The 115,343-nt window shown below is 64.1% G+C and carries 98 protein-coding genes, 1 tRNA gene and 1 pseudogene (2 of these 100 cut by a window edge); 66 read left to right on the forward strand and 34 right to left on the reverse strand.

The genetic code is table 11. From position 1 onward, the window contains the following. On the forward strand, positions 1–2 hold a 2-nt sliver of the coding sequence (rnz, locus tag BMW89_RS09995; protein WP_092025214.1) for a ribonuclease Z. Its footprint begins 901 nt before the window's first position; a 2-nt sliver of its 903-nt coding sequence is all that appears in the window; the start codon falls outside the window, past its left edge; only part of the stop codon is in view: it crosses the left edge, with 2 bases visible at positions 1–2. A 13-nt stretch (positions 3–15) separates the two neighbouring features. Here rnz and BMW89_RS10000 read toward each other — a convergent pair whose 3' ends face one another. Next, positions 16–879: an IclR family transcriptional regulator gene (locus tag BMW89_RS10000; protein ID WP_244547565.1), complete on the reverse strand. Its 864-nt coding sequence runs from the start codon at positions 877–879 to the stop codon at positions 16–18. 105 nt (positions 880–984) lie between these two features. On the opposite strand from BMW89_RS10000, the gene BMW89_RS10005 reads away from it, so the two are divergent. Genes BMW89_RS10005 through BMW89_RS10030 form a run of 6 tightly spaced genes read left to right on the forward strand, consistent with a single transcriptional unit; the run spans position 985 to position 7,692 of the window. After that, a complete protein-coding gene (locus BMW89_RS10005) occupies positions 985–1,908 on the forward strand; it encodes a dihydrodipicolinate synthase family protein (RefSeq protein ID WP_092025220.1) in 924 nt (307 codons plus the stop codon). Between the two features lie 27 nt (positions 1,909–1,935). Next, on the forward strand, positions 1,936–3,381 hold the full coding sequence (locus BMW89_RS10010) for an FAD-binding oxidoreductase (RefSeq protein WP_092025223.1): 1,446 nt from the start codon (positions 1,936–1,938) through the stop codon (positions 3,379–3,381). Beyond that, on the forward strand, positions 3,378–4,484 hold the full coding sequence (locus tag BMW89_RS10015; protein ID WP_092025226.1) for a four-carbon acid sugar kinase family protein: 1,107 nt from the start codon (positions 3,378–3,380) through the stop codon (positions 4,482–4,484). Before BMW89_RS10010 ends, BMW89_RS10015 begins: the two co-directional genes overlap by 4 nt. Next, positions 4,481–5,518 carry a 4-hydroxythreonine-4-phosphate dehydrogenase PdxA gene (gene pdxA, locus BMW89_RS10020; protein WP_092025229.1) on the forward strand — a complete coding sequence of 346 codons (1,038 nt, stop codon included), beginning with the start codon at positions 4,481–4,483 and terminating at the stop codon, positions 5,516–5,518. Before BMW89_RS10015 ends, pdxA begins: the two co-directional genes overlap by 4 nt. Before the next feature lie 14 nt (positions 5,519–5,532). Continuing rightward, complete coding sequence (locus tag BMW89_RS10025) at positions 5,533–6,663, forward strand: iron-containing alcohol dehydrogenase (RefSeq protein ID WP_092025233.1); 1,131 nt, start codon at positions 5,533–5,535, stop codon at positions 6,661–6,663. A 57-nt stretch (positions 6,664–6,720) separates the two neighbouring features. Next, positions 6,721–7,692, forward strand: a complete 972-nt coding sequence (locus tag BMW89_RS10030) for a Bug family tripartite tricarboxylate transporter substrate binding protein (RefSeq protein ID WP_177195948.1) — start codon at positions 6,721–6,723, stop codon at positions 7,690–7,692. A 15-nt stretch (positions 7,693–7,707) separates the two neighbouring features. Here the strand turns inward: BMW89_RS10030 and BMW89_RS10035 are convergent, their stop codons facing one another. Further along, positions 7,708–8,184, reverse strand: a complete 477-nt coding sequence (locus BMW89_RS10035; protein ID WP_143062735.1) for a hypothetical protein — start codon at positions 8,182–8,184, stop codon at positions 7,708–7,710. Positions 8,185–8,382: 198 nt separating this feature from the next. Here BMW89_RS10035 and BMW89_RS10040 point away from each other — a divergent pair, with 198 nt between their 5' ends. Then, positions 8,383–9,726 carry a YcaO-like family protein gene (locus BMW89_RS10040; RefSeq protein WP_177195949.1) on the forward strand — a complete coding sequence of 448 codons (1,344 nt, stop codon included), beginning with the start codon at positions 8,383–8,385 and terminating at the stop codon, positions 9,724–9,726. Positions 9,727–9,852: 126 nt separating this feature from the next. Beyond that, positions 9,853–11,871 carry a BTAD domain-containing putative transcriptional regulator gene (locus BMW89_RS10045; protein ID WP_092025245.1) on the forward strand — a complete coding sequence of 673 codons (2,019 nt, stop codon included), beginning with the start codon at positions 9,853–9,855 and terminating at the stop codon, positions 11,869–11,871. 12 nt (positions 11,872–11,883) lie between these two features. Here the strand turns inward: BMW89_RS10045 and BMW89_RS10050 are convergent, their stop codons facing one another. Beyond that, positions 11,884–12,276, reverse strand: a complete 393-nt coding sequence (locus BMW89_RS10050) for a hypothetical protein (protein ID WP_092025248.1) — start codon at positions 12,274–12,276, stop codon at positions 11,884–11,886. 41 nt (positions 12,277–12,317) lie between these two features. Further along, entirely contained in the window at positions 12,318–14,240 is a 1,923-nt protein-coding gene (locus BMW89_RS10055) for a peroxidase family protein (protein WP_143062736.1), read from the reverse strand. Positions 14,241–14,383: 143 nt separating this feature from the next. On the opposite strand from BMW89_RS10055, the gene BMW89_RS10060 reads away from it, so the two are divergent. From BMW89_RS10060 to BMW89_RS10095, 8 genes are all read left to right on the forward strand, one after another. Beyond that, entirely contained in the window at positions 14,384–14,704 is a 321-nt protein-coding gene (locus BMW89_RS10060; RefSeq protein ID WP_092025254.1) for a hypothetical protein, read from the forward strand. A gap of 181 nt (positions 14,705–14,885) precedes the next feature. Then, a tRNA-Gln gene (locus BMW89_RS10065) sits at positions 14,886–14,959 on the forward strand. Positions 14,960–15,128: 169 nt separating this feature from the next. After that, a complete protein-coding gene (locus BMW89_RS10070; protein WP_177195950.1) occupies positions 15,129–15,506 on the forward strand; it encodes a DUF1428 domain-containing protein in 378 nt (125 codons plus the stop codon). Positions 15,507–15,826: 320 nt separating this feature from the next. Continuing rightward, positions 15,827–17,080, forward strand: a complete 1,254-nt coding sequence (locus BMW89_RS10075) for an ABC transporter substrate-binding protein (protein WP_092025260.1) — start codon at positions 15,827–15,829, stop codon at positions 17,078–17,080. Positions 17,081–17,148: 68 nt separating this feature from the next. Next, positions 17,149–18,012 (forward strand): branched-chain amino acid ABC transporter permease, encoded by an 864-nt coding sequence (locus tag BMW89_RS10080; RefSeq protein WP_092025263.1) that lies wholly within the window; start codon positions 17,149–17,151, stop codon positions 18,010–18,012. 13 nt (positions 18,013–18,025) lie between these two features. Continuing rightward, positions 18,026–18,997: a branched-chain amino acid ABC transporter permease gene (locus tag BMW89_RS10085; RefSeq protein ID WP_092025266.1), complete on the forward strand. Its 972-nt coding sequence runs from the start codon at positions 18,026–18,028 to the stop codon at positions 18,995–18,997. Continuing rightward, positions 18,987–19,754, forward strand: a complete 768-nt coding sequence (locus tag BMW89_RS10090; RefSeq protein ID WP_092025269.1) for an ABC transporter ATP-binding protein — start codon at positions 18,987–18,989, stop codon at positions 19,752–19,754. The genes BMW89_RS10085 and BMW89_RS10090 overlap by 11 nt, the downstream gene beginning before the upstream one ends. Beyond that, positions 19,751–20,470, forward strand: coding sequence for an ABC transporter ATP-binding protein (locus BMW89_RS10095; protein ID WP_092025272.1), 720 nt, complete (start codon positions 19,751–19,753; stop codon positions 20,468–20,470). Before BMW89_RS10090 ends, BMW89_RS10095 begins: the two co-directional genes overlap by 4 nt. Here the strand turns inward: BMW89_RS10095 and BMW89_RS10100 are convergent. Beyond that, positions 20,452–21,126: a TetR/AcrR family transcriptional regulator gene (locus BMW89_RS10100; RefSeq protein WP_177195951.1), complete on the reverse strand. Its 675-nt coding sequence runs from the start codon at positions 21,124–21,126 to the stop codon at positions 20,452–20,454. The two genes, BMW89_RS10095 and BMW89_RS10100, sit on opposite strands and share 19 nt — an antisense overlap. 100 nt (positions 21,127–21,226) lie before the next feature. Between BMW89_RS10100 and BMW89_RS10105 the strand changes: the two genes are divergently transcribed. Further along, on the forward strand, positions 21,227–23,515 hold the full coding sequence (locus BMW89_RS10105) for an arylsulfatase (RefSeq protein ID WP_092026260.1): 2,289 nt from the start codon (positions 21,227–21,229) through the stop codon (positions 23,513–23,515). A 152-nt stretch (positions 23,516–23,667) separates the two neighbouring features. Here the strand turns inward: BMW89_RS10105 and BMW89_RS10110 are convergent, their stop codons facing one another. From BMW89_RS10110 to BMW89_RS10120, 3 genes are all read right to left on the reverse strand, one after another. Then, positions 23,668–24,240: an invasion associated locus B family protein gene (locus BMW89_RS10110; RefSeq protein WP_177195952.1), complete on the reverse strand. Its 573-nt coding sequence runs from the start codon at positions 24,238–24,240 to the stop codon at positions 23,668–23,670. Between the two features lie 63 nt (positions 24,241–24,303). Beyond that, the gene (locus tag BMW89_RS10115) at positions 24,304–27,450 is read right to left on the reverse strand and encodes an efflux RND transporter permease subunit (protein ID WP_092025276.1); all 3,147 of its coding nucleotides are present in this window, start codon (positions 27,448–27,450) and stop codon (positions 24,304–24,306) included. Next, positions 27,447–28,619 carry an efflux RND transporter periplasmic adaptor subunit gene (locus BMW89_RS10120; RefSeq protein WP_092025279.1) on the reverse strand — a complete coding sequence of 391 codons (1,173 nt, stop codon included), beginning with the start codon at positions 28,617–28,619 and terminating at the stop codon, positions 27,447–27,449. Before BMW89_RS10120 ends, BMW89_RS10115 begins: the two co-directional genes overlap by 4 nt. Positions 28,620–29,017: 398 nt before the next feature. On the opposite strand from BMW89_RS10120, the gene BMW89_RS10125 reads away from it, so the two are divergent. The 7 genes from BMW89_RS10125 to BMW89_RS10155 all read left to right on the forward strand — a co-directional run bounded on the left by BMW89_RS10125 (position 29,018) and on the right by BMW89_RS10155 (position 37,698). Then, positions 29,018–29,257, forward strand: coding sequence for a hypothetical protein (locus BMW89_RS10125; RefSeq protein WP_092026266.1), 240 nt, complete (start codon positions 29,018–29,020; stop codon positions 29,255–29,257). Between the two features lie 234 nt (positions 29,258–29,491). Further along, positions 29,492–31,897 carry a TonB-dependent receptor gene (locus BMW89_RS10130; RefSeq protein WP_092025282.1) on the forward strand — a complete coding sequence of 802 codons (2,406 nt, stop codon included), beginning with the start codon at positions 29,492–29,494 and terminating at the stop codon, positions 31,895–31,897. 284 nt (positions 31,898–32,181) lie between these two features. Then, on the forward strand, positions 32,182–34,749 hold the full coding sequence (locus tag BMW89_RS10135) for a TonB-dependent receptor (RefSeq protein WP_092025285.1): 2,568 nt from the start codon (positions 32,182–32,184) through the stop codon (positions 34,747–34,749). A 20-nt stretch (positions 34,750–34,769) separates the two neighbouring features. Further along, the gene (locus BMW89_RS10140; RefSeq protein ID WP_092025288.1) at positions 34,770–35,459 is read left to right on the forward strand and encodes a Fe2+-dependent dioxygenase; all 690 of its coding nucleotides are present in this window, start codon (positions 34,770–34,772) and stop codon (positions 35,457–35,459) included. Then, positions 35,456–36,379 (forward strand): tonB-system energizer ExbB, encoded by a 924-nt coding sequence (gene exbB, locus BMW89_RS10145; protein WP_092025291.1) that lies wholly within the window; start codon positions 35,456–35,458, stop codon positions 36,377–36,379. The genes BMW89_RS10140 and exbB overlap by 4 nt, the downstream gene beginning before the upstream one ends. Before the next feature lie 3 nt (positions 36,380–36,382). Further along, complete coding sequence (gene exbD / locus BMW89_RS10150) at positions 36,383–36,847, forward strand: TonB system transport protein ExbD (RefSeq protein ID WP_092025294.1); 465 nt, start codon at positions 36,383–36,385, stop codon at positions 36,845–36,847. A gap of 20 nt (positions 36,848–36,867) precedes the next feature. Next, the gene (locus BMW89_RS10155) at positions 36,868–37,698 is read left to right on the forward strand and encodes a TonB family protein (protein ID WP_092025297.1); all 831 of its coding nucleotides are present in this window, start codon (positions 36,868–36,870) and stop codon (positions 37,696–37,698) included. Here BMW89_RS10155 and BMW89_RS10160 read toward each other — a convergent pair. From BMW89_RS10160 to gntR, 7 genes are all read right to left on the reverse strand, one after another. Then, positions 37,686–38,108: a hypothetical protein gene (locus BMW89_RS10160; protein ID WP_092025300.1), complete on the reverse strand. Its 423-nt coding sequence runs from the start codon at positions 38,106–38,108 to the stop codon at positions 37,686–37,688. The two genes, BMW89_RS10155 and BMW89_RS10160, sit on opposite strands and share 13 nt — an antisense overlap. A gap of 63 nt (positions 38,109–38,171) precedes the next feature. Then, complete coding sequence (locus tag BMW89_RS10165; RefSeq protein ID WP_092025303.1) at positions 38,172–38,852, reverse strand: site-2 protease family protein; 681 nt, start codon at positions 38,850–38,852, stop codon at positions 38,172–38,174. 150 nt (positions 38,853–39,002) lie between these two features. Continuing rightward, positions 39,003–39,395 (reverse strand): GFA family protein, encoded by a 393-nt coding sequence (locus BMW89_RS10170; RefSeq protein WP_092025306.1) that lies wholly within the window; start codon positions 39,393–39,395, stop codon positions 39,003–39,005. Positions 39,396–39,402: 7 nt separating this feature from the next. Next, entirely contained in the window at positions 39,403–40,149 is a 747-nt protein-coding gene (locus tag BMW89_RS10175; protein WP_092025309.1) for an SDR family NAD(P)-dependent oxidoreductase, read from the reverse strand. Between the two features lie 16 nt (positions 40,150–40,165). Then, positions 40,166–40,897, reverse strand: a complete 732-nt coding sequence (locus BMW89_RS10180) for an SDR family oxidoreductase (protein ID WP_092025312.1) — start codon at positions 40,895–40,897, stop codon at positions 40,166–40,168. A gap of 128 nt (positions 40,898–41,025) precedes the next feature. Continuing rightward, positions 41,026–42,855, reverse strand: coding sequence for an IlvD/Edd family dehydratase (locus BMW89_RS10185; protein WP_092025315.1), 1,830 nt, complete (start codon positions 42,853–42,855; stop codon positions 41,026–41,028). Between the two features lie 122 nt (positions 42,856–42,977). Beyond that, positions 42,978–44,078: an HTH-type transcriptional regulator GntR gene (gene gntR / locus BMW89_RS10190; RefSeq protein ID WP_092025318.1), complete on the reverse strand. Its 1,101-nt coding sequence runs from the start codon at positions 44,076–44,078 to the stop codon at positions 42,978–42,980. Positions 44,079–44,282: 204 nt separating this feature from the next. Between gntR and BMW89_RS10195 the strand changes: the two genes are divergently transcribed. From BMW89_RS10195 to BMW89_RS10250, 12 genes are all read left to right on the forward strand, one after another. After that, the gene (locus BMW89_RS10195) at positions 44,283–45,344 is read left to right on the forward strand and encodes an ABC transporter ATP-binding protein (RefSeq protein WP_092025321.1); all 1,062 of its coding nucleotides are present in this window, start codon (positions 44,283–44,285) and stop codon (positions 45,342–45,344) included. Between the two features lie 60 nt (positions 45,345–45,404). Then, on the forward strand, positions 45,405–46,718 hold the full coding sequence (locus tag BMW89_RS10200) for an ABC transporter substrate-binding protein (protein WP_092025324.1): 1,314 nt from the start codon (positions 45,405–45,407) through the stop codon (positions 46,716–46,718). 115 nt (positions 46,719–46,833) lie between these two features. Beyond that, positions 46,834–47,733, forward strand: a complete 900-nt coding sequence (locus BMW89_RS10205) for a carbohydrate ABC transporter permease (RefSeq protein WP_502686388.1) — start codon at positions 46,834–46,836, stop codon at positions 47,731–47,733. Positions 47,734–47,735: 2 nt separating this feature from the next. Beyond that, positions 47,736–48,611, forward strand: coding sequence for a carbohydrate ABC transporter permease (locus BMW89_RS10210; RefSeq protein WP_092025330.1), 876 nt, complete (start codon positions 47,736–47,738; stop codon positions 48,609–48,611). 64 nt (positions 48,612–48,675) lie between these two features. After that, positions 48,676–49,662, forward strand: a complete 987-nt coding sequence (gene denD, locus BMW89_RS10215) for a D-erythronate dehydrogenase (protein WP_092025333.1) — start codon at positions 48,676–48,678, stop codon at positions 49,660–49,662. A 30-nt stretch (positions 49,663–49,692) separates the two neighbouring features. Next, complete coding sequence (locus BMW89_RS10220; RefSeq protein WP_177195953.1) at positions 49,693–50,658, forward strand: sugar kinase; 966 nt, start codon at positions 49,693–49,695, stop codon at positions 50,656–50,658. 28 nt (positions 50,659–50,686) lie between these two features. Then, positions 50,687–51,337 (forward strand): bifunctional 4-hydroxy-2-oxoglutarate aldolase/2-dehydro-3-deoxy-phosphogluconate aldolase, encoded by a 651-nt coding sequence (gene eda, locus BMW89_RS10225; protein ID WP_177195954.1) that lies wholly within the window; start codon positions 50,687–50,689, stop codon positions 51,335–51,337. 59 nt (positions 51,338–51,396) lie between these two features. After that, positions 51,397–52,566: an acetyl-CoA acetyltransferase gene (locus tag BMW89_RS10230; RefSeq protein ID WP_092025342.1), complete on the forward strand. Its 1,170-nt coding sequence runs from the start codon at positions 51,397–51,399 to the stop codon at positions 52,564–52,566. Positions 52,567–52,686: 120 nt separating this feature from the next. Further along, positions 52,687–52,893: a hypothetical protein gene (locus tag BMW89_RS10235; protein WP_092025345.1), complete on the forward strand. Its 207-nt coding sequence runs from the start codon at positions 52,687–52,689 to the stop codon at positions 52,891–52,893. 121 nt (positions 52,894–53,014) lie between these two features. Further along, a complete protein-coding gene (locus BMW89_RS10240; protein ID WP_092025348.1) occupies positions 53,015–54,214 on the forward strand; it encodes a CaiB/BaiF CoA transferase family protein in 1,200 nt (399 codons plus the stop codon). A 149-nt stretch (positions 54,215–54,363) separates the two neighbouring features. Beyond that, entirely contained in the window at positions 54,364–55,500 is a 1,137-nt protein-coding gene (locus BMW89_RS10245) for a thiolase family protein (protein ID WP_092025350.1), read from the forward strand. After that, complete coding sequence (locus tag BMW89_RS10250) at positions 55,497–55,856, forward strand: Zn-ribbon domain-containing OB-fold protein (protein ID WP_092025353.1); 360 nt, start codon at positions 55,497–55,499, stop codon at positions 55,854–55,856. Before BMW89_RS10245 ends, BMW89_RS10250 begins: the two co-directional genes overlap by 4 nt. 450 nt (positions 55,857–56,306) lie before the next feature. Here BMW89_RS10250 and BMW89_RS10255 read toward each other — a convergent pair whose 3' ends face one another. Beyond that, complete coding sequence (locus tag BMW89_RS10255; RefSeq protein WP_092025356.1) at positions 56,307–57,065, reverse strand: FadR/GntR family transcriptional regulator; 759 nt, start codon at positions 57,063–57,065, stop codon at positions 56,307–56,309. Between the two features lie 127 nt (positions 57,066–57,192). On the opposite strand from BMW89_RS10255, the gene BMW89_RS10260 reads away from it, so the two are divergent. The 5 genes from BMW89_RS10260 (at position 57,193) to BMW89_RS10280 (ending at position 63,375) form a co-directional block, all read left to right on the forward strand. Then, the gene (locus BMW89_RS10260; protein ID WP_092025359.1) at positions 57,193–58,584 is read left to right on the forward strand and encodes an aspartate aminotransferase family protein; all 1,392 of its coding nucleotides are present in this window, start codon (positions 57,193–57,195) and stop codon (positions 58,582–58,584) included. A gap of 20 nt (positions 58,585–58,604) precedes the next feature. Continuing rightward, complete coding sequence (locus BMW89_RS10265) at positions 58,605–60,209, forward strand: ABC transporter substrate-binding protein (protein ID WP_092025362.1); 1,605 nt, start codon at positions 58,605–58,607, stop codon at positions 60,207–60,209. 10 nt (positions 60,210–60,219) lie between these two features. Next, entirely contained in the window at positions 60,220–62,451 is a 2,232-nt protein-coding gene (locus tag BMW89_RS10270) for a N,N-dimethylformamidase beta subunit family domain-containing protein (protein WP_092025365.1), read from the forward strand. Positions 62,452–62,538: 87 nt separating this feature from the next. After that, positions 62,539–63,066 (forward strand): carboxymuconolactone decarboxylase family protein, encoded by a 528-nt coding sequence (locus BMW89_RS10275; protein ID WP_092025368.1) that lies wholly within the window; start codon positions 62,539–62,541, stop codon positions 63,064–63,066. Positions 63,067–63,084: 18 nt separating this feature from the next. After that, positions 63,085–63,375 carry a nucleoside triphosphate pyrophosphohydrolase family protein gene (locus BMW89_RS10280; RefSeq protein WP_092025371.1) on the forward strand — a complete coding sequence of 97 codons (291 nt, stop codon included), beginning with the start codon at positions 63,085–63,087 and terminating at the stop codon, positions 63,373–63,375. A 3-nt stretch (positions 63,376–63,378) separates the two neighbouring features. Here the strand turns inward: BMW89_RS10280 and glsA are convergent, their stop codons facing one another. From glsA to BMW89_RS10300, 4 genes are all read right to left on the reverse strand, one after another. Then, the gene (gene glsA, locus BMW89_RS10285) at positions 63,379–65,223 is read right to left on the reverse strand and encodes a glutaminase A (RefSeq protein ID WP_092025374.1); all 1,845 of its coding nucleotides are present in this window, start codon (positions 65,221–65,223) and stop codon (positions 63,379–63,381) included. Between the two features lie 21 nt (positions 65,224–65,244). After that, a complete protein-coding gene (locus BMW89_RS10290) occupies positions 65,245–67,320 on the reverse strand; it encodes a TRAP transporter permease (RefSeq protein ID WP_092025377.1) in 2,076 nt (691 codons plus the stop codon). A 36-nt stretch (positions 67,321–67,356) separates the two neighbouring features. Beyond that, positions 67,357–68,523 carry a TAXI family TRAP transporter solute-binding subunit gene (locus BMW89_RS10295; protein WP_092025380.1) on the reverse strand — a complete coding sequence of 389 codons (1,167 nt, stop codon included), beginning with the start codon at positions 68,521–68,523 and terminating at the stop codon, positions 67,357–67,359. A 166-nt stretch (positions 68,524–68,689) separates the two neighbouring features. Then, complete coding sequence (locus BMW89_RS10300) at positions 68,690–68,911, reverse strand: acyl-CoA carboxylase biotin carboxyl carrier protein subunit (protein ID WP_092025383.1); 222 nt, start codon at positions 68,909–68,911, stop codon at positions 68,690–68,692. A 96-nt stretch (positions 68,912–69,007) separates the two neighbouring features. Here BMW89_RS10300 and BMW89_RS10305 point away from each other — a divergent pair, with 96 nt between their 5' ends. Next, a complete protein-coding gene (locus BMW89_RS10305; protein WP_092025386.1) occupies positions 69,008–69,982 on the forward strand; it encodes an IclR family transcriptional regulator in 975 nt (324 codons plus the stop codon). After that, entirely contained in the window at positions 69,912–71,471 is a 1,560-nt protein-coding gene (locus BMW89_RS10310; protein WP_092025389.1) for an acyl-CoA carboxylase subunit beta, read from the forward strand. The genes BMW89_RS10305 and BMW89_RS10310 overlap by 71 nt, the downstream gene beginning before the upstream one ends. A gap of 62 nt (positions 71,472–71,533) precedes the next feature. Here BMW89_RS10310 and BMW89_RS10315 read toward each other — a convergent pair whose 3' ends face one another. Then, the gene (locus tag BMW89_RS10315) at positions 71,534–72,058 is read right to left on the reverse strand and encodes a hypothetical protein (protein WP_092025392.1); all 525 of its coding nucleotides are present in this window, start codon (positions 72,056–72,058) and stop codon (positions 71,534–71,536) included. A gap of 28 nt (positions 72,059–72,086) precedes the next feature. Here BMW89_RS10315 and BMW89_RS10320 point away from each other — a divergent pair, with 28 nt between their 5' ends. The 3 genes from BMW89_RS10320 to BMW89_RS10330 all read left to right on the forward strand — a co-directional run bounded on the left by BMW89_RS10320 (position 72,087) and on the right by BMW89_RS10330 (position 75,698). Then, positions 72,087–73,421, forward strand: coding sequence for a hypothetical protein (locus tag BMW89_RS10320; protein WP_092025395.1), 1,335 nt, complete (start codon positions 72,087–72,089; stop codon positions 73,419–73,421). Positions 73,422–73,933: 512 nt separating this feature from the next. Next, on the forward strand, positions 73,934–74,428 hold the full coding sequence (locus BMW89_RS10325) for a hypothetical protein (RefSeq protein ID WP_092025398.1): 495 nt from the start codon (positions 73,934–73,936) through the stop codon (positions 74,426–74,428). A gap of 172 nt (positions 74,429–74,600) precedes the next feature. After that, a complete protein-coding gene (locus BMW89_RS10330) occupies positions 74,601–75,698 on the forward strand; it encodes an alpha/beta hydrolase (protein ID WP_092025401.1) in 1,098 nt (365 codons plus the stop codon). A 27-nt stretch (positions 75,699–75,725) separates the two neighbouring features. On the opposite strand, the gene BMW89_RS10335 is transcribed toward BMW89_RS10330, so the two are convergent. Continuing rightward, positions 75,726–76,040 (reverse strand): HdeA/HdeB family chaperone, encoded by a 315-nt coding sequence (locus tag BMW89_RS10335; protein WP_092025404.1) that lies wholly within the window; start codon positions 76,038–76,040, stop codon positions 75,726–75,728. Positions 76,041–76,192: 152 nt separating this feature from the next. Between BMW89_RS10335 and BMW89_RS37810 the strand changes: the two genes are divergently transcribed. The 3 genes from BMW89_RS37810 to BMW89_RS10345 all read left to right on the forward strand — a co-directional run bounded on the left by BMW89_RS37810 (position 76,193) and on the right by BMW89_RS10345 (position 79,263). Beyond that, the gene (locus BMW89_RS37810; RefSeq protein WP_177195955.1) at positions 76,193–76,357 is read left to right on the forward strand and encodes a hypothetical protein; all 165 of its coding nucleotides are present in this window, start codon (positions 76,193–76,195) and stop codon (positions 76,355–76,357) included. Between the two features lie 472 nt (positions 76,358–76,829). Beyond that, positions 76,830–77,849 carry a transporter gene (locus BMW89_RS10340; protein WP_092025406.1) on the forward strand — a complete coding sequence of 340 codons (1,020 nt, stop codon included), beginning with the start codon at positions 76,830–76,832 and terminating at the stop codon, positions 77,847–77,849. 61 nt (positions 77,850–77,910) lie between these two features. Then, positions 77,911–79,263 (forward strand): carbohydrate porin, encoded by a 1,353-nt coding sequence (locus BMW89_RS10345; RefSeq protein WP_244547566.1) that lies wholly within the window; start codon positions 77,911–77,913, stop codon positions 79,261–79,263. Here BMW89_RS10345 and BMW89_RS10350 read toward each other — a convergent pair. From BMW89_RS10350 to BMW89_RS10360, 3 genes are all read right to left on the reverse strand, one after another. Then, positions 79,260–80,555 (reverse strand): MFS transporter, encoded by a 1,296-nt coding sequence (locus BMW89_RS10350; RefSeq protein ID WP_092025412.1) that lies wholly within the window; start codon positions 80,553–80,555, stop codon positions 79,260–79,262. The genes BMW89_RS10345 and BMW89_RS10350 overlap by 4 nt on opposite strands. A gap of 108 nt (positions 80,556–80,663) precedes the next feature. Further along, positions 80,664–81,860 (reverse strand): acetyl-CoA C-acyltransferase, encoded by a 1,197-nt coding sequence (locus BMW89_RS10355; RefSeq protein ID WP_092026269.1) that lies wholly within the window; start codon positions 81,858–81,860, stop codon positions 80,664–80,666. A gap of 131 nt (positions 81,861–81,991) precedes the next feature. After that, positions 81,992–82,762, reverse strand: coding sequence for an enoyl-CoA hydratase (locus tag BMW89_RS10360; RefSeq protein ID WP_092025415.1), 771 nt, complete (start codon positions 82,760–82,762; stop codon positions 81,992–81,994). Positions 82,763–82,916: 154 nt separating this feature from the next. Here BMW89_RS10360 and BMW89_RS10365 point away from each other — a divergent pair, with 154 nt between their 5' ends. Together BMW89_RS10365 and BMW89_RS10370 are read left to right on the forward strand one after the other, a co-directional pair. Next, positions 82,917–83,447 (forward strand): PaaI family thioesterase, encoded by a 531-nt coding sequence (locus tag BMW89_RS10365; protein ID WP_177195956.1) that lies wholly within the window; start codon positions 82,917–82,919, stop codon positions 83,445–83,447. A gap of 69 nt (positions 83,448–83,516) precedes the next feature. After that, complete coding sequence (locus BMW89_RS10370) at positions 83,517–84,137, forward strand: TetR/AcrR family transcriptional regulator (protein ID WP_092025421.1); 621 nt, start codon at positions 83,517–83,519, stop codon at positions 84,135–84,137. 116 nt (positions 84,138–84,253) lie between these two features. Here the strand turns inward: BMW89_RS10370 and BMW89_RS10375 are convergent, their stop codons facing one another. Then, entirely contained in the window at positions 84,254–85,162 is a 909-nt protein-coding gene (locus tag BMW89_RS10375) for a LysR family transcriptional regulator (protein ID WP_092025424.1), read from the reverse strand. A gap of 99 nt (positions 85,163–85,261) precedes the next feature. Between BMW89_RS10375 and BMW89_RS10380 the strand changes: the two genes are divergently transcribed. The 8 genes and pseudogenes from BMW89_RS10380 (at position 85,262) to BMW89_RS10415 (ending at position 94,467) form a co-directional block, all read left to right on the forward strand. After that, complete coding sequence (locus BMW89_RS10380; protein ID WP_092025427.1) at positions 85,262–86,758, forward strand: CoA-acylating methylmalonate-semialdehyde dehydrogenase; 1,497 nt, start codon at positions 85,262–85,264, stop codon at positions 86,756–86,758. A 23-nt stretch (positions 86,759–86,781) separates the two neighbouring features. Further along, the gene (locus BMW89_RS10385; RefSeq protein ID WP_092025430.1) at positions 86,782–87,927 is read left to right on the forward strand and encodes an isobutyryl-CoA dehydrogenase; all 1,146 of its coding nucleotides are present in this window, start codon (positions 86,782–86,784) and stop codon (positions 87,925–87,927) included. Then, complete coding sequence (locus BMW89_RS10390) at positions 87,924–88,991, forward strand: enoyl-CoA hydratase/isomerase family protein (protein ID WP_092025433.1); 1,068 nt, start codon at positions 87,924–87,926, stop codon at positions 88,989–88,991. The genes BMW89_RS10385 and BMW89_RS10390 overlap by 4 nt, the downstream gene beginning before the upstream one ends. A 10-nt stretch (positions 88,992–89,001) precedes the next feature. Beyond that, a pseudogene (gene mmsB / locus BMW89_RS10395) lies at positions 89,002–89,907 on the forward strand (3-hydroxyisobutyrate dehydrogenase); the annotation flags it as partial. After that, a complete protein-coding gene (locus BMW89_RS10400) occupies positions 89,907–91,625 on the forward strand; it encodes an AMP-binding protein (protein WP_092025438.1) in 1,719 nt (572 codons plus the stop codon). The pseudogene mmsB and the gene BMW89_RS10400, both read left to right, overlap by 1 nt. Further along, a complete protein-coding gene (locus BMW89_RS10405; RefSeq protein WP_092025440.1) occupies positions 91,626–92,105 on the forward strand; it encodes a MaoC family dehydratase in 480 nt (159 codons plus the stop codon). It begins immediately after the preceding gene. A gap of 230 nt (positions 92,106–92,335) precedes the next feature. Next, positions 92,336–93,253, forward strand: a complete 918-nt coding sequence (locus BMW89_RS10410) for an SDR family NAD(P)-dependent oxidoreductase (RefSeq protein WP_092025443.1) — start codon at positions 92,336–92,338, stop codon at positions 93,251–93,253. After that, positions 93,250–94,467, forward strand: a complete 1,218-nt coding sequence (locus BMW89_RS10415) for a BaiN/RdsA family NAD(P)/FAD-dependent oxidoreductase (RefSeq protein WP_092026273.1) — start codon at positions 93,250–93,252, stop codon at positions 94,465–94,467. Before BMW89_RS10410 ends, BMW89_RS10415 begins: the two co-directional genes overlap by 4 nt. Before the next feature lie 38 nt (positions 94,468–94,505). Here the strand turns inward: BMW89_RS10415 and BMW89_RS10420 are convergent, their stop codons facing one another. From BMW89_RS10420 to BMW89_RS10430, 3 genes are read right to left on the reverse strand one after another with little or no spacing between them, the layout of a single operon-like run. Continuing rightward, positions 94,506–95,585, reverse strand: a complete 1,080-nt coding sequence (locus BMW89_RS10420; protein ID WP_092025446.1) for a D-TA family PLP-dependent enzyme — start codon at positions 95,583–95,585, stop codon at positions 94,506–94,508. A gap of 3 nt (positions 95,586–95,588) precedes the next feature. Then, positions 95,589–97,394: an ABC-F family ATP-binding cassette domain-containing protein gene (locus tag BMW89_RS10425; protein WP_092025449.1), complete on the reverse strand. Its 1,806-nt coding sequence runs from the start codon at positions 97,392–97,394 to the stop codon at positions 95,589–95,591. A gap of 8 nt (positions 97,395–97,402) precedes the next feature. Further along, positions 97,403–97,894 carry a YaiI/YqxD family protein gene (locus BMW89_RS10430; RefSeq protein WP_092025451.1) on the reverse strand — a complete coding sequence of 164 codons (492 nt, stop codon included), beginning with the start codon at positions 97,892–97,894 and terminating at the stop codon, positions 97,403–97,405. 104 nt (positions 97,895–97,998) lie between these two features. On the opposite strand from BMW89_RS10430, the gene BMW89_RS10435 reads away from it, so the two are divergent. Next, positions 97,999–98,799: a hypothetical protein gene (locus tag BMW89_RS10435; RefSeq protein WP_092025454.1), complete on the forward strand. Its 801-nt coding sequence runs from the start codon at positions 97,999–98,001 to the stop codon at positions 98,797–98,799. Positions 98,800–98,902: 103 nt separating this feature from the next. On the opposite strand, the gene BMW89_RS10440 is transcribed toward BMW89_RS10435, so the two are convergent. Further along, positions 98,903–101,275: a xanthine dehydrogenase family protein molybdopterin-binding subunit gene (locus BMW89_RS10440; RefSeq protein WP_092025456.1), complete on the reverse strand. Its 2,373-nt coding sequence runs from the start codon at positions 101,273–101,275 to the stop codon at positions 98,903–98,905. Between the two features lie 211 nt (positions 101,276–101,486). Between BMW89_RS10440 and BMW89_RS10445 the strand changes: the two genes are divergently transcribed. Both BMW89_RS10445 and BMW89_RS10450 read left to right on the forward strand, forming a co-directional pair. Next, positions 101,487–102,557, forward strand: a complete 1,071-nt coding sequence (locus BMW89_RS10445; protein ID WP_092025458.1) for a Ppx/GppA phosphatase family protein — start codon at positions 101,487–101,489, stop codon at positions 102,555–102,557. Position 102,558: 1 nt separating this feature from the next. Further along, entirely contained in the window at positions 102,559–103,257 is a 699-nt protein-coding gene (locus BMW89_RS10450; protein WP_092025460.1) for an RlmE family RNA methyltransferase, read from the forward strand. Positions 103,258–103,333: 76 nt separating this feature from the next. Here BMW89_RS10450 and BMW89_RS10455 read toward each other — a convergent pair whose 3' ends face one another. Beyond that, positions 103,334–103,810 (reverse strand): OmpA family protein, encoded by a 477-nt coding sequence (locus BMW89_RS10455; protein WP_092025463.1) that lies wholly within the window; start codon positions 103,808–103,810, stop codon positions 103,334–103,336. A gap of 500 nt (positions 103,811–104,310) precedes the next feature. On the opposite strand from BMW89_RS10455, the gene BMW89_RS10460 reads away from it, so the two are divergent. Next, positions 104,311–108,036, forward strand: a complete 3,726-nt coding sequence (locus BMW89_RS10460) for a tetratricopeptide repeat protein (protein ID WP_502686389.1) — start codon at positions 104,311–104,313, stop codon at positions 108,034–108,036. An 11-nt stretch (positions 108,037–108,047) separates the two neighbouring features. Here BMW89_RS10460 and BMW89_RS10465 read toward each other — a convergent pair whose 3' ends face one another. After that, positions 108,048–109,538, reverse strand: coding sequence for an MFS transporter (locus BMW89_RS10465; RefSeq protein WP_092025468.1), 1,491 nt, complete (start codon positions 109,536–109,538; stop codon positions 108,048–108,050). Between the two features lie 394 nt (positions 109,539–109,932). On the opposite strand from BMW89_RS10465, the gene guaB reads away from it, so the two are divergent. Next, the gene (gene guaB, locus BMW89_RS10470) at positions 109,933–111,423 is read left to right on the forward strand and encodes an IMP dehydrogenase (RefSeq protein ID WP_092026276.1); all 1,491 of its coding nucleotides are present in this window, start codon (positions 109,933–109,935) and stop codon (positions 111,421–111,423) included. Positions 111,424–111,439: 16 nt separating this feature from the next. Here the strand turns inward: guaB and BMW89_RS10475 are convergent, their stop codons facing one another. Together BMW89_RS10475 and BMW89_RS10480 are read right to left on the reverse strand one after the other, a co-directional pair. Next, on the reverse strand, positions 111,440–111,898 hold the full coding sequence (locus tag BMW89_RS10475; RefSeq protein WP_092025471.1) for a hypothetical protein: 459 nt from the start codon (positions 111,896–111,898) through the stop codon (positions 111,440–111,442). 170 nt (positions 111,899–112,068) lie between these two features. Continuing rightward, the gene (locus tag BMW89_RS10480) at positions 112,069–114,198 is read right to left on the reverse strand and encodes a methyl-accepting chemotaxis protein (RefSeq protein WP_244547568.1); all 2,130 of its coding nucleotides are present in this window, start codon (positions 114,196–114,198) and stop codon (positions 112,069–112,071) included. Between the two features lie 135 nt (positions 114,199–114,333). Between BMW89_RS10480 and curA the strand changes: the two genes are divergently transcribed. Next, positions 114,334–115,343: the 5' portion of an NADPH-dependent curcumin/dihydrocurcumin reductase gene (curA, locus tag BMW89_RS10485; RefSeq protein WP_092025474.1), read on the forward strand. 13 nt of this gene lie beyond the right edge of the window; 1,010 of the gene's 1,023 nt are visible here — the first part of the coding sequence; it begins with the start codon at positions 114,334–114,336; the stop codon falls past the right edge of the window.

The following is a 115,343-nucleotide window of genomic DNA, read 5'->3' on the forward strand; positions in this document are numbered from 1 at the left end:
AGTCGCGACGAGCCCTCAGCCCGACAATCCCGACTTGATCGCGATATCCTGCACCTGGGTCGTCACCTGCATCAGTCGCGGCAGTGCCTGGTCGCGAAAGGCCGGCAGGTCCATGCGCATCGCATCGACGGTGACGCTCAATCCGCCGATCACGAGACCCTGGGCGTCGAAGATCGGCGTTGCCAGCGTGCGCAAGCCATAGGCGTTCTCGCCGTCGGAGACGGCATGACCTTTCTTCTTCACCTGATCGAGCCGGGCGAGCAGGCCGTCGAGATCGGTCAGCGTTCGCTCCGACAGTTTGACACGTGGGCGCGCTTCCAGCCGCGCGACCTGCTCGTCCCGCGCCAGATGCGCCAGCATGACATGGCCGAGCGCGGCGCTATAGGCGGGAATGCGCGAGCCCGGGCGGCGATCTATCTTGTGGCGGTCGAGGCCGGCGCCGATGCGCGCGAGATAGATCACGTCGCCGCCGTCGAGGATGCCGAGCGAGGCCGCATCGCCGACATCAGGCACGAGGCCGCGCAGCAGCGGCTCGACGATGGTCCGGAGCGATCCGTGCGACAGCACGGTGTAGCCGAGGTCGAGACAGGCGAGGCCGAGACGGAACCGGCGGCTCTGCGGCACCGCCTGAAGATAGCCGAGCTCGACCAGGGTCTGGATCAGGCGGAACGCGGTTCCGCGATCGAGATCGGCGCGTGCGGCAATCTCACTCAGGGTGAGCTCGAAGGCCTCGCTGGTGAAACTCTTGAGCACGGCAAACGCCTTGCCGACCGAAGCGACGTAATTCTTTGGGTTTTTCGACGTCGTTTCCGCCGCGCGCTTCACGGCCTTCTTTTCAGTCTTCTTTTCGACCTTGGCCATGCCCGAATGCCCTGCCATGACAGCTGTCGCCCTTGACGCGGCGGCAGCCTGATCCTACCAACGTGGCAGATCATAACAAATGTTCGCAATCCGAACAATATCGATTTGACGATCGGAGGAAGTTTGTCGACATCATCGCTGCACCCTCATGGCGTATTCTCCGCCGCGCTGACGCCGCTCGACACCGAGCTCGCCCCCGATCATGCGCGCTTCATCGCGCATTGCCGTTACCTGTTGGACGAGGGCTGTGACGGCATTGCGCTGCTCGGCACGACGGGCGAGGCAAACTCCTTCTCGGCCGCCGAGCGCACCGCACTGCTCGAGGCCGTGATAGCCGCCGGCGTCGCGCCGCAGCGGCTGCTTCCCGGCACCGGCGTTGCCGCGCTCACCGAGACCATCGCGCTGACGCGTCACGCGCTGTCGGTCGGCGTCGACACCGTCGTGATGCTGCCGCCGTTCTACTACAAGGGCGTCAGTGATGACGGCATCTTCGCGTCCTACAGCGAAGTCGTGCAGCGCATCGGCGATGCCAGGCTCAAGGTCGTGCTCTATCACATCCCGCAGATGTCGGCGCAGCCGATCTCGCATGCGTTGATCGAGCGGCTGCGCGCGGCCTATCCGGCCACCTTCGTCGGCATCAAGGATTCTTCCGGCGACTTCGCCAACATGACCGCGATGGTCGATCGCTTCCCGGGCTTTGCGGTCCTGGTCGGGGCCGATCCTTTGCTGCTGCCGCTGCTGCGCAAGGGCGGGGCGGGCTGCATCACCGCGACCTCCAACCTCATCGCGCGCGACCTCGCCTATGTCTACAAGCACTTTCGCGACAGCGACGACGACGCGACGCTCAAGGCTGCGCAGGCGCGCATCGTCAAGGCGCGCGAGCTGGTCTCGCGCTTCCCGCAGATGGCCTCGCTGAAGGCGATAGTGGCCGAGCGTACCGGTCATTCCGGATGGCAGCGTCTGCGGCCGCCGCTGGAGTTCCTGCCGCCGGCTCAAGTGAAAGAGCTGCTTGCGGATGCCGCTGCCTTTGCGGCCGCTGCAATCTAGACTTGGTGCGCGCGACGAGGCGATCCGATGTCCTGTTCTCTCGAGGATGCGCTGACCGGGCTCGCTGACATCGTCGGCGACAAATACGTCATCGCGTCCGGGCCGGACCAGGAACCCTATGTGGTGGATTGGCGTGGGCGCTATCACGGCCGCGCCGTTGCGGTGGTGAGGCCCGGCTCGACCGCCGAGGTCGCCTCCGTCGTCAAGTTCTGCGCGGCGAAGCGGCTCGCCATCGTGCCGCAGGGCGGCAACACCGGCATGTGCGGGGCCGCGACGCCTGACGATCGCGCGGGCAATGTCGTGATCCGGCTCGATCGCATGCGGGCCGTGCGTGACGTCAGCCCGCTTGCCAACACGATCACGGTGGAGGCCGGCTGTATCCTCGCCGAGGTGCAGAATGCGGCGAAGGACGTCGATCGCTATTTCCCGCTGAGCTTAGGCGCCGAGGGCTCCTGCCAAATCGGCGGCAATATCTCGACCAATGCCGGCGGTACGGCCGTGCTGCGCTACGGCCCTACCCGCGATCTCGTGCTCGGCCTGGAGGTCGTTCTGCCCGACGGGCGAATCTTCAACGGCCTGCGCGCGCTGCGCAAGGACAACACCGGTTACGCCCTCAAGCAGCTCTTCATCGGTGCGGAGGGCACGCTCGGCATCGTCACCGCGGCGGTGCTGAAACTGTTCGCGCCGCCGCGCAGCTCGGCTTTGGAGCTGCTGAAACTACAAGGCGTCGAGCAGGCGCTGGAGATCATGTCGCGCCTGCGTGGTGCGGTTGGCGACCGGCTCGGCAGCCTGGAGATCATGTCGCGCTCGCAGATCGAGGCGATTGCCGCGACGGTGCCGCACGTCACCGTGCCCTTCGAGCTGACGACGCCGTGGTATCTGATCGTCGAGCTGACCGATACGCTCGCAGGCGTCGATCTCGACGAGCCGCTTGCCACGGTGCTGGCGGAAGCAATGGAAGCCGGGCTCGCCGAAGACGTAGTCCTCGCAACCAATCTCGCGCAGGCGAAGGCGATCTGGGCTGTCAGGCACAGCGTGTCCGAAGGCAACAAGCGCAGCGGCTACGTGGTGTCGCATGACAGCGTGGTGCCGCTGGAGCGCCAGGCGGCCTTCGTCAACAATGTCGAAGCCCGGATCAAGGCCGCGGTGCCACATGCGAACGTCGTGATGCACGGTCACATCGGCGATGGCAACATCCATGTCGTCGCCCTGATCGACCGCGTGCATTGCCAGGACCCGGACACGACTGCCGCACTGGTGGCTGTGATCAACGAAATCGTCGATGACGAGACCGCGGCGCAGGGCGGGGCGATCAGCGCCGAGCACGGCATCGGCATCACCAATCGCGGCCGGCTCGCCCGCGTCGCCGATCCGCTCGACATCGAGCTGATGCGCGACATCAAGCGCTTGCTCGATCCGAACGGCCTGATGAATCCGGGCAAGATTTTTGGCGAGGGAGCAGCGGGACGATGACGAATGTCCGCCTGCTCGCTGACGATCTCACCGGTGCGCTCGACACCGCGGCGGAGTTCGTTGGCCTGTGCGGGCCGTTCGACGTCACCTGGCCGGAGGCGCCGGCGGCACAACGTTCCGGCAGCCTCGCGATCGACAGCGGTACCCGTGAACGATCGAAGGCCGAGAGCCTCGAGATCGTCGGACGGCTGGCGCCGCAGCTTCAGGGGGCGGCGATCGCCTACAAGAAGGTCGACAGCCTTTTGCGTGGAGCGTGGGCGGCCGAGCTCGGCGCCTGCCTGCGCAGCGGCCATTGGGCGTCCTGCGTGGTTGCACCCGCCTTCGACTATCAGGGGCGCCGCACCGCCGGTGGCCAGCAATTTGCGCGCACGGTGCAAGGCGAGTGGCATCGCGTCGGCGACAATCTGCTGGATCAATTGAGGCAGGACGGAATCGAGGCGCGGACGGGCGGTCCTGATACGCTGTCGCAAGGCGGCGTTCAGGTGTTCGACGCCGAGAGCGATCTTGATCTCGACCGCGTGGTCGAGATGGCACGGCGCATGCCGAGGCCGTTGCTTTGGTGCGGAAGCGGAGGCTTGGCCGGCGCGCTTGCCCGCGGTCACGGTGCTGCCGCGCCGTCACAACTGAAGCTGCCGGTGTTGGGGCTGTTCGGCTCCGACCAGGCCGCCACCGCATCACAGCTCGCGGCGTGTGGCGAGGCGACCATCGCGCTTGCCGAGGGCGAGGGCGCGGCACGTGTCCAGCGCAAGCTGGTTGACGACGGCGTGGCGCTGGTGAAATTCGCACTCGCGGATGGCCTGTCGCGCGTCGAAGCGGCGCAGCGTATCGCGCGCGAGCTGACAACGCTGATTGCGACACTCGATCCGCCCGGCACCTTGATCGTCGCTGGCGGTGAGACCCTGAAGGCCGTATGCGTTGCGCTCGGTGCGCATGCGCTCCAGGTGACGGGTCGTATCGTGCCGGGACTGCCGCGCTCGGTGCTGCAAGGCGGCCGGTGGGCCGGCGTCGACATCATCTCGAAATCCGGTGCATTCGGTCCCAGCGAGCTGTGGCGCGACCTGCTCCGGGACAATCATCTGCTCAGAATGGAGAGTCCGATATGACTTCTCGTCATCTTGCCATTACCATGGGCGATCCCGCCGGGATCGGGCCGGAAATCATCATCAAGGCCTGCATCGGGCTGAAGGACCGGATCGCAACGGGCGATCTGCGCTTGCTGATCATCGGCAGCGGTGCGGCGCTTGACGGCGCGAAGGCAGCACTCGGCGTCAACGTTGCGATCCCGCAAGTGACTGCCGACGATCGCGAATGGCCCAATCTCTGTTACCTGCAAGCCGACGCCGAGGGGGATCCGATCAAGCCGGGCGTGCTCAGTGCCGATGGCGGCCGCTTCGCCTACAAGGCGATCGAGCAGAGCGTGCGCCTGACGCAGGCTGGCCGGACTGGAGCTATCGTCACGGCACCGCTCAACAAGGAAGCGCTCAACAAGGCCGGCTATCACTTCCCGGGGCACACCGAGATGCTGGCGCATCTCACCGGCGTGCGCGGCTCGGTGATGCTGCTCGCCCACGGCAACATGCGCGTCAGCCATGTCTCGACCCATGTCGCGCTGGAGGACGTGCCGAAGCGTCTGACGCCGGAGCGGTTGCGCATGGTGATCGACCTCACCAACGGTGCCTTGCTGCGGCTCGGCATTGCCAAGCCGAAGATCGCGATCGCCGCGCTCAATCCGCATGCCGGCGAGGGCGGCCTGTTCGGCCGGCAGGATATCGACGTGTCCGCGCCGACGATCGCCAAAGCGGTTGCCGACGGCCTCGACGTCGTCGGCCCCGTGCCCGGCGATACCATCTTCGTCAAGCTGCGCGCGGGCCAGTACGATGCGGCGGTCGCGATGTACCACGACCAAGGGCACATCCCCGTCAAACTGCTCGGCTTCCAGGTCGATCCCGCGACCGGCCGCTGGCAGGAGCTCTCCGGCGTCAACATCACCCTTGGCCTGCCGATCATCCGCACCTCCGTCGATCACGGCACGGCCTTCGATATCGCCGGCAAGGGCATCGCCAACGAGCACAGCCTGATCGAGGCCATCGACTATGCCGAACGGCTGGCCGCCGGCGCCTCCGCATCGAAGTCATGAGATCGAGCCTAGCTATGACCAACGCTTTCACGCCCATCGAAATCCAACGTCCCACCATCCTCGAATTCGGCAACGGCACGATCACTGCTGCGGCGCGCTTCGCCGAACGGATCGGCGCCAAGCGGCCGCTGGTGATCTCCGATCCGTTCAACGCGCGCCGCGTCGATGCGCTGGCGCTGCCGGGCGCCGTAAAAGTGTTCGGCGACGTCAAACCGGAGCCGGACCTGCCCAATCTCGAGAAGGCGGTCGCAATGGCGCGCGAGGCCAAGCCCGATCTCGTGATCGGCTTCGGCGGCGGCAGCGCGATGGATCTCGCCAAGCTGGTCGCGGTGATGTGCACGAGTGACGTGCCCTTTGCCGACATCGTCGGGCCGGAGAAGGTGGCCGGCCGCAGCGTGGCGCTGATGCAGATCCCGACCACGTCGGGCACCGGCAGCGAGGCTGGCACACGTGCGCTCGTCACCGATCCCGTCAGCCAGAACAAGCAGGCGGTGCAGAGCCGCTTCATGCTGGCCGATATCGCCATCGTCGATCCCGACCTGACCATGACCGTACCGAAGGAGATCACCGCGGCGACCGGCGTCGATGCGCTGGCGCATTGCGTCGAGGCCTATACCAGCCGCAAGGCGCATCCGACGATCGACCTCTATGCGCTCGAGGGTGCGCGGCTGGTCGGACGCTATCTCGCGCGCGCGGTGGCTGATGGCGGCGACCGCGAGGCGCGCGCCGGTCTTTCGCTGGCCTCGCTCTATGGCGGCTATTGCCTCGGACCGGTGAACACCACCGCAGGCCATGCCGTGGCCTATCCGCTTGGCACGCGCCATCACGTTGCGCACGGGCTCGCCTGCGCCGTGATCTTCCCGCACACGCTGGCCTTCAACATGCCGGCGGCGGAGGCAAAGACAGTGGCAGTGCTGGCGGCGCTCGGCTTGCCTGAGCAGAGCGATCCGAAGCTCGCGTTCAACGCGACGTATGAGTTCTGCAAGAATCTCGGCATCGAGATGCGGCTGTCCGCGCTCGGCGTGCCCAAAAATGATCTCGGCGTGATGGCCGACGAGGCGCACGCCATTCGCCGCCTGCTCGACAACAACCCGCGCGATTTGAGCCGCGATGCGATCCTGAACATGTACGAGGTCGCTTTCTAGCACGTCCGCGGCGCCCGGCAGCCAATCAACAAAACAGTGAATGTAGAGGAAACTTCGATGAGATCGATGTGGCTTGTTCTTGCTTCGGTGATGCTGCTGGCGACGTCGCCGGCGAAGGCGCAGGACGGCTATCCGTCCAAGCAGGTGACGGTGATCGTTCCCTTCGCCGCCGGCGGCACCGCTGACATCTTCGCGCGCATGGTCTCGAACCATTTGCAGATGAAGCTTGGCAAGCCCTTCGTGGTCGAGAATGTCGGCGGCGCCGGCTCGATCCTCGGTGTGACGCGGCTGGCGAAATCGGCGCCTGACGGCATCACGCTCGGCCTTGCCAGCACCTCCGCGCTCGCGATCAACCCGACGCTCTATGGGTCGAAGCTCAGCTACCAGCCGGACAGGGATCTGGTGCCGATCGCCCAGATCAGCGTCGTGCCCAACGTTCTCGTGGTGAACCCCGACAAGATCAAGGCGCGGACCGTGCCGGAGCTGATCGCCTATCTGAAGGCGAACCCGGACAAGGTCTCGTTCGGATCGGCCGGTGTAGGCACCTCGCAGCATCTGTCGGGCGAGCTGTTTCAGCAGATGACCGGCACCAAGATGGTGCACGTGCCCTACAAAGGGTCGAGCCAGATGCTGACGGATCTCCTCAGCGGCCAGATCGATCTCGCTTTCGACAACGTGCCGCTGCTGCTGCCGCAGGTGAAGACGGGCCAGCTTGCGATGCTGGCGACTGCAACGCCGAAGCGTGCAGACTTCGATCCGCAAGTCCCCGCAGTCGCCGAATTCCTGCCGGGCTTCGAGGCTGTCGCCTGGCACGGCTTCTTCGCGCCTGCGGGCACGCCGAAGCCGATCGTCGAAAAGCTCTCCGCCGAGATCCGCGCCTATATGCAGCAGCCGGAGACGGTGCAGAAGATGGCCGAGCTCGGCGCCACCGCGGTCGCGGTGGATTCGGAGCCATTCAAGGTCTACATCGCCGCGGAAACCGCTCGCTGGAAGAAGGTGATCGAAGCGGCGAACATCAAGCTGGAGTAGGGAGCGGCTCGACGCTCAGCTGATGAACTCGCCAATCCAGTTGTGCCTGACAGCCTCGACGTGCCAGCCGAGCGCGCGCCGCGCGTTCGGCGAGGGATTCGGGATGTCGCAGCGGGCATGGTTATCGGGGTGCCTCGCGCTGTGGGCGTGGCGTCCTTCGCTTCGCAGTTGAAGCGTATCTTGTGACTCGAAAATCCGACAATAGCCGTCGGTCGGGAGAAATGTGCCCGCGATTGGGAAATGGGTCGGCTGCTGCCGAACCATCAGGAACGTGATCTCTTCTGCCGTTTCCGAGAGGAGAACGCCAACGGCCGTGCTGATCGGCGCGAGGCCGATCGGGGCGTCGGCATCGAGCTCGACCTTGCCGGCCGCACTTGCGATGGTGACGAATTCCGAGCTTGGACCGCAGCGCGATACGATGATCCATCGCCGGGTCTTGCGTCGGATCGCAATCGGTCGGTGATAGGCTGCAAAGGAGAATTCAGCAGCCATTGCAACGACAAAACCATTTTTCCACATACCGGCCATCTAAAGCATTGCGGTCGGTCCGGATCATCATGCCGGGGCGTGAAGCCAGCGTGAATTCGCACGGTTGCGATGAGTTCGCACGATTTCTTCGACCTTTCGCCGGGCCTTAATGGCATGCTGGGGGGCGAACCTGTACCCTGCCGGGGTAGTGGAACTCGACCGATGGACGCACCGAACGCAACCAGTCAGTTCGAACGGTTGGCCGCATATCTGGCGGGTCCGTCGATGTCCGGCGGCGATGGCGACCTCGATGCCATTCTAGAGAAACTCGAATATGTCCCGCCGGGCGCAGCGGAGGCATCAGAGACGCGGAATCGTATTGCGCTACTCCAGGCAGCGGCCCGATTTTCCGATGTCTTCCAGCTGGTCTCCCGTGACGCGCCGGGAGTGGTGTTCTTCGGCGCGGACATCAGCGCGTCCGGTGTCGATGCCACCTTCTCGCATCAGGCTCGCTTGAGCGCGACCGGCGCCGGTCTGTCGCTTCGCCAGGCGTTCGAATCATGTGTCGGGGAAGGGGTCGAGTATCTCTCGCAGTTCGAGACGGCGTCGGATCGGCTTCAGCGCGGCACGATCGAAGATGGTCTTGCCGGCTTCGATCCCGCATCGCGGGCGGTCCTCGCCGAGGTCATGCGGTTGTCGGCGCATAGCGACGTCGACTGGATCGATGCGACGCAGCTATCGAGCGGCCGGTCGGTGCCGTTTCCGGCGGACCTTTGCCTGCGACGCACGCCGGAGCGGAGCGCGCTCACGCCGCCATTCAGCCTGAGCTCGGGCTGTGCGGCCGGACCTTCGTTTGAGGCGGCCGCATTGCATGGGATGCTCGAGCTGGTCGAGAGAGATGCCGCCAGTCTCTGGTGGCGCGGCGGCGTTCGCGGGCGGCTGGTTGCGCTCGAAGGACATGCGATGGCGACGGCCTCAGCGTTGGTCGCACAAGCACGCCGGGGCGTCACGACGAGGAGGACCTGGCTCCTCGACATCACCACCGACATGGACACTCCCTGCATCGTCGCGATGTCCTGCCGCGCCGACGGACGAGGCTTCGCCTGCGGACTCGCGGCCCGTCTGAGCATCGAGACTGCGGTCCGCTCCGCGCTGATGGAGATGTGCCAGATGGAGTTGGCCTATACCGTCGTGGAGCAGAAGCGGCGGGAAGGAGGCGAGGCGGCGTTGAACGAATATGATCATCGCCACGTCGCCCGCAGTACGCTGATCGATGTGGCGAGCTGCGAATTGCTGCATCCGGTCGCGCCGGCCCGTCCCATTGCTGAGTTCGGCCCCGCCCCTCCGGCGCGTCAGCTTGACGCACTGATCGAGAGATTGTCGGCCAGAGGCGTCGAGACGTTTGCCATCGATCTGACCCGCCCCATGTTCGGTATTCCGGTCGTGCGGATCGCCGCGCCGGCGCTCCAGATGGAGCCGTCCGAAGTCGCGACCGAACGCCTGGCGTCCGCGCGAAGCCGGACCGGCGGGGGCGACATCTATACACGCGGGGTCAGTTTGTTATAGTTGCCGCACTTCGTAAGTGCGGTTTATCGAGGCGGATCGAATTTGAGCGCTCGAGCACCTCTCTCGAAGTCCCTTGCAAGGGACGGTGGAATTCCCAAGCCGCGCGAAAGCCTGACAATTTCTGTTTTGGGCGGCCTGTCAGTCGCATTCGCGGGCCGGGACATTCGCATCAAGAGCCGAAAGTCGCGTGCGCTTCTCGGCTATTTGGCCCTGACGGACCGCCACCAGGAAACGCGTGAGCGTCTGGTCGGGCTGCTGTGGAGCGAATCCGACGAGTACAAGGCGCGTGCATCGCTTCGCCAGGTCCTCCATGAGTTGCGGGAGACGTTCCTGGAAGCGGGATATGACGGGTTGCAGATCGAAAAGATGCTCGTCGAATTGGAGCGCGATCGGCTTCAAGTCGATCTCTGGGACGCCTTGCGGGAGGCCGAAGCCCAACATGCGCATCCAGCCCTGATGAGTGCGCCCGGACTGATGGAGACGCTCCTCGAAGGGCTCGACGATATCGACCCTTCGTTCCGCGTCTGGCTTCTCGCCAAGCGGCAGACCTTCCATGACCGAATTCTGCGTGCCCTCGAGGGCGGCCTCAGGAACGTCGAGCTTGCCGCGGCAAACCGGCGCGAACTGGCGGAGGCGATCCTCAGCCTCGACCCGACCCACGAGGAGGCGTGCCGCTACGCGATGCAGACGCGCGCGGAGGAAGGAGATCTGTCCGGCGCGCTCCGCGTCTACAGGACCTTGTGGAATATCCTCGACGAAGAATACGGCATGGAGCCCTCGGCCAAGACCCAGCAATTGATCGCCGACATCAAGAACGGTCATTTCGAGGGCGAGGTCGTGTCCATCGCGGGCGAACTCGGGTTGCGGGACGGCGCCCCGGCATCGTCTGCCGACGAGGTGCCGCGACAATCGCCGGCATTGTCCCGGACGGCCGCCAAGATCGCGATCCTGGTTGATCCTTTCAGCATGAACGGCGTGAGCGCCGATCGCGTCCATCTCGTGACAGGCTTCCGCCATCACCTCATCGCTTGCCTGACCAAATTTCGCGAGTGGTATGTCGGAGATGGCACCGCGCAGCAGCCGCTGGAGTCGCGAGAGCGTGCGGCAGCGTCGCGCTATAGCGTGGCGGCAACCGCCTATCAGGCCGGTGACACGATCAGCATGGTGCTGACGCTGCGCGAGACCAATACCGGCGTCTACATCTGGAGCGACACGTTCGAGCTGAAGCTCGAGAACTGGTTCCAGGTACAGCAGAGGATCGTTCAGCGCACGGCGTTGTCGGTGAACGTCTACCTGTCCACCGAGAGGCTGACACGCGTGGCCACCGCGCCGGACGTGTCGCTGGACATATATGACCGCTGGCTTCGCGCGCAGGCGAGTTTTGGCAGCTTCAGCGCAGAAAATTGGCGGGAGTCGATCGCGCTGCTGACCAAGGCGATCAATGTCGCGCCAAACTTCTCTCCCTGCTACAGCGCGTTGGTTCAACTCAACAACACCGAGCATTTGGTCTTTCCCGGCCTGTTCCGCGATTTGACGAAGGCGAGGTCCACGCTGGAGCTTGCCCGAACAGCGGTGCAGCTCGACCCCGTCGATTCCCGGGCTCAGCTCTGCCTCGGTTGGTCGCAGGCGATGCTGATGCAATATTCGGACGCCAGCGGCCATATCGATCTCGCTTGCGAGCTCAACGGCAACGATCCCTGGACGTTGCTGTCGGCGGCCTCCTGCCAGGGCTTTTGCGGCAATTTCGAGCGTGGCACCGAGCTCGTGGCGGAAGCTCTCAAGGTATCGTGGACGCCGCCGCCGCTGCACTGGCCCTATAGGGCCGTGCTCCAATTCATGCGAGGCAACTACCAGGAAGCGATCGAGGGGATTGATCGCGCCAGCAACGTGGCGAAAACGCTCCCTGGCTGGAAGGCGGCCGCACTGTTTCATCTGGGAAGGACGGAGGAGGCTCGCCTCGAGGCAAGGAAGTTCCTCGACGGCATCCGCGCGGTGTGGTTCGGCAAACCTCCCAACGATCGGGAGATCGCACTCTGGTTGCTCCATGCCCATCCGATTGCCAGACGCGAGGATTGGGAGCGCCTGCGCGATGGATTAGGCGGCGCAGGCGTTTCGGTTGTCGACCTCAGGCATCACGCCTGGTGAGCACGCGTCGGCTCAACCGCAGAACTTGATCGTGTACTCGCCGACCCTCTTGGAATGGAAGAGCAGCCTGCCGTCGGGGGTGTCGTTCTCCAAATTGCTGTCCTTCATGTCGTCCGTGTAGAACAGCGGCAGCGGATAGTTGGCCGAGCCCATCAATGCCTTTTCGGTCTCGGCGAGCACCTCGGCGTCCGGCAGCTTGATGAGCAGCGTGCCGTCCTTGTAGCTGGGCTGGATGAAGTTGATCTCGGTGAACGGGCGAGGGAATTTCGCTATCACGCCGTAGTCGTCGAGCTGTTTCTGGAAGTCGGCAATGGTGGCCGGGCGCGTCGTCGGGTCGCGCGCCCACTTCTTCACGAGGTCGCCCCAGACGTCATAGTTCACGATATCGAACATCTCGGTTTGCATGGCAATCTCCTTTGGTATGCGACCGGCGGAATTGCCGGCTGTCAAATAAACGTCGGATCAGCATCTCGCAGGTTTGCGATGTCGGCGACGAACGGGACGAGGTCGCCCATGTTGTCGAGCTCCGGCACGAAGTCGAGGCGGTTGGCGGCGTAGATGCGCGACGACAGGCGGGAGAGCGCCTCTCTGAGAGTGCTCGATGCGGTTTCGTCCGGTATTCTGCCTTCGAGCATCGCCCCGAACACGACCTCGGCAACGATGATCGAGCCCAGCGTGCCAAGTGTCTTGCCCTGTCTCGCCGGATCATTGGAGCCCGCGGCTGCTTCGAACAGAATGTAGAAGGACAGCGGCGGGTCGTTTGCGAGGGTCTGAATGTCGGCATCGGTCAGCTCGCCGCGGTTCTGCTCGAGCCAGGCCCGCAGCTGCGCCACGCGGTAGCCGTGATCTTCAAGCAGCGGATCGCTGCCGATCAGGGAGGGCTGGCGCGATCGGATCTCGTCGACAAGGCTGTTCACCGACCACAGGCCGGCGAAAGCGGCGCTCATCAGATCCCTGTACGCGAGGCCCCATGCGCCGTCGGGCACGATCGGAGGAAACAGCGTCCTGTCGTAGAGCTGGCCGCTGAAATGAGGGCTGATGCGCATGCTCGATTGCGGTCGAGGTCTGCCCGGCACGTCGAAGAAGTTCGACCAGCTCGCGATCCATTTCCGATGCAACGGCATATTGCCAGGCTCGGAATAGGATGTCGCGCGCAGCACCTCGCCGAGCGCGAAGGTGTTGGCGGGGTTGATCTGGTAGCTGTCGCGAACCATCGCGTGCCCAAAGCGAAACGCGGCATGCGTGAATTCCAACGGTATCGACGACCCACGCGAGGGCCGCTGCGCGGAAGAGGCACTCAGCAAGTGAGGCTGATCGACATTGTACCTGTTGTAGATCTTGCGGTTGAGGACCCGGCGCATCACGTCACGGCGTATGATGTGGCGATAGATCAGCGTGGCTGCGCCGCGTGCGCAGAGAAATGCCTTGTAGGTCGCGGCCGTGTCGGACTCGGTCGTGCCGGCCGTCGGCGGGGAGAGCCGGGCCAGGAGACCGTTATGGAGATGGTGGAACAGTGTCGTGAGCTGGGACAGGATCGCATGATCGTCGTTGCGCTGGTCGGCGATCATGACATCGGTCAGCCGTTGCGGCTGGCTGTTCGGATCCCAGGGGCAGGCAATGCGCGCGATGTCGCGGCCCTTCGGATTCATCGCGACCGGATCATCGCTGTTGACCCCGCCGCCGCCCAGACGCAGCCTTGAGCGCGCGGCCTTCGGCCTGCCTTCGTAGGCAAACGGGCATACTTCGGGACCGCCGCCATAGATCGTATCCAGCTTCAGCCGGTAGGCCCGGTCGTTGCGCACGCCGGTTGCCGTATTTTCGAGCACCGACAGCGGGAATGACGTCTGGACGAGATCGTGCGCGACCAGCTGGAGGAGATAAGTATATCCGGCGGGAATGTCGGCATTTTCGAGCGGGCCTTGGCCGCCCTCCCACACCGGGGCGACGAGCATGCGTCTGGCCAGTCGTTCCATCAAGCTCCGCAGCCGCTCCTTGCTCTCGTCGGTTCTGAGCGGATCGTCGCCGTCGACCTTGAAACGCTTCTCCAGCGGCAATGTGTCGAGGTCGGACAGGAAATGCCGGAAGCCTGAAATGCCTGGCGCGGGTGGGGCGGACGCTCCAGCCGGTAATGCGTCGGCCCTCAACGGGGCAGACAATTCGTGGTCGCCGGTCCCGGCCCGTCTTGCGTCCGTGTCACCGCCGAGTTGCTCTCGCGCGATGGAGAAGCCGCCACCATGTCTGCCCATTGTTGACCTCCCAAAGTCACGGGCAATCCTATTTTCAGCAACGTGATTTGAACGTGAATCGATCCGGCTCGGGAGCGACGAGCTGTGCTCCGTCGGCCGGATGTGCCGTGGTGAGTGGCGCAAGCGCGGTGAGCGGGCCAGCCCGCCCTCACGTTGTCAGGAGATCATATCGGATTCACGGGCCATTCACGTTTCGCTTCGCTCCGCCGGCCTATGCTGCGCACGAGACTGAAGGATCGCGCAACTTGGCTTAGGAAGGACTCGTCATGACTGTCCTGCTGAGAAACACCTTCAAGGCCTGGATCGACCGCGCGCCGGGCGGGCCGCCCAAGCTGGTCATGACCGGCGACGTGCGGGTCCCGACCAATGGCTGGCAGGCCCGGCTGACCAAGCGCTCGCCGCAAGGGATCAATCCGAAGATCCTGATCCTCGATGTGAACTCCGAGCAGCCGGGCGGCGTGGGGCAGGAGGAGATCACCACGATCCCGCTGCGCTACGAGGAAAGCCCGCCGCAGGACGAGTACGGCCAGGTGATGATCGCGAACGGCCGGGGCGAGATCGTCGTCTGCGTTGGCCGCACCCATTAGCCGGACGCTGGCGCCGGTGGTGTCCCGGCCGCGGTTGCGGGAGCGATCCACCGCAGCGCTTGCCAGCCCAGATGCGAGCGGGTAGAAAGCTGCCACGCCTGAGCCGTGATTTGCGCCAAAACGCGCTTCCGGCCGCAGTCGAACAAATCGTCAAGTCGTTGAATTTGTTCGGCTATTCCGTTGGGGAATGGTGTAACGGTAGCACAACAGACTCTGACTCTGTTTGTCTAGGTTCGAATCCTAGTTCCCCAGCCAATTCCGGGCGCTTTTCACTGACTGCAATGCGATCCTGCCGACGGCTGCAAAGCCCGGGCTTGCCGCGTCGCCCATCGCGGCGGTTTGTCTCATCTGAAATCGCATCGTCCGGGTCGGATCTCCGCCCGCCCCGTCGTCCTTGGGTCACATAACCCCTGGGAGATCCGTGATGCCCTATGTCGATGGTTTCGTGCTGGCCGTGCCGAAGGATGGGATCGAGGCCTACAAGACCTTGGCGAAAACGGCCTGCGCGGTCTGGATGGAGCACGGCGCGCTCGATTATGTCGAATGCATCGGCGACGACGTGCCGTACGGCCAGCTGACGTCGTTTCCGCGCGCGGTGATGGCGAAGGAGGACGAGGTCGTGGTGTTCTCCTGGATCATCTACCGTGATCGGGAGACGCGCGATGCCGTCAACAAGAAGGTGATGGCGGATGCGCGGCTCAAGGGCGCCGACATGCCGTTCGACGGCAAGCGGATGATCTATGGCGGCTTCACGACGCTGCTGCGGGCGAGCGATGTCGTCGGCCAAGCACGGACCCCGTAGGGTGGATCAGCGATAGCGTAATCCACCTCTTTCATTCCCGCGGAAACAGACGGTGGTGGATTCCGCCTTTCGGCTCATCCACCCTGCGACCGCTCTTCGGGTTGTCTCACGCGAACAAAGCCACGCCAGATAGAACGCGGCGTGCGGCGTGCGTGTCCGCGCTGCTCTCTCATGCAGCATCGTCGCAATCCGTTTCACCTTGCCGGTATCCGGCTGGCATGCCATCCTCTTATCGCCAGGCATAATCAAACGGAAGCGGGCGGCTCGCTACAGCTTCCAAAAAATCTTGGTTGGGGAAACCCTTTGGGAGGTCTGATTTCATGAAGTTGAAGCACGTCACCGCGCTGCTTTGCGCGGCCGCGATGTCGATTGCGCTCGGCACGAATGCGCGGGCCGATGACAAGGTCGTCAAGATCGGCGTGATCCTGCCGATGTCCGGCGGCACGGCCTCGATCGGGGCGCATGCCAAGGCGGCGCTCGAGGTCGCCACTGATATCATCAACAACGCCCATCCCGAGCTCGGCAATCTGCCGCTGGCGAAGAACGCAGGGCTTGCCGGCCTCGGCGGCGCCAAGATCGAGGTCGTGATCGCCGACAATCAGGGCAACCCGGCGACCGGGCAGAACCAGGCGCTGCGCCTGATCACGGAAGACAAGGTGGCGGCCGTGTTCGGCGCCTATCAGTCCGGTATCACGTTGACCTCGAGCGCGATCGCCGAGAAATACGGCATTCCCTATCTCAACTCAGAGTCGGTCGCCGCCAATCTCACCGAGCGCGGTTTCAAATGGTTCTTTCGCACCACGCCGATCGCAACCGATTTCGCAAAAGCCTATGTCGACTTCCTTGCTGACATGAAGGCAGCCGGTGCCAAGACCGACGCAATCGCGCTGGTTCACGACAACACCGAATACGGCACCTCGGTCGCGAATACGATCGCCGGTGCCTTCAAGGAGAAGGGCCAGCCGGTCGCGCTCGATGTCGCCTATCCCGTCAACGCGACCGATTTGCAGGGCCAGGTGCTCCAGCTCAAGGACAAGAAGCCCGACGTGATCATCATGATCAGCTACACGTCGGATGCGATCCTGTTCGCCAAGACCATGCAGTCGCTCGACTACAAGCCGGCGATCCTGCTCGCCGACGACGCCGGCTATTCCGATCCGTCCTTCATCAAGGCGGTCGGCAAGATCTCGCAAGGCGTCTTCAACCGTTCGTCCTGGTCGGTGGGCCCATCAGGCTCGCCGTCCGCCATCATCGCCGACATGTACAAGAAGAAGAGCGGCGAGGAGATGGACGACACCGTCGGCCGCCAGATGCAGGGCTTCTTCGTGCTCGCCGACGCCATCGACCGGGCCGGCTCGACCGATCCCGCAAAAATCCAGGTGGCGCTGAAGGCGACGGACCTCAAGCCCGAGCAATTGATGATGGGCTACAAGGGCGTGAAGTTCGACGACAAGGGCCAGAACGTGCTCGCCTCCGGCCTGATCATCCAGCTTCAGGATGGCGAGAACTACACGGCGGTATGGCCGAAGGCCAATGCCGTGAAGGCGCCAGTGCTGCCCTACAAGGGCTGGTGAGATTGTTTGAAGGCGGGGCCGTGCGTCCCGCCTTTCCCAGAATGATTTGATTCAGAGCAACGCGGCTCATGTCCTTTGTACTCGTGCAGGTGATCGTCGGCGGGCTTCTGCTTGGCGCCGTCTACGCCCTGTTTTCCTCAGGCCTCACGCTGGTGTGGGGCATGATGAACATCGTCAATTTCGCGCATGGCGATTTCGTCATGCTCGGCATGTACGTCGCCTACGTCGTCTATACCCTGATGGGGGGCGGCCCGATCCTGGGCGCGCCGCTGGCAACGCTGGTGCTGGCAACCGTCGGTGTCGTGGTCTATTTCGCCCTGATCCGCGACATCATGAAGGGGCCGATGCTGGCGCAAATCCTCGGCACGTTCGGGCTCGCGCTGCTGTTGCGCTATTCCGTGTTCTGGTGGTTCGGCGCAAACTTCCTGTCGATGCCGCCGAACATCGTCGGCGGCACCTATGCGTTTGCAGGCCTGCGCATCGAGGCTTCGCGCCTGCTTGCCGGTGTCGTCGCGCTGCTGGTGACGCTCGGCCTGCATCTCTTGCTGACCCGCACCTCGCTCGGCTCAAAGATGCTGGCGGTGGCGGAGGACCAGACCGCGGCCCAGCTCATGGGCATCCGGCCCGACACCATGCAGGCGATCGCCTGGGCGATTGCCGCGGGCGCCACTGGTCTGGCGGGTGCGCTGATCGCGAATTTCTTCTACATCGTGCCGACGGTCGGCGAGACGCTCGGTATCGTCGCCTTCGTCACGGTGTCGCTCGGCGGTTTCGGCAGCGTGCCGGGCGCGCTGGTCGCAGGGCTCCTGATCGGCGTCATCGAGTCGCTGTCCGGCTATCTGATCGGCGCGATCTACAAGGACATCGTCGTCTATGTCCTGTTCCTGCTCTTCCTCTGGTTCCGGCCGCAAGGCTTGATGGGCAAGGCCTGATGGGGAAGATGTGATGCGGCGTTGGATATGGCTCACGGTCGTCGCCGCATTGGCGATCGCCTATCCGCTGCTGCTGTCCTCGCCGTTCCAGCAGCGCTTGGGCGCACTGGTGCTGCTCTATGCGATTGCGGCGTCCGCCTGGAACATCGTCGGCGGTTACGCCGGTCAGGTCTCGGTCGGTCACGTCGTGTTCTTCGGCTGCGGCGCCTATGCCGCGATGGGCTCCTACGCAAAATTCGGCCTGTCGCCGCTATTCGGTATTCCCGGCGGCATCGTGATCGCGGTGGGCTTGGCCGCAATCATCGGCGTGCCGACGCTGCGGCTGTCTGGCCATTATTTCAGCATGGCGACCATCGCGGTGGCCGAGACGATGCGGCTGATCGTCACCAACACCGACTGGCTGGGCGCCGCCGTCGGTCTCTCGGGTCCTACCGTGCCGCGCAACGTCTTCGATCTCTCGTTCCTGTCGTCGCTGCCGTATTACTATCTCTTCCTGCTCGTGCTCGTGATCACGCTGTTCATCACCTGGTGGATGACCAACAGCCGGATGGGATTTTACCTGCGCGCGATCAAGGATTCCGAGCGCGCCGCGCGCTCGCTCGGAGCGCCAGCCAGCCGCACAAAACTCTATGCCTACATGTTGAGTGCGGCACTGACGAGCGTTTCCGGCGCGCTCTACGCCATGATGTTCGGCTTCGTCGATCCCGAGTCCGGCCTCGGCATCCTGATCTCGGTGAAGATCCTGATCATGGCAGCGCTGGGCGGGGCAGGGCTGCTGTTCGGCCCACTGGTGGGCGCGGCGATCCTGGTGCCGCTGGAGGAGATCTCCAACAGCTGGCTCGGCGGCAAGGGCGCCGGGCTCACCTTCGTGGTCTATGGCGCGATCATCGTGCTGATCGCGCGGTTCCAGCCGGGCGGCCTGCTCAGCCTGTTCACGGGGCGAAAAAAATCCAAGAGCGACACAGGAGCAGGCCATGCTCCTTGAGGCGCGCGGGATCATCAAGGCCTTCGGCAGCTTCAAGGCGGTGGACGATGCCTCCGTTACGCTGGAGCAGGGCGACATTCTCGGCCTGATCGGCCCGAACGGCGCGGGAAAATCCACCTTCTTCAATTGCCTCACCGGCGACCTCAAGGCCACGGCTGGCTGCGTTCTGTTCGAGGGACGCGACATCACCGACTTCACACCGGAGTTGCGGGCCGGGCTCGGGCTTGCCCGCACTTTCCAGGTGCCGCAGACCTTTGAGGGCATGACCGTGCTCGAGAACGTCATGATCGGCGCCTTTCTGCGCACCTCGCATCGCAAGGAGGCCGAAACAAAAGCGCGCGCCGTTCTTGAGCGCGTCGGCATGAGCAAGCTTGCAGACGCACCGGCGCGCTCGCTCGGTACGCCCGGCCGCAAGCGGCTGGAGATCGCCCGCGCACTTGCGACCGAGCCGAAAGTGTTGCTGCTCGACGAGGCCATGGCCGGCCTCAACGCGCATGAGGTGAAACTCGCGATCGATCTCGTCCGCGACATCCACCGCTCCGGCATCACGCTCGTCATCGTCGAGCACATCATGGAAGTGATCATGTCGCTGGCGAGCCGCGTGATGGTGTTCCACCAGGGCAAGGAGATCGCCCAGGGCTCGCCGCGCGAGGTCACGTCAAATCCGGCGGTGATCGAGGCCTATCTCGGCAAGCGCGCGGCCAAGGCCGCCGCCGGCCATACGCCGGTCGAGCTGATGGGCGGGCCGGACCTATGAGCGGGGCGCTGTTGCGGATCGAACACCTCGAGGTGCGCTATGGCGACCTCATCGGCGTCTCCGACGTCTCGCTCGAGGTGCCCGATGGCAGCGTTGTCGCGCTGCTCGGCTCCAATGGCGGCGGCAAGACCACGACGCTGAACGCCATCGCCGGCCTCATTCCCGTGCATTCCGGCACGATCAGCTTTCGCGGCGAGGACATCGCCGGCCAAAAAGCCTTTGCCATCGTGCGCAAGGGGCTGGCGCTGTCGCCGGAAGGCTGGCGGCTCTTCGTGCAGCAGAGCGTCGAGAACAATTTAATGCTCGGCGCGACGCCGCTGCACGACAAGTCGCGCAAGGCCGCGCTGCTCGAACGCGTCTACGAGTTTTTTCCGCGGTTGAAGGAGCGCCGCAACCAGCGCGCCGGTACCATGTCCGGCGGCGAGCGGCAGATGCTCGCGGTCGGCCGCGCGCTGATGAGCGACCCAAAGCTCCTCATGCTCGACGAACCCTCGCTCGGCCTTGCGCCTGCGGTGGTCGAGTCCATGTACGAAACATTCGGCCGCCTGCATCGCGAGGGCCTGACCATTCTGCTCGCGGAGCAGTCGATCGAGCTCGCGCTGGAATTCTCTGACTTCGCCACCGTGCTCCAGGTCGGCAAGAGCGTGCTGTCGGGCACGGCAGCGGCGCTCGCGGAAGACCCGCAGGTGCAGAAGGCCTATCTCGGCGTGAGCTGATTGGTCTCCGCCTGAAGCAGCAGCAACAGGCAACCGGCGAGCCGCGTTTCCATCTCCTTCGACCGAAGCGGCAGCGGCCCGGGATCGTTGAGGATCGCGTTCACCAGCGTGCCCAGCACGATTTGGAAGCCAAATGCGATAGCGCGGGTTTTTGCGGCCTTGCGTCCTTTGCCCATGGCCGGCAGCAGGAGAGGGGTGGCACGCATCGTGGTGGCTTTCGCGAGCGCCTTGAACGGCGTCCATTTGTCGGGGCGGGTGTCGTCGTGCTGGAGCGCGGCGCGCAGCACGCCCTCGTGATTGCGTATCCAGGCCACGATGCCGCTGACGATGATGTGGCAGAGCTTGTCGAGGCTTGTGTCTGGCGACGGTCGCCTGATGTCGCCGAGCCGCTGCTCGCCGTCGCGTGCGGCCAGTGCCATCAGCGCGTTGAAATAGGCCTCTTTGCTGTCGAAGCGGCTGTAGAAGGCACCGACGGTGGCGCCGACCTCGGCGCAGAGCGCCTCGATCGAGAGCTCTGCAAGGCTGCGCGTGCGCAGCATGCTGGCGCCGGCGCGCAGCAGCGCCAGCGTCGTTTCGCGGCTGCGCTTCTGGCGCGACGGGGCGACGCCCGGCAGGTCGAGATCGCGTGCCCCGGACTCGTTTGAAAATGGCCGCATCCGTGCTTGCATCCGGGCTAAATCATAATCATAATTCGGATTATAATTTAGGAGCAAGCCGCAGGTCAACCGCGGCGGCCAAATGCACAGGGAGGAGCAGATGAGCGCAACCAGCACCGCGCCGTTTCGTGGCACTGTCGGCAAGACGGTTGCGGACTCAAAGCCATGGTGGCCGGAGGCGCCAAGACCGCCCGAAGGCGCGCCGAACATCCTGGTCGTGCTGTTCGACGACGTTGGCTTCTCCGATTTCGGCTGCTATGGCTCCGCTATCAAGACGCCGACCATCGACAAGCTCGCCGCGGAAGGCCTGCGCTATTCCGGCTTCCACACCACGGCGATGTGCTCGACGACGCGCGCGGCGTTACTGACCGGGCGCAACCATCATTCGGTCGGCGTCGGCTGTCTCGCCAATTTCGATTCCGGCTATCCCGGTTATCGCGGCAAGATCGCGCGCGAGGCGGGGACGCTTGCCGAGATGCTGCGCGTGCACGGCTATCGCAACTACATGGTCGGCAAATGGCACGTCACGCCGCTGACCGAGAGCGGCGCCACCGGACCGTTCGACGGCTGGCCGCTCGGCCGCGGTTTTGACCGCTTCTATGGCTTCCTCGACGCAGAGACCGACCAGTATGCACCCGAGCTCGTCTCCGACAACACGCATATTGATCCTCCGGGCACTTACGCCGACGGCTATCATCTGACCGAGGATTTGATCGACCAGTCGATCCGTTTCATCGGCGATCATGTTGCCGATCGCCCCGAAATTCCCTGGCTGACCTGGGTCGCGCTCGGCGCCTGCCACGCGCCCCATCAGGCGCCGAAGGACATCATCACGAGCTACGACGCCTCGTTCGCGCACGGCTGGGACGTCGAGCGCGAGCAACGGCTGTCGCGTCAGAAAGCGATGGGGCTGGTGCCGGAGGACACGCGCATGCCTGCACGCAACGACGGCGTGAAGGCATGGGAGGAGCATTCGGCCGACGAGCGTCGTGTCTTCACGCGCCTGCAAGCAGCATTCGCCGGCATGCTCGACCATTCCGATCGCCATCTTGCACGCCTCGTCGCGTTCCTGGAAACGGCCGGTATCCGCGACAACACGGTGATTATCGTGATGTCCGACAATGGCGCGAGCCAGGAGGGCGGGGCGCTCGGCTTCGTCAACGCGATGGGTCCGTTCAATTTCAAGCCGGAGCCGATCGCGGAAAAGCTCGGCCGGATCGACGATATCGGCGGGCCCGACACCCACAGCAATTTCCCGCATGGCTGGGCGATGGCCTCGAACACGCCGCTGCGCCGCTACAAGCAGAACACCCATGGCGGCGGCATCCGCGATCCCTTCGTCGTCAACTGGCCGAAGCGCATCGCAGCCAGGGGCGAGCTGCGCCACCAGTTCGTTCACGCCAGCGATCTCACGCCAACGCTGCTCGATCTGATCGGCATCGAGGCTCCCATGACGATTGCGGGTTGCTCGCAGATGCCGCTGGAAGGCGAGAGCTTTGCGCGCTCGATCAACGATGCGTCCGCGCCCTCAAAGGGCACGCCGCAATATTTCGAGATGTTCGGCCATCGCGGTCTCTGGCACGCCGGATGGAAAGCGGTCGCCTTCCATCCCTCGGGCACGCCGTTCGAGAAAGACAAATGGGAGCTGTTCCATCTCGATGAAGACTTCTCCGAGACCAACGATCTCGCGGCCAAGGAGCCGGAACGGCTGGCAACGATGATCGCGACATGGTGGGCGGAGGCCGAGAAGCACAAGGTGCTGCCGCTTGACGACCGCTTCGGCCCGCGCTTTGCCGAGAATGCGGCACGCTTCCACGGCGCGCGCCATCATTTCGTGTTCCATGCCGGCATGGGCCACGTGCCGACCGACGTGGCGCCCGATGTGCGCAGCCGCAGCTACACCATCGAGGCGCATGTCGAGATCGACGAGCAGGGCGCCGACGGCGTGCTGATCTCGCACGGCGACGCGACCTCAGGCTACAGCCTCTACGTCAAAGATGGCCACCTCGTGCACGATCTCAACATCGGCGGCAGCCACCAGATCGTGCGTTCTGAGCGCACAGTGCCGTCAGGCGCGCGGCGGCTCGGGGTGCACGTCGAGCGTCTCCTGCGCAAGGAGCCGCCGGCGAAGGGTTCGCGCACCGGCGTCACCGCATACACGCTGCTGATCGACGGCGAGCCGGCGGGCGCGCTCCAGACCCAGCTTGGCTTCCACACGCTGATCTCGTGGTCTGGCCTCGACATCGGCCGTGACCGCGGCAGCCCCGTCTCGCATTACGAGGCGCCGTTCGCATTCGAGGGACGGCTCTTGCGCGTCACCGTCACCATGCACAACGATCAGAAGCTCGACGGTGATGCCGTCGGCAATGCGCAGATGGCACGGCAGTAGGAGCGAGGGGCGTCGCTATATCCGCGCCGTCATTGCGAGCGCAGCGAAGCAATCCAGACGGCCTCCGCGGAAAGATTGCTGGATTGCTTCGCTACGCTCGCAATGACGAGGTGAGAAAGGCGTGCACTCCAGACGGAAACGGGAGCAGCCCGTTACTTGATCTTGTCGTAGGCCGCCGCGAAATCGCCCAGCGGCATCGGGATCGCGATGGTCTCCTTGGCCATGTTCTGGAAGGCGACCTTCAGCTGCTTGCCCGACCGCAAGGTTGCGAGCAGGTCCGGCGCGATCGGCGTCGAGGCGTAGCAGCCGCGGTTCTCGCAGGTCTGGATCTGGAGCTCGACCGCCTTGCCCTCGTCGACCTGGAGTTTTGCGCCGACGGGAAGGTTGAGGCCGAGCGGCAATTGCAACAGCGCCACCGGCGTGCGGGTGTCGGGCGCGATGCGGATGTTGACCAGGACGATGGTCTGGCCGGTCTTGGTCAGCACCGCGTTCTGCTCCATCGCGCATTCGAGCGGCGCATCGCGGCTGACGCTGGTGCAGCGAACGACCCAGCCGGCCTGCTGAGCCGGAGCACCGTCCGCCTGTGGCTGCGTCGGGGCGGGCGCGGGCTGCGCGGCCGGAGCAGCGGGCGCTGCGTTCTTCTTGGCGCCCTGCTGGGCATAAGCGGCGCCCGTCGACAACAGGAGCGCGGCAGCGAGGGCGACAAGTCTGGATTGCATGAGCATGACGAAACCGCGTTGGCGTGAACCGAGGCCCCGCTGTAGCGTTGCGGGAGCCGTGGTGCAAGCTTACTCGGCGGCTTGCTTGACGGGGCCGTGCTCGGGCGTCTCGTGGCCTTCGTCGTCATCCGAACGGCCCCAGGCGGAGAACCAGTTGTTGAGCCTGTCGAGATAGAGATAGATGACGGGCGTCGTAAACAGCGTCAGCGCCTGGCTGACGATCAGGCCGCCGACCATGGCGTAGCCGAGCGGCTGGCGGATTTCGGCGCCGGTGCCGTGGCCGAGCATCAAGGGCACGCCGCCGAGCAGTGCTGCCATCGTCGTCATCATGATCGGACGGAAGCGCAGCAGCGCAGCCTGGCGGATCGATTCCTCCGGGGTCTTATGGTGGTCGCGCTCTGCGGCGATCGCGAAGTCGACCATCATGATGCCGTTCTTCTTCACGATGCCGATCAGCAGGATCACGCCGATCAATGCAATCAGGCTGAACTCGAAGCCGGCCGCCATCAGGATCGCGAGCGCACCGACGCCGGCCGAGGGCAGGGTCGACAGAATCGTGATCGGATGGATGTAGCTCTCGTAGAGAATGCCGAGGATCAGATAGACCACGACGAGGGCCGCGAGGATCAACAGCGGCACGGTGCCGAGCGACTGCTGGAATGCCTGCGCGGTGCCCTGGAAGCTCGAATTCAGCGTCGGCGGCGCGCCGAGATCGGCCATCGCCTTCTGCACGGCCTCGGTGGCCTGACCGAGCGCGACGCCTTGCGCAAGGTTGAAGCTGATCGTGATCGCCGGAAACTGGCCCTGGTGGCTGATCGAGAGCGGACGGACCGGATCGGTGGACCATGTCGCAAAGGTCGACAACGGGACCTGGTCACCGGTCAGCGGCGATTTCAGATAGAGCTTGTTCAGGCTCTCGAGACTGCCCTGCATCTCAGGCAAGATCTCGAGGATCACCTTGTAGGTGTTGAGCTGGGTGAAATACTGCGTGACCTGCCGCTGTCCGAAAGCGTCGTACAGGGTGTCGTCGATCAGCTGCGGCTGGATACCGTAGCGCGCGGCGGTGTCGCGGTTGATCTTGAGCTGGACCGTGGTGCCTTGCGTCTGCTGGTCGGTCGCGACGTCGCGCAGCTCCGGCAGCGTCGCCATCTTGGCGAGGATTTTTGGCGCCCAGTCGTTGAGCTCGACGAGATCGGCATCCTGCAAGGTGAATTCGAATTGCGTGCGCGTCGGCCGGCCGCCGAGCCGGACGTCCTGGGCCGCCTGCATGTAGAGGCGAGCGCCCGACACCTTCTCGAGCTTGGGACGGAGGCGCGCGATGATCTGCTGGGCCGAGGCCTCGCGGTGGTCGCGCGGCTTCAGCGTGATGAACATGTTGCCGTTGTTGCCGGCGCGGCCGCTGCCGCCGATGTTCATCGCGATCGTGGCGATGTCAGGATCTTCCATCACGATCTTGCCGAGCTCGACCTGACGGCGCTGCATCTCGGCGAAGGAAATGTCCTGAGAGGCTTCGGAGGTCGCGGTGATCAGGCCGACGTCCTGCTGCGGGAAGAAGCCCTTCGGAATCACGATGAACAAATAGACCGATAAAGCGAGCGTGGCGAAGAAGATCGTGAGCGTGGTGCGGCGCCAGGCCATCGCATGGTCGAGCACATATTCGTAGCCGCGCAGCATCCCGTCGAAGGCGGCTTCGCTCCACTGGTAGAACTTGCCGTGGGTGACCTCGCCATGGGCGCGCAGGAAGCGTGAGGCCATCATCGGCGTCAATGTCAGCGACACGAACATCGAGACGAAGATGGTCATCGCCAGCACGACGGCGAATTCACGGAACAGGCGCCCGATGATGCCGCCCATCAGCAGCAGCGGGATCAGCACCGCGACCAGCGAGATACTGATCGAGACGATGGTGAAGCCGATTTCCTTGGAGCCCCGGAAGGCGGCCGCCATCGGCGATTCGCCTTCCTCGATATAGCGCGTGATGTTCTCGAGCATCACGATGGCGTCGTCGACGACGAACCCGACCGCGATGGTGAGCGCCATCAGCGACAGATTGTCGAGCGAATAGCCCCATACCCACATCAGGGCGCACGCGCCCAATAGCGCCAGCGGAACCGTGATGGTGGGGATAACCGTCGCCCAGAAGCTGCGCAGGAAGACGAAGATGACCATGACCACGAGGCCGATGGTCAGGAGCAGTGTGAACTGCACGTCCTCGACGGCGGCGCGGATCGTCGTGGTGCGATCGCTGATCACCTCGATCTTGATCGCGGGCGGGATCGCCGCGACGAGCCGGGGCAGGGTCGCCTTGATCCTGTCGACGGTCTCGATGACGTTGGCGCCCGGCTGTTTGAACACCACCAGGAACACGCCGCGCTTGCCGTTGGCCCAGGCCGCCTGCTTGGCATCTTCAGCGCCGCTGACCGCCTGGCCGATGTCGCGGATTCGCAACGGACCGCCGTTGCGATAGGCGATGATGACGTCGTTCCAGTCCTTGGACTGGGTGAGCTGGTCGTTGGCGTAGATCGTATAGGCGCGCTTCTCGCCGTCGATATTGCCCTTGGGGCTGTCGACCGTGGTGATCGCGATCTGGCTGCGGACGTCCTCCATCGACAGGCCCTTGGCGACGAGCTTCGCCGGGTCGATCTGAATGCGGATGGAGGGCTTCTGCTGTCCGCCGATGAAAACCTGCGCGACGCCGGCGAGCTGGCTGATCTGCTGGGCGAGCTGGGCGTCGACGGCGTCGCTGACGCTGGTGAGCGGCATCGTCTCTGACGTCGCCGACAGCAGCAGGATCGGCGCGTCGGCCGGGTTGACCTTGCGATAGGTCGGCGGCGAGGGCAGGTTCTTCGGCAACTGGCCGCTGGCGGCGTTGATGGCGCCCTGCACGTCGTTGGCGGCGCCGTCGATGCTGCGGTTGAGATCGAACTGGATGGTGATCGAGGCGGTGCCGAGATAACTCGTCGAGGTCATCTGGGCGATGCCGGGGATCTGCGCGAACTGGCGCTCCAGCGGCTGCGCCACCGACGAGGCCATCGTCTCGGGGCTGCCGCCCGGCAAATTGGCCGTGATCTGGATGGTCGGGAAGTCCACCTGCGGCAGCGGCGCGACCGGCAGCAGGGGATAGGCGACGAGACCGACGAAGAGAATGCCGGCCATCAGCAGCGAGGTGCCGATGGGATAACGGATGAAAGGTGCCGAAATCCCGCCTTCGGTCATTCCTGTCGTACCTTGTTCTGGCTTGGATCCGAGCTTGCGACAGCCGTCGAGACGACGCTTCCGGGCTGAACCTTGAACTGGCCGCCGGTAATCACCTGCTGCCCCGGGGTCAGCCCTTCATCGACGACCGAACGACCGTCGATGGCGTAGCTGACCTTGATCTTGCGCACTTCGGCCTTGTTGTCCTGATTGACGGTATAGGCGTAGAGGCCGTTGGTCGAATGCTGGACTGCGTCATCCGGAACCACGGTCGCATCCTTCAGCGTCCGGACCAGAAGGCGCGTCGAAACCGACTGACCCGGCCACAGCGCGTGGTCCTTGTTGTCGAACACCGCCTTGAGCCGAATAGTCCCGCTGGACGTGTCGACCTGGTTGTTGATGACCGCGAGCTTGCCTTCGGCCAGCGTCTTCTTGCCGTCGGTGGTGTAGGCGATCACCTTCAGCGCGCCGGCCTTCTGGCCGTCGCTGATATAGGGCAGCTGATCCTCCGGCGCGGTGAAGATCACGGAGATCGGCTCGACCTGCGAGATCATCACGATGCCCGTTTGCGTGGAGGCGTTGACGATGTTGCCGACGTCGACCAGACGAAGGCCGGCGACGCCGGTGATCGGCGCCTTGATCTGCGTGTAATCGAGCTGGGTCTGCGCGTTGGAGATCGCGGCCTCGTCGGCGGCGATCTGGGCGGTGAGCTGGGCGACGGTGGAGCGCTGGGTGTCGACCCGCTGCGCGGTGGCGAACTCTCCGAGCTTCGTGGCGCGCTGGAGTTCGAGATTGGCGTTGGCGAGGCTGGCCTCGTCCTGCGCCTTCTTGGCCTTGGCCTGGTCGAGCGCGGCCTGGTAGGGGCGGGGATCGATCGAGGCCAGAAGCTCGCCTTCCTTGGCGATCTGGCCTTCGGTGAAGGCGATCTTGTCGATCTGGCCGTCAACCCTTGTCCGGACTTGTACGGTGTTGAAACCCTGCACCGTGCCGAGACCGGTCAGGTAGACCGGGAAATCGGCCTTCTGGACCGGTGCAACGCTCACGGGAATGGCAGGCGCGCGCGGCGGGCCTTTCTGTGCGGTCTGGGTTTTTCCGGCCTCGGGCGAGCCGTATTTCTGCCAACCGTAGTAACCCGCGATGCCCACGGCCGCGATGATGACAATCCAGAGTATCGGCCGTGATTTTTTCATATCGGCTCGTTGGCTCGCATGCCCAAAACGACGAATTGTCGGGCAATCATAGGGTTCCAGCGCGCTTGTATATTACACGCCAAGTTCCAGTGTAAACAGCACTATCGGCTGAGAATCCTAAACAATTGGAAAGCTTTGCACTGCTTAGGCAACTGTTTGGCGCGTCGGTGTGCAGTGCTGCATTTTCCCGGCGCGAACCACCAGCGTGCAAAAATTAGGCAGCACTCGCAGACGGTGTGGACGGAGCGGAACGGGTTTGGAGGAAGGTGACGCACCGCTGGACCGGGAGCCGCAGGATTTGCGCTTTTCGAGAACGGTTCTAAGTCGGGTGGGCCGCGTTTCGGTTGTCAGGAAAATCAGCATCGGTCATATCGGCCCCGCTACAAGGGGAGCGCATGATGGATGAACTGAACGGCAAGCTGATCGCGTGTCAGATCTTGATCACGGGATTGATCGCGCGCGTCGCCAACGAGCAGCGCGATCCCTTGCGCTTCCTCACCGACTTTCGCGACGAAATCAAAGCGGTCGTCAGCGGCGTCAACATCGCCGGCATGGACAACAGCGATCGCGTGCGCGCGGTCGTGCAGAAGACCGTCGACGAATTGTTCTCGCTGATGAAGCCGCCGAGCAGCGATTGACGGCTGCACGAGATCATGCACGAAGGCTAGTGCCGATGTGTCTGACTGCATCGATTTGTCGCGCAAGATTTCAACGATTTCAAAATGGAAACTCTGGAATCGATATGAACTAGATAGATTCAAGTGATCTTGCCGGGACAGCTGCATTGACCTGATTTTTCGCGGTCGATAGCACCGCCTCGATGTTCGTCGCGCATGTTGCGGATCGACGAATTTGAGATGGGGTGCGTTGGAATGGGGCTAGTGCTAGCGCCGCGATCGTTGCGTTCGGTCGCCGGAAGAAATTCACTTGGAGAGAAGCTCGACGGGAATCCCGGCAAGGCGGTATCGGCGGTCGCGAGCCTGATCGCGGTGGCGTCGGTGTCGAGCGGCGCAGAAGCGCAGCAGTCGAACCTGCCGCCGGTGACGGTCGATGCTCCCGTCGCGCGTCCGCGTCCGGTGGCCTCGAAGCCGACGGCGGATCAGGTCCGCGCCCGTAACGCGCTTCGACGTGCCGCTCAGCGGCAGCAGGCGGCCCAGCAGGCCGCTCCCACGGCACCGGCTGGCGAAGTGGACCGCAATCCCTATTCAGATCCGGCGGCGCCCTACAAGGTCGATCACGTCCAGGCCTCCGGCAAGTTTCCCGAGCCGATGCTGAACACACCGAAGACCATCACCGTGCTCAGCAAGGAAGTGCTCGAGGACAAGAACGCCACGACGCTGAAGGAGATCGGGCGCTCGACCGCCGGCGTAACGCTAGGCTCGGGCGAGGGCGGCAACGCATTCGGCGACCGCTTCTTCATCCGCGGCTTCGACGCGCGCAACGACATCTTCATCGACGGCATCCGCGATCCCGCCGTGTCCATCCGCGAGAACTTCTTCACCGAGCAGATCGAGATTTTGCGCGGTCCGGCGTCGTCCTATGCCGGCCGTGGCACCGCGGGCGGCGCCATCAACATCGTCACCAAGCAGGCCGGCGACGTCAACTTCAAGCGCATGGATACCGAGTTCGGCACTGACAGGACCAAGCGCGTCACGATCGACGTCAACCAGGTGATCGACCCGACCTTCTCGGTGCGCACCGGCGGCCTGTTCCAGGATGCCAACGTCGCCGGCCGCGACTACGTGACCGACAATAGGTGGGGCACCTTCCTCTCGACCAAATACACCCCGACCAACGACATCAAGATCACGACGAACTACGTCCATACCGATCTCAGCGGGCTGCCGGATTTCGGCGTGCCCTATTACAAGCAGGGCAACGTGCCGGTGACGTCGGCCGGCATTCCGCGCGGAGCCTGGTATGGCTTCCTCAACCGCGACTTCCAGACCGCGCGGCAGGATTTCGGCACCGGTACGGTGGAGTACAAGGTCAACGACGCCATCACGCTGAGCAGCAAGGTGCGCGGCGAACACTCGCTGCTGAACTATATCGGTACGCTGCCGCAGAACCCGGTGACGACCAACGCCAACCCGTTGCTCTGGACCACGACGGCGAGCGCGCAGAGCCGCTACCAGACCGTGGACGTGTGGGCCAACCAGAACGAGGCCACGTTCAAGCTCGACACCGGCGGGGTCAAGCACACCGCGGTGTTCGGTGTCGAATATACCAACGAGAACATCTCGATCGACCGTTACTCGGGGCTCGCGTCTGAACTGGCCGGCAGCGCCTTCACGAGCAACGGCGCCGTCTCGGGGGTCAATCTCTACTCTCCCCAATACACCTACGCTCCCTTTGGCACGCCGGGCCTGACCGGAAACCCGACGCGCTATGGCGTCAACACCAGCAGCGTCTATGTCATGGACACCGCGAACTGGCGGGACACGATCATCGTCAACGGTGGCATCCGTTACGACGGCTACAACATGAGCTCGTCGACCAATTCGGCCTATCTGAAGATGAACTCCGATCTGGTGAACTACAACGTCGGCCTGGTCTACAAGCCGATGTCGATCGGCAGCCTCTATGTGGCCTATGCAACCTCGGCCAATCCGTTCGGCTCCGAGCTTGACGCGACCGGCACCGATTACGGTGGCGTTCCCGCCAACACGACGGTTCTGCTCGGACCCGAGCGCAACAAGGCGGCCGAAGTCGGCACCAAGTGGGAACTGGTGGATCGTCACCTGCTGGTATCAGGCGCACTGTTCCAGACCACCAAGGACAATGCGCGCGAAACCAACGCCTCGGGCTTGCTCACCGCGAACGCGGCCTACCGCATCCAGGGCATCGACATCGAGGCCGAGGGCAAGATCACCGACCGCTGGAGCGTCTTCGGCGGCATCGTGCTGATGCAGTCGAAGGTCACGCAGAGCAACATCGCCTCCAACCTCGGCCTGCAGCTTGCGAACGTGGCTCATCAGTCGTTCAGCATGCTGACGAAGTACAAGTTCGACGGCGGCTGGGAGCTGGGCGGGCAGGCGGTGTACCGCTCGAAGGTCTATGGCGGCACGTTCGCGGCCAATACCGGCAACGAGCTGCCGAGCTATTGGCGCTTCGACGCGTTCGTCGAGAAGAAGATCGACAAGAACTGGACCATGAAGTTCTACGCGCAGAACCTCACCAACAAGCTGTACTACGACACGCTCTATCGCAGCGCCGTGCCGTTCGTGGCCGTCGCGCCGGGCCGCGCATTCTACCTCGTGACGACTGCGAAGTTCTGATCGCGCCAGCCAGAGCCGGGATGTCTGCCATGGCGGGCATCCCGACACCTTCCGCAACGATGGCGCGTGCATGGCCTCGCTGCCAGTTTAGAATGCTTACAAACTCGAGCTTAGAACGATTACAAAGTGATGCGCCCAGACAAGTTTAGAATTGCTTTGAAATGGGCGGATTCCCCCGCAGTGTTGCCGTGATCGCGTTGACCCCCACGAACACGCTCGATAGCACCGATGCGTCGCGTTGTCGCAACGTGGCCAATGGAAGCATAAGAACAGTGGGGCGTGTGATGGGCATGAGAAAGACACCGCGGTCGTTGCGTTCGGACGCGGTTCGGAAATCATTCGGCAACAATTTCGATGCTGCGACGGGCAAGACCGTTTCCGCGGTCGCAAGTCTGATCGCCGTCGCGTCAGTTTCGAGCGGGGTGCATGCGCAGACGCCCAACCTGCCGCCGGTGAACGTCGATGCACCGAAAGAGCGTCCGCGTCCCACCGCTTCCAGACCCACCGCCGATCAAGTCCGCGCGCGCAATGCGCTGCGGCGTGCGGCGCAGCGGCAGCAGGCCGCAACGGCGCCGGTCGCCACCCCGAGTCCGGGCGCTCCCGATCGCAATCCGTATGCGGATCCGGCTGCACCGTACAAGGTCGATCACGTTCAGGCCGGCGGCAAATTTCCGGAGAAATTGGTCGATACGCCGAAGTCGATCACCGTTTTGAGCAAGGAAGTGCTCGAGGACAAGAACGCGACGTCGCTGAAGACCGCGATCCTCAGCACGGCCGGCGTAACGCTCGGCACGGGCGAGGGCGGCAACGCCTTCGGCGACCGCTTCTTCATCCGCGGCTTCGATGCCCGCAACGACATCTTCATCGATGGTGTGCGCGATCCCGGCGTCAGTGTTCGTGAGAACTTCTTTACCGAGCAGGTCGAAATCCTGCGTGGTCCCGGTTCGTCCTTTTCCGGCCGCGGTATCGCCGGCGGTGCGATCAACATCGTTACCAAGCAGGCTGTGACGGAGAAGAGCTTCTACAACATGGACACCTCGTTTGGCACCGACAAGACCAAGCGTGTCACGCTCGATGTCAACCAGGTGATCAATCCGACGTTTGCGGTGCGCGCCGGGGGCCTATTCCAGGACGCGGGCGTCGCGGGTCGCGATTATGTCACGGATGATCGCAGCGGGTTTTTCATCGCGACGACATGGAAGCCTATCGATGCAGTCAAGGTGACGACGGACTACATTCACACCTACCAGCATGGCATTCCGGATTTCGGCGTGCCGTACTATCGGCCGGGATCGGCGCCCTATACCACCACGGCCGGCGGCCCGTATCCCGACTTCGGCTCCAATCGCAACAATTTCTACGGCTTCGTCAATCGCGACTTCTTCAAGGTCAAGCAGGATATCGGGACGATCAATTCCGAGATCTATGTCACGCCAGATCTCATGCTCAGCGACAAGATCCGCCTGTCGCGCTCGGTCAACGACTATGTCGGGACGCTGGCGGAATCCCCGACCGCTCCGATTCCGTTGACAGCCGCGACCGTGACGGCCAATCCGCAGAGCCGCTATCAGGTCACCAGCGTCCTCGCCAACCAGAGCGAAGCGACCTACAAATTCGACACCGGTGGGTTCAGGCATACGGCGCTCGGAGGCGTCGAGGTCTCGCGTGAGACGTCCTTCATCGACAAATATGCCGGGCTGGACTCGGAATTGACGACCGGCCCCAAGTTCACTCCCGGCGGCTCCACGTCGGGCGTCAGCGTGTTTTCGCCGCAATACACCTTCCTCAACACGTTCGATACGCCGAGGATGCTGGGAACGCCGACCAATCTCTCGGTGGACACCAAGAGCGTCTATGCGATGGATAGCGCGAACTATCGCGATCTCGTCATTCTCAATGGCGGCATCCGCTACGACGACTACACCGTCAAGACCAGTGGTTACGGCACCGTCGGCGGAGTGCAGACGTTCGGCGCGCAAAGCGCCGAGTTCGGGCTGCCGAACTTCAATCTCGGTGTGACGCTGAAGCCGCTGCCGAACGGCAGCGTCTATGCGGCCTATGCGACGTCGTCGAACCCGGTTGGCGCCGAATTCGACGGCACCAGCTCGGCCTATGGCGGCATTTCGCCGGTTCTCAACGGCGCCAACACCCAGATATTCGGGCCGGAGAAGAACAAGGCAATCGAGCTAGGCACCAAATGGGAGCTCTTCGATCGCCATCTGCTGCTGACGGCGGCGCTATTCCAGACCGAGAAAGAGAACGCGCGTGAAGCGCAGAATGTCGGCAGTACGGCTGCTGCAGCCAAAGTTCCGGGGTGTGCCTATAATCTGCCGGCGGGGTCGGGCAATGTATCCTGCATCACGGCGGGCGGCGCCTACCGCATCCGCGGCATCGACCTCGGCGTCGGCGGCAAGCTCACCGACAAATGGAGCGTGTTCGGCGGCCTGGTGCTGATGCAGTCGGAGGTGACGAAGTCGCTTGCACCGTCGGCAAATACGACGCTGTATCCGACCAATGTCGGGCTGCCGCTCGCCAACATCGCGCATCAGTCGTTCAGCATGCTTTCCAAGTACCAGCTCACGGATGTCTGGGAGCTCGGCGGACAGGCGGTCTACCGCTCCGGGATCCGCGGCGGCACGCTGCTCGCGGCGAACCAGGGGACATCGATCCCGGACTATTGGCGCTTCGACATGTTCGCCGAAGCGAAGGTCGACAAGCATTGGACCGTGAAGCTGTTCGTCAACAACATCTTCGACAAACGCTATTACGACGCGCTGTACCAGAGTGCGACGCCGTTCGTGCTGGAAGCACCGGGACGCGCCGCCTATCTGGTGGTCTCGGCCCGCTACTGATGGAGAGATAACGAGGTGCCATGCTGACATGCATAGAAGGCGTCCTGAGCAAGGAAGATGTGGCGGAGTTCCGCCGCATCATGGACGCCAGCGAATGGGAGGACGGACGCTCCACCGCCGGCTCGCAGTCGGCGATGGTCAAGCGCAACGAGCAACTGCCGCCCGATAGCGAAGTCGCGCGAAAACTCGGCAACCGCATCATCTCGGCGCTGACGTCGAACCCCCGGTTCCTGGCGGCGGCGATCCCGCTCCAGATCTTTCCGCCGCTGTTCAACCGCTATGCGGCGGACAGCGGCCACCATTTCGGCCTGCACGTCGACAATGCGATCCGCGGCGACCGGCTGACCGGCCTTCGCATCCGCACCGATCTGTCGGTCACGCTGTTCCTCAGCGAGCCGGAAGAATATGACGGTGGCGAACTTGTGATCGAGGACACCTACGGTTCGCACGAAGTCAAGTTGCAAGCAGGCGACTGCGTGCTCTATCCCTCGACCAGCCTGCATCTCGTCACGCCGGTGACCCGGGGAGTGCGGGTTGCGTCTTTCTTCTGGCTTCAGAGCATGATACGGGACGATCAAGCCCGGAGCATGATCTTTGACCTCGACACCGCGATACAGGCGCTGGTGGGACGGCTCGGGCGTGACGATCCCGAAACGGTCAAATTGACGGGTATCTATCACAACCTCATTCGCACCTGGGCCGAAGTATGAAGATCATGTCCTTCCAAGCAAGCCTTGCCGCAGCCGCCATGCTGGCGGCCGCCTGGCTCGCATCTCCTGTTTCCGCCCAGACACAGGCCCCGGCGGCAGCGCCGGCCCAGTCGACGGCGCCCGCCGCGGCTCCGGCGCCGGCAGCTGCGGCCCCGAGCGCGGCCGCGCCGGCGGCTTCCTCGGCCACCGCACCGGCCGCGAAGTCGGACGTGTTCGGTGCCCCGCCGGTCATGAAGGAATTGTCGCCCTGGGTGATGTTCATGTCGGCGGACGTCGTCGTCAAGGCGGTGATGATCGGGCTCGCCTTTGCATCGCTGATGACCTGGACCGTCCTGATCGCCAAGTCGTTCGAGCTGTCGGTCGCGTCTGCAAAACTTCGTTCGGCGCTGAAGAAGATCGCGGAGGCGCGCTCGCTCGCGGAAGCGCAAATGGCGCTCGGCGCCAAGGAGGGGATTCTGCCGTCCTTCCTGGCGGCGGCGTTGCGCGAGGCGCGGATGTCGGCTGGCCTATCCAGCGATACCGGCATCAAGGAGCGGGCGGCCTCGAGCTTCCAGGAGATCATGCGCGCGGAGGCGCGGCGCATCCGCATCGGCATGGGCGTGCTCGCGACCATCGGCTCGACATCGCCCTTCGTCGGCCTGTTCGGCACGGTCTGGGGCATCATGAACAGTTTCATCGGCATCTCGAAGTCGCAGACCACGAACCTTGCCGTCGTCGCGCCCGGTATCGCCGAGGCGCTGCTGGCGACCGCGATCGGCCTCGTCGCCGCGATCCCCGCGGTGATCATCTACAATCACTTCTCGCGCGTGACGAAGAGCTATCTCGAGCTCGTCAGCCGTGCCTCGGGCGCGGCGGGGCGGCTGCTCTCGCGCGATCTCGATCGCAGCCACGGCGGCGTGCATTCGCGCGCGGCGGAGTGAACCATGGGTGTTTCGCTCGCAGACAATGATGATGACGACGATTTCTCGGAAACGCATGACATCAACGTCACGCCGTTCATCGATGTCATCCTGGTTCTGCTGATCATCTTCATGGTCGCAGCTCCGCTGTCCACCGTCGACCTGCCGATCGATCTGCCGACGTCGAGCTCGATGCCGCAGAAGAAGCCGGACAAACCGACTTATCTCAGCATCCGGCGCGATCTGACGATCGCCATCGGCGAGGAGACCGTCCACCGCGCCGAGCTGACCATGACCCTCGACTCGATGTCCGACATGAGCAAGGACAAGTACGTCTTCCTGCGTGCCGATCGCGCCGTGCCCTATGGCGAGTTGATGGGCGTCATGGAGCTGCTGCGCTCCGGCGGCTACACGAAGGTGAAGCTGGTTGCGCTTGAGGGGCCTCCCATGGCGGCGGGAGCGTCTGCCGCGGGCGCTCCGCAGCCATAGAGGTTCGCTAGGGAACTGCCATGTCTGACGTCGATCTCGAACCCAGATCATCCCGGAGGCTTTGGATTTTGGCTGCCGTGGCGGCGCTCGTCCTCCATGTGGGTGGCGCTGCGCTCGCGCTCGCTAGCCTGCGGGCCGACGACGGCAACGAAGGGTTAGGCGCTGCGGGGGCGGAGTTCGCGGTCGAGATGACGTCGCCGCCGGTTCAGGAGTCCGACAGGGCCCCCGGACCTACGGACTCCGAGGAGCAGGAAGAGCGCCCGGAGATGCCCGAGCAGAAGGCCGAGGTCAAAGAGACGGATCTTCCACAGGACCGGCCGCAACAGGTCGAGGATGCCGATCGCCTCGTCACCGAAAGCAAGCCGAAGAAGGAGCAGGACGAGGAGCCGAAGATCGCGGCCGTCGAAACGCCGGCCATGGAGGCCGCGCAGAAGTCGGTTGCGATGGAGCGGCAGACCTTCGAGGACGCAACGCGCGAGGCCGAGAAGGCCATGGCGCCGGTGCTCGGCATCGGCAAGGACCTCCTGAAGCTGACGGCCGACTGGAACCGCAAGATCAGCGCGCATCTTTCGGCGCACAAGGTCAATCCGGAGGGCAAGGAGCCCAATAACGAGGTGGCAAAGGTGAGCTTCGCGCTCAACCGGATGGGAAACGTGCTTTCAGTGGACGTCGTGACCTCGTCCGGGGATAAGGCCTACGACGCCGCCGCGATCGCCATGGTCCGCAAGTCCGATCCGTTCCCGCAACCGCCCGCCGGGCTGACCGAGGACCGGATCGAGCGCACCGTCGAGATATTCTTCAAGCCTCCGTCGGAGGAGAAGAAAAAGAAGAAGTCGGCTCAGCGCCAGTAAAACCGGATCCCGACATAGACCACGACCAGGCAGGCGAAGATCAGCGCCACCGGGAGTGGCCGCTTCTGGGTGCCGCTGGCGGACGACCCAAAGAAGCTGACCTTCGTCTTTGGCTTCGGTTCCGGGCGGCGGAAGGCGGTAACATTGTCCGCTGCAGGCTCAGCCGCACGGGTGCGGACGTCCGGCGGGGTTCCCGCACCGCCCATCTCGGCATAATAGGCCTTGTAGATCGCGCCGATGGTGGCCTCGGTGGCCTCGCCCTCGCTCATCTGCGCCACCAGGTTCTTGTAGCTCGCCAGGAATTCCTGGGCCTCCGGAGGCAGCGCGGACGAGCCGTTGAGCTTGGCCATCATCTTCCAGGTGGCAAAATCAGCGCGGGCGCGGGTGTCCGCGCGTCGCGCGATCAGCATATCGGCAGCTTTGACCAAGTCGGCCTCGAGCCCTTCGGCTTTTGTTCGGGGTGTGCTGTTCAACTACGTGTTGCCGGTCAGGAAGAGAACAGCCTGTTTCACATAACCGGTCACCGTTCCCAGTATTGCTGAAATAACATCAAGATTTAGACCTAACTGCGAGCCCAGAAGAGGTAGCAGGATCAGGAGCCCGATCAGGATCAGCATCCCGTACGGCTCGAGCCGCGCCAGCGGCAGCGCGAGCGGGCGGGGCAACAGCCCGACCGCGACCCGCCCGCCGTCCAAAGGCGGTATCGGAATCATGTTAAAGACTGCCAACACCACGTTGATGAGCACCGCGTTAGCGAGATTGTCGAAGATCCATTGCGCCGAGCTCGCTGGGGCAAACGGCAGCGCGTGGACGGCAAGAGCTGCCGCGAGCGCCAGCAGGATGTTGGTGGCGGGACCGGCCAGCGCCACCCAGACCATGTCGAGCCTGGGGTGATTGAGGTTGCGGAAATTCACCGGCACCGGCTTGGCATAGCCGAACAGGAATGGCGAATGCGCAAACAACAGCATCGCCGGAAGGATCACTGTCCCGAATGGGTCGATATGCCTAAGCGGGTTGAAGCTGACGCGGCCGAGCTGCCAGGCCGTGTTGTCACCGAGACGATGCGCCACGAAGGCGTGCGCGGCCTCGTGAAAAGTGATGGCGAGCACCAGCGGCAGCACCCACACGGATAGTTCATACAATGAGATGTTCACGGCTCGTCCGTCCCGGTTTGCCTGCGGCCTTGCAGCCGTCCCAGCCAACCGGCGGTGCAGCAACGCTTCAGCCTAGACATAGGGTGGCCGGTTCCGAAATACCACGCCGCAAATGATCCCCGCTCGAACCTGCCGTGCAGTCGTGCAAATTCACGCAGGAATCGTCCCCGGATACTGCGTCAGACCGTCGTCGAGCTTCAGCCACGCCAGCTTCTCCGACACCCAGATGTGCTCGGTCGGCGCAAAGGCGTTGCGGTCGTCGAAGGTCGTGAGCGAGACGCCCGCCAGCGTGCCGTTGCGCCGCCACGAGAACAGGCGTGTGCCGCAGCGCTTGCAGAACACGCGGTCGATGGCCTCGGACGAGGCATAACGCTCGGTGTCGCCCTCGACTGTCAGCGCGCGCTGATCGAATTGCGCGCGCGCAAAATAGGGCGAGCCCATCGCTTTCTGGCACATGCGGCAATGGCAGATGCGGACGTTGAGCGGCTCGCCCTCCGCCCTGAACCGCACCGTGCCGCACAGGCATCCACCTTCCCGGATCATGATGTCCTCAGTAGGTTGCGCGCCCGCCCGAGATGTCGAACACCGCGCCGGTCGAGAAGCCACAATCTTCCGATGCGAGCCAGCTCACCATCGCGGCGAGCTCTTCGACCTGCACGAAGCGCGCCTTGGGGATTTTCGACAGCATGAAATCGATATGCTGCTGCGTCATCTGGTCGAAGATCGCGGTCTTGGCGGCGGCCGGCGTCACCGCATTCACGAGGATGTCATGTGCGGCCAATTCCTTGCCCAGCGACTTCGTCAGCGCGATCAGGCCGGCCTTGGACGCCGAATAATGCGAGGCGTTCGGATTGCCTTCCTTGCCGGCGATCGAGGCGATGTTCACGATGCGCCCGTATTTCTGCTTGAGCATCGCGGGCACGATCGCCTTGCAGACGATGAAGGGGCCGTCGAGGTTGATGCGCAGCACCTTGCGCCATTCCTCCAGATCAGTCTCCCAGACCGGCTTGTTGACGCCGGCGATGCCGGCATTGTTGACGAGGATGTCGATCTTGCCGAAGGCGGCAAGCGTCGCATCGCGGGCCTGCTCGACGCCTGCGGTGTCGGTGACGTCGACCTTGAAGACGCGGACGTTGTCGCCGATCTCTTTTGCGGTCTTCTCGGCGAGGCCAGAGTCAAAATCCCAGATCGCGACCTTGGCGCCGGAGGCGACAAAGCGCTCGGTGATGGCGCGGCCAAAGCCCTGCGCGCCGCCGGTGACGACAGCCACGCGGCCGTTGAGATCGATCTTGTTCATGCCGGGGCCTCTGGCGTCAGAGCATGTAGCCGCCGTCGACGACGAGGTCGACGCCGGTGGTGAAGGCGCTTTCGTCACTGCCGAGATAGACCGCCATGGAGGCGATCTCGTCGGCGGTGCCGAGCCGGCCCATCTTCTGGCGGGAGACGAACATCTCCTTGCCTTGCGGTCCTTGGGCTGCGGCGCGATCGAGCATCGAGGGCGTCTCGACGGTGCCGGGGCAGATCGAGTTGCAGCGGATGCCCTTGGTGATGAAGTCGAGCGCGACCGCGCGCGTCAGCAGCGACACCGCGGCCTTGGACGAGCTGTAGACGTAACGGTTCGCCGGCGGCCGCAGCGCTGCACAGGACGAGATGTTGACGATGCTGCCGCCGCCGCCCGCGAGCATGTCGGGCAGGAAGGCCCTGATGGTCCGGTGCATCGACTTGACGTTGAGGTCGAACGAGAAGTCAAAATCCTCTTCCGAGCATTCCAGGATCGTGCCGTGGTGCACGAAGCCCGCCGCGTTGAGCAGGATGTCGATCTTGCCGACGCGCTTGGCGAAAGCGTTGACGTCGGCGGTGTTGCGGACGTCGAGTTTTGCGGTCTCGGCGATGCCTTCCTTGGTCAGGCCCGCGATGCCGGCCTCGTTGATGTCGGTGGCGATGACGGTTGCACCTTCACGCGCGAATGCGATGGCGCAGGCGCGCCCGATGCCGGCGGCGGCAGCGGTGATGACGGCGCGTTTTCCCTTGAGGCGGTCTGCCATTTTGTATTTCTCCTCACCTTGAATTCGATTGCTCTGTCGTCATTGCGAGCGAAGCGAAGCAATCCAGAATCTTGCCGCGGAGGCAGTCTGGATTGCTTCGTCGCTTCGCTCCTCGCAACGACGAGTGGTCAGTGATTGTCCCGCGCCACACCAAAGGTGCCGGCGACGTTCTGGTACCTTGTGGCGAGCTCCATGCAGGCGCCGGTCGATTGCTGCCCGACGGTGTTGCGATAAAGCTCCTGCCACGGCGTCTGGTTCGCCGGATGCTTGAAGCCGCCATTGGCCATCAGCTCGGCGTGGCGCTTCTTCACCTCGTCGTCCGAGATCAGGATATTCGCGCTGCCCTTGTTGAGGTCGATGCGAACCTTGTCGCCGGTCTTGAGGATCGCAAGCCCGCCATTGGCGGCCGCTTCCGGCGAGGCATTCAGGATCGATGGCGAACCCGACGTGCCGGACTGGCGGCCGTCGCCGATGCAGGGCAGGGCGAGGATGCCGCGTTTGATCAACGCCGTCGGCGGCTGCATGTTCACGACCTCGGCGCCGCCGGGATAGCCGATCGGGCCGGTACCGCGGACGAACAGCACGCAGTGCTCGTCGATGTCGAGCGAGGCATCGTCGATCCGCGCGTGATAGTCCTCCGGCCCCTCGAACACGATGGCGCGGCCCTCGAAGGCATTGAGGTCCTTCGGGTTGCTGAGATAGCGGTCGCGGAATTCCTTGGAGATCACGCTGGTCTTCATGATCGCGGAATCGAACAGATTGCCGCGCAGCACCAGGAAGCCGGCGTCCTTCACCAGCGGCTTGTCATAAGCCCAGATCACGTCGTTGTCGGGCTTTGGCGCATTGGCGCAGTTCTCACCGATGCCGCGGCCGTTCACGGTGACCGCGTTCTCGTGGATACGCTTGTGCTTCATCAGCTCGCGCACCACGGCCGGCACGCCGCCGGCGCGGTGGAATTCCTCGCCGAGATAGAAGCCGGCCGGCTGCATGTTGACCAGGAGCGGCACGTCATGGCCGACCTTCTGCCAGTCGTCGATCGACAGCTCGACGCCGATATGGCGGGCCAGCGCGTTGATGTGGATCGGCGCATTGGTCGAGCCGCCGATCGCGGAATTGATCACGATGCAGTTCTCGAACGCCTCGCGAGTCAGGATGTCCGAGGGTTTGAGATCTTCCCAGACCATCTCGACGGCGCGCTTGCCGGTCTCGTAGGCGATCTGGCCGCGCTCGCGATAGGGCGCGGGGATCGCCGCACAGCCCGGCAGCGAGAAGCCGAGCGCTTCGGCGAGCCCGTTCATGGTCGACGCCGTGCCCATGGTGTTGCAATGGCCGACCGACGGCGCCGAGGACGCCACGATCTCCATGAATTCTTCGTAGTCGATCTCGCCGGCGGCAAGCCGCTCGCGCGACTTCCAGACAATGGTACCGGAACCGGTGCGCTCGCCATTGTGCCAGCCGTTCAACATCGGGCCGCCCGACAGCACGATCGCGGGCAGGTTGACGGTCGCCGCCGCCATCATGCAGGCGGGCGTGGTCTTGTCGCAGCCGGTGGTCAGCACCACGCCGTCGAGCGGATAGCCGTAGAGGATCTCGACCAGGCCGAGATAAGCGAGGTTACGGTCGAGCGCGGCGGTCGGGCGCTTGCCGGTCTCCTGGATCGGGTGGGTCGGGAATTCCATCGCAATGCCGCCGGCCTCGCGGATGCCTTCGCGGACGCGATGGGCGAGTTCGATATGGTGGCGGTTGCAGGGGGAGAGGTCGTTGCCGGTCTGGGCGATGCCGATGATCGGCTTGCCGGACTGAAGTTCGCCGCGGGTCAGGCCGAAATTGAGATAGCGCTCCAGATAGAGCGCGGTCATGCCAGGATTATGCGGGTTGTTGAACCATTCCTGCGAGCGAAGGTGGCGGCGGGCGCCGTTACCGGCGGGCGCGTGCCCATTGGTTGGCTTTTTTGTCATTGGTTTCTCCTGCAATGCAAACGCACTGGCGTCCGTCTCACGGTGTCGGCTTGTGCGATGCCCAACGGCGTGAGCGATGGTGGGCCTGCCCGTTGGTGGGTCGTTTCCTCACAAGTTCGATATTAGTCATGGCCACTTGGTAACGCTACCATTTTGTTCTGCGCGCCCCCGCCTGATACGGCCGGTCTGCTGTCCTGATGTCGCGACGATGAGCTTTGCCGCTCGATCACCTTGAAGCCGAGGTCGAGCACCGACTGCTCCGGGCGCCGTCCGTCGATCGCCTCGATCAGCATGGTGGCGGCTTTGTTGCCCATCTCGTAACGGTTGGTGCGGACGCTGGTCAGGGTCGGGACGGCGGAGGCCATGAATTCGAGATCGTTGAAGCCGACGATCGCGATCTGCTCGGGAATTGCGATCTCCCGCCGCCGGCATTCGAACAGCACGCCGAGCGCAAGGTCGTCGTTGGCGCAGAACACCGCATCGATGCCGGGCTCTCGTGCCAGCAGGTCGGTGAACAGGGCGCCGCCGAGCGTCACCGAAGTCGGTGTCGCCGTCGTGACGACGAGGCGCTGCTCGAACAATCCGGCGTCCTTCATGGCCGAGACATATCCGTCCAGCCGCCGCTGCACCCGCGGATCCATGCGCGCGCCGATGAAGCCGATCTTGCGGTGGCCTTGCGCGAACAGATGCGCAATCGCCGCACGCGCTGCATCATAGTGCGAAAAGCCGATCATCATGTCGACCGGGTTGGGGCCGATCTCCATGATCTGGACGATCGGACAGTCGGCGGCGTCCAGCATCGCACGCGATTCCGTGGTCTGGTCGATGCCGGTGACGATCAGCCCGGCCGGCTTCTGCGCGAGAAACAGGCGCAGCAGTCTCTCCTCCTGGAGAATAGAGTAGCGTGTGTTGGACAGCTGGATCGAGTAGCGGCTGCCCTCATAGGCGTCATAGATGCCACGCAGCACGTCGGAAAACACGTTGTTGGTCAGTGACGGAATCAAGACACCGATCACTTCAGTGCGCTGCGAGGCCAGCGCGCGTGCCGCCAGGTTCGGCACATAGCCGAGCTCGTTGGCCGCGCTCTCGACCCGCGTTCGCTTGGCGACTGACAGCGCCTCCGGATTACGGAAGAAGCGGGACGCTGTAATCGGGCTGACGCCGGCGAGCTCGGCGACTTCCGCCAGCCGGATTTTGCCTGACTTGGTGCGTTTTCGACCCATTTGTTGCTCTTAGCATAGCCACTCCCGAAACCAAAGGATCGTTGACAGCGCTACCAGCAACGACTAACCAAAGACAAATTGCCAAAACCGCAGAAACTGCCGACAATGTAGCCTGCTAAGATCGGGCTTCGGTTGGTGAAGTTCAGAAAAACAAGACGGTGGCGGCGCGACAGTTGCGCCGTCTACGTCGGAGGAGGGAGCTAGATGTCGTCTGTGCAAATCCGCGACGTGCGGAAATCGTTCGGCAATTTTGAAGTCCTGCACGGCGTCTCGATTCCGATCGAGGATGGCCAGTTCGTCGTCCTGGTTGGCCCCTCCGGCTGCGGCAAGTCGACACTCCTGCGCATGCTCGCCGGCCTCGAGAACATCACCTCCGGCACGATCTCGATCGGCGACCGCGTCGTCAACAATGTCCAGCCCAAGGAGCGGGACATTGCGATGGTGTTTCAGAACTACGCGCTCTATCCGCACATGACCGTCGGCGAGAACATGGGTTTCTCGATGAAGCTGCGCGGCGAGAGCACCGACGAGATCAACAAGCGCGTCAAGCGCGCCGCCGAAATCCTCGCGCTGTCCCCGTTGCTCGAGCGTTATCCGCGCCAGCTCTCCGGCGGCCAGCGCCAGCGCGTTGCCATGGGCCGCGCCATCGTGCGCGATCCGCAAGTGTTCCTGTTCGACGAGCCTCTGTCTAACCTCGACGCCAAGCTGCGCGTCGCGATGCGCACCGAGATCAAGGAACTGCATCAGCGGCTCAAGACCACGACCGTCTACGTGACCCACGACCAGATCGAGGCCATGACCATGGCCGACAAGATCGTCGTCATGCATGACGGCGTCGTCGAGCAGATGGGCACGCCGCTCGAACTCTACGACACGCCGGAAAACCAGTTCGTCGCCGGATTCATCGGCTCTCCCTCGATGAACTTCCTGAAGGGGCATGTGCGCGTCAACGGCGTTGCGACCTTCGAGGGCCCGAACGGCGTCAAGCTGCCGCTCAAGAACGCTCCGGCAGCGTCCGACGGTCGTCCTGTCGTCTATGGCGTGCGGCCCGAGCACTTCACCATTGCCGATGATGGCGCCGATGCCGAGATCGTCGTGGTCGAGCCGACCGGCTCGGAGACACAGGTGTTTGCGAAGCTCGGCGGCGAGCAGGTCGTCGCGGTCTTCCGCGAGCGTCATCAGTTCAATCCGGGCGACAAGGTCAAGCTGAAGCCTGACCCGTCGCTGGTTCATCTGTTCGACGACGCGACAGGCAAACGCCTGTAGCGACGTCGAAGGACTGCCGAACTACCAAATAATACAAATATAAAATTCAGGGAGAGAACGATGAGCAATTTCGACAGGCGAAGTGTGCTTAAAGCTGGCCTGGGCGGTGCAGCGTTGCTGGCCGGCCCCGGCATCGTCCCGGTGCGTGCGGCTGAGTGGACCAATGTGCCGGAGGCGAACGCCTCAATCCGCGTGTTGCGCTGGAAGCAGTTCATCCAGGCCGAGTACGACAAGTTCGCCGAGCAGGCCAAGAAGTTTTCCGAAAAGACCGGCGTCAAGGTCAAGCTCGAAGCCGAGAGCTGGGACGACATCCGGCCGAAGGCGGCGGTCGCCGCCAATGTCGGCGCCGGTCCCGACCTCATCATCGGCACGCTCGACGATCCGCACAAATTCCCGGAAAAGCTGATCGACATGACTGACGTCGCCGACTATCTCGGCAAGCAGTATGGCGGTTGGTATCCGGTTGCTGAGCGCTACGGCAAGAAGGGCAATAGCTGGATCGCGATTCCGCAGGGCGCGACCGGCGGCTGCCTGAACTACCGCATCAGCCACGTGAAGGCCGCCGGCTTCGACGAATTCCCGAAGGATACCGACGGCTTCCTCAAGCTGTGCCAGGCGTTGAAGAAGAACAACACGCCGGCCGGTTTCGCGCTCGGCCATGCCACGGGCGACGCCAACGGCTGGTGCCAGTGGGCGCTGTGGGCGTTCGGCGGCAAGGTCGTCAACGACAAGAACGAGGTCGTGATCGACTCCCCGGAGACCATTGCGGCGCTTGAATACGTCAAGCAGCTCTATGCGACGTTTATCCCGGGCGTGCTGTCGTGGAACGACTCGAACAACAACAAGGCGTTCCTCAACGGCGAACTCAGCCTGACCCTGAACGGCATCTCGATTTGGACGGTCGGCAAGAACTCCCCCGATCCGAAGCAGCAGGAGATCGCCAAGGACATGAACCACGCGCAGATGCCGATCGGTCCCGTCGGCGTGTCCACCGAGCAGCAGAACATCCTGGTCTATTACGGCTACAAGCACTCGAAATATCCGAAGGCGGTGAAGGAGTTCATCAAGTTCATGATGGACAAGGAGAACTATGACGCCTGGGAAGTCGCCTCCAACGGCTACGTCTCGCCGCCGCTGCCGGCCTACAACGACAATCCGGTCTGGACCTCCGATCCCAAGATCACGCCGTATCGCGACTGCCTGAAGCGCTGCCGCGACAACGGCTATGCCGGCGATCTCGGCTACGCCTCGGCCGCCGTCATGGGCGACTTCGTCGTGGTCGACATGTTCGCCGAAGCGGCGACCGGTTCGGTCACGCCGAAGGAAGCAGCCGCCCGCGCCGCCGAGCGCGCCAAGCGCTACTACCAGGTCTGATCAGCTCCAATCTGCACGGCGTCCGGTTCGCCGGACGCCGTGATTCTTCGTCCTAGGGGAATCCGACATGGCAGTTATGGCCGAGTCCGCTGTCGCGCAGGTCAAGCGCAGCAGCATGTGGACCAGAGCTTTCGAAAGCCGAAATTTTCTCGGCGCGATGTTCATGGTGCCGGCGATCGCCATTCTCATTCTGTTTCTCGCCTATCCGCTGGCGCTGGGCCTCTGGCTCGGCATGACCGATACCAAGATCGGCGGGGTGGGACGCTACATCGGCTTCGGAAACTTCGTGTCGCTTGCGAAGGATTCGGTGTTCTGGCTGTCGGTGTTCAACACCATTTTCTACACCTTCGCCGCCAGCATCGTGAAATTCGCCATCGGACTTTACCTCGCGCTGCTGCTCAACGAGCGGCTGCCGTTCAAGTCGATGGTCCGTGCCATCGTGCTGTTGCCCTTCGTGGTGCCGACGGTGCTCTCTGCGATCGCGTTCTGGTGGATCTATGACAGCCAGTTCTCGATCATCTCCTGGGTGCTGCTCAAGGCTGGCCTGATCACGCACTACATCGATTTCCTCGGCGATCCCTGGAATGCGCGCTGGTCGGTCGTCGCCGCCAATATCTGGCGCGGCGTGCCCTTCGTGGCGATCACGCTGCTGGCGGGATTACAGACCATCTCGCCCTCGCTCTATGAGGCCGCCAATCTCGACGGCGCCACCAATCTGCAGCGCTTCCGCCACATCACTCTGCCGATGCTGTCGCCGATCATCGCGGTCGTGATGACGTTCTCGGTGCTGATGACCTTCACCGACTTCCAGCTCATCTACACCATTACGCGGGGCGGCCCGATCAATGCCACCCATCTGATGGCGACGCTGTCGTTCCAGCGCGCCATCACCGGCGGCAATCTCGGGGAGGGCGCGGCGATCTCGAATGCGATGATTCCGTTCCTGGTCGCGGCGATCCTGCTCAGCTTTTTCGGGCTTCAGCGTTCCCGCTGGCAGCAGGGCGGGAGGGACTGACCATGACCACGACGGACGACCAAAGCGTCGGAATGGACTACCTCGAGAGCTTCCCGCGGAGGTTCCTCCGCGTCTACTTTCCGCTCGGTCTGATCATCTGCTTCCTGCTGTTCCCGTTCTACTGGATGGCAATCGCGACGTTCAAGCCGGACGCGGAGATGTACGACTACGAGAAGTACAATCCGTTCTGGATCGTGCATCCGACGCTGGAGCACATCAAGAAGCTGTTCTTCGACACCGATTATCCGCTCTGGATGTGGAATACCGTGATCGTCTCGGTGTCCTCGACCTTCATCTCGCTGTTTGCCAGCGTTTGCGCCGCCTATGCGATCGAACGCTTGCGCTACAAGGGCTCGCGCTACGTCGGGCTTGCGATCTTCCTTGGCTATCTCGTGCCGCCCTCGATCCTGTTCATTCCGCTGGCGGCGACCGTGTTCCAGCTCGGCCTGTTCGACGGCAATCTGGCGCTGATCCTGACCTATCCGACCTTCCTGATCCCGTTCTGCACCTGGCTCCTGATGGGCTATTTCCGTACCATTCCCTACGAGCTCGAGGAGTGCGCGCTGATCGACGGGGCGACACGGATCCAGATCCTGATGAAAATCACGCTGCCGCTGTCGCTCCCGGGGGTGATCTCGGCGGGAATTTTCGCCTTCACGTTGTCCTGGAACGAGTTCATCTACGCGCTGACCTTTATCTCCTCGTCGGAGAACAAGACCATTCCCGTCGGCGCCATCACCGAGCTCGTCAACGGCGACGTCTACCATTGGGGCGCGCTGATGGCGGCGGCCCTGACTGGCTCGGTCCCTGTAGTTATCCTTTATTCCTTCTTCGTGGAGTATTATGTGTCGGCAATGACCGGCGCCGTGAAGGAATGATCGCGGGGCCTGCCGAGGGCGCGTCAGGAGCGGCGCGTCCCGGCCAATAAGAAGGAGTAGGCTCTTGCACATTCTGGTTCTGGGCGCCGCCGGCATGGTCGGCCGTAAATTGTGTGAACGGCTGCTGCGCGACGGCCGGCTTGGCAAGAGCGAAATCACCAAGCTCACCATGCATGACGTGGTCGAGCCGAAGAAGCCGGAGAAGGCCCCCTTTGCCGTCGAAACGGTGTCGAGCGATTTCGCGGTCCCAGGCGCGGCCGAGAAGCTGATCGCCGGCCGTCCTGACGCGATCTTCCATCTGGCCGCGATCGTCTCGGGTGAAGCCGAGCAGGACTTCGACAAGGGCTATCGCATCAATCTCGACGGCACGCGGATGCTGCTCGACGCCGTCCGGCTCGCAGGCGGCGGCTACAAGCCGCGCGTGGTGTTCACGTCCTCGATCGCCGTGTTCGGCGCGCCGTTCCCCGATGCCATCGGCGACGAGTTCTTCCACACCCCGCTGCTCAGCTACGGCACCCAGAAGGCGATCGGCGAGCTGCTGCTGGCCGACTATTCGCGCCGCGGCTTCCTCGACGGCATCGGCATCCGTCTGCCGACCATCTGCATCCGGCCCGGCCTGCCCAACAAGGCGGCATCGGGCTTCTTCTCCAACATCCTGCGCGAGCCGCTGGCCGGCAAGGAGGTCGTGCTCCCGGTCTCCGAGGACGTCCGCCACTGGCACGCCACGCCGCGCTCCGCCGTTGGCTTCCTGCTCCATGCCGGCACCATGGATCTCGCCAAGGTCGGTCCGCGTCGTAACCTGACCATGCCCGGTTTCTCGGCAACGGTCGGCGAGCAGATTGCCGCGCTCAAGCGTGTCGCCGGCGACAAGGTCGCCGCACGCATCAAGCACGAGCTTGATCCCTTCATCGTCGGCATCGTCGACGGCTGGCCGCGCAATTTCGAGGCGAAGCGGGCGCGCGAGCTCGGCTTCACCACCGAGGAAAAGACCTTCGACGATATCATCCGCATTCACATCGAGGACGAGCTCGGCGGCAATTTCGTCGCCTGATCGTATCAGATGAACAGCGTGGAAATGACGATGGCGAGCGTAGCTTGCATCGGTGAATGCATGGTCGAGCTCCGGCAGGCCCAAGGCGGGTCTGCCGGGCAGAGCGGTGGCCTGTACTCGCGCGGCTTCGGCGGCGACACCCTCAACACGGCGGTGTACCTGGCGCGGCTCGAGGTCAAGGTCGACTATCTCACCGCGCTCGGCGATGACGCCCTGAGCGATGAGATGATCGCGGCCTGGAATGCGGAGAGCATCGGCACAAGGCGCGTCGTGCGGCTGCCGGGCAAGCTGCCCGGCCTCTACATGATCCAGCTGGACGCCAAGGGCGAGCGTCAATTCTTCCACTGGCGCGACAGTGCGGCAGCGCGCCAATTGATGAGCCTGCCGGAGACGGACGAGTTGCTCAACTCGCTGATGAGCTACGACATCGTCTATCTCTCCGCGATCACGCTCTCGATCTACGATACGGCCGGGCGCGATCGCCTGTTCGCGGCGATCAAGCGCGCGCGCCTGCTCGGCACGCGCTTCGTGTTCGACACAAACTTCCGCGCGCGGGGATGGCCCGACCGCGACGTCGCGCGCGAGGTGTTTGCGGCAGCTTTTGCGGCCGCCGACATCGTGCTGACCTCGACCGAGGATTTGCTCGCGCTCTATCCCGGCGAGAGCCACGAGCAATTGATGGCCCGCATCCCCGCGCCCGAGCTGGTGTTCCGCCTCGCTGAGCCCGTCAGCCTGTTGCGCTTCCCCGGTGGCACCAGCGAAGTCCGCGCCGAACCCATGACGAAACCGGTCGTTGATACCACGGCGGCCGGTGACAGCTTTGCCGCGGCCTATATCGCGGCCCGGCTTGCCGGTTCCGATCCGGTCGAGGCGGCCCAGGCCGGGCATCGTCTCGCCAGCCTCGTGATCTGCTATGCCGGTGCCATCATTCCGGGCTATGCCATGCCGCCTAAGAAGCGTCACCGGCCGGCGACCACGCGCCAGGCGACCAAGTGACAAGCGACCAAGTGAAACGAAAGCCAAGATGACCACGACCGCCCAACAGAACCACCTCGTCGCGCTCTTCAAGGCCGCGACCGTCATTCCCGTCCTCACCATCGAGCGTATCCAGGATGCCGTGCCGCTGGCGCGTGCGCTGGTCGCCGGCGGCGTCCGCACGCTGGAGGTGACCATGCGCACCCCCGTCGCGATCGAGGCGGCGCGGGCGATGATGGCCGAAGTCCCCGAAGCGGTCGTCGGTATCGGTACGATTCTCAATCCTGCCGACTTCACCCGTGTCGAGAAGCTCGGCGTTGCGTTCGGCATCAGCCCGGGCATGACCCCCGATCTGCTCAAGGTCGCTGCCGACAGCTCCTTGCCGTTCGCACCGGGCATCGCCACCGCGTCCGAACTGATGATGGCGTTGTCCTACGGCCTTGATGTCGCAAAATTCTTCCCGGCCGAGCAGGCCGGTGGCATCAAGGGCCTGCGTGCCCTCGGCGGGCCGTTCCCGAATGTGCGGTTCTGCCCGACCGGGGGGGTGGGCGAGGCCAATGCGGCGACCTGGCTCGCCGAGCCCAATGTGGTCGCGGTCGGCGGTTCCTGGCTGTGCCCGGCGGCGGAGATCAAGGCCGGGAACTGGGCCGGCATAACTGCCATCTGCCAGCGCACCCTCCAGGCCCTTAAACCTGCGTGAAGTCTTGCCATCCCTGGGCTAAGACTTAGCTCAGGTAGAGATCCCAGGGAGAAGAGACCATGACCGCCAGCATCGTCGGATGGGCGCATACGCCGTTCGGCAAGTTCGACACCGAGACCGTCGAAAGCCTCATCGTCCGCGTTGCCAATGAGGCGATTGCGGACGCCGGCATCTCGGCTTCCGACGTCGACGAGATCGTGCTCGGCCATTTCAACGCCGGCTTCTCGCCGCAGGATTTTACCGCCTCGCTGGTGCTCCAGGCCGACCCGAAGCTGCGCTTCAAGCCGACCACCCGCGTCGAGAACGCCTGCGCCACGGGATCTGCCGCCGTGCACCAGGGTGTTCGCGCAATTGCAGCCGGCGCCGCCAAGATCGTGCTGGTCGTCGGTGTCGAGCAGATGACGCGCACGCCGGGTCCGGAGATCGGCAAGAACCTGCTCAAGGCGTCCTATCTGCCCGAGGACGGCGACACCGTCGGCGGCTTCGCCGGCGTGTTCGGCAAGATCGCCAGCTCCTACTTTCAGAAATACGGCGACCAGTCCGATGCGCTGGCGCTGATCGCGGCCAAGAACCACAAGAACGGCGTCGCCAATCCCTACGCCCAGATGCGCAAGGACTTTGGCTTCGACTTCTGCCGCGCCGAGAGCGAGAAGAATCCCTACGTCGCGGGTCCGCTGAAGCGCACCGATTGCTCGCTCGTCTCCGACGGTGCGGCTGCGCTGATCTTGGCCGATGCCGAGACCGCCAAGGGCATGAGCAAGTCGATCGGCTTCCGCGCCACCGCGCACGCCCAGGACTTTTTGCCGATGTCCAAGCGCGACATCCTCCAGTTCGAAGGCTGCACGGTCGCCTGGCAGCGCGCGCTGGAGCAGGCGGGGATCACGCTGTCCGATCTCTCCTTCGTCGAGACCCATGATTGCTTCACCGTCGCCGAGCTGATCGAGTACGAAGCGATGGGCCTGACGCCGAAGGGGCAGGGCGCCCGCGCCATCAAGGAAGGCTGGACGCTCAAGGACGGCAAGCTGCCGGTCAATCCCTCCGGCGGCCTGAAAGCCAAGGGCCACCCGATCGGCGCCACCGGCGTCTCCATGCATGTGATGACCGCGATGCAGCTTGCGGGACAAGCGCCAGAGGGCATGCAGCTCAAGAACGCCAAGTTGGGCGGCATCTTCAACATGGGCGGCGCAGCGGTTGCCAACTACGTCTCCGTGCTGGAGCCGTTGAAATAGGTTCGGTTCTTGTAGGTTGGGCAAAGGCGCTATGCGCCGTGCCCGCTTTCTTTGCGTTAAATCATGGTGGGCCCTCCGGGCCTACCTTAATGCTCCTGATTGATTGGCAGGGAATGCATCATGAGCAATGACTACGAAGACTCACTCTCGATCGACGCACTCAACGATCGCATCGCGATCCTCGAGGATAATATCCGCCAGCTCATCGAGCAGGCCGCGGCCGCCTCGGGCGAGCAGAACGAGTCGCGGATCGCCGACCGCATCAACCAGCAGAACGAAGAGCTCGATCGCCTCATCAAGATCCGCGAATCCCGCCAGAAGAAATAGCGGACGCATCGGCCTGCGCATGCGGCCATACGCCGGCCGCCCTTGCGCGCATGGCGTCACTGCCGTTAGCTGGACCGAAATCGCGGAGCTTATTTGAGCCCGCGCAATCGGGAGCGAACGAATGGGGCCGCTGAAGGGCATCAAGGTCGTCGACATGACCACCGTGCTGATGGGGCCCTATGCGACCCAGATGCTCGGCGATTACGGCGCCGACGTGATCAAGGTGGAATCGCTCGACGGCGACGTCACCCGCCTGATCGGTCCGATGCGGCACACCGGCATGGGCCCGGTGTTCCTCAACACCAACCGCAGCAAGCGCTCGATCTGCCTCGACCTCAAGAAGTCCTCGGGGCGCGAGGCCGTGCTGCGGCTGCTGAAGGACGCCGACGTTCTCGTCTACAATGTCCGGCCGCAGGCGATGGCGCGACTTCAGCTCGGCTACGAAATCGTCTCCGCAATCAACCCGCGCCTCGTCTATGCCGGCGTGTTCGGCTTCGGCCAGGACGGGCCTTACGCGGCAAAGCCGGCCTACGACGATCTGATCCAGGGCGCGACCGCGCTCCCCGCATTGATGGCGCAGACCGGTGACGGCGTGCCGCGCTATGTGCCGAACGCGCTGGTCGACCGTATCGTCGGTCTCACCGCCGTCGGCGCGATCTGCGCCAGCCTCGTGCATCGCGACCGCACCGGCCGCGGCCAGCGCGTCGACATCCCGATGTTCGAGACCATGGCGGGCTTCGTCATGGGCGACCACATGGGCGGGCTCACCTATGAGCCGCCGCTCGACAAGGGCGGCTATGCCCGCCACCTCTCGCGTGACCGCCGGCCTTACAAGACGTCTGACGGCTATCTCAGCGTCATCGTCTACAACGACAAGCAGTGGGAGAATTTCTTCACGGCGACGGGGCGCGACGATCTGCGCGCCGACGCAAAGTTCGCGACCTTCGCCGGCCGCGCCGCCAACATCGACGTCGTCTACGCCGAACTCGCCCGCATCTTCGAGACCCGTTCGACGGCCGAGTGGATCGACCTGCTGACCAAGGCCGACGTCCCGGTGATGCCGATGCACGATCTGGAAGGCGTTCTGCACGATCCGCATCTGGAGGCGACCGGCTTCTTCCCCGTCGTGAACCATCCGACCGAGGGCCCGATCCGCAGCATGAAGGTCACGGCGACTTGGTCGGAGACCGAGGCGGAGCCGGTGCGACTCGCACCGCGGCTCAACGAGCACGGCGCAGAGATCTTGCGCGAGATCGGCTACTCCGCCGACGAGATCGCGGCCATGGTCCGTGATGGCGTCACGCGATCGCCGCCGGAATAGGGAGGAAGTGATGGCGCCAACTCTCTCATCCGTCATTCCGGGGCGCGCCCTCTTGGGCGCGAGCCCGGAATCCATACTCCCGATGGTGGTTATGGATTCCGGGCTCGCGACTTCGTCGCGCCCCGGAATGACAGCCTGGAGATAGCGCCATGAGTTTCATCACCGGCGTCGGCCTCACACCTTTCGGCAAGCACGAAGGTTCGTCCTCGCTCGACCTGATGAGCAAGGCGGCGCAGGCCGCGCTTGACGATGCCGGGCTGAAGCGTGCCGAGATCGACGGCATCCTCTGCGGCTATTCCACGGTCTCGCCGCACATCATGCTGGCGACGGTGTTCGCCGAGCATTTTGGAATCCGCCCGTCCTACGCCCACGCCGTACAGGTCGGCGGCGCCACCGGGCTCGCGATGACGATGCTCGCCCATCACCTCGTCGAAGCAGGCGTCGCGCGCAATGTGCTCGTCGTCGCTGGCGAGAACCGCCTCACCGGGCAAAGCCGCGACGCCTCGATCCAGGCCCTGGCGCAGGTCGGGCATCCCGATTACGAGGTGCCGCTCGGGCCAACCATTCCCGCCTATTACGGTCTGGTCGCGACCCGCTACATGCACGAATACGGCGTGACCGAGGAAGACCTTGCCGAATTCGCGGTGCTGATGCGCGCGCACGCCTGCACCCATCCCGGCGCGCAATTCCGCGATCCCATCACCGTCGCTGATGTCATGGCGTCGAAGCCAGTGGCGATGCCGCTAAAACTGCTCGACTGCTGTCCGGTGTCCGACGGTGGTGCCGCCTTCGTCATCAGCCGTGAGCGAATCGGAGAGGTAGGCGTGCGCATCCGTGGCTGCGCCCAGGCGCATACGCATCAACATGTCACGGCCGCACCCGCGCTTAGCGAGCTCGGCGCCGAGATCTCCATCGTCCGCGCCAGGGAAGCCACGGGCCTTGCGATCTCCGACGTGCGCTACGCCGCGATCTACGACAGCTTTACCATCACTCTGGCGATGCTGCTGGAAGACCTCGGCCTAGCAGGACGCGGCGAGGCGGCCGCGCGTGTTCGATCGGGCCATTTCGGCCGTGACGGCGCGATGCCGCTGAATACCCATGGCGGCCTGCTCAGCTATGGCCATTGCGGTGTCGGCGGCGCCATGGCGCATCTGGTCGAGGCGCATTTGCAGATGACGGGACGGGCGGCGAATCGTCAAGTGCGCGACGCCTCGATTACACTGCTGCACGGCGACGGCGGCGTGCTGTCATCACACGTGAGCATGTTCTTGGAGCGGGTGCGATGAGCGAGCGTCTAGCGGATTGGACCAAGGGCGAAGAGGTCATCACCTTCCAGACCTGCACCGCATGCGGCCACGTGCAGTATTTTCATCGCGCCTTCTGCGCGGCCTGCGGCTCATCCGGCCCGCGCGACGCGCGCGCCAGCGGTCAGGGCAAGGTCTATGCGACCTCGCTGGTCTGTCGCGCCGCTACGCCTGAGACGCGCGCGCACGTGCCCTACAATATTTTGCTGGTGGATTGCGCCGAGGGTTTTCGCATGATGGCGCATGGCGAGAACGATCTCGTCATCGGGGATGACGTGATCGCGGGCTTCAAGCCGTTTGCTGGAAAGCTGGTGCCGTTCTTCTCGAAGAAGCAGTAGTGGGATTCGTCATTCGGGGGCGGTCCAAAGGACCGAGCCTGGAACGGGTATTCTGGGCCTGGCCTGTGCGACGGCCACCCCGGAATGACGAAAACTCTCACGCAACTCTAACTCAACGCCCGTAGAACAGGATGCTGGCGATAACGAGCATTGCCATCACCGCCAGCATATGCGCGAGCGCTTCCGAGGCCGCCCCCTTGGTGGCTTCCTTCATGCCTTTTTCTCCCTAGACCTGGGCGTGACTCATCGATGCGCTACGCACGCATACGACGGCCAATTGTTTTTACTCGGAACACCCCTTGCGAGTACTCACCGCGATTTGTCCCCACGCGGCGAATATCGACTGTCCCAAGGTCGATCAGCAATGCGGCGGCATTTTGACTCGATAATGTTGCTGTTGCGTCCGCTCAACACACGGTTTGCGGGAACTTGCTTCGACAGAGAAAAGTCTCATCGGATTTTCTTGGAAAGTTTCGCCGACGGCCTGGTTATGGCCATCGATTTGGCCTTCGAAGCCACCATCAGCGCATCCCTGATATTGTTGAGGTGACGCGTCATCGCGTGGCTCGCCTTGCGCGCGCTCTTCGCTTGAACGGCTTGGAAGATGGCTTCGTGATCCCTGAGCCACATGGGACGATAATCCTCCATCTGCATGTGGTTGTGAATCTCTTGCCAAATGCCGGACTCGGTTTGCGCGCGCCACAAGGAGTCGCTGATCGACACCAGCGCGCCGTTCCCCGTCGACTCGGCCAGCACCATGTGGAAGCGGTGGTCCGACGTGTCGGCCTCGCGTCCCTGCGAATGTTCCCAGCGCATCATGGCGAGTGCTTCGGCAAGCTGCACGAAGGTGGCCTCGGAGGCGCGCTGCGCCGCGATCGCCGCGATCTGCGGTTCGATCAGCTGACGCGCTTCCAGATTCTCGAACGGCCCAAAGCCTTCGAGCACATGCACGTCAGGTGCTTCCTGACGACTGATGACATAGACGCCGCTGTTGCTGCGGACCTTCAGCATCCCCGCCATCGCCAGCGACAGGATGGCCTCGCGCACCGTCGGTCGCGACACGCCAAAAGTCTTCGCGAGATCGCGCTCGGCTGGCAGGCGCTGGCCGATGCGGTAACTCGCCTGGATCATTGCAGCAATGCGCCGCGCGACGATCTCGAAGCTGCGTTCAGGCTTGGACGGAGGGTCGTGCAACATCTTCGTGCTCATCAGCTGTTTTTTTGAGTTTGACAAGCTGCCGCACGAAAGCCAAGCTGGTCATACCAATTTGGCCTGACCAATTTGGAGCGACTGACGCCGGATCTCGATCACCGGCGGGAAGACGGGGCGTCCGCGCGTGTCCGACAGAAGATTGAATTCGGCCGAGGCGCGTGACATCGCGTTCCATCTGCATTCGCAGACCAATCCGCAGCGACATGCAGAAACCGGACCGTTGATCATGGCGCGCGGCGAGGGCGTCCATGTCTACGACGCGAGCGGCAAGCGTTATCTGGAAGCGATGGCCGGGCTCTGGTGCACCTCGCTCGGCTTTTCCGAGAAACGGCTCAAGGCGGCGGCAGCTGCGGCCTACGACAAGTTCGGCTTCTATCACAGCTTCAATCACAAGACGCCCGACAACACGATCGACCTCGCCGAGAAGCTGGTAGAGATTTCGCCGATCCCGGACGCACAGGCCTATTTCGCGACGTCCGGCTCGGAAGCCACCGAGACGATGGTGAAGCTCGCCTGGGTGTATCATGCGGTCCATGGCAAGCCCGGCAAGCGCAAGATCATCGCGCGCGACCGCGGCTTCCATGGCTCGACGATCGTTGCGGCCTCGATGTGCGGTTTGCCCCGAATGCACCGCGAATTCGGCCTTCCGCTCGACGGCTTCCTGCACACGCATTGCCCGGATGCCTATCGCGGCACCAGACCCGGCGAGAGCGAGCCGGCTTTCGTCGATCGCCTTGCAGCGGATCTCGAAGCGATGATCGTGGCCGAGGGACCTGATACGATCGCAGCCTTCATCGCCGAGCCGATCAACGCGGGCGGTGGCATCGTCGTGCCGCCAAAGGGATACTTCGCGAAAATCGAGGCGGTGCTGCGCCGTCACGACATTCTGGTGCTCGGCGACGAGGTGGTCTGCGGCTTTGGTCGCACCGGCAATTGGTTCGGCTGCGAGACGGTCGGCATGAAGCCGGACATGGTGGCGCTCGCCAAGGGCATCACCTCGTCCTACTTCCCGATGTCGGCCGTGTTGCTGGGACGTCCGATCCGCGACGCGCTTGCGGAGATGAACAAGGGCGGCGAGCTGTTCGGCCACGGCTTTACCAATTCCGGACATCCGGTCGGCGCGGCCATCGCGCTCGAAACGCTGAAAATCTATCATGAGATGGATGTGGTGCCGCATGTCCGGCGCATGGGCGGTCGTCTCCGCACAGGGCTCGAGCAGATCGCGCGGGATTCGCGCATCGTCGGCCAGGTCAGGGGCGAAGGATTGATGATCGGGGTCGAGCTGGTTGCTGAGCCCGCGACGCGGCGGGCGTTCGATCCCGCGCTGAAGGTCGGCGCGATGTTCGATGCGCTTGCGATCGAGAATGGCCTGATCATCCGCGCGATGGGCGACACGATCGGGTTCTGTCCGCCGCTGATCATCGACGAGGCCGGGGTCGACGAAGCGCTCGACCTGTTCGTGCGGACCTTGTCCCGCGCCGAAGCCAAGCTTGCCGAGAACCGTCCATCTTCGTAATCCGTTGAGGAGACCATCACATGCGCCGTCGAGACCTGCTCCGATCCACCCTGGGCGCCGGTCTCGGCGTCGCCCTAAGCTCGACTTTTCCGATGCCGCGATTGGCCCGTGCGCAGGGTTCGCGCGTGCTGCGCTTCGTGCCACAGGCCGATGCGGCCATTCTCGATCCGATGATCACCACCGGTCTGGTCAACCGGAATCACGGCTTCCTGATCTGGGACACGCTCTACGGCGTCGATGAAAAATTCCAGGCTCAGCCGCAGATGGTCGCCGGCCACACCGTCGAGAACGACGGCAAGCTCTGGACCATGACCTTGCGCGACGGCTTGAAATTCCACGACGGCGAGCCCGTGCGCGGCCGCGACGTGGTGGCGAGCCTGAAACGCTGGGCCTCGCGCGATGCGTTCGGCAATTCGCTCTTCACTCTGGTCGACGAGCTCTCCGCGCCTGATGACAAGACCGTGCGCTGGCGGCTCAAGTCGCCGTTTCCGCTGCTGCCGGAAGCGCTCGGCAAGGTCGGTGCCATCATCGCCTTCATCATGCCGGAGCGTCTCGCGCTGACCGACAGCGTCATGCCGGTCAAGGAGCTGATCGGGTCCGGTCCGTTCAAATTCCAGGCGGATCAGCACGTTCCCGGCGCGCGCCTGGTCTACACGCGCTTCGAGGGCTACGTGCCGCGCCCCGAGGGGACGCCGAGCCTGCTCGCCGGTCCGAAGGTCGCTTATTTCGACCGGGTCGAGTGGCTGGTCCTGCCGGATCCCGCGACGGCCGCGGCCGCGCTGCAGCAGGGTGAGATCGACTGGTGGGATCAGCCCATCGTCGATCTGTTGCCGAAGCTGAAGGCGAACAAGGCGCTCAATGTCGAGTTGCTCGATCCCATCGGCAATGTCGGCGTGCTGCGCTTCAATCACACGCAGCCGCCGTTTGACAACCCGGCCATCCGCCGCGCGGTGCTCTCGGCCATCAGCCAGCAGGAATTTATGTCCGCGATTGCGGGAGACGACACCAGTCTCTGGCGCGACAAGGTCGGCTTCTTCGCGCCCGGTGGCGTCATGGCGAACGATGCCGGCATGGACGCGCTGACCGGCCCCCGCGACATCGCCGCCGCCGCCAAGGCCATCAAGGACGCCGGCTACAAGGGCGAGAAAGTGCTGCTGATGGCGCCGGGTGATTTCCCCGTCATCGGACAGATGAGCGAGGTCACCGCCGATCTGTTCCGCAAGCTCGGCTTCAACCTCGATTACGTGATGATGGACTGGGGCTCGATGCTGCGGCGCATGGGCAACCGCGAGACTCCGGACAAGGGCGGATACAGCGCCTTCTGCACCTATTCCGCCGGCGTCACGCAACTGAACCCGTCAGCCCATAACTTCATCCGCGGCAGCGGTGACAAGGCGACCTTCGGCTGGGCCAAGAGCGAGAAGCTGGAGCAGCTTCGCGATTCCTGGTTTGCCGCGCCCGATGCCGCCGCGCAGACCAAGATCGGCATCGAGATGCAGAAGCAGTGCTTCATCGATGTCCCCTATGTGCCGCTTGGTGTCTTCTATCAGCCGACCGCGTACAAGAAGAGCCTGACCGGCATGCTCAAGGGCCTGCCGTTGTTCTGGAACGTGCGCGGCGCCTGAAGGATTTTCGATGCTTCCAATCACCGGCTATGTGGACCGCTGGAGCGTGCGCCCCGGCGACGAGATCAAGTTCATGATCGCGGTCAAGGGTGGCGGCCGCTATTCGGCGCGGATCGCACGAATCATCTGCGGCGATCCAAACCCGAGGGGGCCTGGTTACCGCGAGATTCCGGTCAAGTGGGATCTCGAAGGCCAGCACGATGGCGTCGAGCAGACCATCGCCAAGGGCTCATGGGTCGACGTACCAGCACTGACTTTGCCGGCAGGTCCGATCGCCTTTGCCGCGACCGTCTGGCCGACCTTGCTCGCCGCGGGCCAGCAGGCCGTGCTGAATTTTGCCGGCGCCGGCGGCGCGCTGACGCTTGGCATCGGTGAAAGCGGCGCTTTCGCGCGGCTTGTAACCGGCGAGGGCACCGTCGAGGTTGAGACCGGCATCGCGCTCACCGAGCGTGCCTGGCACGACATCGCCTGCCTGTTCGATCCCGCGACCGGATCGCTGGCGATTGCGCAGGCACCACGCAAAATCAGGCTCGACCGCGATGAGCGCACGACGAAAGCGCTGAGCGCACCAAAGGCCGCGTTGGCCGGCATGGGCACGGCGGCAATCGCGGCGGAGCGCGGAAGCCGGGGCGTGGTCCACCATTTCAACGGCAAGATCGAGCGGCCGCGCATCACCGATGGCGGCGCCGGTCTTGACGGCGTCATCGCCGCGCAGGCCTCCGGAACGGCGACCCCCTCCATCGCCGAATGGGATTTTTCCATCGGCATTCCGACCGATGCGGCGACCGATATCGGCGCCGTCAAGGCGCACGGCACCTGCATCAATCTGCCGACGCGGGCGATGACGGGCTCGCGCTGGACCGGCGGCGTGACGCATCGCTGGACGGAGGATCCAAAGCTTTGGGGCGCGATCCATTTCCATGATGACGATATAGGCGATTCCGGCTGGCAGCCGTCGCTGACCTTCACCGTGCCTGAGGACTGGACAAGCGGCGTCTATGCGCTGCATCTCGACAAGGACGGCGCGCGCGACAATATCGTCTTCTATGTCCGCGCCAAGATACCAGGATCGCAGGCCAAGGTGGCGTTCCTCGCGCCGACCTTCAGTTACACGGTCTACAGCCAGTATCAGAAGAAGGGCAGACAGGCCCTGATCACGGAACGCTCGCTGGCTTGGGGCGCGCTGGCGCAGGCGCCGGACGGCCATCCCGAGTACGGCGTCTCGCCCTACAATTTCCATTCGGACGGCAGCGGAGTGGTGATGTCGACCATGCGCCGGCCGCTGATCGACAAGCGCGTCAACCAGATCCATCTGGTCGATCCCAGCGATGATGGTTCCGGCCTCTACTGGATCTCCGCCGACAGCGCCATCACCGATCTTCTCACGCGCAAGGGCATCGATTTCGAAGTCATCACCGATCACGACGTCCATGCCGAAGGCGTCGACCTGCTATCAAAATATTCCGTCGTTCTGACCGGCCAGCATCCGGAATATCATACGCATGAGACGCTCGATGCGCTCGGTGCTTACATCGGCAATGGCGGTCGCTTCATGTATCTCGGCGGCAACGGTTTCTACTGGAAAGTGGTGCCGCACGCGACAGGCACCTGGGCCTTCGAGCTGCGGCGCGCCGAGGGCGGCATCCGTCTGTGGGAGACGCTGCCCGGCGAGAGCTATCATGCGTTCGACGGCTCCTATGGCGGCCTCTGGCGACGGCTCGGCCGGCCGCCGCAGGCCCTGGTCGGCGTCGGCTTCAGCACGCAAGGAGAGTACAAGGGGTTTCCCTACACCTTCCTCGACGGCATTCTCGATTCCCGCGTCGCCTTCATGCGCGAGGGGATCGAGGATCTGGCGAGCCCCGGTGCCAAGCTTGGCGAGCGCGGCTTCATGGGTGGCGGCGCCGCCGGCCACGAGCTCGACCGTGCGGACACGCGCCTCGGCACGCCGCATCATGCGATCATCATCGGCCGGGCTGTTCTCGACGATCCGACCTATCAGCCCGTCAACGAAGAGCGCTGGGACCATATCTGGCCGGCGTCGCGCGAGGAGATCATCCGCTCCGACTTGACCTTTTTCGAGACGCCGAACGGCGGCGCGGTGTTTTCGGTCGGCTCGATGAATTTCATCGGCGCCTTGCCGGTCGACGGCTACAACAATGTGGCGGCCCTGCTGGTGACCAATATTGTCAAACGCTTCGCTGATTCCACGCCGTTCCCGGTGCCGAAGGCCTCGACGGCCTAGCGTTGACGCGATGATGTTGCGCTCGGGTCGGCGCACGACTAGTCTTGGAAATTGTTAGAAAAACAAGACCAAGACCCAAGGTGACTGATGGCCCGTATCATCTACAGCGACCCGATCGACGCGTCCGACCGCACCCGCGAAATTCTCGACAAGAACCGCCACGCCAACATTTTTCGCATGATGGCGCATTCGCCGAGCTATTTTGAGCAGTACTGCCGCCTCGGCGGCGCCATCCGCCACAAGGGCGAGCTCGATCCGGTCGTGCGCGAGTTGGCGATCACCCGCACCGGCATCCTGTGCGAGGCGCCCTACGAGATCGTCGCGCACAAGCGCATCGGCAAGAATGTCGGCGTCACCGACGAGCAGAACGAGGCGCTCGAGAACTGGCAGGCAGCGACCTGTTTCAACGAGGTGCAGCGCGCCGCGCTCGCCTTCACCGATGAGATCGTGAAATTGAACAAGCCGACGGACGCGACCTTCAAGGCGATCGCCGCGAAGCTGACGCACGCCGCATTGGTCGAGCTCCAGCTCTCGGTCGGCTTCTACATCATGACGTCGAAGTTTCTGGAGACGTTCGAGATCGATCTCCAGCCGGTCACGGAAGTGGTAGGGTAGTCAAACGGGGCGAGGCCCATGACCATCGACGATTATGCCGACTGGGCTGCGACGGTTGCGAAGGTCACTCGGCCGCCGACCAGCGAGCGGCTGTCCTATCTTGGTCTCGGTCTCGCCGGCGAATCCGGCGAGGTTGCCGAGCACATCAAGAAGCTGCTGCGTGACGGCACGCTCGATCAGGCCGCGATGGCCGAAGAGCTCGGCGACGTCGTCTACTACTGGGTCTGCCTGTGCGTCGCCCTGGGCCGCAAGCCGTCGGAGGTGCTTACGGCGAGCAGGGCGAAGATCAGCGCGAGACTCACACAATAGGGCTCACGTCGACGTCAAAATATCCACCTTGGCGTTGGCGACGATCAGGCGATCGGCCAGGAGCTGCGCGAGGTTGCGCATGATTCGTTCGCTGGCGTGGGGATGCTGCTTGCGGAAGCGCTCGAAGTCTTTCAGGGGCACTTCAAAGGCGGTCGCCGCCATGTCCGCGAACACGTCGGCAGACCGGGTCGCTTCAAGCAGCGCCATCTCGCCAAAAGCCATGCCCGCGGTCAGCGTCGCCAGCCGCACGCCGTCGGGCAGCGTGACGTGGACGGCACCGCTGCGCAGGAAATACAGTGTATCGGCGGGCTCGCCGGTGGTGACGATCTTCTCGCCCGAATGATGTGTCCGGATTGTGCTGAGCGAGGCCAGGTCAGTCAGCTCTTCGTCGCTGAGACCCGCCAGCAGTGGCTGCTCGGCAAGCTCCGTGGTCTCGTGAAAGTCGATGGAGCCACCATGGCGGTACACGATCTGGTCTTCAGCCCATTCGATCGCGGTGTCGAGCAGATAGAAGTCGCGGAGGTTCTTCAGTTCCGCGGTCCATTCGCGCAGCGTATTCCATTCCTTCGAGGCGCGGCGGACTCCTGACAGCACCACGGTGACATTGAGCGTGGCCAACTCCTCGAACGCCTCCGCCACGAGCCGCGCGCCGGCCCGCGTGGTGGAGGTCACGCGATGCAGATCGAAGATCACGAATTGCGGCCGCGGCCGGCCCGCGAGCCGCCGCGAGACATAATCGACCGCGGACAGCGACAACGTGCCGACCAGCTCGATGACCCGCACCTCCTGCTCATGGGTCGCGAGAATCTCGCGCTCCTGCGGACGGCGGACGCGGCGGGACGGGCTCTTGCCGATGTCGTAATCGGCGATGACGGCGTTACGGGCATCGTCGCTGCGGTTCAGCATGTGCAGATCGTAATGCGAGGACAGGGCTTCGCAGACCTTGATGCCGCGCACGCTGTTGCCGTGCTTGTCGAGCTTTGGCGAATAGCTGCCGAGCCCAAGCCGGGCAGGGAGCGCCGCCAGAATGCCGCCGCCGACGCCGCTCTTGGCGGGAATGCCGATCCGGTAGATCCATTCGCCGGCATAATCGTACATGCCCGAGGACGTCATCACCGACAGCGTGCGCGAGATCGCATACGGCGTCAGCACCTGCTCGCCCGTGACAGGATTGATACCGCGATTGGCGAGCGTCGCCGCCATCACCGCGATGTCGCGCGCGGTGACCAGCACCGCGCATTGCCGGAAATAGACGTCGAGGACGCCGGCGACATTGTCCGAGATCACCGCATTGGTCTTGAGCAGATAGCCGATGGCGCGGTTGCGGTCGCCGGTCTGACTTTCGGAAGCGTAGACGGCCTCGTCCACCGCGAGATCGCGTCCGGCAAAGCGGCTGAGCGCGAGACGGATCTGCTCGAAGGCATCAGCGCCCTTGCTCTCGTGGATCAGCCCGGTGCAGGCGATCGCGCCGGCATTGACCATCGGGTTGAACGGATGGTTGTCGGAATTGAGCCGGATCGAGTTGAAGGGATCGCCCGACGGCTCGACGCCGATCGCGCTCTCGACCTTGCCTGCGCCCAGAAGATCCAGCGCCAGCGCAAAGACAAACGGCTTCGACATCGACTGGATCGTGAAGGGCACCCTGGAGTCGCCGACTTCATAGACATGGCCGTCCAGCGTCGCCAGGCTGATGCCAAAATAGGCAGGATCGGCCTTGCTCAGCTCCGGAATGTAGTCCGCGACATGGCCGGACGTTTCGGCAGAGAATTCATTGAGGCAGGTGTCGAGAAACCGCAGCAAGGGCGGCTTTGAGCGGATCCAGGCGGAGGCGGGTGGCGAGTTGGTCATCGCCCCTGTTGTGCATCGCAATCAGGGCACGCGCAACCCGTCCGGCATCGGCGGTTGCCGCCGGACCAGCAGCAGGGCGATCAGGACTGTGGGTACAAGGATGGCAAGGCCGAGCAGCGTCACCTGCATTTGCGACAGCGGCATGATGCCGCCGCCGGGCGTCGCCACCACGAAACCGCCGATCACCAGCAGCACGCGGATCGGCCATTCCAGCGCACCGGCGCCGCGGAGATCGCCCACAAAAGGCTGGTAGCCCTGGATGCCGCCACAAATGAATAGCGTACCGAACGCGGCAAGTCCCATCAGGCCGAGAGCGGCGAGATAGGGGCTATCGCCCTGCAGCACCAGCGCCGGATTGAGCACGAAGAAGAACGGGATGAAGTAGATGATGCTGCCGACCCACATCGATTCCCAACCCGTCTTCATGGCCGGCGAGCCGGCAATGCCTGCGGCCGCGAAGGAGGCGATCGCGACCGGCGGCGTGATCGACGACAGCATGCCCCAATAGAAGATGAACATGTGCACCGCCATCTTGTTGAGCCCGAGCTTCTCCAGCGCGGGCGCGACCAGGATGGCGAGGAAGATGTAGCAGGCCGTGGTCGTCAGCCCGAGGCCGAGGATCAGGCTGGTCAGCGCGCACATGCCGAGCAGCAGGAACGGATTGTCCCCGGCAATGTGCAAGAGGTCGTTGGCGAGACTCGACACCACGCCGGTCATCGAGAACGCGCCGATCAGGAGGCCGCAGCCGGCGAGGATGCCGACCAGCTCGACGAAGGTGCGCCCGTTGACCTCGAGGAATTTTCCGATCGTCGCAACCGTCCAGCGCGTGTCCTTGGAAAAGAGCTGGTTGAGCACGAGCAGCAGCGCGGTGGCATAGAACGGTGCATGACTCTCGCGCTTGAAATACAGCAGCATCACGACCAGCAGCGCGATGACGAAGACGTAGTACCAACCGTCCTTGATCGTATCCATGATCCGCGGCAGCTCGGCGCGCGGAATGCCCTTGAGCCCGTGGCGCGCGGCATAGGAATCGACCTGCATGAACAGGCCGATGTAGTAGAGCGCCGCCGGAATGATCGCGGCGAGCGCGACATCGGCGTAGCTGACATTGAGGAACTGGGCGATCACGAAGGCGGTCGCGCCCATCACCGGCGGCGCCAGCACCGCGCCGGTCGAGGCGCAGGCCTCGATCGCGCCGGCATAGGAGGCGCGAAAGCCGCTCTTCTTCATCACAGGAATGGTCATGGTGCCGGCGGTCAGCACGTTGGAGATGATCGAGCCCGACATCATGCCGAGCAGGCCGCTGGCAAAGATGCAGACTTTTGCCGCGCCCCCGCGAAAAGTGCCGCACATCGCAAAGGCGAGGTTGATGAAGAATTTGCCGGCCCCCGTCATCATCAGCGCGGTGCCGAACACGAGGAAGCCGATCACGGTGTCGGCAAACGCCTGGATGGGAATGCCGAGCAGGCTCTCGCCCGAGAGCACGTGATAGGAGGTCGCCTGCTCCAGCGTCGATTGCGTGCCGCGGAACGGCCCGAGCCAGCCGGACTCCGCGAACAGCGGATAGACGGTGAAGGGGAAGACGCTGAGCAGCAGGCTCCAGCCGCCGGTGCGCCGCAGCGCCTCCATCAGCATCGCCCACATGATGAGGCCGGCGGCGATCACCTTGGTCGGCGCGCCGCCGAATTCCCAGCCGGCCTCCGCCGCCTTGCGCACGTTCGACATCAACAACAGCGCCGCCGCGAAGGTCACGAGGGAGAACAGCAAATCATACCAGGGAATGCGGTCGAGCGGCGCGCGCTCCGTGCCCGGGAAGATCAGGAAGGTGAAGGGCAGCATCAACGCGATCAGAAGATAGAAATACTCCGTGTTGAGCTGGGTATAGCCGACGAAGAAGCGCAACGAGAATTGCTGATTGATGCAGAGCAGGATCGTCGCCGCGGTCGCGGCCACCAGCGCCCAGCGCCAGACGCCCTGCAACGCACGGACGCGCGTGACCTCCGCCTCCTGCATGTTGCCGGCCGCGCCGTGCGGATCGTCGAACACGATCCGCTTGGGCTCGTCCTGCGGGTCGGTGGAGATTGAAGCAGACGACATGATCGACCCCGCGCGTAGGCTGGTAACCGCCGTGGACTAGTCCTCGAACCCGTTCGGCATGTCGGCTTTGGCGAGCGCTGTGGCGCGCGCCTTCATCCAGCCTTCGAGGAACGCCTTGTCATCCGCGGGTGGATTGGACTTACCGTAGTCGGCCCACGCTGCCCCGAGCACTTCCTGGCGTTTGATCAGCCTGTTGTTGTGCGTCTCCTGCGCGTCGCTCCATTGCCCGGCTTCTTTGAGCGCTTTCACCGCGCCGGGATGCACCGGCACCACCCAGTTCTTGGTCTGGCGGTCGGCGGCAAGCCCGCCCGCGCCCGGCGCGGAGTCCTTGTAGGAATCGTAGTTGGTGATCATCGCCTTGGTGATGGCATAGACCTGGTCGGGTGGTTGCGAGGCGTAGGCGACGAAGATCGGGTAGGGGTAGTTGCCGAGCTCGATCGGCTTGTCCGGCGAGACGCCAGCGCCGCAGGTCGCAAGCTGCGGGAAGAAGAACGAGCCGACCTTCAGCATCCGCGCCCAGCCTTCCTTGTCGTTAGCCGGCAGCGGCGGCCAGACCAGGCCGCGTGGCGAGGTCTCGGCTTCCTTGGCGGGGCCGGTGATGGTGGTGCCGAATGCCGCATCGGTATCGTTGTTGATCAGGCCTTTCCACATCGCGCCGTAGCTTGCGAACTCGACGATCTTGACGTCCTTCTGCGTCAACCCTGCGAAGGCGAGCACCGCGAGCGAGTTCTGGTTCAGCGCAGGCGAGCCGACCACGAAGCCGACGCGCTTGCCTTTCAGGTCTTTCAGATCTTTCACACCGCTATCGGCGGCAACGCCAAGCGAACCGCAATTGCAATCGACGGACGAGAGCATGATCTGGAGCGGTTGCGGTCCCCATTCCCTGGAGCCGAACTCGAACACGCCTTCCTGCGCGAAATAGGAGCCCGATCCCATTGCCGATGCGGCGGCGCGCTTGGCGCGGAGCGGCGCAAGCCGCGCGACGTCGTTGCCTGCGGGGAGCACGCGCACGTCGGTGCTATATTTGTCCTTCATCATCTTGCCGACGCCGACCGCGATGTTGAAGCCGGCGGTGCCGGTGTCATAGGCAGTGAACGTCAATGTCGCCGGCAGCTTGATGTCTTCGGCGATTGCATAGCGTGTAGACGCAAAAGAAATGCCCGCAACCAAGGCAGGCGCGAGCATGACTAGCCCACGAAACATGTTTCCCTCCCATGATCTCCACGTTTGCCGCGAAGATTTTCGTTCTTTGTTTGAAACAGATTTTGTTTAAGGCGGATCATGTCATCGCGACCGAGCGATGGCAACGCCGTACCGTGAACGCAGGAATGAGGCAGACAGATTGTCGCGGAAGCTACGGTTGATGCAATCAGCTTGCGAGGATCGCGATCGCCTGTCCTTCGGCAACAATTTCGTCGAGCTTGACGAGCAGCGATGTGATCGTGCCGCTCGCGGGTGAGAGCACGGGTATCTCCATCTTCATGGCTTCGACCAATACAATGTCGTCACCATCTGCAACGGTTCCTCCAACTTGCACGGGCGTTGCGCAGATGCGTCCCGCGACCTCCGTGACGATCTTTATTTCTGGCATGCCATCGCCTTTTTGTTGTCGTCGCAAAATGCCTGAGGTAGCGTCGTCTGCAAGTGGAATTTAATTCCGCACAGCGGAACAAGCGGTAGGGAACAGATGGGACGACGTTCGGAGCGGTTGAGTAGGCAAGGCGCGCTCGCTGGCGACGCCGGTGAGGGTGATGTCATCCAGGTGGTGTCGCGCGCGTTCGACGTGTTGCGATGCTTCGAGGGCCACGAAGCGCGGCTCGGCAATCTCGAGATTTCAAACCGCTGCGGCTTGCCGCGCTCGACCGTGTCGCGGCTCACGCACACGCTGACGCGGATGGGGCAGCTGGTTTACCTGCCGCGTGATCAGAAATATCGCATCGGCCCAAGCGCGGTGGCGATGAGCGCCTCGATGATGAAGGGCGCGCAGCTGCGCAGCTTGATCCGGCAGCGGCTCCAGGAAGTCGCCGAGCAGCTTCCGGGCACGGTCGGCTTCGTCGTGCCCGATCGCTTCCATCTGGTCTATCTCCAGTTCGCACGCTCGGCCGCTGCGCTCGGCTTGCACGAGGGCACCGGCAGCCGCATCTCGATGGCCTCGACCGCCGCAGGCGCGGCCTACACCGCGGCCCTGGCGCCCGAGATCGGCGATGCCTTCATCACGGACATGGAGCGTGAAGCGCCCGAGGCTGCAAAAATCCTGCGGCCCCGTATCGAGGCCAACAGGCAGTCGCTGCGCGAGCACGGTTATGTCACGGCCTGCGGCATCTGGAGCCCGCACATCAACGGTCTCGCGGTGCCGATCTGGTCGCCGCAGTACCAGACCTTCGTCGTCATCACGATCGGTCTTCTGTCGTCGATGTATGACGAGCAGCGTCTGCATGCCGAAGTCGCGCCGCTGATGGTCGCGCTTGGCCGCTCGCTCGGCAGCCTGCTCGAGGGTGCCGAAGGCGACGTCTTCAACGCCCGCATCTCGCGCAAACCGGTCGCAATGGCCGTGCACAACAATAACAAGCCGATCAATTCGGAGGGAGTGGATGAACTGGAAGCCGGAACTCGACGAGCTCGCCCGGCGCGAAGCCTTCGCGCGGGAGATGGGCGGCGTTGACAAGGTCAAGCGTCAGCATGACCAGGGCCGGCTGACTGTTCGGGAGCGTATCGAGGGACTGACCGACAAGGGCAGCTTTCACGAGATCGGTGCCGTCTCCGGTGTCGGCGAATACGATCCCAGCGGCGAGTTGCAGAAATTGACGCCGGCGAACTGCGTGTTCGGCCGCGCGCGCGTCGACGGCCGCACCGTGGTGGTGGTCGGCGACGATTTTACGGTCCGCGGCGGCTCGGCGGATGCTTCCATCTCCGCAAAGCCGCTGATGGCGGAGGAGATGGCGCACGATTTCCGCCTGCCCATCGTCCGCATCATCGAGGGATCCGGCGGCGGCGGATCGGTCAAAACCATCGAGACCAAGGGCGCGGCGAATTTGCCGGGCGGCATCGGCGGCACCCGCTGGTATCGCTTCACGATTGAGAACCTCTCGCGCGTGCCGGTCGTCGCGCTCGGCCTCGGCTCGGTCGCTGGCCTCGGTGCCGCGCGTCTCGCTGCCAGCCATTATTCCATCATGACCCGGAAGTCCGCGATGTTCGTCGCCGGCCCGCCGGTGGTGAAGGCGCTGGGGCAGGATCTCTCGAAGGAGGAGCTCGGCGGCGCCGATATCCAGACCCGCGCCGGCGCGGTCGATCATGCCGTCGACACGGAAGAGGAGGCCTTCGCCTGCGCGCGGCGTTTCCTCTCTTATCTGCCGTCATCGGTCTACGAGCTGCCGCCGACCTTGCCCTGCGCCGACAATCCGGAGCGCTGCGAAGAGACGCTGATGAACGCGGTGCCGCGCAACCGCAAGCAGGTCTACAAGGTGCGGCCTATCATCGATGCGGTCGTCGACAAGGGCTCGTTCTTCGAGGTCGCCAGGAACTTTGGCAAACCGATCATCGTTGGTCTCGCCCGGCTCGAGGGCAGGGCGGTGATGGTGCTCGCCAGCGACAGTTTTCACTATGGCGGCTCGTGGACGGCGGACGCCTGCCAGAAGGTGGTGCGCTGGGTCGACTTCGCGGAGACCTTCCATCTGCCGGTCGTCTATCTCATGGACTGTCCCGGCTTCATGATCGGCCTCGATGCCGAGAAGGCAGGAACCATCCGCCACGGCGTCCGCGCCATGGCGGCGGTCAACCAGACCAGCGTGCCCTGGTGCACGATCATTCTGCGCAACGCCTTCGGTGTCGCCGGCGTCGTGCATCAGCCGGCCGACCGCTTCTCGATCCGTTACGCCTGGCCGTCGGCCTATTGGGGCTCGCTGCCGCTCGAAGGCGGCATCGAGGCCGCTTACCGCGCCGACATCGACGCGGCCGAGGACAAGGCGGCGAAGCTGGAGGAAATCCAGGAACGCCTCAACAAGCTGCGCTCGCCGTTCCGCTCGGCCGAAAAATTCTGGGTCGAGGAGATCATCGATCCCAGGAAAACAAGGTCGCTGCTGTGCGAGTTCGCAAGGCTGGCCGAGCCACTGCGAAAGGCGGGACCGCCGGAGAACATGACGATCCGGCCGTAGCGCTCCGTCGTCTGCCATGGCCGCCGGTGTGCGACGGTTTGGGCACAGTCGCGGCCGAGGCGTCACGGACCCGTGGGGGCGGCGCCGGAAGGCGACGTGTTCGGCTGCGTGGATGTAGCCTCGGGAGCCATAGCGGCTTTGGGTTCAACTGACGCGTGCGAGGTTGACGGCGCGTTTGGATCCTTTGGTCCAGGTGGCGGCTGAGGTGCCGGTGGCGGCAGAGCTGCCGATTGCCCCGGGGGGGCAGTTTCAGCAGCGCGCGATGATCCGAATATGTATCCGATGATGGATCCAAGAAGGGCTGTCACCGCCTCGGCGTTCAAGCCCGTGGCGACTGCTATGATCAGGATCGTAGGAAGTATGAAGGTCAGCCCGAGTATCTGAAGAGTGTACTGGCCCAACCTTTCACCCCAGAGGTTCGAAGGTTTCTCCTGATCAGCTTGCAATATTTGGTTCAGAACGAGGAGGCCGCCGCCAAGGATGAAGAGGGCCAGCAGGCACACCGCACCAAGATCTAAACTAGAGATCTCGTGCCGGGCTTTTAATCCGTCATTGATGGCTTGCAAAACTTTTGACTCGTCAATCATGCATGGATCCTTTCCAGATGTTTGGGACGTGACTTCTGGCTCGGGCGTTTCGGTCGACGTCGGCGTCGCGCACGGTGTGGGTGTTGGGCGTGCCGTCGGCGTCGTGGTCGATGTGAGTGTCGCGGACCGGGTGGGCTTCGATGTCTCGACCGTCTCTGGTCGCTTGGTGGTGCCGGAAGGTTTGGGTGTCTCGGTCGTCTCTTGCGGCTTGGTGGTGCCGGAGGGCTTCGGTGTCTCGGTCGTCTCTTGCGGCTTGGTGGTGCCGGAGGGCTTCGGTGTCTCGGTCGTCTCCTGCGGCTTGGTGGTGCCGGAAGGCTTCGGTGTCTCGGTCGTCTCCTGCGGCTTGGTGGTGCCGGAGGGCTTCGGTGTCTCGGTCGTCTCCTGCTGCTTGGTGGTGCCGGAGGGCTTCGGTGTCTCGGTCGTCTCCTGCGGCTTGGTGGTGCCGGAAGGCTTCGGTGTCTCGGTCGTCTCCTGCGGCTTGGTGGTGCCGGAGGGCTTCGGTGTCTCGGTCGTCTCCTGCTGCTTGGTGGTGCCGGAGGGCTTCGGTGTCTCGGTCGTCTCCTGCGGCTTGGTGGTGCCGGAGGGCTTCGGTGTCTCGGTCGTCTCCTGCGGCTTGGTGGTGCCGGAGGGCTTCGGTGTTTCGGTCGTCTCCTGCGGCTTGGTGGTGCCGGAGGGCTTCGGTGTTTCGGTCGTCTCCTGCGGCTTGGTGGTGGCGGAAGGCTTCGGTGTTTCGGTCGTCTCCTGCGGCTTGGTGGTGCCGGAGGGCTTCGGTGTTTCGGTCGTCTCCTGCGGCTTGGTGGTGCCGGAGGGCTTCGGTGTCTCGGTCGTCTCCTGCGGCTTGGTGGTGCCGGAGGGCTTCGGTGTCTCGGTCGTCTCCTGCGGCTTGGTGGTGCCGGAGGGCTCCGGTGTGTCGGTCGTCTCCTGCGGCTTGGTGGTGCCGGAGGGCTTCGGTGTTTCGGTCGTCTCTTGCGGCTTGGTCGGGCTGAGCGGCTTGGGTGTCTCGACCGTCCCAGGCGGCGTGGCCGTTCCTGACGGCTTCGTCGTCCCGCGCGAGCTGTCCGGCGTGGGAGTCTGGCCCGGTTCACCCTGGGGCTGCGGCGAGATCACAATGATCACTGTCAGGGGATGCAGATCGGATCCGCGCGGCTTGGCGGACGGTTCGTTACGGGTGGCGTTGCCACGCGTCCGCTTGAGTTTTTGGCACAGTCCGTGGCGATGGGAGGTGGCCCTCCGGTGGGTGGCGCGGCCCCGGCGTCGCCAAGTATCGGCCTCCGAAGCCGACGCGATGCCGGCTTCGGAGAGCTTCATCTCGCAAGGTTGGCGTGTCAGAAGGTCGTTTCGCGTTTCCGCGAACGCTCCCTGAACTTTCAAGGCGGCCTCACCGCCGTGCGTATCGAGATGGCAAGCAAGCGCACCGCTACAGGCTGTTATCGCGATCGACACATACCCAATGAGACAAAACAAGCATTTGGCGAAATGATGCGACATTGCCGCTAACGACAAGGAGCTAAAGGCAAACTTGGCGACTGCGAATGCTCAATTCGACCATCAACCAGGCCGAGAATCAAGTCCGACGTAAAACGTTGGGTAAATGTCGCGTGATCACACCGGAAAGCGAACGACATCGGGATGGCGCTTGGCCAAGCAACGGTCGTCGGGTTCCGGCCGGTGGCGCTCCCTATGGGAATCCAGCCGCTCCGCCGGTGGATCGTCACTAACGAGCACCGTCCATCACACCCGCAGAGCCGCGATGTCTAACAGCAATATCGGCAACGCGGGGACAATTTCCTGCAACATTTCTCAACATCTTCGCCAACATGTTGCGGTTGTCTCGGCCTAGGAGGTGACAGGACTTTGTGGATCGGGATTGGCAGAATGCGATTGAACTCCTTGGCGGCACGTCTCGGCGCGGGCGCGGCCTGCCTTGTCCTCGCAACCATCAACCCGGCTCGCGCAGAGCCGGTGTTCGATAGTCTGGGCGGCACATGGTCGGGCACCGGCACGATGAAGCCGTCGGACGGCCCGCGTGAGAAGGTCCGGTGCAAGGTCGCCTACAACATCACCAAGCCTGGACGATCGGTGAGCCTTGACCTGCGCTGCGCGAGCGATGCGTACAGGATGGTGCTGTCCGCAAACATCGATCAGAACGGGACGGAGCTTTCAGGCAACTGGTTCGAGAGCGAATACCGGCAGGGCGGCAAGGTCTACGGCACCAACAAGGACGGGCTGATTGAAGCGCGGATTGAAGGAAACACCGTGGCTGCGCTGGTCACGATCCAGACCAAGAGCAATCATCAATCTTTCCTGATGGAAGCGCCGGGCTCCTGGATGGCGGAGGTGGCGATCGAATTGAACAAGGAAGCGAAGTAGCCTTTGACCCCGATGGGCTCCGGAGGCGGCCGGTCGCGCGGACCATTGATCTGGATCAATCGCAGTTGGACGCAGCACACTTTGGTGCTGGATACACCCGCCGGCCGCGTCGAAGTCGAGGCTGACACGAAACTGCTCCGGACTGTGGGGTGTGCGTCGGGAGGAGAGCCGGATGCATCGACAGGGCCGTACCGTCGCTTCTCTGCGCGCTGCAACCGTCGCGTTGACGGTTCTGGCCTGCGCGTCTTGCACGATGCGGCCCCTGCAAGGCGTGCTCGTGCCGAGCAGCGAGGCCATTGAAGCCGTCTCTCAGGTCTCGCTTCTCATCGGAACGACACGTGCGCGATCCAGCAGCGATCCCGGCGAAATGTTCAGCCGCGAGCCGTCCAGCGAGATGGCTTTCGCTCAGGTCACGGTGTCCATTCCGCCGGATGGTTCACGCGCCGTCGGTGCAATTCAGTGGCCTGCGTCGCCCCCGGGAGACCCGCGCAAGGATTTCGTGACGGCATCGGCTGACTATCTCGATCGGGCCCAATTTGGCGCTGCTCTCACCAGCGCGGCGAAGGCAGCGCATCGCAACAAGGCGATGGTCTTCGTTCACGGATTCAACAACCGTTTCGACGATGCGGTGTACCGGTATGCCCAGTTCGTGCATGACGGGCAGCTTCCCGTCATCCCCGTGCTGTTTTCATGGCCGTCGCAGGGCGCGGGAAACCTCGGGTCCTATCAGCACGACCGCAAGGTCGCGGTGCAATCCGGTGGGCCGTTGGCAGAGCTCCTCGATGCCGTGAACGCAAATCCAGCCATCAAGGAGATCACGCTCGTCTGTCATTCCATGGGCTGCCTGGTCATGCTCGATGGACTGCGTGTGAGGGCGTCACGCGGCGGAACGGTATCAAAGCTGAAGAACGTGGCAATTGTCGCGCCCGACGTTGAGTTCGATGAGTTCATGAGCCAGGTCGGGGCGATGGGGCCCCGGCGCCCGCGCATCGCTCTGTTTCTGTCTCAAGATGATGTCGCGCTCAAAATATCAAAGTCCCTTTCGAGCGGGACAACCCGCCTCGGCGACATCAATCCGGCGGAAGAGCCGTACCGAAGCGCGCTTGCGCATCAGAAGATCCTGGTGTTCGACCTTACTCATCTGGGAGGCGACAACTCACACTCCAGAGCTTTCGGCGAAGTCAGCACCGTCATGGGGATGATCGAGCGCAGGCTCGCTCAGGGCCAGCAACTCGGGGAGGACGCCTCACGAACGGCCTCTGCGCGATGAAATGTCGGCGGGTGGCAAGCGTCGTCGCTAGCGCGGCTTGGGCATCTTGATGCCGAGGGCCCGCTCGGCGGCAGACATCACCGTGGCTTGTGGGCTGGTTTGGCAGTAGTCCTTCACGGACTTGGCGGCACCCGCGAACTGATACAGGTCGATCACGGTGTTGCGCACGCTCGCGTTGTAGTAACCGCTCAGCCACATGGTGATGCCGGCGAAGTCCTGGATGTCGAGCTTGATCAGCTCACGGCAGGTCATCTTGCTCAAGTCGACCACCAGCTTGTCTTCCGCCATCGCGGATGAACTCAGCGACAGTAGGGCCAAGACTGTCATCAGCGGCTTGTTCATGTGGTCCCCCGGTGCCCGTCCACATCGGGCCGAACAGTTCCCGAAGTTCACGATCCCCGATCTGAGGCTCTTGATCTATGTCAAGCGCGCGACGCAAGCCGATGCCACGAGCCTGCACGCTGGGCCGGTGGAGGACTATCCTCCGGGGGGTAATGACGGTTGTGAAGACGCCCGGCGGCTACGGAATAAGTAAGAATGGCCAGACTGTTCCGGCAAACTTCTCCGTCGCCGGCAACAAAGTCGTCATGCAAGTCCACCTCAACGGAATGCAAGTTCGGTTCGACGGCACCATCAACGGTGATGAAATGAGCGGTTAACTCACCAACGCGCAGCCGATGAGTTACCGCAGGCAAGCGTGATGGCGAGCGCACGGCACTGTATCGAGCGACCAGGTAAGGGGCAGGCGCTTTGCCCTTCACAAAGCGACAGGTCATGATGTGCAGGGGAGCGATCGTGCCATCATGCTCCTGTTTTGCCCGACGGGTCAAGTTTTATTCGGAAAAATCGTAAGTCATTGATCCGCCATGCCCCGGCTACTGTGCATGGGGTTGTTTCGCATTTTTTGTTTGAGCGGTCCGCCTGGAGCGCACCTCAAGCGCTCTCAGTCTCCCCGGTGCACATCGTGCACGACCACGTCAGGGAAGCCGAGGCGGCCGCCGCGACGGGACTGGCCGCGGAGTAGGGCGCCATCATCAAACTGTAACATCGGCGTAATTGAGTACCCGTGATCCGGAGGATGCCGTCAGCCATCTTCCGGAACGGGACATTTGTTGACGGTTGGGGTTGGCCATGGCTGAGCCGGCAAAGCTTGCCAGCGCAATATCGAACACCGAACCTGCCATTCCGGGCCTGGTCTGGGCGTTCCGCCTGCACAGCGACGGCAGCGCCGAGGCGTTGCCGATCGACCAGCCGATCGAGTTCAGCCATGACGGCCGGCTCTGGCTGCATTTCAATCTGACCGATGCGCGGGCGCGACCGTGGATCGCGAGCTCCCACCTGCCGCCGCTCGCGCGCGAATTGCTGCTCTCGAACGACACGTTCCAGCAGCTCCATGTCATCGACCATTGCGTCTACGGCGTGTTCTCCGATCTCGTGCGCGACATCGACAGCGCGACGGAGGACACCGCCTTCCTGCGCTTCGCCATGACCGAGCGTCTTCTGGTCAGCGGCCGGCATCAAGCGCTGTGCTCGGCGGACGCGACGCGACGGGTGCTCGAAGGCGGCTACCGGGTCGACAATGTCGCCCATCTGCTGGAGAAGATCGTCGACGAGGTCGCGGACACGCTGGACCGCATGGCCGACAAGCTCGGGCAGGAGATCGACGGCATCGAGGAACGGATCCTGGCCGATGACGTCAAGCCGGAAATGCGCCGCGATCTCGGCCGTCTCCGCCGCACCTGCGTCAGGCTGCATCGCCAGCTCACCGGCCTGCGCACGCTGTTCCACCGGCTCGACCAGAAGAACACCGATCATCTTTCGCCGGCGTTGCGCATCCAGGCTGGCAAGCTGGCGCAGCGGCTGGATGGCCTCGATCACGACATCGTCGAATTGCGCGAGCGCAGCCGCCTGCTCGAGGAGGAGCTGCGGTTCAAGAACGAGGAGGAGAGCAATCGCCATTTGCACACGCTCTCGATCGTGACGACGCTGCTGCTGCCGCCGACGCTGATCACCGGCATCTTCGGCATGAATACCAAAGGGCTGCCGCTCACCGACGTCGAAGAAGGATTTATTTATGCCGCCGTGCTGATGGCCGCGTCGATCGGTGCGGCCTATCTGTTCATGCGGCGCACGGGCATTTTCAGAAAATAGCGTATCGATCGTGAGTTGCAGTGCCCGTCATTCTTCGTTGCGACGCGCGGCCGCGATTGCGTTGGTCTGTACGGCCGCGAGCACCAGCGCGTTCGCCGGCGCCAAGGACGAGAGCGCGGCCGACTGGCTGGCCCCGAAATGGTTCAACGAGTGGCATGACGGTCTCGCCAACAAGGGCCTGAATTTCGGCGCCACCTATATCGCGGACAATATCGGCAATGTGTCGGGCGGGGTCGCACGCGGTGCCATCCATTTCGGCCGGCTCGATCTCTCTGTCGACGCCGATCTCGACAAGCTCGTCGGCTGGACCGGCGGCCGCTTCTACGCCAATGCCTTCGTGATCTACGGTCGCGGGCTCTCCCGCAACTACGTGCAAAACCTCGCCACCATCAGCGAGATCGAGGCGCTGCCGGACCAGCGGCTCTACAACGCCTATTTCGAGCAGAGCTTCTTCGACGGAAGGCTGAACATCAGGGCTGGTCAGCAGGCCGCCGATGTCGAGTTCTTCGACAGCCAGACCGACGACCTCTTCATCAACGGCACCTTCGGCTGGCCCGCGATCAAGGCTTCCAATCTTCCGGCCGGCGGCCCGGCGCCGCCGATTGCAGTGCCCGGCCTTCGCGTCAAGGCGGCGCTGACCGACAGGATCACCGTCTTCGGCGCTGTCTTCAACGGCGATCCGTCAGGGCCGGGCGATGCCGATCCGCAATTGCGCGACCATCATGGCCTCGCGTTTCGCGTCAACGATCCGCCGTGGGTGATCGGGCAGATCAGGTTCGATTACGACATCGATATCGGCGGTCGCCCGCTCGCCGGCAATTTCACGCCCGGTGCCTGGAAGCACTACGGTTCGTTCGACAGCCAGCGCTTTACGGTGCAAGGCCAGTCGATCGCCGATCCCGACGGAAGCGGCATTCCCGCAAGGCTTCGCGGCAATTACGGCATCTTCGCCGTGATCGAGCAGGTGCTGTATCGCCCGCCGGAGGTCAACGACAACACCACGTCGGCCTCGATCCCGGGTATCACCGCGTTCGGCCGCATCGCCTACAGCCCGCCGGACCGCAATCTGATCGACCTTTATCTCGACGGCGGCATCGGCTTGGTCGGCTTCGTCCCTGGCCGACCGCTCGATCGCTTCGGCGTGGCGGCGGCCTATATGCGGATTTCGAACACCGCGCGCAATCTCGATATCGACACGCAGGCCTTCACCGGTGTGCAGAGCCCGGTGCGCAGCAACGAGACCCTGATCGAGATGATCTACGAGGCGCATATCAAGCCGGGCTGGCTGATCGCGCCGTATTTCCAGTACGTGTTCCGCCCCTCGGGCGGCACCCCGAATCCGAACGACCCCACTGGTCTCTCGCGGATCGGTGACGCCGCGGTGTTCGGCGTCACCACCACGCTCAGGTACTAAGCCATCGCTGGCTTCGGCTCGGTCTTTGGTTGCCGCGACAGCGCCAGCACGATCAGCGAGGCGAACACGCAGAGCGCGCCGGCGATGAAGAAGGCGGGCAAGTAGCTCTGCAACAGCGTCCGCGACAGGCCCGCGCCGAACGCCGCGGTGCCTGCGCCGAGCTGATGGCCGGCAAAAATCCAGCCGAACACCAGATTGGCGCGCTCGGGGCCGAATTTCTGCGCGGTGAGGCGCACCGTCGGCGGCACCGTCGCGATCCAGTCGAGCCCGTAGAACATCGCGAAGATCGAGAGCCCGTAGAACGAGAAATCGCTGAAGGGCAGGAAGATCAGCGAGAGCCCGCGCAGGCCGTAGTACCAGAACAGGAGGTAACGGTTGTCGTAGCGGTCCGACAGCCAGCCCGACATGATCGTGCCGAAGAAGTCGAAGATGCCCATCGCCGCGAGCAGGCTTGCGGCCTGCACCTGCGGGATGCCGAAATCGAGGCACATCGGAATCAGATGCACCTGCACGAGGCCGTTGGTCGAGGCGCCGCAGACGAAGAAGGTCGCAAACAGGATCCAGAACGCGCGCGACTTCGAGGCGTCGCGCAGCGTGCCCAGTGCAACGGCCGTGATCGAGCTGTGGTTGACCGGCGGGGCGGGCAGGGGCTCGGTGCCTTCGTCGCCGAAGGGGCGTAAGCCCACATCGCTCGGCCGGTCGCGCATCACCAGCAGCACCGCGAGGGCGGAAACGCAGAGCGCGATGCAGACGAAGCCGAGCGCAAGCCGCCAGCCGTAACGCTCGGTCATGCTTGCGAGCAGCGGCAGGAACACGAGCTGGCCGGTGGCGACGCTCGCGGTCAGGACGCCGATGACGAGGCCGCGGCGCGCCGCGAACCAGCGCGTCGCGATGGTGGCGCCGAGCACGAGCGCAGTCATGCCGGTGCCGATACCGATCACCACGCCCCACAGCGCCACGAGTTGCCAGACCTGGGTCATGCCGAGCGAGGCGATCAGCGCCGAGACGACGATGAGCTGGGCTAACAGCGTCACGTTGCGCAGGCCGTAGCGGTTGAGCAGGGCGGCCGCGAACGGTGCCATCAGTCCGAACAGGATGAAGCGGATCGAGAGCGCCGACGAAATCTCCGCCGTGCTCCAGCCGAACTCCTTCTGAAGCGGAATGATGAACACGCCGGGCGCGCCGACCGTGCCGGCGCTGATCAACGCGGCCAGGAAGGTTACGCCGACCATCACCCAGCCGTAATGGATATTGCGGCGGCCGAGCGCTGCCGCGAGCCAGTTCGAGATCATTGCCCCTCAATCACGCTTGGCGGGTTTTGGGAGACCCGCGTCATTGTTGCAGTCTGGCATGGAAGCGGGAAGTCTGAAATGACAGACTTCCCTCATTTACGGACGTTCTCAGCGCGCGAGGCGTTCCACGGCGATTGCCGTGGCCTCACCGCCGCCGATGCAGAGCGCCGCGACGCCGCGCTTGAGATTGTTGGCCTCGAGCGCGTGCAGCAGCGTCACGATCAGCCTCGCACCGGTCGCGCCGATGGGATGGCCGAGCGCGCAGGCGCCGCCGTTGATGTTGAGCTTGTCGCGGGGAATGCCGAGATCACGCTGTGCCGCCATCGCGACGACTGCAAACGCTTCGTTGATCTCGAACAGGTCGACATCGCCGGCGCTCCAGCCGACCTTGTCCAAGAGCTTGCGGATCGCGGGGATCGGCGCGGTGGTGAACCATTGCGGTTCCTGGCTGTGGGTGGCGTGGCCCTTGATCACGGCAATCGCAGGCAGGCCGTTGCGATCGGCGAGCGAGCGCTTGGTCAGCACCAGCGCGGCGGCGCCGTCGGCATTGGCGGAGGAGGCGGCCGGCGTGATGGTGCCGTTGGCGCGGAAGGCCGGCTTCAGTCCAGGGATCTTGGCGGGATCGACCTTCAGCGGATGCTCGTCATTGGCGACGATGCGCGGCCCGGCCTTCTCGGCCAGAGTGATCGGCACGATCTCGGCTTTGAACGCGCCGCCCTCGACCGCCTTGCGCGCGCGGCTCAGCGTCTCCATCGCATAGGCGTCCTGGTCCTTGCGGGTGAACTGATAGGCTTCCGCGGTCGCTTCACCGAAATCGCCCATGGAGCGGCCGGTCTCGTAGGCGTCCTCCAGCCCGTCCATCATCATGTGGTCGATAATGCGGTCATGGCCGACGCGGTAGCCGCCGCGCGCCTTCGCCAAAAGATACGGCGCGTTGCTCATGCTCTCCATGCCGCCGGAGACGACGATCTCGGCCGAGCCCGCACGGATGATGTCGTGCGCCAGCATGGTCGCCTTCATGCCGGAGCCGCAGACCTTGTTGACCGTGGTCGCGCCGGTGGCATCGGGGAGACCGGCCGCGCGCGCCGCCTGGCGCGCCGGCGCCTGGCCCTGGCCTGCCGGCAGCACGCAACCCATGAAGACCTCGTCCACTTTCTCCGGCGCGAGCTTGGCGCGTTCCAGCGCCGCGCCGATCACGTGCGAGCCGAGCTTGTGCGCGGCGAGCGGCGACAATTCGCCCATGAAGCGGCCGAGCGGGGTGCGGGCGGCGGAGACGATGACGACGGGATCGGCGATTTCGGCCATGACAAAATTCCCTGCGATGACGGGTAAGATTATGATCATCATATGATGCGGTGCGAAAAATGCAACCGCGGCCGGCATGAGAAATTGTCGTGGATCGGGTGAGATTTGGTCGTTCGATCGGGGGAGCGGGCCTACCGCTTCCTGTTCACAAACGCCTGCATCAGCCGCGTCGGCTCATCCGTCAAAAACGACTCGCCGAACACCTTCACACTCAGATTGACCGATTCCGTCAACGGCAACTCTTCCCATTGCCGTAGCAGCGCCTTCTGCGACCGCAGTGCCTCAGGGCCGCATTCGAGCAGCGCGTTGACGAGGTGCTCGACCTCGGCATCGAGCCCACCTGGCGCGGCGACCTTGTCCACCAGGCCCCAGGCCAGCGCCGTAGCCGCGTCGATGTTCTCAGCCGTCATCACCAGCCAGCGCGCGTGGGCCCAGCCGATCAGGCGCGGCAGCAGAGCTGCGTGGATCACCGAGGGAATGCCGACGCGCACCTCGGGCATGCCGAAATGCGCATCATGCGCGGCGATCCGGAAATCGCAGGCGGCCGCAACCTCGAGGCCGCCGCCGAGGCACCAGCCGGGCATGCGCGCGATCACCGGGGCCGGAAATTGGCGCACGGCTTCGCAGAGATCGCGCAGGCGGCTGATGAAGGCTTCAGCCGACGTCTGGTCGAGTTTTGCCATCTCCTTGATGTCGGCGCCGCCGATCATGCTTTTCTCGCTCTCACCGCGCAGCACCACGACGCGGATGCTGCGGTCGGAAGAGAGCTGCTGCAAGCCTTCGCGCACCGCGTCGGTGACAGGCGAGCCCAGAATATTCAGCGAGCCGGCGTTGCAGATCGCGACATGAACGACGCCGCGCGCATCGCGCGTCACGCCGCAGTGGTTGTTGAGCATTTCCATCGGGGATCTCGGAGGTTTTGTGGACAGGCGCGAGGTGCACCGGTCGCGGATCACTTCCGGGCCTAAACGTCCCGCTTGTCAAGCGAGTGGGGCCGGAGTTGCCAGCGCGAAGTCCGTGGCATAGTATGACGTAAATCATACAATGAGGCGCCTCGTGGCCGATATCGCTCAACTCGACCTGTTTTCACCAGCGCAGCGCCGCGAGCGCGTAGTGGACTGGCAGGTGCCGGCGCCGGTCGCGAAAGTCGCGATGGGGCTATCGGGCATGGACGCCATGCTCGGCATCCGCGATGGGCGCCTGCCGCCGCCGCCCTTCGCAAAGCTGATTGGCTTCACCATGGCGGTGGTCGAGCCGGGCCGGATCGTGATGGAGCTGGAGCCGCGCGAGGATCTCGAAAATACCATCGGCCTCCTGCATGGAGCGACGGCTGCGGCGCTGATCGACACCGCCATGGGCTGCGCGATTTCGACGCGGCTGGAGGCTGGGCGGTCGTCCGTCACGCTCGATTTGAAAATGACGTTCCTGCGCCCGCTATCGGTCCGTTCCGGGGTGATCTCGGCCGAAGGTAAAGTGATCAAGCTGGGACGCCAAACCAGCTACGCCGAGGGTTTTGTGCGTGACGGCAAGGGCGCGCTCGCAGTCCATGCAACTGCAACCTTTTCGATGATCGGCGCAACAACTTAACATGAATTAATGCACCGACCGGTCCATTTCTGTGTTATGAGATGATCTCTGACATTCAATGAGATCCGCATGCGCTATTCTCGGGAACACAAGCAGGAAACCCACGATCGCATCGTGAAGAAAGCCTCGGTGCGGCTGCGCGAAAAGGGCGCCCACGGCATCGGTGTCGCCGACCTCATGAAGGAGGCAGGCCTGACCCATGGCGGTTTCTATGCGCATTTCGATTCCCGCGAGGCGCTGGTGATCGAGGCCTTTGGCTATGCCATGGACCGCGCGATGGAAAACTGGCGCAAGCAGTCCCATCAGGTCGCACCCGAGAAGCAGCTCACCCAGATGGTCGAGACCTATCTCTCTGCGTTGCATCGCGACAATCCCGGTCACGGCTGCTCGATCCCTGCGCTGGGTGCGGAGATCGCCCGCGAGAGCCCGAAGACGCGAAAGGCGTTTGCCGGCAAGCTCGACGAGATGGTCGAGATGATGACCGACTATATCCTGAACGTTCCGCGCAAGGCCGCGCGAAAACAGGCGATCGCGACGCTGGCGACCATGGCCGGCACCATGCTGCTGGCGCGCATTGCGGGCTCGAGCGAGTTGTCGGACGAGGTGCTGAAGGCGGGCAAGGACTCTGCGCTCGATGGAGTGAAGCGTGAGCCGAAGGTGACGGCGGCGAAGAAAACGAAGCAGAATTAGGCCGAGACGCCTTAGGGTGGGCAAAGGCGCGTCAGCGCCGTGCCCACCACCTCTCCGTGATCGCAGCAGAAGTGGTGGGCACGCTTCGCTTTGCCCACCCTACGAATCCTTCGACTTTACCGCCCCGCAAACAGCGCCCGATCGCGCTCTACGATCTCGCCGATGTAATCCGCCACCGCCCTGATCCGCGCGAGATCCTTGCTATCGGCGTGCATCAGCATCCAGAACGTGCGCGTGATCGAGATCTCCTCGGGCAGCACCGCCACAAGCTGCGGATAGTCGCTTGCCATGAAATGCGGCAGCACCGCGATGCCGAAGCCTGACAGCGTGGCGTTGAGCTGCGCGATCAGATTGGCGCTGCGCAGGCGCGCGGAAATCCGCGGCGACACCTGCGGCAGATAGTCGAGCTCCGGCGTGAACAGCAGTTCCTCGATGTAGCCGACGAAGCGGTGCTGCGGCAGCGCCTCGCGCGAGGTGATTTTCGGAAAGCGGTCGAGATAGGAGGGCGCGGCATAGAGCCCGAGGCGGTAGTCGAGCAGCTTACGGCCGACGATGCGGCCTTCCTTCGGCATGGTCAGGCTGATCGCGATGTCGGCCTCGCGCTTGGAGAGACTGAACAGCCGTGCAGTCGCTACAAGTTGCAAATCGAGGTCGGGATAGCGATCGACGAAGGGTGCAAGCCGCGGCGCCAGGAAGGCGGTGCCGAACCCGTCGGGGGCGCCGATCCGCACCGTGCCGGTCAGCCGGGCTACCGAGCCACCGACCTGTTCCTGGTTGGCGACGATGGTCGATTCCATCGCTTCCGCGCTGTCGGCGACGCGCTGGCCGGCCTCGGTGAGGAGATAGCCGGTCTTGCGCCGGTCAAACAGCTTCGCGGAAAGGTGCTTTTCCAGCCGGTCGACGCGGCGGATTACGGTCGCGTGGTCCACGCCTAGCTGTTTTGCCGCAGCCGAAACCGAGCCGCCCCTTACGATGGCCAGCACGAAGCGAAAGTCGTCCCAGTCGATAGCGCCTTGATCCAGCATTTACGCACATCTATGGTGCATTATCTCAGACTTGAATCCTATAAAATGCAGGTCGATAGGATTTGTCAAAGCGATCAGCCGGGACCTAAGGAGTTTTCCATGCGCGCAGTCGGACATTTCATCGGTGGCAAGGAGGTCAAGGGCACCTCGGGCCGGACGGCCGACGTTTTCGAGCCGATGACGGGTGACGTCCAGGCCAAGGTGGCGCTGGCGTCCAAGGCCGAGGTTCGCGCCGCCGTCGAGAACGCCCGCGCCGCGCAGCCCGAATGGGCCGCGACCAACCCGCAGCGCCGTGCCCGCGTGATGATGAAATTCGTCGAACTGGTGCAGCGCGACTACGACAAGCTCGCCGAGATGCTGGCCCGCGAGCACGGCAAGACCGTGCCCGACGCCAAGGGCGACATCCAGCGCGGCCTCGAGGTCGCGGAATTCGCCTGCGGCATCCCGCATCTGATGAAGGGCGAGTACACCGAAGGTGCCGGCCCCGGCATCGATATCTATTCCATGCGCCAGGCGCTCGGCGTCGTTGCCGGCATCACTCCGTTCAACTTCCCGGCGATGATCCCGATGTGGAAGTTCGCGCCAGCTATTGCCTGCGGCAACGCCTTCATCCTCAAGCCGTCAGAGCGTGATCCCGGCGTGCCGATGATGCTCGCCGAGCTCATGATCGAGGCAGGCCTGCCGGCCGGCATCCTCAACGTCGTCAATGGTGACAAGGAAGCGGTCGACGCCATCCTCGACGATCCCGACATCAAGGCCGTCGGCTTCGTCGGCTCGACGCCGATCGCGCAGTACATCTATGAGCGCGCAGCCCAGACCGGCAAGCGCTGCCAGTGCTTTGGCGGCGCCAAGAACCACGCCATCATCATGCCGGATGCCGACATGGACCAGGCCGTCGACGCGCTGATCGGTGCGGGCTATGGCTCGGCTGGCGAGCGCTGCATGGCCGTTTCGGTCGCGGTCCCCGTCGGCAAGTCCACTGCCGATCGCCTGATGGAAAAGCTGATCCCGCGCGTCGAGTCGCTCAAGATCGGCACCTCGATCGATCCGTCGGCCGATTACGGTCCGCTGGTGACGCGTGAGGCGGTCGAGAAGGTCAAGGGCTACATCGATATCGGCATCAAGGAAGGCGCGACGCTCGCCGTGGACGGCCGCGGCTTCAAGATGCAGGGCTACGAGAACGGCTTCTATCTCGGTGGTTCGCTGTTCGACAATGTCACCAAGGACATGCGGATCTACAAGGAAGAGATCTTTGGCCCCGTGCTCTCGGTCGTGCGCGCGCACGATTACAAGGAAGCACTCGCCCTGCCGTCCGAGCATGATTACGGCAACGGCGTTGCCATCTTCACCCGCGACGGTGATGCCGCGCGCGACTTCGCGGCCAAGGTCAATGTCGGCATGGTCGGTATCAACGTGCCGATCCCGGTGCCGATTGCCTATTACACCTTCGGCGGCTGGAAGAAGTCCGGCTTCGGCGATCTCAATCAGCACGGTCCGGACTCGGTCCGCTTCTACACCAAGACCAAGACGGTGACCTCGCGCTGGCCGTCCGGCGTCAAGGAAGGTGCGGAGTTCTCGATCCCGCTGATGAAGTAGGGCTCTATTAGAGCGAGGGCACAATGCAGTTCGCTCTGAACGAGGATCAGATCGCGGTTCGCGACATGGCGTTGGCGTTTGCGGCCGAGAAGATCGCGCCGCACGCCCTGCGCTGGGACGAGGAGAAGCATTTCCCCGTCGATGTGATGCGTGAAGCTGCGACGCTCGGCATGGGCGGCATCTACATCCGCGAGGATGTCGGCGGCTCCGCCCTGACGCGGTTCGACGCGGCGCTGATCTTTGAAGCGCTGGCGACGGGCTGTCCGACCACCGCGGCCTTCATCTCGATCCACAACATGGCGAGCTGGATGATCGATGCCTATGGCAACGACATCCAGCGCCACAAATGGTTGCCAAAGCTCTGCACCATGGAGCTGATCGCGAGCTATTGCCTGACCGAGCCGGGCGCCGGCTCCGATGCGGCAGCGCTGCGCACCCGCGCCGTGCGCGATGGCGACCATTACGTTCTCAACGGCCAGAAGCAGTTCATCTCCGGCGCTGGCGGCACTGATCTGCTGGTCGTGATGGTCCGGACCGGCGGCGATGGCCCCGGCGGCATCTCGACCCTGGTCATCGACGGCAAGACGCCGGGCGTGTCGTTCGGCGCCAACGAACGCAAGATGGGTTGGAACGCGCAGCCGACCCGCGCCGTGATCTTCGAGAACGCCCGCGTGCCCGTCGCCAATCGGCTGAGCGAAGAAGGAGTAGGCTTCAAGATCGCGATGGCCGGCCTCGACGGCGGCCGCCTCAATATCACGGCCTGTTCTGTCGGCGGCGCCCAAACTGCACTCGACAAGGCGCGCGCCTACATGAAGGAGCGCAAGGCCTTTGGAAAGCGCCTCGACGAATTCCAGGCGCTGCAATTCAAGCTCGCCGACATGGCGATCGAGCTCGAGGCCGCGCGCACCTTTTTGTGGCGCGCAGCGGCGGCGCTGGACCGCAAGGACCCTGACGCCACCATGTTGTGTGCGATGGCCAAACGCTTCGGCACCGATGTCGGCTTCGAGGTCGCCAACCACGCGCTCCAGCTCCACGGCGGCTACGGCTATCTCAGCGAATACGGCATCGAGAAGATCGTGCGCGATCTGCGCGTGCACCAGATCCTCGAAGGCACCAACGAAATCATGCGGCTGATCGTGGCGCGCAAATTGATCGAGGGCGCACGATGAGTGGAGTGGAAGAGGGCGACCTCATCGTTCGCCGCGAAGGCGCGGCGGGCGTGATCCGCCTCAACCGGCCCAAGGCGCTCAACGCCATGACGCTGGAGATGTCGATCGGCATCGACGCCGCGCTCGACCGGTTCGAGACTGATCCTGAAGTCGCCGTCATCGTGCTGGAGGGCGCGGGCGAGCGCGGGCTCTGTGCGGGCGGCGACATTCGCGGCCTCTGGGAGAGCTCGCGCGAGGGCGGCGATCTCGGTGCGCGGTTCTGGCGCCAGGAATACATCATGAATGCGCGGATCGCGAGATATCCGAAGCCGTATGTCGCATTCATGGACGGCCTCGTGATGGGTGGCGGCGTTGGGCTATCAGGCCATGCCAGCCATCGAATCGTCACCGATCGTACCAAGCTTGCGATGCCCGAAGTCGGGCTCGGCTTCTTCCCGGATGTCGGCGGCACCTGGCTGCTGTCGCGCTCGCCCGGCGAGATCGGCACCTACTTTGGTTTGACCGGCCAGACCATGAATGGCCCTGACGCAATCCACGCGAAATTCGCCGACGCCGTGGTGCCGGCGGCGAAATGGCCGGAGCTGCGCGAGGCGCTGACCAAGGTTCGCTCGGGTGCAACTGCGGCCGACGTCAGCAAGCTCATCAATAGCTTTGCGACCGGCGATGCTGCGGGTCCAGTGGCCGAGAAAGAGCCAATGATCGACGCGCTGTTCGGCTTCGATCGCATGGAAGACATCTTCGCTGCGTTGAAGCGCGACGGCTCGGAGTTCGCACTCGCGACGCTGAAGACCCTGAACGAAAAATCGCCGCGCGGCATGGTGGTGACGCTGAAACTGCTGCGGCTCGCGCGCACCGCGTCGAGCCTGGAAGAGTGCTTGGTGCGCGAATATCGCGCGGCACTGGAGGTTTTTCGCAGCGACGATTTCCGCGAGGGTGTGCGCGCCGCCGTGATCGATAAGGACCGCAATCCGACTTTTTCGCCACCGCGGATCGAGGACGTCACGCCTGCGATGCTCGCGCCGTATCTCGCCGAGATCGGCGCCGACGAGCTGAAGTTCAACTAACAACGTCAAAGCGGAGGAAACGAAGATGGCCACGATCGCATTCATCGGTCTCGGCAACATGGGCGGCCCGATGGCCGCCAATCTGGTCAAGGCCGGCCACAAGGTCGTCGCGTTCGATCTCGCCGAGGCCTCGCGCGCGCAAGCCAAGGCCGAAGGTGCCGGCATCGCCGACAGCGCGGCAGGCGCGGTGAAGGGTGCCGATGTCGTCGTCACCATGCTCCCCGCAGGCAAGCACGTGCTTGGCGTCTGGAACGAGGTCGTTCCCGCCATGGCCAAGGGCGCACTGATCATCGATAGCTCCACCATCGACGTCGAGAGCGCGCGGGCTGCGCATGCGCTCGCGGCCAAGAGCGGCGTGCTCTCGGTCGACGCGCCGGTCTCCGGCGGCACGGGCGGCGCCAAGGGCGCGACGCTCACCTTCATGTGCGGCGGCGAGGAGAACGCATTCGCGGCGGCAAAGCCGGTGCTGGAGAAGATGGGCAAGAAGATCGTGCATTGCGGCGGCGCCGGCGCGGGGCAGGCGGCAAAAATCTGCAACAACATGATCCTCGGCATTTCCATGATCGCGGTGAGCGAGGCGTTTGCGTTGGCCGAGAAGCTCGGGCTCTCGCACCAGGCGCTGTTCGACGTCGCCTCGACCTCGTCGGGCCAGTGCTGGTCGCTGACGACCTATTGCCCGGTTCCGGGCCCGGTGCCGACATCGCCCGCCAACAACGACTACAAGCCGGGCTTTGCCTCGGCGCTGATGGTGAAGGATCTGACGCTGGCGCAGGACGCCGCGAAGGCCGCCGGCGCGGCGACGCCGCTCGGCCAGCATGCGCAGGAGATTTACCAGGCCTTCGACAAGGCCGGACAGGGCGGGGTGGATTTTTCCGGAATTATCAAGCACGTTAGGGGGCTGGCCGGGAAAGCTTAATGACGACATTTCAGGAAGCGCGCGCGTTTCTGCTGCAGAACCGCACGGATTACGAGACGGCGGTCAAAGACTTCCGCTGGCCCGATCCGGTTCCCTTCAACTGGGCGCTCGACTGGTTCGACGCCGAGCTGGCGACGAATGCGGGCAGCAGAGATCTGCCCGCGCTCTGGATTGTCGATGCCGCGCAGGACAAGCAAACCAGATTGTCCTTCGCGGCGCTCTCGAAGCGCTCCAATCAGGTCGCAAACTTCCTCCGCGCGCAGGGCCTCAAGCGCGGCGATCATCTTCTGCTGCTGCTCGGCAATGTGGTTCCGCTGTGGGAGACGATGCTGGCTGCGATGAAGCTCGGCGTCGTCGTGATCCCGGCGACCACGCTGCTTACCGCGGATGAGTTGCGCGACCGACTCGATCGCGGCAAGGCGAAGGCGGTGGTGGCTGCGCAGGATCAGGTCGCGAAGTTCGCGAGCCTTGGCGCGGAGAATGTCGTCCGCATCGTGGTTGGTGCGGCCTCCGACGGCTGGCTCGCCTATGACGGGGCGGCGAAAGCGCCCGAGAGTTTTGCGGCCGACGGTCCAACCAACGCGGACGACCCGATGCTGCTCTATTTCACTTCGGGCACCACGGCAAAACCAAAACTCGTGCGGCACAGCCAGCGCAGCTATCCCGTCGGCCATCTCTCCACCATGTACTGGATCGGGCTAAAACCCGGCGACGTCCATCTCAACATTTCCTCGCCCGGCTGGGCCAAGCACGCCTGGAGTTGCTTCTTCGCGCCGTGGAATGCGGGTGCCACCGTGTTCGTGGTCAACCAGCCGCGCTTCGATGCCAAAGCTCTGCTCGCCACCATCGGCCGCTGCGGCGTCACCACGCTGTGCGCGCCGCCGACGGTGTGGCGGCTGTTCATTCAGGAGAACCTTGCGTCGTTCAAAGTAGCCTTGCGCGAGGTCTGCGGCGCCGGCGAGCCGCTCAATCCTGAAGTGATCGACCAGGTGAAGGCCGCCTGGGGCCTCACCATTCGCGACGGCTACGGTCAGACCGAGACGACGGCGCTTGCCGGCAACTCGCCGGGGCAAAATATCAAGGTCGGCTCGATGGGCCGGCCGCTGCCGGGTTATCGCGTGCAAATCAGCGATGTCGATGGCAATCCGGCAAGGGAAGGCGAGGTGACGCTGGTGCTGGGCGATGACCGACCCGCCGGCCTGATGCAGGGTTATCAGGGCGATGACGGCCAATTGTCAGGCGCCGAAGGCGCGCTTTATCGCAGCGGCGACGTGGTGTTCGAAGACGAGGACGGCTATCTCACCTTCGTCGGCCGCTCCGACGACGTCTTCAAATCATCGGACTATCGCATCAGCCCGTTCGAGCTGGAGAGCGTGCTGCTCGAACATGAACTGGTGGCGGAGGCCGCGGTGGTGCCGAGCCCCGATCCTATCCGGCTTGCGATCCCCAAGGCCTTCGTGCTGCTGATTTCGGGCGCGGAGCGCTCGCCGGAGACGGCGCTCTCCATCTTCAAACATCTGCACACGCGCCTTGCACCGTTCAAGCGCATCCGCCGGCTCGAAATCGTCACCGAGCTGCCGAAGACGATCTCTGGCAAAATCCGCCGCGTGCAGCTACGCAGGCTGGAGCGCGACGATGACCGCAATGATCCGCTGCGCGGCCGGGAATTCCGCGAGGAGGATTTTCCGGAGCTGTCGAAAACACGGAGTGAGACCTAAGTGAACGAAGTCTGGAAGAAGCCGCCGATTCCCTTGGACGCCTATCAGGCCATGGTCGGCAAGGAGATCGGCGTATCGTCGTGGCACCTGATTGATCAGCCGCGCATCGACACCTATGCCGATGTGATCGAGGATCATCAGTTCATCCACGTCGATCCGGAACGCGCGAAGAATGAGACTGCCTTCGGCACCACCATCGCGCACGGATTCCTGACGATGTCGCTGCTGTCGATCATGTCCTACGAGGTGATGCCAGTCATCGCGGGCACCACGATGGGCGTCAATTACGGATTCGACAAGCTGCGCTTCATCTCGCCTGTACGCTCGGGCAAGCGCGTCCGCGGGCGGTTCGTGCTCGCTGAAGCCAAGCTCCGCAAGCCCAACGAATTGCTGTCGCGTACCAATGTGACGGTGGAGATCGAAGGTGAGGACAAGCCGGCGCTGGTCGCGGACTGGCTGGGGCTGATCTATTTCGCCTGACTTGAGGCGTCGCTGCCGGGCTTGACCCGGCAACCCATCGCTGCTCAAAAGCTGTCCAATTCGCGCTCGGTGCACCCTCTCCCCTTGTGGGAGAGGGTGGCGAAATCGAGCGCAGCGAGATGAAGCCGGGTGAGGGGTCTCTCTCCACACGTTCATCTGCTGAGAGACCCCCTCATCCGGCGCTTCGCGCCACCTTCTCCCACAAGGGGAGCAGGAAGAAAGGAAGCACAATGGCAATCAGGTTCGACGGACGCGTCGCCATCGTCACCGGCGCGGGCAATGGTCTCGGCAAGGCGCATGCGCTCGGACTGGCCAGCCGTGGCGCAAAAGTCGTCGTCAACGATTTCGGCGGCGCGCGTGACGGCAGCGGCGGCTCGCTCTCCCCGGCCGAAGCTGTGGTCGAGGAGATCCGCAAGGCCGGCGGAACCGCGATGGCCGACGGCGCCGACGTGTCGAATTTCGAGCAGGTCACCGCGATGGTCGAACGCGCGACCAAAGAGTGGGGCAGCGTCGATTTGATGTGCGCCAATGCCGGCATCCTGCGCGACAAATCGTTCGGCAAGATGGAAGCGGCTGATTTCCAGAAGGTGCTCGATGTGCACCTCGTCGGCACCTTCTATTGCTGCAAGGCGGCCTGGGCCGGCATGCGCGACCGCAATTACGGCCGCATCGTGCTGACGACGTCGTCCTCCGGCCTGTACGGAAATTTCGGCCAGGCCAATTACGGCGCGGCCAAGTCCGGCATGGTCGGCCTGATGAACGTGCTGGCCGAGGAAGGCCGCAAGACGGACATCCGCGTCAATATCATCTCGCCGACGGCGGCGACCCGCATGACCGAAGAGCTGCTGCCACCGCAGGCGCTGCAGCTGATGAAGCCGAACGCGATCACACCCGCGGTCGAATACATGCTCAGCGAGGACGCGCCGACCCGCACCATCATGGGCGCCGGTGCAGGATCGTTTGCCGTGATCAAGATTTTGGAGAGCGAAGGCATCAACCTGCCGGAATCCGAATGGACGCCGGACGCGATCGCCGCGCATTTCGCCGAGATCAGCGACATGTCGAAGGCGAGGGCGCTGACCGGCGCGTTCGAGCAGACGCAGAAATACGTGGCGCAGGCCGCGGCGCGGGCGGGGATCAAGCTCTGACCGACGTCGCCGTCATCGGTGCCGGTCCCGCCGGGTTGATGGCGGCGGAGGTGCTGACGCAGGGCGGTGCCCGCGTCACCATCTACGACGCGATGCCGTCGGCGGGCCGCAAATTCCTGATGGCCGGCCGTGGAGGCCTCAATCTCACCCACAGCGAGCCGCTGCCGGATTTCCTCGCCCGCTACCGCGAAGCGATGCCGCATCTGCGCACTGCGATCGAGGCGTTTCCGCCCGACGCATTGCGCGACTGGAGCGCGGCGCTTGGGCAGCTGACCTTCGTCGGCAGCAGCGGGCGGGTGTTTCCCAAAGCGTTCAAGGCCTCGCCATTGCTGCGCGCCTGGCTGCGGCGGCTCGATGCAAACGGCGTGCAATTCGCGTTTCGGCATCGCTGGGCCGGATGGGACGAGCAGGGACGGTTGCTGTTTCAGACGCCCAACGGTCCCTCCATTGCTGCTGCCGACGCCACCATGCTTGCGCTCGGCGGCGCAAGCTGGCCGCGGCTCGGCTCGGATGGTGCGTGGGTCGATATCCTCGCCGCGAAGCGCATTGCCATCTCAAAGCTGCGGCCGGCCAATTCCGGCTTCACGGTCGCATGGTCCGAAGTGTTCCGTGATCGCTTCGAGGGGCAGCCGCTCAAGGGCGTGGCATTGACGGTCGGCGCGCATACGGTGCGCGGCGAAGCGATGATCACGCGCAGTGGCATCGAGGGCGGCGCGATCTATGCGCTGTCGGCGGAGCTGCGCGAGGCGGTGCTGGCTCTCGGGCAGGCGCGGCTGATGATCGCGTTGCGCCCCGACCTCGACGCCGCGGCGCTGACCACGCGCCTGTCGGGCACGCGCGGCAAGCAATCGCTGGCGAACTTCCTGCGCAAGGCGGCGCAATTGTCGCCGGTCGGCATTGGCCTGATGCAGGAGGCGGCGATTGCGGCCGGCCGGCCGCTGGCAGCGTTCTCGCCGGCCGATCTCGCACAGCTAATCAACGCCATTCCGGTGCAGCTCACCGGCGTAGCCGCGATCGATCGCGCCATCTCGACCGCGGGCGGGGTGACTTTCAACGAACTCGACGAACACTTCATGCTGCGCAAATTGCCGGGCACTTTTGCTGCCGGGGAGATGGTGGACTGGGAAGCGCCGACCGGCGGCTATCTGCTCCAGGCATCGTTCGCGACCGGCGCCGCCGCGGGCAGGGGTATATTGAGGTGGCTCAATTTGTAGGATGGGTTTCGCTTCGCTCTACCCATCCTACAGCGCGCCTACCGCAGCTTCCCCCGCGCCGCCACCGGCAGCGTGCCGATGATCTCCTCGCCACGCACCATCACGACCTCATCCATCATGTTGACGACGACGCAGACATGGTTCGGCACGATCCGCACGACGTCGCCGACATTGGGGCGCGTGTTGCTGCGGGAGAGGTCGAGAAAACCGTGCTCCTCGGCGAAGCGCGCGATTTTGGCTTCGGGATGCTCGAGGATCAGGCCGTGGCCGTCGAGCCCGCCGGTGTCCGTGGTCAGCGTCTTCGAGCCGGCATCGAGAATGCCGCGCTCGGGCGCGGCGCGGCTCACCACGGTCGAATAGATGTGCAGCGCGCAATCGTCCCAGGTCGCGGAGCCGGCGGCGACCTGCATGCGGTCGTTGTAGATGTAGGTGCCGAAGCGGTGCTCGGTGCCGCCCTTGAGCTTGCCGATGTTGACGAGGTTCGGCGTGCCGCCGGTCGAGACGATTTTTGCATCGAGCCCGTGCGCGCGCACGCCGGCCAGCGCTTCGTCGTAAAACTTCTGCGCATCGCCCCAGCCGGTCTCGGTCGGATACAGCATGAAGCCGGCGAACTCGAGCCCCTTGGATGCCGCGATCTCGCGTGCCAGCGCGATCGCCTCAGTGGGCGTCTCGACGCCTGCGCGCTTGCGCCCCGTGTCGCATTCGACGACGACGGAGAGCGGACGGCCCGAGGCCGCGGCGGCCTTGGGCAGGCCGGCAACGACCGTCGAATTGTCGGCGGCGACCGTCATGTTGGCCTTCGCCTGCAGCGCGCCGAGCCGCGCCATCTTTTCTTCGCCGAGCAGATTGTAGCTGATCAGGATGTCGTCGATGCCGGCATTGGCCATGATCTCGGCCTCGCCGAGCTTCTGGCAGGTGATGCCTTTCGCACCTGATGCGACCTGCATCTTCGCGATGGTCGGATTCTTGTGCGTCTTGATGTGCGGGCGGTTGGCGACGCCGGCGTCGTCGCAGGCCTTCTGGATCCGCGCGATGTTGCGCTCGACCTTGTCCATGTCGATGACGGCGCAGGGCGTGCCGTATTCACGTGCGATCTTGGCGGCGAGTGTTGTTGTCATGCGTTAAGCCTGTTCGATTTCTTCGCGGAGCACTTCGAGCTCCAGCCATTTGTCCTCGGCCTCGGCCAGCTCCTTTTGCGCCTTCGTCAGGGCGTCAGAGGCCTGATCGAAGCGCTTGCGATCCTTGCGGAAGAGATCGGGGTCGTCAAGGAAGCGCTGCTGCTTGGCGATCTCGGCTTGCAGCTTGGCGATGGCTTTGGGCAGCGTCTCCAGCGCGTGTTGCTCGTTGAAGGTCAACCGCCGTTTGGTGACACCAGAAGGCGCGACTGACCGCTGCTCTCTCTTCTCTTCGGCGACCTTCGCCGTGGCGCGCTTCAAGTCGACGCCACGCTGGGCCAGCATGTCGGTGTAACCGCCGGCATATTCGAGCCAGCGTCCATTGCCCTCGGGCACGATCACCGACGTCACCACGCGGTCGAGAAAATCGCGATCATGGCTGATCAGAATCACGGTGCCCTCGTAGTCGCCGAGCATCTCCTCGAGGACGTCGAGGGTCTCGAGGTCGAGGTCGTTGGTCGGCTCGTCCAGCACCAGGAGGTTGGAGGGTTTCGCCAGCGCACGTGCCAGCATCAGCCGGCCGCGCTCGCCTCCGGACAGCACCTCCAGCGGCGTGCGCATTTGTTCCTGGGCGAACAGGAAGTCCTTCATGTAGCTGACGACATGCTTCGGCTTGCCGCCGACCATGACGTGGTCGCCGCGGCCGCCGGTCAGCGCTTCAGCCAGCGTCGTTTTGGGATCGAGGCTTTCGCGGTGCTGGTCGAGCGTCGCCATCTCGATGTTGGCGCCGAGCCGCAGGCTGCCGCTGTCCGGTGCGCTGCCGCCGGTCAGCATCTCGATCAGCGTCGTCTTGCCGGCGCCGTTCGGGCCGACGATGCCGATGCGATCGCCGCGCTGGACGCGGATCGAGAAGTCGTCGACGATCTTTCGCTCGCCATAGGACCGGCTGATGTTCTTGGCCTCAATGACGAGCTTGCCGGACTTGTCGGCTTCGGCAGCCGCGAGGTTGGCGTTGCCGGTCGCGCCGCGATGGGTGCGGCGCTGGTCGCGCAGCGCGTGCAAATTGCCAAGCCGCTTGACGTTGCGCTTGCGGCGGCCCGAGACGCCGTAGCGCAACCAGTGCTCCTCGTTGACGATCTTGCGGTCGAGCTTGTGCTGGTCGCGCTCTTCCTCCGCGAGCACCTCGTCGCGCCAGGCCTCAAAGGCGCTGAAGCCGCGGTCGATCTGCTTGATCTGGCCGCGGTCGAGCCAGGCGGTGCTGCGCGAGAGGTTGGACAGGAAGCGCCGATCGTGGCTGATGATCACCAGCGCGCAGCGGCGGCTCTCCAGTTCGCCTTCGAGCCATTCGATGGTCGTCAAATCCAGATGGTTGGTCGGCTCGTCCAGCAGCAGGATGTCGGGCGAGGGCGCCAGCACGCGTGCCAGCGCGGCGCGGCGGGCTTCGCCGCCGGAGACATGCGCCGGATCTTCTTCGCCGCTGAGACCGAGCTGTTCGACCAGATAGCGCGCCTGATAGTGATCGTCGCCGGCATTGAGGCCGGCCTCGACATAGGCCAGCGTGGTGGAGAAACCGGAAAAATCCGGCTCTTGCGGCAAATAGCGGATGGTGGCGCCGGGCTGCACGAAACGGCTGCCGCCATCCGGTTCGACCAGGCCGGCAGCGATCTTGAGCAGCGTCGATTTACCCGAACCGTTGCGGCCGATCAGGCAGACGCGCTCGCCGGTCGAGACCGACAGTTCGACGCCCGCCAGCAGCGGCGTGCCGCCAAATGTCAGCTTGATATCGCGCAGTTGAATCAGCGGTGGCGCCATGCGGTGTCTCAGTCCTGTCTTGTTGCGGCCTGGTCGGCGCGGCGGCGCTGAATGCGGCGGATGGTCTGGTCGAGCGTCGACAGAAACGTCGAGCGGTCGCGTGGTGAAAACGATTTCGGACCGCCCGTGACTTCGCCCGCCGAGCGCAAATCCGTCATCAAGTTGCGGACCGCGAGCGTCATCCCGATCGATTCCTCGGTGAACGGCTTGCCGTTGGATGCAATCACATCGGCGCCGGCCTTCACGCAGCGGCTCGCGAGCGGGATATCCGAGGTGATGACGATATCGCCGGGCCCCGCGCGTTCCGCGATCCAGTCGTCGGCGGCATCCATCCCGGCACCCGCGGCAATGCGCTCGATCAGCGGATCCTGCGGCACGCGGATGAAATTGCCCGCGACCACGCTCACGGGCAAGCCGTGCCGGCCGGCGACGCGATAAATCTCGTCCTTCACGGGACAGGCGTCGGCGTCGACGTAGATGCGGGTGGGGGTGTCAGGCATTCGCGGCGTGGTACCCCATCCGGGCCACAAAGGCGAGGGGATTGACCCTGTTTCCCTGGGGCCTACGATCGCCTTGGAACAACAAGAAAACAGGGAAGACCAGCATGCCGAACCGGCTCGAAACCTGGCGTGTCGAGGCCTACAACACCGCAAAACAGTCCGAAAACAAGATGCACGACGACAATGTGGCGCGCCGCTTCGGCTTTTCCGGCGGGCTGGTCCCCGGCGTCGATGTTTTCGCTTATATGATGCACGTGCCGGTGGCGCGCTGGGGCCGAGATTTCCTGTCGCGCGGGTTGGTCGAGGCCCGCTTCATCAAGCCGGTCTATGACGGCGAGACCGCGGACGTCGATGCCACCGAGCACAACGGCCTGCTCACGATCGAGGTGTTCAGCCGCACCGAACTCTGCGCGACCGGAACGGCCTCGCTGCCGGCGGTGGCGCCGATGGTGTCATTGAGCGACTATGTCGCGGTCCCGCCTGTGGCCGAGCGCAAGCCGGTCAGTCCCGCGACGTTCGAGACAGGAAAATGGCTCGGCACGATGCCGCGCCGCTGGGCCGGGCAGGATGCGACCGGCTATCTCGCCGATGTCAGGGAAAATGATCCGGTCTTCGCGCGCGAGGGGCTCGGCCATCCCGGCCTGATCCAGCGGGTCATGAACCGCGTGCTGGTCGACAACACCATTCTGGGCCCGTGGATCCACGTCGGCAGCCGCATGCAGCTCCTGTCAGCGGCACGCGCCGGCGACGAGATCACCGCGCAGGCTAAGGTGACCGCGAATTACGAGAAGAAAGGCCACCGCTTCGTCGAGCTGGACGCACTCGTCGTCGCCAACGGCACGACGCCGCTGGCGCACTGCCAGCACACCGCGATCTACATGCCGCGCGAGCAGGCGGCGGCGTAGGGGCGCAGCGCGTCCGCATATTCGCTGTCATTCCCCGCTCCAGTGCGCAATTGCGCACAAGGCGGTTGATGACAGCAGGGGTTGAGGAAGCAGCGAGTGTCCCTTACGCCGCCGCCCCCTTCGCATCTTGAATCGCGCGCCACACCTTTTCCGGGGTCAGCGGCATGTCGATGTGCTTGATGCCGTAGTCCGACAGCGCATCGACCACCGCGTTCACCACCGTCGACAGGCTGCCGGCGCAGCCGGCTTCGCCGCAGCCCTTGCTGCCGAGCGGATTGGTCGTGGCCGGCACCGGGTGATCGCCGACCTCCATGAACGGCACGTCCTCGGCGCGGGGCAGCGCGTAGTCCATCAGCGAGCCCGTAATCGGCTGGCCGCTCTCGTCGTAGCGGACGTGCTCCATCAGAGCCTGTCCGATGCCCTGGACGACGCCGCCATGAAGCTGGCCGGCGACCAGCATCGGGTTGATCACCGTGCCGAAATCGTTGACCGCGCTGTAGCGCACGATCTGCACCACGCCGGTATCAGGATCGATCTCGACCTCGGCGACGTGGCAGCCGTTCGGGAAGGCCGAGGGCACCGGATCGCTGGTGTGGTCGACGTCGAGGCTGTCAGGCACGCCCTCCGGCGTCTTGCCGTCATGCAGCTTCCTGGCGAGCTCCATGATGTCGATGCTGCGGTCGGTGCCGGCGATGGTGAAACTGCCGTCGGCGAATTCGATGTCGGCTTCGGAGGCTTCCAGCATGTGCGCGGCGGCGCGCTTGCCCTTTTCAATGACGAGCTTGGCAGCGCCCACAATCGCCATGCCGCTCGCGGTGATCGAGCGCGAGCCGCCGGTGCCGTTGCCGGTGTGGACGATGTCGCTGTCGCCCTGCACGAGCTTGACGCTGTCGAAGGGCACGCCCAGCTGCGAGCACAGCACCTGCGCGAATGCAGACGCGTGGCCCTGGCCGTAATCGAGTGTGCCGGTGATGAGCTGCACGGAGCCATCGGCATCGAACACGATCTTGCCGAGCTCGGGGCTCGGCGGTGCGGTGACCTCGAGATAGGAGCCGACAGCGATGCCGCGCAGCTTGCCGGCCTTCTTGCTCTCCTTCTTGCGCTTGGCGAAGTTCTCGTGGTCGGAGATTTCGAGTGCTTTGGTGAAAACCGCCTGGAAGTCGCCGCTGTCATAGGTGACGCCGGAGGACGCCGCGAACGGCATCTGGCTCTGCTTGATGAAGTTGCGCTTGCGCATCGTCAGGCGGTTGATGCCCATCTCGTCGGCGGCGCGGTCGATCAGCCGCTCCATGTAGTAGTTCGCCTCGGGACGGCCGGCGCCGCGATAGGCGCCCATCAGCGTGGTGTTGGTCAGCACCGTCTTGATGTCGATGCCCATCAGCGGCGTACGATAGACGCTGGAAAAGTTCTTGCCGGTGTTGAGCGAGAGCGGGCCGGGCGCAACGCCGGTGATGTAGGCGCCGAGATTGCCGTAGCCCGAGAGCTTTGCCGCGAGGAAATGCCCCTCGGCGTCGAGCGCCAGCTCGGCATGGATCTTCTGCGCGCGGCCGTGGCTGTCGGAGAGAAAGCTGGTCGAGCGCTCATCGAGCCACTTCACCGGTTTTCCCAGTTCCTTCGCCGCATACAGGATGCACATGTATTCGGGATAGTTGACGTTCTTCATGCCGAAGGAGCCGCCGACATTGCCGGTGAGGATGCGCACCTTCTCGTTCGGCACTTTCAGATTCTTGGCGAGGTTGGCGCGGTTGCCCGCGACGCCCTGCGTCGGCATCTGGATGGTGTAGCGCTCGGTTGTCTTGTCGTAGGAGGCAAGGCCGACGCGCGGCTCCATCGAGACCACGGCGACGCGGGTGTTGTCGATGTCGACCTTGGTGATATGGGCGGCGCCGGCAAAGGCGGCGTTGACCTTGTCCATGTCGCCATAATGGTAGTCGAGCGCGACGTTGTTCGGGATGTGGTCGTAGAGCTGGGGCGCGCCGGGCTTGGTGGCGTCCTCGGGATCGGTCACCGCCGGCAGCGGCTCGATGTCGAGCTCGACGGCCTCGGCCGCGTCGCGGGCCTGGGCCAGCGTCTCCGCCACCGCGAAGGCGACGGGATCGCCGACGAAGCGGACCTTGTCGGTCGCCAGCGGCTGGCGGTTGGTCTGGAGCAGGGGCGAGCCGTCACGGTTCTTCAGGGGCAGGCCGCAGGTGAAGGGGCCGTAGCCGGCGGCATCGAGGTCCTTGCCGGTCCACACCCCCAGCACGCCTGGCATCGCCTTGGCGGCGTCGGTGCCGATGCTGCGGATGATTCCATGGGCATGGGTGGAGCGGACGACCACGGCATAGGCCTGGCCGGGCAGGTTGAAATCGTCGGTGTAGCGGCCCTTGCCGCGCACCAGCGTGTCGTCCTCCTTGCGGCGGACCGGCTGCCCGACGCCGTATTTTTGCAGTGCAATGGCGTTTTCGAGCGTGGACGATTTGGTGTGTTCTTGCATGGAAATAACCTGAAAAGCCGGCAATTGCGCGTTTTGTGGGCGCTTTGGGGGACCGGGTCCTCTGAGATAACCCACGGACCCGTTCACGACAACGCACGAATGGGCATGGTCCCATGTGATGCGTTGTTGCGCATACCCGCCGCGCTGCTAAGGTTTCAGGCGAAAAATCAATTCCAGACCGGCCCGACCGGCCGCGGAAAGACAGTTTTGTATGAATGACCACACGCGGCTCCGCGACGGCCATGCGCCGCACGGTGAGCTGGAGGGGTCGATGGCGGCGGTGGCGTTGGCCCCCGAACCGGCCGTCCCCGCGCAAGCGGGAACCGGCGTCTATGCGGCGCTGGACCTCGGCACCAACAATTGCAGGCTCCTGATCGCCTGTCCGACCAGCGATGGCTTTCGCGTGGTCGATTCCTTTTCGCGCATCATCCGGCTCGGCGAGGGCGTCTCGTCGACCGGCTGCATCAGCGAGGCCGCGATCGAGCGCGCCATCGTCGCGCTCGGCATCTGCCGCGACAAGATCAATTTGCGCAAAGCCAGGCGCTTGCGGCTGATCGCGACCGAAGCCTGCCGGGCGGCCTCGAACGCTGAAAACTTCCGCAGCCGCGTCGCGGCCGAGACCGGCATCGAGCTCGAGGTGATCGACCGCGGGACCGAAGCTTCGCTCGCTGTGCTCGGCTGCTCGCCGCTGGTGGATCCCAGGGGGAGGGGCGCGATCCTGTTCGATATCGGCGGCGGCTCGACCGAGCTGGTGCGGATCGAGCGCGATGCCGCCAATCCGGAGCCGCGCATAAAGGCCTGGATGTCGATCCCGTATGGCGTGGTCACGCTTGCCGAGCAGTTCGGCGGCCGCGACGTGACGCCGGAGATTTACGCCGCGATGGAGCGTGAGGTCGCGCGCCACGTCGCGCCGTTCGCCGAACAGCATGGCGGCGATCTCGCGGATATGCATCTGCTCGGAACCTCCGGCACAGTGACGACGCTCGCCGGCATCCATCTCAACCTCGCGCGCTACGACCGCCGCCGCATCGACAGCATCTGGATGAACGATTCCGACCTCACCGCGACCATCAACAAGCTGCTCGGCATGAGCTACGAGGAGCGCGCCGCGAACAGCTGCATCAGCGTCGAGCGTGCCGATCTCGTGCTGGCCGGCTGCGCCATCCTCGATGCTATCAGGAGCGCGTTCCCGCTGCCGCGCCTGCGCGTCGCCGACCGAGGCCTGCGCGAAGGCATGCTGGTCGAGATGATGCGCGAAGACGGCGTGCTCAGGAGCTGGTGAGATGGCCAAGGACACCACCGGCCGCTTGCACATCCAGGTTAAGACCAAGGTCAAGACCGGCGGCAAGCGCAAATTGTCGTCGAAGCTCTGGCTGGAGCGGCAGCTCAACGACCCCTATGTCGTCAAGGCGAAGGCGCTGGGCTATCGGTCGCGCGCGGCATTCAAGCTGCTCGAGATCGACGACAAATATCGGCTGCTGAAGCACGGCATGGCCGTGGTCGACCTTGGTGCTGCGCCAGGCGGCTGGAGCCAGATCGCTGCCAAGCGCGTCGGCTCCGTCGACGGCAAGGGCAAGGTGATCGCGATCGACCTGTTGGAAATCCCCAAGATTGCCGGCGTCGAGTTCGCTCAGCTCGATTTCATGGACAATGACGCGCCGGACAAGCTCAAGGCCATGCTCGACGGCGGCGCGGACGTCGTGATGTCCGACATGGCCGCCAACACCACCGGCCACCGCAAGACCGATCAGCTCCGCATCGTTGGCCTGATCGAGACCGCCGCCGCCTTTGCCTGCGATGTGCTCAAGCCCGGCGGCACGTTCCTGGCAAAAGCATTCCAGAGCGGCGCCGACGCCGATCTGCTCGCCCAGCTCAAGCGCGATTTTGCCACGGTGCGTCACGTCAAGCCGGCCGCAAGCCGTGCGGATTCCTCGGAGCGCTACGTGCTCGCGACGGGGTTTCGGGGCGGGACGGTAGCCTGACATCGCCGCGGGCCGTCACAGGCCCGACGTTCTGCCGTTCGCGTCACCCCGATCGGTTTTGCCGCGATCTCGAGGATTACTGTCGCGGCGTGATGCTGACGATCGCAATGCGGTCATCAGCGGAAACGACTCCCTCATGGCGAATACCACCGGCGACGATGTCGATCGCGCCGGCGGACAGTTCGTATTTGTCGACCAGAATCCTGCGAACGGCCAGCGCGCGGCGGCGCGACAGGCCGGCATTGTAACCCGCCGGGCCAAGCGCGTCGGCGAATCCGGTCAGCGTGATCGCAGACTTGCCGGTCGATTTCCGATAGCGATCGACAAATGTGGCGATCGTGGAGGATGCCTCGCCCGTCAGCTCGGTCGATCCGGTCCGAAAGCGGATCGTCACGTCGGGCTGATCGCGGCAATGGCTCCCAACGGGGCACCGCATCGGCCGCTTTGCCTGCAATGCATCGAGGACGTCTTTCTCGCTGTCCGCAGCCGCTCGGTCCATCGAGGTGCACGCCGCGGCAAGCAGCATCAGGATCGACAAGCTGAAACGCATCATGGGGCCGTCCAAATCGTCGCGTTACCGGATTGAGTGACGCGCCTAAAGATGTCACCGTCCGTGATTTGCATCACAGAAAACGGCGTGGAATCCGCTATTCACCCGGTGGAATGCGGGGCGGGGCGGTGCTGCGCGGGCAAATTTGCTTGCCCCGCGCGCCGATAAGAATTGCATCGGGCGAGTCGCGCAACTAGGACAGGTGCCAGGGGGACGAGATGCGCGCTGAAAAGTGGATCATTTGTCTGTTGGCAGGCGTCTTGCCCTGTGTCGCTGAGGTCGGCGGTGCTGTCGCCCTCGACAAGCCAAGCGCGCCGGTCGCGGCGGCGAATGTGGATCTCAACGCAATCATCAAGCGCTACCAGCTTGCGCTTGCCGCGAGCGACTATCCGACCGCGTTGCGTGAGGGCGAGCAGTTCGAGGCCGCGGTCAAGGTCAAGCCCGGTCCGGACAGCGAGGCCTACGGCGCCGCCCTGCACAATCTTGCGCTGGTCTATCAACGGATGGGCAAGCTCGATCTGGCGGAGAGCTTCTATCTCCGTGCCAAGACGATTCGGGAGACGAAGGGCAAGAAGCCGGACCTCGCCTGGACCCTGTTCAACCTCTCCAACATCTATCTCCAGCAGAAGAAATACGATCAGGTCGAACAGCTTTTGACGCGTACCCTGCAATTGCGCGAGCAGTCGCTGGGGAAGGAACACCTGGAGACGGCGCAGACGCTCCACAATCTCGGCATGGTCAATCGCGCCACCGGAAAATATGCGCAGGCCGCGGAGTTCTTCCGGCGGTCGCTTGCGATCCGGGAGCGCAGCAAGGACGTGCCGCCGATGGCCCTGAGGTGGACGTTCGCCAACCTCGCTCTCGTCTATGATGACCTGAAGGACAGGGAGCAATCGGGGGCATTTGCGCGGCGAGCGCTGGATCCGAACGGGACCGGGCTGATCGCGACCGAACAGACCCAGATCACTTCGTTTCTATCGAAGCTCACGAGTGACCGAGAGAAGGAGTTTCGCGCGCGGTACGCTGCTCTTGGAAAGATATATGGGGAACGCAAGTACAGGGAAGTTTTGCGTGCGGCCCCCCAATTCATCGAGGAGGCCCGGCAGGCCGTTGGCGAGGATAATTTTCTTTACGGCGCCGCCCTGATGGGCGTGGGCGACACCGTTTTTGCATTGGGCGATTATCGTAGCGCGCTCGACTACTACAAGAAGGCGGTCGCGGTCGACAAAGGCCATCTGTCAGTGCAGGCCAACGCAATCGCTCGCTCGCGGAAATTGGGTTGGGCGAGCAGCAAGTTGGGCGACTATGCCGCATCGGAGGGCTATTATCGGCAGGCGCTTCAGGTCGAAGAGGGCCGCGCTGGGAAAGAATCTGCGGATGCGGGCTCTATCCTGGAAGACATTGCCGGAACTCTCGTCAACCAGCGACGATATGACGAAGCGACGGTTCTCTACTTGAAGGCACAATCGATTCTCAGTCACGCCAAGGGTGCAGAAGCGAGCGAAACTATCGGTGTTCTTCATAATCTGGCTTGGGTCGAGAGGCGGCGGGGCAATTACGCCGAGGCCGAGCGATTGCACCGACAAGGTCTGACGCTCAAAGAACAATTTCGAGGCGCGGATAGCGCGGAGGTTGCTTCAAGCCTGAGATCGTTTTCGGCTTTCTACCGCGAAGTCGGACGCTATGACGAGGCGGAGCAATTGCTCAGGCGGGCGCTGTCGATCAATCTCGCCGACCGCGGCGTGTCCAACATAACGCTCGGAGATACGATGCAAAGGCTCGCAGCCGTGCTGGTCAGGCTGGGGAAGTATGACGAGGGCATCGAATTCTACAAGAAGGCGATCACATATCGCGAGAAAGAGCAGGGACACGGGCATCCGGAAACTGCGTGGGGCATCAACAATCTGGGAGACGTGTACTTTCAGCAGGGGCGGTTTGCCGAGGCGGAGCCCCTGTTCGAGGAGGCCGCCAACATCCGACGCCAGGTCTTTGGTCCTGACGATCTCGACGGCATTCCGATTCAGAACAATGTCGTCAGCATCAAGCTGGTGAATGGTGACGTCCCCGGCGCCATCGCGATTCTCAAGGAGAGCCTCAAGCTGCGGATTGCCGCTCTCGGCGAGCAATCCACGGACGTCGCCTACAGCCTGTCGCTGTTGCGCGAGGCGATGGAGAAGGCAGGCAATTACGACGAAGCGCTGCGGTTGCAGCAGAGGGCGCTCGCCATCCGGGAAGCAGTCCAGCCCAAGGGACATCCCGAGATTGCCCGTGCGCTCTACGACCTGGCCGGCGTCTACCAGCGCCTCGACCGGCAGCAAGATGCCGCCGACGCCCTCGTTCGGTCTATCGAGATCAGCCTCGCCTCGCTCGGTGAGCGCCATCCTCACGTCGCGGATTCGTTGCAAAGGATGTCGGAGGTCTATCGCCGTCAGGGGCGGATCGATGACGCCGTGAGCGCGTCCCGGCTCGCGATCCGCTCCACGACCGAGTTTTCGGAGCGCGAGGGAGCCGGCGGCTCGGGCTCAGTCCGGGAAGACATGCCGACACGGCGGGCGCAACTCTTCAAGGACCATGCTGCGTTGCTCTATTCGGCGGCCGCGGCATCGCCGTCGCAACAAAAGGAGTTTTTCGACGAGGCCCTCTCGGCGATCCAGCGGGCCGGGCAGTCCTCCGCCTCGCGCGCCATTCAGAAGGCGTCGGCGCGCATCGCAGGTGGCGATGCCGAAGCCTCCCGACTGATCCGGACGAGCCAGGATATCACGCTGCAGTTGGCCGCGCTCGACACCGAACGAAATCAAATCCTTGCGGCGCGTACCGCGGATACCGCCTTGCATGACGAGAAGGCCGGTTTCCGGAATGTCAGCGACAAGATCACCCAGCTCGAAACCCAGCTCGCCGAGGTGAACAAGAAGGTCGACGAGCTCGCCCCGCGATACAAGGCGTTGGTCGACCCGCGGCCGCTCGACGTCGCCGATATCCAGCGGCGGCTCCAGGGCGACGAGGCGGTTGTCATCTACGTGACCGGCGACAAGGGCGGGCTGGTGCTTGCCGTGAGCAAGGACTCGTTCGGATGGGGCGCGCTCACGGACGGCGTGCCGGCGCTTTCGGAGAAGGTGAAGGCGTTTCGCCGCGGACTCGACCCCGAAGCGTTCAGGGCTTCCGCCTTGGGCGGCAAGCCCGATCTGTTCAGCCTCGGGCGAGCCTATGACCTCTACGCCGCCCTGCTCGGTCCGGTTGAAGCGATCGTCGGGGGCAAGGCCCGTATCAGCGTGATCCCGGACGGCCCGTTGACGTCGCTTCCTTTCCATCTGCTGGTCACTGAAAAACCGGCAGTTGATGCGCTCGCACTGAAGGACGTCGCGATATATCGCGAGCAACCTTGGTTGATCCGCAGGTCTGCCGTGAAGATCGTGCCCTCGATTTCAAATCTGGGTACCACGCGTAGTGTGGAAGCACGCAACCTTGCGCCGCGAACCATGATCGCCTTCGGCGATCCGGTGTTCGACCCGGCGGAGCGGCGGCGCGTTGTGGCCGAGGCCGGCAGTGCCGGAAAGCGCGTCGCGCCGACGACCAGGGCCTATACCAGCTTCTGGCAGGGCGCCTCGGTCGATCGAAACCGGCTGCGCGAGGCGCTACCGACGCTGCTCGATTCCGGTGAGGAAGTGAGGAACATCGGCCGCAAGCTCGGCGTTCCGCAATCCGATATTCTGGTCGAAAAGGATGCCTCCGAGGCGAACGTCAAGCGAAGGCCGCTGGCCGATTACCAGATCGTCTATTTTGCCACGCACGGCCTGGTCGCAGGCGACGTCAAAGGGCTGGCCGAGCCGTCGCTTGCCTTGACCATCCCGGATGTCGCCAGCGAGGACGACGACGGCCTGCTCACGTTGAGCGAGGTCAGCACGCTGAACCTGAATGCCGAGCTCGTCGTGCTGTCCGCCTGCAACACGATCGCAGGTGATCGTCCGGGGGCCGAAGCCCTGACCGGACTGGCGAGGGCGTTCTTCTATGCCGGCGCCAAGGCCATGATCGTCTCGCATTGGGGTCTGGCGTCGGATGCCGCGACCAGGCTGATGACCGACGCGTTTGGCCGCATGCAGGCCGATCGATCGCTCGACCGATCGGAGGCACTTCGCCGCGCCATGCTGTCGTACATGGAGGATCGAGGCAGTCCCCTGAACGGATATCCGGCATATTGGGCTCCGTTCGTCCTCGTCGGTGGAGGGGACTGAGGCGCCGGGCCTCACCCGAGCCGCTGATCCCGCACGTTTTGGGTGTCCTCGGTCGCCGTCTTGACGGCGGCGCTCGCGGCGCTCTTTGCGGCGCCCTTGCGGCTGGAAATATCCACCGCCTTGCGGCCGGAGATCTCGTGGCCGGCATCGGCGGGCATCTGCCAGAAGAAGAAGCTCGACACCGCAGAGGTCAGCGCCACCACGACGAAGGCGGGCGCGAACACGGTGGCATTGAGCTCGCTGACATGGCTGAGCCACATCGTCGTCTCCACCGAGGCTGCGCCGACCGCGACGCCTGCGGAGACCGCGAGCTGCTGGTTGACGCTGACGAGCGTGGTGGCGCGGCTCATCTGCGGCGGCTCGACGTCGGCATAGGCGACCGTGTTGATCGCGGTGAATTCGAGTGAGCGAAAGAAGCCGCCGACCACCAGGATGATCATGATGATCAGCAGCGGCGTGCTCACCGTGAACAGCGCACAGGCGGCGAGGAAGACTGCGCTGACGATCGCGTTCACCGTCATCAGATTGCGGAAGCCGAAGGTTCGGATGAGGCGCGCGGCCAGCGTCTTCATGCCCATGGCCCCGAGCGAGGAGGCGAACGTGACGAGGCCCGAACGGAACGGCGACAGGCCGAAGCCGATCTGCATCAGGAGCGGAAGCAGGAACGGCAGCGCACCGATACCGAGGCGGAACAGGAAGCCGCCGAGGATCGCCGCGCGCAGCGTCGGCAGGTTCAGCAGGGAGAAGTCCAGCACGGGCGATCCGGTGCGCCGCGCGTGAATGACATAGAGCGTCATCGAGATCGAACCGCCCGCGACGAGGGCCGCGATCGTGCTCCACGGCAGCAAATTGAGGCCGGCAACGGAGAGACCGAAGGCGATGCCGGCGAGCCCTAGCCCCGCGAGCACCATGCCGTAAAGATCGAACGGCTCCTGCTCGTCGCTCTTGATGGGATCGATGAACTTCAATGCCATGAAGATGCCGAGCAGCCCGATCGGGATATTGATCAGGAAGATCCAGTGCCACGACGCATAGGTCGTGATGAAGCCGCCGAGCGGCGGCCCGATCACCGGTCCTATCAGGGCAGGGATCGTCACCCAGGCCATGGCGTTGACCAGTGCGCTCTTGTCGACCGAGCGCAGCAGCACGAGGCGTCCGACCGGCGTCATCATCGCGCCGCCCATGCCTTGCAGGATGCGCGCGAACACGAAATCGGTGACCGAGGTCGAGAGCGCGCAGCCGATCGATCCCACCATGAACACGCCGACCGCGATCGCGAACACCATCCGCGCCCCGAACCTGTCAGCGGTCCAGCCGCTCGCCGGAATGAACACCGCAAGCGACAGCAGGTAGGAGGTGATCGCGAGCTTCAGCGTCAGCGGGCTGGTGCCGATGTCAGCCGCGATCGCCGGAAGCGAGGTGGCGATGACAGTCGAGTCCATGTTCTCCATGAAGAGAGCAGTGGCCACGATCAGCGGAATGATGCGTTGCTTGTCGACCATGAACGATTGGTAATGAAAATCAGGAAGGGCGAGGATGGCGGCTTATCACCGCCACTCGGCCGGGACTATTGCGTATCAACGCATAGCACCTAAATCCTGCGTAACAACGGTGTGACTCCCGATGGACCGACGCCACCGGGAGGTCGTCGACGCGATCCGCCAGCACAGGCCGCCCAGCCATCTCCGCCGAACCGGTTGTCCACGCTGAATTTACCTAAAAAGCCTGTGCATGGCTGGCCAGCGGGCTGAATTGCTTTGATTCGTCACGCGGTCATGCTATCGACCCGCGTCAACCCCACCGATGGGCTCCGATTCTCCGGCGATGCCGCAAGGTACGCCGAGGCCGGCGCTCATCCATATCTATTTGCGGCAGGGCCGCGGAAGGAGTTGGCACATGGCCACGGTGCAACAAGGCATTCGCGAAGCCTTTACGTTCGACGACGTGCTGTTGAAGCCGGGCCTGTCGGACGTGATGCCGGGTGAGGTCGACATCCGCTCCCGCGTCACCCGCGCCATTCCGCTCAACATCCCGATCATGGCCTCCGCCATGGACACCGTCACCGAGGCCCGCATGGCGATCGCCATGGCGCAGGCCGGCGGCATCGGCGTGATCCATCGTAATTTCGATCCCGAAGGGCAGGCCGCCCAGGTGCGGCTGGTCAAGAAGTACGAGTCGGGCATGGTGGTGAATCCGCTCACGATCAGCCCCGAGGCCACGCTCGACGATGCGCTGAAGCTGATGAGCGATCACGGCATCTCCGGCATTCCCGTCGTCACCGGCGCCGGCAAGACCACGCCGGGCAAGCTGGTCGGCATTCTCACCAACCGCGACGTTCGGTTCGCGACCGACCGCCGGCAAAAAGTCTCCGAGCTGATGACGCATGAAGGCCTCGTCACGGTGCGCGAGAACGTCGGCCAGGACGAGGCCAAGCGGATGCTGCACCAGCATCGCCTCGAGAAGCTGCTCGTCGTCGACGACCAGTATCGCTGCGTCGGCCTCATCACCGTCAAGGACATGGAGAAGGCGGTCGCCCATCCGCTCGCCTGCAAGGACGCGCAGGGCCGCCTCCGCGTCGCCGCCGCCACCACCGTCGGTGACACCGGCTTCGAGCGCACCGAACGGCTGATCGATGCCGGCGTCGACCTCGTCGTCGTCGACACCGCGCACGGCCATTCCCGCCACGTGCTGCACGCCGTCAACCGCATCAAGCGTCTCTCCAATTCGGTGCAGGTCGTCGCCGGCAACGTCGCGACCGCCGAAGGCACGCAGGCGCTGATCGATGCGGGCGCGGACTGCATCAAGGTCGGCATCGGCCCGGGCTCGATCTGCACCACGCGCATCGTCGCCGGCGTCGGCGTTCCCCAGCTCACCGCGATCATGGATGCGGTCGAAGCTGCAAAGAAGTCCGACATCCCGGTCATCGCCGACGGCGGCATCAAGTTCTCCGGCGATCTTGCGAAGGCGCTCGCCGCCGGCGCCGACATCGCCATGGTCGGCTCGCTGCTCGCGGGCACCGACGAGACACCCGGCGAAGTGTTCCTGTGGCAGGGCCGTTCCTACAAGGCCTATCGCGGCATGGGCTCGGTCGGCGCGATGGCGCGCGGTTCGGCGGATCGCTACTTCCAGCAGGACATCAAGGACACGCTCAAGCTGGTCCCCGAAGGCATCGAGGGCCAGGTGCCCTACAAGGGGCCGGTCGGCAACGTCATGCACCAGCTCGCCGGTGGCCTCCGCGCCGCGATGGGCTATGTCGGCGCCAAGGACATGAAGGAGCTGCACGAGAAGGCAAACTTCGTCCGCATCACCGGCGCCGGCCTGCGCGAAAGCCACGTCCACGACGTGACCATCACGCGCGAGGCCCCGAACTATCCGGGCGGGGGCTAGTTCGCCCGACGCGAGGTCATGTGCTGATCGTTAGTGGTGAGATCGGCGGCGCGGAGTGATCCAAATCCGCGGCGTCAGGTCGCTTGGTGTTGATAAACGACCAGATTAGTGCAGCTTGCCATCCCAGCAACGACCACCAGACGTCGCCGTCGAGGCCGGCCCAATTGAGGACGGACATGTCGAACGCGCAGAGAACGGATATCAAGACGCAGAAGACGTTTGACAAGAATATCGGCAGGACGTGGCGGTGATTGAGAAATAGCGCGATCCATGTTGGCAATAAGATGAGGATCAGGGCTCCAAGACCCCCTGATTCCGTCCGCCAATCAAGGGATGCGCCTCTGAGCAACGCAAACAGCATGGGGCCGATCACACCGAGTATCGGCAGAGTCATGATGGAGAGCGTTATTTTCCATGCCGTGCTCTTCGGGGCTGCGAGCGCCATTTGCCCGACGTGCTGCCTCAGCGAAGTCATTTCCCGTCCAACTGTCATTTTTGCTTACCACATTTGCCGCCGCCGATGATGCCGCGCACGGCAGAGGCGAGGTGATCGCCTTGGTACAGCCTAGACTAGTAGGGATGGGTTGATCGCGGCCTTAATCCGGCACTTAAAATTTTCCGGAAGACGGGGGCGTTGGCGCCGCCTCAGGCCGCACGCACGGCCTCGAGAAATTTTCCGACCTCGAGCTTGAGGCGGCTCGAGTCCGAGGCGAGCAATTGGGCGGCGGTCAGCACCTGGGATGAGGCCGAGCCGGTCTCGCTGGCGCCCTGCTGGACGTTGTTGATATTGGCGGAGACCTGCTGGGTGCCGTGCGCCGCCTGCTGCACATTTCGCGCAATCTCCTGCGTGGCTGCACCCTGTTCCTCGACGGCTGCGGCAATCGTCGAGGAGATTTCCGACAATCTCCCGATCGTCTCGCCGATCGCCTTGATGGCGCTGACGGATTCCTGTGTCGCCGTCTGGACGCTGCCGATCTGCTGTTGGATTTCCTCGGTCGCCTTCGCGGTCTGCTGCGCCAGCGCCTTCACTTCCGAGGCGACCACGGCGAAGCCGCGGCCGGCTTCGCCGGCGCGCGCGGCCTCGATGGTCGCGTTCAGCGCCAGCAAATTGGTCTGGCCCGCGATCGAGTTGATGAGCTCGATGACGTCGCCGATCCGGCTTGCCGCCTGCGACAATTCTCCGACGCGTTCGTTGGTGCGGCGCGCCTGCTCGACGGCATCGCCGGCCACGCGCGCGGATTCCTGAACCTGCCGGCTGATTTCGTTGACCGACGACGTGAGCTCCTCGGTCGCGGAAGCGACCGACTGCACGTTGGCGGATGCCTCCTCGGACGCAGCCGCGACGGCGGTCGTCAGCGTCTGCGAACGATCGGCTGTCGTGTTCAAGGTGCCGGCCGAACCTTCGAGCTTGGTTGCTGCCGACGACACCGTGCTGACGATCTCGCCGATCGCGGTCTCGAAATCGCGCGTGATGACGTTGACGCGGCGACCGCGTTCGATCTGCGCTTCGGCGTTACGTGCGGCATCCTCGTCGGCGAGCTTTTTCGCAATCAGCGCGTCCTTGAAGATCTGGAGCGCGCTGGCCATCGTTCCGATCTCGTCCTTGCGATGGCCGTCGGGGATTGCAGCGTCGAGCTCGCCGTCGGCAAGCCGCAGCGTCGTTCCGGTCAGCCGCACCAGCGGGCTGATCACCTGGCGCATAACGGCGATGACGACGGCGACCGAGGCGATCAGCACGACCAGCAGGGCCGCGAGCGCCCAGGTCAGCCGCATCTGCGCTTGTGAGATCGCAGCGTCGTTGGCGTCGTGGGCAAAGGTCAGGGCGGCGTCGCGCAAGCCCAGCACGCTGTTCATGACCGGCGCGAGCCAGCCGGGCCATTCGGCCTCGCTGATCGGGCTGGGACGGCCTTCGCGTGCGGCCGCGACCATCTCGCGAAGCCGCGGCTCGCCTTCGGTCATCAGCTTCGCGCGCACCTTGTCGATGGCGTTCACGAGCGCCGGCGCATCGCCGACATTGTGCACGCCCTGCTCGATCTGCATCCAGATCAGCGCGACCTGACCTGTCAATTCGGTCACCTCGACGCGCTGGGCTGCCGACAAGGGCTGGTTGCGGGCAAACAGGCCGAGCACTGCGGCACGTGCGCCATTGATGGCGCGCATGCTTTGTGCGCTCTGCGCCAACGCCGCCGAAGGCAGCAGGTTCTCGATGTCGCTGCCGGTCCGCGACAGGTTGATCGAGGCCTCGCTTGTTGCCGCGGTGAGGGCGTCGATGGAGCGTGCAAGTCCATCCACGATCACCGTCTGGCTGTTGGCGGGGCGTTGCGGCTTGGGCAGGACCACGGCCTGACGGCCTGCACTGCGCAGCTGATGCAAAGCCTGCTCGGCCGCTTCGATCGATTTCGTCGGCAGCTCCGCCGCGAGAATAGCCGCCTTGGCCGCCGCGACGGCGGCGTCCGTGCTGGCGACGGTCTTGTCCAGGGTTGATAGTTTTTCAGGCGTGGCGGGATCGACCGGGGTTGCCACCGCGAACCAGGCGGTGCGTTCGGTCGGAACCAGGCTGCTCGCCTTCATTATGAGCTCGAAAGCGGTCAGCGAGCGCGCGGCCGCCTCCCGCTTGCGCAGATCGCCCCATCCGCCCCAGGCGACGGCGCCCGCGAACGCGACGGCCAGAAGGCTCGTGATCAAATTGCCTGCCAGGACGCGCCAGCGCAGGCTGATGCCGCCCTTCGTCCCGATGTTGGAGGAACTTTCAGACGGCAGGGAAAGCTCTGGCACCGGATAGGCTCTTTGGTCGTGGAAGGACCACGCAATTTTAGTTCGCAAATCGCGACCAAAGCCTTAATTGAGCGAGAGTTTGCTTCGCCGCGACGCTCCCTCTAAATCAGGGCAATAAGCAATCTGGAGGAAGCCATGTCCCAAGCCAAGCGCATCGTTCTTGCCGCGCGTCCCGTCGGCGAACCCAAACCGTCTGATTTTCGTCTGGAGGAATTCGCTGTCCCAGCGCCGGGGCAGGGCGAAATCCTGTTGCGCACGATCTGGCTGTCGCTTGATCCCTATATGCGCGGCCGCATGAGTGAGGGGCCGTCCTACGCCGCACCGGTGCCGATTGGCGGCGTGATGGAGGGTGAGGCGGTCAGCGAGGTTGCGGCGTCCAGCAATCCCGATTTTGCCAAGGGCGACATCGTGCGAGCCCGTACCGGCTGGCAGACGAACGCGATCTCCAACGGCAAGGGCCTGATCAAGGTCGATCCGAAGCTCGGTCCGATCTCCACGTCCATTGGCGTGCTCGGCATGCCCGGCATGACCGCGTATACGGGCCTGCTCGATATCGGCAAGCCGCAAGAGGGCGAGACCGTCGTCGTCGCGGGTGCCTCCGGTGCGGTCGGCTCGGCCGTCGGACAGATCGCCAAGATCAAGGGCGCCCGCGCGGTCGGCATCGCCGGCGGCAAGGACAAATGCGACTACGTGGTGAAGGAGCTCGGCTTCGATGCCTGCATCGATCACCGCGATCCTGATCTGGCCGCGAAGCTGAAGGACGTCTGCCCGAAAGGCATCGACGTCTATTTCGAGAATGTCGGCGGCGCCGTGTTCGAGGCGGTGTTCCCGCTGCTCAATGCCTTTGCGCGCGTGCCCGTCTGCGGCCTCATCGCCCATTACAACGACACCGAGGCCAAGCCGCCGAAATGGGCTGGTGCGATGATGCGCGCGACCCTGACCAAGCGGCTGACCTTCCGTGGCTTCATCGTCTCCGACTTCGCCTCGCGCCATGGCGACTTCCTGCGCGACATGTCGGGTTGGGTCCGCGACGGCAAGGTCAAGTATAAGGAGTTCGTCACCGAGGGCCTGGAGAGCGCGCCCGGCGCCTTCATGGGGCTCCTGAAGGGCGCCAATTTCGGCAAGCAGCTGGTCCGGGTGGGGCC

The sequence above is a fragment of the Bradyrhizobium sp. OK095 genome, assembly GCF_900109945.1.
In the GTDB taxonomy this organism is placed as follows: Bacteria; Pseudomonadota; Alphaproteobacteria; order Rhizobiales; family Xanthobacteraceae; genus Bradyrhizobium.

What these genes read in the sequence shown, in the direction of transcription:
- BMW89_RS10385 (WP_092025430.1), top strand. Translation starts at nt 86,782, where the DNA reads ATGCAGTTCGCTCTGAACGAGGATCAGATCGCGGTTCGCGACATGGCG.
- BMW89_RS10410 (WP_092025443.1), top strand. Translation starts at nt 92,336, where the DNA reads ATGGCAATCAGGTTCGACGGACGCGTCGCCATCGTCACCGGCGCGGGC.
- gntR (WP_092025318.1), bottom strand. Translation starts at nt 44,078, where the DNA reads ATGGGTCGAAAACGCACCAAGTCAGGCAAAATCCGGCTGGCGGAAGTC.
- BMW89_RS10450 (WP_092025460.1), top strand. Translation starts at nt 102,559, where the DNA reads ATGGCCAAGGACACCACCGGCCGCTTGCACATCCAGGTTAAGACCAAG.
- BMW89_RS10305 (WP_092025386.1), top strand. Translation starts at nt 69,008, where the DNA reads ATGGGACGACGTTCGGAGCGGTTGAGTAGGCAAGGCGCGCTCGCTGGC.
- BMW89_RS10460 (WP_502686389.1), top strand. Translation starts at nt 104,311, where the DNA reads ATGGGCAAGCTCGATCTGGCGGAGAGCTTCTATCTCCGTGCCAAGACG.
- BMW89_RS10300 (WP_092025383.1), bottom strand. Translation starts at nt 68,911, where the DNA reads ATGCCAGAAATAAAGATCGTCACGGAGGTCGCGGGACGCATCTGCGCA.
- BMW89_RS10025 (WP_092025233.1), top strand. Translation starts at nt 5,533, where the DNA reads ATGACCAACGCTTTCACGCCCATCGAAATCCAACGTCCCACCATCCTC.
- BMW89_RS10140 (WP_092025288.1), top strand. Translation starts at nt 34,770, where the DNA reads ATGCTGACATGCATAGAAGGCGTCCTGAGCAAGGAAGATGTGGCGGAG.
- BMW89_RS10290 (WP_092025377.1), bottom strand. Translation starts at nt 67,320, where the DNA reads ATGTCGTCTGCTTCAATCTCCACCGACCCGCAGGACGAGCCCAAGCGG.
- BMW89_RS10255 (WP_092025356.1), bottom strand. Translation starts at nt 57,065, where the DNA reads ATGAGCACGAAGATGTTGCACGACCCTCCGTCCAAGCCTGAACGCAGC.
- BMW89_RS10380 (WP_092025427.1), top strand. Translation starts at nt 85,262, where the DNA reads ATGCGCGCAGTCGGACATTTCATCGGTGGCAAGGAGGTCAAGGGCACC.
- BMW89_RS10035 (WP_143062735.1), bottom strand. Translation starts at nt 8,184, where the DNA reads ATGGCTGCTGAATTCTCCTTTGCAGCCTATCACCGACCGATTGCGATC.
- BMW89_RS37810 (WP_177195955.1), top strand. Translation starts at nt 76,193, where the DNA reads ATGACGGTTGTGAAGACGCCCGGCGGCTACGGAATAAGTAAGAATGGC.
- BMW89_RS10250 (WP_092025353.1), top strand. Translation starts at nt 55,497, where the DNA reads ATGAGCGAGCGTCTAGCGGATTGGACCAAGGGCGAAGAGGTCATCACC.
- BMW89_RS10110 (WP_177195952.1), bottom strand. Translation starts at nt 24,240, where the DNA reads ATGCTCATGCAATCCAGACTTGTCGCCCTCGCTGCCGCGCTCCTGTTG.
- BMW89_RS10265 (WP_092025362.1), top strand. Translation starts at nt 58,605, where the DNA reads ATGCGCCGTCGAGACCTGCTCCGATCCACCCTGGGCGCCGGTCTCGGC.
- BMW89_RS10340 (WP_092025406.1), top strand. Translation starts at nt 76,830, where the DNA reads ATGGCTGAGCCGGCAAAGCTTGCCAGCGCAATATCGAACACCGAACCT.
- BMW89_RS10015 (WP_092025226.1), top strand. Translation starts at nt 3,378, where the DNA reads ATGACGAATGTCCGCCTGCTCGCTGACGATCTCACCGGTGCGCTCGAC.
- BMW89_RS10350 (WP_092025412.1), bottom strand. Translation starts at nt 80,555, where the DNA reads ATGATCTCGAACTGGCTCGCGGCAGCGCTCGGCCGCCGCAATATCCAT.
- BMW89_RS10430 (WP_092025451.1), bottom strand. Translation starts at nt 97,894, where the DNA reads ATGCCTGACACCCCCACCCGCATCTACGTCGACGCCGACGCCTGTCCC.
- BMW89_RS10355 (WP_092026269.1), bottom strand. Translation starts at nt 81,860, where the DNA reads ATGGCCGAAATCGCCGATCCCGTCGTCATCGTCTCCGCCGCCCGCACC.
- BMW89_RS10175 (WP_092025309.1), bottom strand. Translation starts at nt 40,149, where the DNA reads ATGAACAAGATCGATCTCAACGGCCGCGTGGCTGTCGTCACCGGCGGC.
- BMW89_RS10100 (WP_177195951.1), bottom strand. Translation starts at nt 21,126, where the DNA reads ATGCGGCCATTTTCAAACGAGTCCGGGGCACGCGATCTCGACCTGCCG.
- BMW89_RS10280 (WP_092025371.1), top strand. Translation starts at nt 63,085, where the DNA reads ATGACCATCGACGATTATGCCGACTGGGCTGCGACGGTTGCGAAGGTC.
- BMW89_RS10210 (WP_092025330.1), top strand. Translation starts at nt 47,736, where the DNA reads ATGACCACGACGGACGACCAAAGCGTCGGAATGGACTACCTCGAGAGC.
- BMW89_RS10130 (WP_092025282.1), top strand. Translation starts at nt 29,492, where the DNA reads ATGGGGCTAGTGCTAGCGCCGCGATCGTTGCGTTCGGTCGCCGGAAGA.
- BMW89_RS10160 (WP_092025300.1), bottom strand. Translation starts at nt 38,108, where the DNA reads ATGCTGATCGCGCGACGCGCGGACACCCGCGCCCGCGCTGATTTTGCC.
- BMW89_RS10125 (WP_092026266.1), top strand. Translation starts at nt 29,018, where the DNA reads ATGGATGAACTGAACGGCAAGCTGATCGCGTGTCAGATCTTGATCACG.
- BMW89_RS10170 (WP_092025306.1), bottom strand. Translation starts at nt 39,395, where the DNA reads ATGATCCGGGAAGGTGGATGCCTGTGCGGCACGGTGCGGTTCAGGGCG.
- BMW89_RS10445 (WP_092025458.1), top strand. Translation starts at nt 101,487, where the DNA reads ATGAATGACCACACGCGGCTCCGCGACGGCCATGCGCCGCACGGTGAG.
- BMW89_RS10325 (WP_092025398.1), top strand. Translation starts at nt 73,934, where the DNA reads ATGCGATTGAACTCCTTGGCGGCACGTCTCGGCGCGGGCGCGGCCTGC.
- BMW89_RS10230 (WP_092025342.1), top strand. Translation starts at nt 51,397, where the DNA reads ATGACCGCCAGCATCGTCGGATGGGCGCATACGCCGTTCGGCAAGTTC.
- BMW89_RS10185 (WP_092025315.1), bottom strand. Translation starts at nt 42,855, where the DNA reads ATGACAAAAAAGCCAACCAATGGGCACGCGCCCGCCGGTAACGGCGCC.
- pdxA (WP_092025229.1), top strand. Translation starts at nt 4,481, where the DNA reads ATGACTTCTCGTCATCTTGCCATTACCATGGGCGATCCCGCCGGGATC.
- BMW89_RS10315 (WP_092025392.1), bottom strand. Translation starts at nt 72,058, where the DNA reads ATGATTGACGAGTCAAAAGTTTTGCAAGCCATCAATGACGGATTAAAA.
- exbD (WP_092025294.1), top strand. Translation starts at nt 36,383, where the DNA reads ATGGGTGTTTCGCTCGCAGACAATGATGATGACGACGATTTCTCGGAA.
- BMW89_RS10435 (WP_092025454.1), top strand. Translation starts at nt 97,999, where the DNA reads ATGCCGAACCGGCTCGAAACCTGGCGTGTCGAGGCCTACAACACCGCA.
- BMW89_RS10390 (WP_092025433.1), top strand. Translation starts at nt 87,924, where the DNA reads ATGAGTGGAGTGGAAGAGGGCGACCTCATCGTTCGCCGCGAAGGCGCG.
- BMW89_RS10370 (WP_092025421.1), top strand. Translation starts at nt 83,517, where the DNA reads ATGCGCTATTCTCGGGAACACAAGCAGGAAACCCACGATCGCATCGTG.
- eda (WP_177195954.1), top strand. Translation starts at nt 50,687, where the DNA reads ATGACCACGACCGCCCAACAGAACCACCTCGTCGCGCTCTTCAAGGCC.
- BMW89_RS10090 (WP_092025269.1), top strand. Translation starts at nt 18,987, where the DNA reads ATGCTCCTTGAGGCGCGCGGGATCATCAAGGCCTTCGGCAGCTTCAAG.
- exbB (WP_092025291.1), top strand. Translation starts at nt 35,456, where the DNA reads ATGAAGATCATGTCCTTCCAAGCAAGCCTTGCCGCAGCCGCCATGCTG.
- BMW89_RS10420 (WP_092025446.1), bottom strand. Translation starts at nt 95,585, where the DNA reads ATGACAACAACACTCGCCGCCAAGATCGCACGTGAATACGGCACGCCC.
- BMW89_RS10425 (WP_092025449.1), bottom strand. Translation starts at nt 97,394, where the DNA reads ATGGCGCCACCGCTGATTCAACTGCGCGATATCAAGCTGACATTTGGC.
- BMW89_RS10440 (WP_092025456.1), bottom strand. Translation starts at nt 101,275, where the DNA reads ATGCAAGAACACACCAAATCGTCCACGCTCGAAAACGCCATTGCACTG.
- BMW89_RS10180 (WP_092025312.1), bottom strand. Translation starts at nt 40,897, where the DNA reads ATGGCAGACCGCCTCAAGGGAAAACGCGCCGTCATCACCGCTGCCGCC.
- BMW89_RS10220 (WP_177195953.1), top strand. Translation starts at nt 49,693, where the DNA reads ATGGCGAGCGTAGCTTGCATCGGTGAATGCATGGTCGAGCTCCGGCAG.
- BMW89_RS10105 (WP_092026260.1), top strand. Translation starts at nt 21,227, where the DNA reads ATGAGCGCAACCAGCACCGCGCCGTTTCGTGGCACTGTCGGCAAGACG.
- BMW89_RS10330 (WP_092025401.1), top strand. Translation starts at nt 74,601, where the DNA reads ATGCATCGACAGGGCCGTACCGTCGCTTCTCTGCGCGCTGCAACCGTC.
- BMW89_RS10270 (WP_092025365.1), top strand. Translation starts at nt 60,220, where the DNA reads ATGCTTCCAATCACCGGCTATGTGGACCGCTGGAGCGTGCGCCCCGGC.
- BMW89_RS10060 (WP_092025254.1), top strand. Translation starts at nt 14,384, where the DNA reads ATGACTGTCCTGCTGAGAAACACCTTCAAGGCCTGGATCGACCGCGCG.
- BMW89_RS10245 (WP_092025350.1), top strand. Translation starts at nt 54,364, where the DNA reads ATGAGTTTCATCACCGGCGTCGGCCTCACACCTTTCGGCAAGCACGAA.
- BMW89_RS10195 (WP_092025321.1), top strand. Translation starts at nt 44,283, where the DNA reads ATGTCGTCTGTGCAAATCCGCGACGTGCGGAAATCGTTCGGCAATTTT.
- BMW89_RS10240 (WP_092025348.1), top strand. Translation starts at nt 53,015, where the DNA reads ATGGGGCCGCTGAAGGGCATCAAGGTCGTCGACATGACCACCGTGCTG.
- BMW89_RS10455 (WP_092025463.1), bottom strand. Translation starts at nt 103,810, where the DNA reads ATGATGCGTTTCAGCTTGTCGATCCTGATGCTGCTTGCCGCGGCGTGC.
- BMW89_RS10295 (WP_092025380.1), bottom strand. Translation starts at nt 68,523, where the DNA reads ATGTTTCGTGGGCTAGTCATGCTCGCGCCTGCCTTGGTTGCGGGCATT.
- BMW89_RS10040 (WP_177195949.1), top strand. Translation starts at nt 8,383, where the DNA reads ATGGACGCACCGAACGCAACCAGTCAGTTCGAACGGTTGGCCGCATAT.
- BMW89_RS10095 (WP_092025272.1), top strand. Translation starts at nt 19,751, where the DNA reads ATGAGCGGGGCGCTGTTGCGGATCGAACACCTCGAGGTGCGCTATGGC.
- BMW89_RS10310 (WP_092025389.1), top strand. Translation starts at nt 69,912, where the DNA reads ATGAACTGGAAGCCGGAACTCGACGAGCTCGCCCGGCGCGAAGCCTTC.
- BMW89_RS10335 (WP_092025404.1), bottom strand. Translation starts at nt 76,040, where the DNA reads ATGAACAAGCCGCTGATGACAGTCTTGGCCCTACTGTCGCTGAGTTCA.
- BMW89_RS10115 (WP_092025276.1), bottom strand. Translation starts at nt 27,450, where the DNA reads ATGACCGAAGGCGGGATTTCGGCACCTTTCATCCGTTATCCCATCGGC.
- BMW89_RS10000 (WP_244547565.1), bottom strand. Translation starts at nt 879, where the DNA reads ATGGCAGGGCATTCGGGCATGGCCAAGGTCGAAAAGAAGACTGAAAAG.
- guaB (WP_092026276.1), top strand. Translation starts at nt 109,933, where the DNA reads ATGGCCACGGTGCAACAAGGCATTCGCGAAGCCTTTACGTTCGACGAC.
- BMW89_RS10205 (WP_502686388.1), top strand. Translation starts at nt 46,834, where the DNA reads ATGTGGACCAGAGCTTTCGAAAGCCGAAATTTTCTCGGCGCGATGTTC.
- BMW89_RS10475 (WP_092025471.1), bottom strand. Translation starts at nt 111,898, where the DNA reads ATGACTTCGCTGAGGCAGCACGTCGGGCAAATGGCGCTCGCAGCCCCG.
- BMW89_RS10010 (WP_092025223.1), top strand. Translation starts at nt 1,936, where the DNA reads ATGTCCTGTTCTCTCGAGGATGCGCTGACCGGGCTCGCTGACATCGTC.
- BMW89_RS10275 (WP_092025368.1), top strand. Translation starts at nt 62,539, where the DNA reads ATGGCCCGTATCATCTACAGCGACCCGATCGACGCGTCCGACCGCACC.
- BMW89_RS10155 (WP_092025297.1), top strand. Translation starts at nt 36,868, where the DNA reads ATGTCTGACGTCGATCTCGAACCCAGATCATCCCGGAGGCTTTGGATT.
- BMW89_RS10080 (WP_092025263.1), top strand. Translation starts at nt 17,149, where the DNA reads ATGTCCTTTGTACTCGTGCAGGTGATCGTCGGCGGGCTTCTGCTTGGC.
- BMW89_RS10465 (WP_092025468.1), bottom strand. Translation starts at nt 109,538, where the DNA reads ATGGTCGACAAGCAACGCATCATTCCGCTGATCGTGGCCACTGCTCTC.
- BMW89_RS10200 (WP_092025324.1), top strand. Translation starts at nt 45,405, where the DNA reads ATGAGCAATTTCGACAGGCGAAGTGTGCTTAAAGCTGGCCTGGGCGGT.
- BMW89_RS10030 (WP_177195948.1), top strand. Translation starts at nt 6,721, where the DNA reads ATGAGATCGATGTGGCTTGTTCTTGCTTCGGTGATGCTGCTGGCGACG.
- BMW89_RS10120 (WP_092025279.1), bottom strand. Translation starts at nt 28,619, where the DNA reads ATGAAAAAATCACGGCCGATACTCTGGATTGTCATCATCGCGGCCGTG.
- glsA (WP_092025374.1), bottom strand. Translation starts at nt 65,223, where the DNA reads ATGACCAACTCGCCACCCGCCTCCGCCTGGATCCGCTCAAAGCCGCCC.
- BMW89_RS10360 (WP_092025415.1), bottom strand. Translation starts at nt 82,762, where the DNA reads ATGGAAATGCTCAACAACCACTGCGGCGTGACGCGCGATGCGCGCGGC.
- BMW89_RS10135 (WP_092025285.1), top strand. Translation starts at nt 32,182, where the DNA reads ATGGGCATGAGAAAGACACCGCGGTCGTTGCGTTCGGACGCGGTTCGG.
- BMW89_RS10235 (WP_092025345.1), top strand. Translation starts at nt 52,687, where the DNA reads ATGAGCAATGACTACGAAGACTCACTCTCGATCGACGCACTCAACGAT.
- BMW89_RS10070 (WP_177195950.1), top strand. Translation starts at nt 15,129, where the DNA reads ATGCCCTATGTCGATGGTTTCGTGCTGGCCGTGCCGAAGGATGGGATC.
- BMW89_RS10375 (WP_092025424.1), bottom strand. Translation starts at nt 85,162, where the DNA reads ATGCTGGATCAAGGCGCTATCGACTGGGACGACTTTCGCTTCGTGCTG.
- BMW89_RS10050 (WP_092025248.1), bottom strand. Translation starts at nt 12,276, where the DNA reads ATGCAAACCGAGATGTTCGATATCGTGAACTATGACGTCTGGGGCGAC.
- BMW89_RS10075 (WP_092025260.1), top strand. Translation starts at nt 15,827, where the DNA reads ATGAAGTTGAAGCACGTCACCGCGCTGCTTTGCGCGGCCGCGATGTCG.
- BMW89_RS10400 (WP_092025438.1), top strand. Translation starts at nt 89,907, where the DNA reads ATGACGACATTTCAGGAAGCGCGCGCGTTTCTGCTGCAGAACCGCACG.
- BMW89_RS10085 (WP_092025266.1), top strand. Translation starts at nt 18,026, where the DNA reads ATGCGGCGTTGGATATGGCTCACGGTCGTCGCCGCATTGGCGATCGCC.